At 31.5% G+C, this 115,343-nt stretch carries 122 protein-coding genes, 1 other RNA gene and 2 pseudogenes (1 of these 125 cut by a window edge); 31 read left to right on the forward strand and 94 right to left on the reverse strand.

The window, feature by feature from the left end:
* From ACJTHF_RS01715 to ACJTHF_RS01725, 3 genes are all read right to left on the reverse strand, one after another.
* On the reverse strand, positions 1–394 hold the beginning of the coding sequence (locus ACJTHF_RS01715; protein ID WP_232156557.1) for a DUF4352 domain-containing protein. It extends 779 nt beyond the left edge of the window; 394 of the gene's 1,173 nt are visible here — the first part of the coding sequence; it begins with the start codon at positions 392–394; its stop codon lies off the left edge, out of view.
* Positions 395–560: 166 nt separating this feature from the next.
* Entirely contained in the window at positions 561–1,097 is a 537-nt protein-coding gene (locus tag ACJTHF_RS01720; protein WP_048539861.1) for a hypothetical protein, read from the reverse strand.
* A 74-nt stretch (positions 1,098–1,171) separates the two neighbouring features.
* On the reverse strand, positions 1,172–1,861 hold the full coding sequence (locus tag ACJTHF_RS01725; RefSeq protein ID WP_058591763.1) for an MBL fold metallo-hydrolase: 690 nt from the start codon (positions 1,859–1,861) through the stop codon (positions 1,172–1,174).
* A gap of 143 nt (positions 1,862–2,004) precedes the next feature.
* Here ACJTHF_RS01725 and ACJTHF_RS01730 point away from each other — a divergent pair, with 143 nt between their 5' ends.
* Positions 2,005–2,406 carry an NUDIX hydrolase gene (locus tag ACJTHF_RS01730; RefSeq protein ID WP_078355564.1) on the forward strand — a complete coding sequence of 134 codons (402 nt, stop codon included), beginning with the start codon at positions 2,005–2,007 and terminating at the stop codon, positions 2,404–2,406.
* Here the strand turns inward: ACJTHF_RS01730 and ACJTHF_RS01735 are convergent.
* From ACJTHF_RS01735 to ACJTHF_RS01790, 12 genes are all read right to left on the reverse strand, one after another.
* Positions 2,403–2,903: a GNAT family N-acetyltransferase gene (locus ACJTHF_RS01735; RefSeq protein ID WP_058591571.1), complete on the reverse strand. Its 501-nt coding sequence runs from the start codon at positions 2,901–2,903 to the stop codon at positions 2,403–2,405. The two genes, ACJTHF_RS01730 and ACJTHF_RS01735, sit on opposite strands and share 4 nt — an antisense overlap.
* A 149-nt stretch (positions 2,904–3,052) precedes the next feature.
* Entirely contained in the window at positions 3,053–4,681 is a 1,629-nt protein-coding gene (locus ACJTHF_RS01740; RefSeq protein ID WP_232156559.1) for a peptide ABC transporter substrate-binding protein, read from the reverse strand.
* Between the two features lie 445 nt (positions 4,682–5,126).
* Positions 5,127–5,630 (reverse strand): GNAT family N-acetyltransferase, encoded by a 504-nt coding sequence (locus tag ACJTHF_RS01745; RefSeq protein ID WP_106417302.1) that lies wholly within the window; start codon positions 5,628–5,630, stop codon positions 5,127–5,129.
* Positions 5,631–5,642: 12 nt separating this feature from the next.
* Positions 5,643–6,152: a GrpB family protein gene (locus tag ACJTHF_RS01750; protein WP_075577765.1), complete on the reverse strand. Its 510-nt coding sequence runs from the start codon at positions 6,150–6,152 to the stop codon at positions 5,643–5,645.
* A gap of 12 nt (positions 6,153–6,164) precedes the next feature.
* On the reverse strand, positions 6,165–6,620 hold the full coding sequence (locus ACJTHF_RS01755; protein ID WP_084755076.1) for an NUDIX hydrolase: 456 nt from the start codon (positions 6,618–6,620) through the stop codon (positions 6,165–6,167).
* 11 nt (positions 6,621–6,631) lie between these two features.
* Entirely contained in the window at positions 6,632–7,138 is a 507-nt protein-coding gene (locus ACJTHF_RS01760; RefSeq protein ID WP_048539868.1) for a GNAT family N-acetyltransferase, read from the reverse strand.
* A 131-nt stretch (positions 7,139–7,269) separates the two neighbouring features.
* Positions 7,270–8,469, reverse strand: a complete 1,200-nt coding sequence (locus ACJTHF_RS01765; protein WP_048539869.1) for a GTP-binding protein — start codon at positions 8,467–8,469, stop codon at positions 7,270–7,272.
* 48 nt (positions 8,470–8,517) lie between these two features.
* Positions 8,518–8,787, reverse strand: coding sequence for a 30S ribosomal protein S14 (rpsN, locus tag ACJTHF_RS01770; protein ID WP_025904347.1), 270 nt, complete (start codon positions 8,785–8,787; stop codon positions 8,518–8,520).
* A 275-nt stretch (positions 8,788–9,062) separates the two neighbouring features.
* Positions 9,063–9,614 carry a hypothetical protein gene (locus ACJTHF_RS01775; RefSeq protein ID WP_107609183.1) on the reverse strand — a complete coding sequence of 184 codons (552 nt, stop codon included), beginning with the start codon at positions 9,612–9,614 and terminating at the stop codon, positions 9,063–9,065.
* Positions 9,615–9,798: 184 nt separating this feature from the next.
* On the reverse strand, positions 9,799–10,287 hold the full coding sequence (locus ACJTHF_RS01780) for an AAA family ATPase (RefSeq protein ID WP_232156560.1): 489 nt from the start codon (positions 10,285–10,287) through the stop codon (positions 9,799–9,801).
* Positions 10,288–10,333: 46 nt separating this feature from the next.
* Positions 10,334–10,873 (reverse strand): GNAT family N-acetyltransferase, encoded by a 540-nt coding sequence (locus ACJTHF_RS01785; RefSeq protein ID WP_232156561.1) that lies wholly within the window; start codon positions 10,871–10,873, stop codon positions 10,334–10,336.
* Between the two features lie 11 nt (positions 10,874–10,884).
* Positions 10,885–11,628 (reverse strand): hypothetical protein, encoded by a 744-nt coding sequence (locus ACJTHF_RS01790; RefSeq protein WP_232156562.1) that lies wholly within the window; start codon positions 11,626–11,628, stop codon positions 10,885–10,887.
* 137 nt (positions 11,629–11,765) lie between these two features.
* Here ACJTHF_RS01790 and ACJTHF_RS01795 point away from each other — a divergent pair, with 137 nt between their 5' ends.
* On the forward strand, positions 11,766–12,725 hold the full coding sequence (locus ACJTHF_RS01795) for an arsenic resistance protein (RefSeq protein ID WP_084755088.1): 960 nt from the start codon (positions 11,766–11,768) through the stop codon (positions 12,723–12,725).
* A gap of 51 nt (positions 12,726–12,776) precedes the next feature.
* Here the strand turns inward: ACJTHF_RS01795 and ACJTHF_RS01800 are convergent, their stop codons facing one another.
* The 3 genes from ACJTHF_RS01800 to ACJTHF_RS01810 form a co-directional block, all read right to left on the reverse strand.
* Complete coding sequence (locus tag ACJTHF_RS01800) at positions 12,777–13,766, reverse strand: LysM peptidoglycan-binding domain-containing protein (RefSeq protein ID WP_106417625.1); 990 nt, start codon at positions 13,764–13,766, stop codon at positions 12,777–12,779.
* A gap of 137 nt (positions 13,767–13,903) precedes the next feature.
* On the reverse strand, positions 13,904–14,281 hold the full coding sequence (locus ACJTHF_RS01805) for a YxeA family protein (RefSeq protein WP_058591581.1): 378 nt from the start codon (positions 14,279–14,281) through the stop codon (positions 13,904–13,906).
* 113 nt (positions 14,282–14,394) lie between these two features.
* Positions 14,395–14,655, reverse strand: a complete 261-nt coding sequence (locus tag ACJTHF_RS01810; protein WP_048539876.1) for a hypothetical protein — start codon at positions 14,653–14,655, stop codon at positions 14,395–14,397.
* 232 nt (positions 14,656–14,887) lie between these two features.
* On the opposite strand from ACJTHF_RS01810, the gene ACJTHF_RS01815 reads away from it, so the two are divergent.
* From ACJTHF_RS01815 to ACJTHF_RS01830, 4 genes are all read left to right on the forward strand, one after another.
* Positions 14,888–15,427, forward strand: coding sequence for a GNAT family N-acetyltransferase (locus ACJTHF_RS01815; RefSeq protein WP_232156563.1), 540 nt, complete (start codon positions 14,888–14,890; stop codon positions 15,425–15,427).
* Positions 15,428–15,543: 116 nt separating this feature from the next.
* Entirely contained in the window at positions 15,544–16,803 is a 1,260-nt protein-coding gene (locus tag ACJTHF_RS01820) for a DNA repair protein (protein WP_058591584.1), read from the forward strand.
* 20 nt (positions 16,804–16,823) lie between these two features.
* On the forward strand, positions 16,824–17,018 hold the full coding sequence (locus ACJTHF_RS01825; RefSeq protein WP_048539879.1) for a hypothetical protein: 195 nt from the start codon (positions 16,824–16,826) through the stop codon (positions 17,016–17,018).
* A 119-nt stretch (positions 17,019–17,137) separates the two neighbouring features.
* Positions 17,138–17,386, forward strand: a complete 249-nt coding sequence (locus ACJTHF_RS01830) for a GlsB/YeaQ/YmgE family stress response membrane protein (RefSeq protein WP_048539880.1) — start codon at positions 17,138–17,140, stop codon at positions 17,384–17,386.
* 771 nt (positions 17,387–18,157) lie between these two features.
* Here the strand turns inward: ACJTHF_RS01830 and ACJTHF_RS01835 are convergent.
* The 7 genes from ACJTHF_RS01835 to ACJTHF_RS01865 form a co-directional block, all read right to left on the reverse strand.
* A complete protein-coding gene (locus ACJTHF_RS01835) occupies positions 18,158–19,555 on the reverse strand; it encodes an MFS transporter (RefSeq protein ID WP_058591585.1) in 1,398 nt (465 codons plus the stop codon).
* 170 nt (positions 19,556–19,725) lie between these two features.
* Complete coding sequence (locus ACJTHF_RS01840; protein ID WP_078355554.1) at positions 19,726–20,646, reverse strand: AEC family transporter; 921 nt, start codon at positions 20,644–20,646, stop codon at positions 19,726–19,728.
* 129 nt (positions 20,647–20,775) lie between these two features.
* A complete protein-coding gene (locus ACJTHF_RS01845) occupies positions 20,776–21,252 on the reverse strand; it encodes a GNAT family N-acetyltransferase (protein ID WP_407812514.1) in 477 nt (158 codons plus the stop codon).
* An 11-nt stretch (positions 21,253–21,263) separates the two neighbouring features.
* Complete coding sequence (locus ACJTHF_RS01850) at positions 21,264–21,857, reverse strand: histidine phosphatase family protein (RefSeq protein ID WP_078355553.1); 594 nt, start codon at positions 21,855–21,857, stop codon at positions 21,264–21,266.
* Positions 21,858–22,311: 454 nt separating this feature from the next.
* A complete protein-coding gene (locus ACJTHF_RS01855; protein ID WP_058591589.1) occupies positions 22,312–23,241 on the reverse strand; it encodes a thermonuclease family protein in 930 nt (309 codons plus the stop codon).
* A gap of 187 nt (positions 23,242–23,428) precedes the next feature.
* Positions 23,429–23,587, reverse strand: coding sequence for a hypothetical protein (locus ACJTHF_RS01860; RefSeq protein ID WP_153653764.1), 159 nt, complete (start codon positions 23,585–23,587; stop codon positions 23,429–23,431).
* A gap of 20 nt (positions 23,588–23,607) precedes the next feature.
* Positions 23,608–23,961, reverse strand: coding sequence for a hypothetical protein (locus tag ACJTHF_RS01865; protein ID WP_048539886.1), 354 nt, complete (start codon positions 23,959–23,961; stop codon positions 23,608–23,610).
* A gap of 609 nt (positions 23,962–24,570) precedes the next feature.
* Between ACJTHF_RS01865 and ACJTHF_RS01870 the strand changes: the two genes are divergently transcribed.
* A complete protein-coding gene (locus ACJTHF_RS01870) occupies positions 24,571–25,191 on the forward strand; it encodes a LysE family translocator (protein WP_058591591.1) in 621 nt (206 codons plus the stop codon).
* A gap of 174 nt (positions 25,192–25,365) precedes the next feature.
* The gene (locus tag ACJTHF_RS01875) at positions 25,366–26,610 is read left to right on the forward strand and encodes an MFS transporter (RefSeq protein ID WP_078355551.1); all 1,245 of its coding nucleotides are present in this window, start codon (positions 25,366–25,368) and stop codon (positions 26,608–26,610) included.
* 109 nt (positions 26,611–26,719) lie between these two features.
* Here the strand turns inward: ACJTHF_RS01875 and ACJTHF_RS01880 are convergent, their stop codons facing one another.
* Positions 26,720–27,325 carry a hypothetical protein gene (locus tag ACJTHF_RS01880; RefSeq protein ID WP_078355550.1) on the reverse strand — a complete coding sequence of 202 codons (606 nt, stop codon included), beginning with the start codon at positions 27,323–27,325 and terminating at the stop codon, positions 26,720–26,722.
* Between the two features lie 150 nt (positions 27,326–27,475).
* Here ACJTHF_RS01880 and ACJTHF_RS01885 point away from each other — a divergent pair, with 150 nt between their 5' ends.
* Positions 27,476–27,883: a hypothetical protein gene (locus ACJTHF_RS01885; protein WP_232156564.1), complete on the forward strand. Its 408-nt coding sequence runs from the start codon at positions 27,476–27,478 to the stop codon at positions 27,881–27,883.
* A gap of 63 nt (positions 27,884–27,946) precedes the next feature.
* On the opposite strand, the gene ACJTHF_RS01890 is transcribed toward ACJTHF_RS01885, so the two are convergent.
* The 3 genes from ACJTHF_RS01890 to ACJTHF_RS01900 form a co-directional block, all read right to left on the reverse strand.
* Entirely contained in the window at positions 27,947–28,513 is a 567-nt protein-coding gene (locus ACJTHF_RS01890; RefSeq protein ID WP_232156565.1) for a hypothetical protein, read from the reverse strand.
* Positions 28,514–28,891: 378 nt separating this feature from the next.
* A complete protein-coding gene (locus ACJTHF_RS01895) occupies positions 28,892–29,530 on the reverse strand; it encodes a DUF4352 domain-containing protein (RefSeq protein ID WP_078355547.1) in 639 nt (212 codons plus the stop codon).
* Between the two features lie 273 nt (positions 29,531–29,803).
* Positions 29,804–30,082, reverse strand: a complete 279-nt coding sequence (locus ACJTHF_RS01900) for a hypothetical protein (RefSeq protein ID WP_078355546.1) — start codon at positions 30,080–30,082, stop codon at positions 29,804–29,806.
* Positions 30,083–30,281: 199 nt separating this feature from the next.
* Between ACJTHF_RS01900 and ACJTHF_RS01905 the strand changes: the two genes are divergently transcribed.
* Positions 30,282–31,070 (forward strand): nucleotidyltransferase domain-containing protein, encoded by a 789-nt coding sequence (locus ACJTHF_RS01905; RefSeq protein ID WP_407812515.1) that lies wholly within the window; start codon positions 30,282–30,284, stop codon positions 31,068–31,070.
* A 113-nt stretch (positions 31,071–31,183) separates the two neighbouring features.
* Here ACJTHF_RS01905 and ACJTHF_RS01910 read toward each other — a convergent pair whose 3' ends face one another.
* On the reverse strand, positions 31,184–32,065 hold the full coding sequence (locus ACJTHF_RS01910) for an Ltp family lipoprotein (RefSeq protein WP_232156569.1): 882 nt from the start codon (positions 32,063–32,065) through the stop codon (positions 31,184–31,186).
* A gap of 312 nt (positions 32,066–32,377) precedes the next feature.
* Between ACJTHF_RS01910 and ACJTHF_RS01915 the strand changes: the two genes are divergently transcribed.
* The 4 genes from ACJTHF_RS01915 (at position 32,378) to ACJTHF_RS01930 (ending at position 35,636) form a co-directional block, all read left to right on the forward strand.
* Positions 32,378–32,812, forward strand: a complete 435-nt coding sequence (locus ACJTHF_RS01915) for a MarR family winged helix-turn-helix transcriptional regulator (protein ID WP_142254866.1) — start codon at positions 32,378–32,380, stop codon at positions 32,810–32,812.
* A gap of 4 nt (positions 32,813–32,816) precedes the next feature.
* Positions 32,817–33,842, forward strand: coding sequence for a threonine aldolase family protein (locus ACJTHF_RS01920; RefSeq protein ID WP_232156571.1), 1,026 nt, complete (start codon positions 32,817–32,819; stop codon positions 33,840–33,842).
* Between the two features lie 94 nt (positions 33,843–33,936).
* The gene (locus ACJTHF_RS01925) at positions 33,937–34,434 is read left to right on the forward strand and encodes a GNAT family N-acetyltransferase (RefSeq protein ID WP_048539890.1); all 498 of its coding nucleotides are present in this window, start codon (positions 33,937–33,939) and stop codon (positions 34,432–34,434) included.
* A 317-nt stretch (positions 34,435–34,751) separates the two neighbouring features.
* Positions 34,752–35,636 (forward strand): sulfite exporter TauE/SafE family protein, encoded by an 885-nt coding sequence (locus ACJTHF_RS01930; protein WP_058591596.1) that lies wholly within the window; start codon positions 34,752–34,754, stop codon positions 35,634–35,636.
* 544 nt (positions 35,637–36,180) lie between these two features.
* Here the strand turns inward: ACJTHF_RS01930 and ACJTHF_RS01935 are convergent.
* Both ACJTHF_RS01935 and ACJTHF_RS01940 read right to left on the reverse strand, forming a co-directional pair.
* Positions 36,181–36,525, reverse strand: coding sequence for a hypothetical protein (locus ACJTHF_RS01935; protein WP_232156573.1), 345 nt, complete (start codon positions 36,523–36,525; stop codon positions 36,181–36,183).
* Between the two features lie 279 nt (positions 36,526–36,804).
* Complete coding sequence (locus ACJTHF_RS01940) at positions 36,805–37,035, reverse strand: hypothetical protein (RefSeq protein WP_048539894.1); 231 nt, start codon at positions 37,033–37,035, stop codon at positions 36,805–36,807.
* A 187-nt stretch (positions 37,036–37,222) separates the two neighbouring features.
* Between ACJTHF_RS01940 and ACJTHF_RS01945 the strand changes: the two genes are divergently transcribed.
* The gene (locus tag ACJTHF_RS01945) at positions 37,223–37,357 is read left to right on the forward strand and encodes a hypothetical protein (protein ID WP_255200998.1); all 135 of its coding nucleotides are present in this window, start codon (positions 37,223–37,225) and stop codon (positions 37,355–37,357) included.
* A gap of 204 nt (positions 37,358–37,561) precedes the next feature.
* On the opposite strand, the gene ACJTHF_RS01950 is transcribed toward ACJTHF_RS01945, so the two are convergent.
* Together ACJTHF_RS01950 and ACJTHF_RS01955 are read right to left on the reverse strand one after the other, a co-directional pair.
* Positions 37,562–38,419 (reverse strand): PhzF family phenazine biosynthesis protein, encoded by an 858-nt coding sequence (locus ACJTHF_RS01950; RefSeq protein ID WP_084755110.1) that lies wholly within the window; start codon positions 38,417–38,419, stop codon positions 37,562–37,564.
* 179 nt (positions 38,420–38,598) lie between these two features.
* Complete coding sequence (locus ACJTHF_RS01955; protein WP_075577747.1) at positions 38,599–38,751, reverse strand: Rv0909 family putative TA system antitoxin; 153 nt, start codon at positions 38,749–38,751, stop codon at positions 38,599–38,601.
* Between the two features lie 812 nt (positions 38,752–39,563).
* On the opposite strand from ACJTHF_RS01955, the gene ACJTHF_RS01960 reads away from it, so the two are divergent.
* The gene (locus tag ACJTHF_RS01960) at positions 39,564–39,905 is read left to right on the forward strand and encodes a YolD-like family protein (protein ID WP_058615334.1); all 342 of its coding nucleotides are present in this window, start codon (positions 39,564–39,566) and stop codon (positions 39,903–39,905) included.
* On the opposite strand, the gene ACJTHF_RS01965 is transcribed toward ACJTHF_RS01960, so the two are convergent.
* The 5 genes and pseudogenes from ACJTHF_RS01965 to ACJTHF_RS01985 form a co-directional block, all read right to left on the reverse strand.
* Positions 39,906–40,046 carry a hypothetical protein gene (locus ACJTHF_RS01965; protein WP_167401695.1) on the reverse strand — a complete coding sequence of 47 codons (141 nt, stop codon included), beginning with the start codon at positions 40,044–40,046 and terminating at the stop codon, positions 39,906–39,908.
* Positions 40,047–40,267: 221 nt separating this feature from the next.
* A complete protein-coding gene (locus ACJTHF_RS01970; protein ID WP_153653758.1) occupies positions 40,268–40,444 on the reverse strand; it encodes a hypothetical protein in 177 nt (58 codons plus the stop codon).
* 132 nt (positions 40,445–40,576) lie between these two features.
* Positions 40,577–40,801 carry a hypothetical protein gene (locus ACJTHF_RS01975; RefSeq protein ID WP_058591600.1) on the reverse strand — a complete coding sequence of 75 codons (225 nt, stop codon included), beginning with the start codon at positions 40,799–40,801 and terminating at the stop codon, positions 40,577–40,579.
* 317 nt (positions 40,802–41,118) lie between these two features.
* Positions 41,119–41,451, reverse strand: a complete 333-nt coding sequence (locus tag ACJTHF_RS01980; protein WP_308858441.1) for an SH3 domain-containing protein — start codon at positions 41,449–41,451, stop codon at positions 41,119–41,121.
* Positions 41,434–41,820: pseudogene (locus tag ACJTHF_RS01985) on the reverse strand (CHAP domain-containing protein); the annotation flags it as partial. The pseudogene ACJTHF_RS01985 and the gene ACJTHF_RS01980, both read right to left, overlap by 18 nt.
* Before the next feature lie 507 nt (positions 41,821–42,327).
* Here ACJTHF_RS01985 and ACJTHF_RS01990 point away from each other — a divergent pair.
* Positions 42,328–42,451, forward strand: a pseudogene (locus ACJTHF_RS01990) (site-specific integrase); the annotation flags it as partial.
* 48 nt (positions 42,452–42,499) lie between these two features.
* On the opposite strand, the gene ssrA reads toward ACJTHF_RS01990, so the two are convergent.
* The 13 genes from ssrA to ACJTHF_RS02055 form a co-directional block, all read right to left on the reverse strand.
* Positions 42,500–42,856: a transfer-messenger RNA gene (ssrA, locus tag ACJTHF_RS01995) on the reverse strand.
* A gap of 79 nt (positions 42,857–42,935) precedes the next feature.
* A complete protein-coding gene (gene smpB / locus ACJTHF_RS02000) occupies positions 42,936–43,397 on the reverse strand; it encodes an SsrA-binding protein SmpB (protein WP_025906370.1) in 462 nt (153 codons plus the stop codon).
* A 16-nt stretch (positions 43,398–43,413) separates the two neighbouring features.
* On the reverse strand, positions 43,414–45,762 hold the full coding sequence (rnr, locus tag ACJTHF_RS02005) for a ribonuclease R (RefSeq protein ID WP_058591601.1): 2,349 nt from the start codon (positions 45,760–45,762) through the stop codon (positions 43,414–43,416).
* A 33-nt stretch (positions 45,763–45,795) separates the two neighbouring features.
* Entirely contained in the window at positions 45,796–46,536 is a 741-nt protein-coding gene (locus ACJTHF_RS02010) for an alpha/beta hydrolase (protein ID WP_058591602.1), read from the reverse strand.
* An 89-nt stretch (positions 46,537–46,625) separates the two neighbouring features.
* Complete coding sequence (secG, locus tag ACJTHF_RS02015; RefSeq protein WP_025906376.1) at positions 46,626–46,859, reverse strand: preprotein translocase subunit SecG; 234 nt, start codon at positions 46,857–46,859, stop codon at positions 46,626–46,628.
* Between the two features lie 69 nt (positions 46,860–46,928).
* Positions 46,929–48,272, reverse strand: a complete 1,344-nt coding sequence (gene aroA, locus ACJTHF_RS02020; protein WP_078355527.1) for a 3-phosphoshikimate 1-carboxyvinyltransferase — start codon at positions 48,270–48,272, stop codon at positions 46,929–46,931.
* 543 nt (positions 48,273–48,815) lie between these two features.
* A complete protein-coding gene (gene eno / locus ACJTHF_RS02025) occupies positions 48,816–50,120 on the reverse strand; it encodes a surface-displayed alpha-enolase (RefSeq protein ID WP_025904549.1) in 1,305 nt (434 codons plus the stop codon).
* 31 nt (positions 50,121–50,151) lie between these two features.
* A complete protein-coding gene (gene gpmI / locus ACJTHF_RS02030; RefSeq protein ID WP_048539901.1) occupies positions 50,152–51,684 on the reverse strand; it encodes a 2,3-bisphosphoglycerate-independent phosphoglycerate mutase in 1,533 nt (510 codons plus the stop codon).
* Positions 51,684–52,445 (reverse strand): triose-phosphate isomerase, encoded by a 762-nt coding sequence (gene tpiA, locus ACJTHF_RS02035; RefSeq protein ID WP_232156575.1) that lies wholly within the window; start codon positions 52,443–52,445, stop codon positions 51,684–51,686. Before tpiA ends, gpmI begins: the two co-directional genes overlap by 1 nt.
* Before the next feature lie 22 nt (positions 52,446–52,467).
* Positions 52,468–53,658: a phosphoglycerate kinase gene (locus ACJTHF_RS02040; RefSeq protein ID WP_232156577.1), complete on the reverse strand. Its 1,191-nt coding sequence runs from the start codon at positions 53,656–53,658 to the stop codon at positions 52,468–52,470.
* A 114-nt stretch (positions 53,659–53,772) separates the two neighbouring features.
* Positions 53,773–54,783 carry a type I glyceraldehyde-3-phosphate dehydrogenase gene (gene gap / locus ACJTHF_RS02045; RefSeq protein ID WP_025904545.1) on the reverse strand — a complete coding sequence of 337 codons (1,011 nt, stop codon included), beginning with the start codon at positions 54,781–54,783 and terminating at the stop codon, positions 53,773–53,775.
* A gap of 49 nt (positions 54,784–54,832) precedes the next feature.
* A complete protein-coding gene (locus ACJTHF_RS02050) occupies positions 54,833–55,849 on the reverse strand; it encodes a sugar-binding transcriptional regulator (RefSeq protein ID WP_048539903.1) in 1,017 nt (338 codons plus the stop codon).
* 150 nt (positions 55,850–55,999) lie between these two features.
* The gene (locus ACJTHF_RS02055; RefSeq protein WP_078355524.1) at positions 56,000–56,245 is read right to left on the reverse strand and encodes a glutaredoxin family protein; all 246 of its coding nucleotides are present in this window, start codon (positions 56,243–56,245) and stop codon (positions 56,000–56,002) included.
* Between the two features lie 443 nt (positions 56,246–56,688).
* Between ACJTHF_RS02055 and clpP the strand changes: the two genes are divergently transcribed.
* Positions 56,689–57,279: an ATP-dependent Clp endopeptidase proteolytic subunit ClpP gene (gene clpP / locus ACJTHF_RS02060; RefSeq protein ID WP_025904542.1), complete on the forward strand. Its 591-nt coding sequence runs from the start codon at positions 56,689–56,691 to the stop codon at positions 57,277–57,279.
* A gap of 49 nt (positions 57,280–57,328) precedes the next feature.
* Here clpP and whiA read toward each other — a convergent pair whose 3' ends face one another.
* The 24 genes from whiA to ACJTHF_RS02180 form a co-directional block, all read right to left on the reverse strand.
* On the reverse strand, positions 57,329–58,273 hold the full coding sequence (whiA, locus tag ACJTHF_RS02065) for a DNA-binding protein WhiA (protein ID WP_049319745.1): 945 nt from the start codon (positions 58,271–58,273) through the stop codon (positions 57,329–57,331).
* A 130-nt stretch (positions 58,274–58,403) separates the two neighbouring features.
* Positions 58,404–58,556, reverse strand: coding sequence for a hypothetical protein (locus tag ACJTHF_RS02070; RefSeq protein ID WP_162841914.1), 153 nt, complete (start codon positions 58,554–58,556; stop codon positions 58,404–58,406).
* Between the two features lie 144 nt (positions 58,557–58,700).
* Positions 58,701–59,687 carry a gluconeogenesis factor YvcK family protein gene (locus tag ACJTHF_RS02075; RefSeq protein WP_232156579.1) on the reverse strand — a complete coding sequence of 329 codons (987 nt, stop codon included), beginning with the start codon at positions 59,685–59,687 and terminating at the stop codon, positions 58,701–58,703.
* Entirely contained in the window at positions 59,684–60,589 is a 906-nt protein-coding gene (rapZ, locus tag ACJTHF_RS02080) for an RNase adapter RapZ (protein WP_048539907.1), read from the reverse strand. The genes ACJTHF_RS02075 and rapZ overlap by 4 nt, the downstream gene beginning before the upstream one ends.
* A 401-nt stretch (positions 60,590–60,990) precedes the next feature.
* Entirely contained in the window at positions 60,991–61,938 is a 948-nt protein-coding gene (gene trxB / locus ACJTHF_RS02085; RefSeq protein WP_048539908.1) for a thioredoxin-disulfide reductase, read from the reverse strand.
* A 63-nt stretch (positions 61,939–62,001) separates the two neighbouring features.
* A complete protein-coding gene (locus ACJTHF_RS02090) occupies positions 62,002–63,438 on the reverse strand; it encodes a tetratricopeptide repeat protein (protein ID WP_058591607.1) in 1,437 nt (478 codons plus the stop codon).
* An 8-nt stretch (positions 63,439–63,446) separates the two neighbouring features.
* Positions 63,447–63,929, reverse strand: a complete 483-nt coding sequence (locus ACJTHF_RS02095) for an acyltransferase (RefSeq protein ID WP_058591608.1) — start codon at positions 63,927–63,929, stop codon at positions 63,447–63,449.
* An 18-nt stretch (positions 63,930–63,947) separates the two neighbouring features.
* Positions 63,948–64,766: a prolipoprotein diacylglyceryl transferase gene (gene lgt, locus ACJTHF_RS02100; protein WP_049319741.1), complete on the reverse strand. Its 819-nt coding sequence runs from the start codon at positions 64,764–64,766 to the stop codon at positions 63,948–63,950.
* Positions 64,766–65,698, reverse strand: a complete 933-nt coding sequence (gene hprK, locus ACJTHF_RS02105; protein ID WP_106417543.1) for an HPr(Ser) kinase/phosphatase — start codon at positions 65,696–65,698, stop codon at positions 64,766–64,768. Before hprK ends, lgt begins: the two co-directional genes overlap by 1 nt.
* A 132-nt stretch (positions 65,699–65,830) precedes the next feature.
* Positions 65,831–66,157, reverse strand: a complete 327-nt coding sequence (locus tag ACJTHF_RS02110) for an SHOCT-like domain-containing protein (RefSeq protein ID WP_048539913.1) — start codon at positions 66,155–66,157, stop codon at positions 65,831–65,833.
* A 17-nt stretch (positions 66,158–66,174) separates the two neighbouring features.
* Positions 66,175–69,009, reverse strand: a complete 2,835-nt coding sequence (uvrA, locus tag ACJTHF_RS02115; protein WP_048539914.1) for an excinuclease ABC subunit UvrA — start codon at positions 69,007–69,009, stop codon at positions 66,175–66,177.
* A 5-nt stretch (positions 69,010–69,014) separates the two neighbouring features.
* Positions 69,015–70,997 carry an excinuclease ABC subunit UvrB gene (gene uvrB, locus ACJTHF_RS02120; protein ID WP_048539915.1) on the reverse strand — a complete coding sequence of 661 codons (1,983 nt, stop codon included), beginning with the start codon at positions 70,995–70,997 and terminating at the stop codon, positions 69,015–69,017.
* Between the two features lie 132 nt (positions 70,998–71,129).
* Complete coding sequence (locus tag ACJTHF_RS02125; RefSeq protein ID WP_025904530.1) at positions 71,130–71,360, reverse strand: DUF2198 family protein; 231 nt, start codon at positions 71,358–71,360, stop codon at positions 71,130–71,132.
* An 8-nt stretch (positions 71,361–71,368) separates the two neighbouring features.
* The gene (locus ACJTHF_RS02130) at positions 71,369–72,019 is read right to left on the reverse strand and encodes an HD domain-containing protein (protein WP_025904529.1); all 651 of its coding nucleotides are present in this window, start codon (positions 72,017–72,019) and stop codon (positions 71,369–71,371) included.
* Positions 72,019–72,594: a TlpA family protein disulfide reductase gene (locus ACJTHF_RS02135; RefSeq protein WP_232156581.1), complete on the reverse strand. Its 576-nt coding sequence runs from the start codon at positions 72,592–72,594 to the stop codon at positions 72,019–72,021. Before ACJTHF_RS02135 ends, ACJTHF_RS02130 begins: the two co-directional genes overlap by 1 nt.
* 123 nt (positions 72,595–72,717) lie before the next feature.
* On the reverse strand, positions 72,718–73,602 hold the full coding sequence (locus ACJTHF_RS02140; RefSeq protein WP_058591612.1) for a LysM peptidoglycan-binding domain-containing protein: 885 nt from the start codon (positions 73,600–73,602) through the stop codon (positions 72,718–72,720).
* A 319-nt stretch (positions 73,603–73,921) separates the two neighbouring features.
* Entirely contained in the window at positions 73,922–74,242 is a 321-nt protein-coding gene (gene cccB, locus ACJTHF_RS02145; protein WP_049319735.1) for a cytochrome c551, read from the reverse strand.
* 143 nt (positions 74,243–74,385) lie between these two features.
* Positions 74,386–75,496, reverse strand: a protein-coding gene (prfB, locus tag ACJTHF_RS02150) for a peptide chain release factor 2 (protein WP_232156589.1) whose coding sequence is annotated in 2 segments (ribosomal slippage) — positions 74,386–75,423 and positions 75,425–75,496 — 1,110 coding nt in all. Because the reading frame shifts where the segments join, the coding sequence is not laid out codon by codon here.
* A gap of 12 nt (positions 75,497–75,508) precedes the next feature.
* Positions 75,509–78,040 (reverse strand): preprotein translocase subunit SecA, encoded by a 2,532-nt coding sequence (secA, locus tag ACJTHF_RS02155; protein ID WP_058591614.1) that lies wholly within the window; start codon positions 78,038–78,040, stop codon positions 75,509–75,511.
* Positions 78,041–78,206: 166 nt separating this feature from the next.
* Positions 78,207–78,779 (reverse strand): ribosome hibernation-promoting factor, HPF/YfiA family, encoded by a 573-nt coding sequence (gene hpf / locus ACJTHF_RS02160; protein WP_058591615.1) that lies wholly within the window; start codon positions 78,777–78,779, stop codon positions 78,207–78,209.
* A 48-nt stretch (positions 78,780–78,827) separates the two neighbouring features.
* Entirely contained in the window at positions 78,828–79,361 is a 534-nt protein-coding gene (locus tag ACJTHF_RS02165) for a ComF family protein (RefSeq protein ID WP_158258767.1), read from the reverse strand.
* A 146-nt stretch (positions 79,362–79,507) separates the two neighbouring features.
* The gene (locus ACJTHF_RS02170) at positions 79,508–80,794 is read right to left on the reverse strand and encodes a DEAD/DEAH box helicase family protein (RefSeq protein ID WP_078355516.1); all 1,287 of its coding nucleotides are present in this window, start codon (positions 80,792–80,794) and stop codon (positions 79,508–79,510) included.
* A gap of 55 nt (positions 80,795–80,849) precedes the next feature.
* A complete protein-coding gene (fakB1, locus tag ACJTHF_RS02175; protein ID WP_048539922.1) occupies positions 80,850–81,716 on the reverse strand; it encodes a fatty acid kinase binding subunit FakB1 in 867 nt (288 codons plus the stop codon).
* A 73-nt stretch (positions 81,717–81,789) separates the two neighbouring features.
* Positions 81,790–82,302: a hypothetical protein gene (locus tag ACJTHF_RS02180; protein WP_048539923.1), complete on the reverse strand. Its 513-nt coding sequence runs from the start codon at positions 82,300–82,302 to the stop codon at positions 81,790–81,792.
* Between the two features lie 80 nt (positions 82,303–82,382).
* Here ACJTHF_RS02180 and ACJTHF_RS02185 point away from each other — a divergent pair, with 80 nt between their 5' ends.
* On the forward strand, positions 82,383–83,033 hold the full coding sequence (locus ACJTHF_RS02185) for a YigZ family protein (protein WP_058591616.1): 651 nt from the start codon (positions 82,383–82,385) through the stop codon (positions 83,031–83,033).
* 6 nt (positions 83,034–83,039) lie between these two features.
* Here ACJTHF_RS02185 and ACJTHF_RS02190 read toward each other — a convergent pair whose 3' ends face one another.
* Positions 83,040–84,095 carry a glycosyltransferase family 4 protein gene (locus ACJTHF_RS02190; RefSeq protein WP_025905431.1) on the reverse strand — a complete coding sequence of 352 codons (1,056 nt, stop codon included), beginning with the start codon at positions 84,093–84,095 and terminating at the stop codon, positions 83,040–83,042.
* Between the two features lie 261 nt (positions 84,096–84,356).
* Here ACJTHF_RS02190 and gdpS point away from each other — a divergent pair, with 261 nt between their 5' ends.
* The 4 genes from gdpS to pepT all read left to right on the forward strand — a co-directional run bounded on the left by gdpS (position 84,357) and on the right by pepT (position 88,034).
* Positions 84,357–85,427: a GGDEF domain-containing protein GdpS gene (gdpS, locus tag ACJTHF_RS02195; protein WP_106417547.1), complete on the forward strand. Its 1,071-nt coding sequence runs from the start codon at positions 84,357–84,359 to the stop codon at positions 85,425–85,427.
* Between the two features lie 98 nt (positions 85,428–85,525).
* Entirely contained in the window at positions 85,526–86,293 is a 768-nt protein-coding gene (locus ACJTHF_RS02200) for a threonine/serine exporter family protein (protein WP_037588735.1), read from the forward strand.
* Positions 86,294–86,306: 13 nt separating this feature from the next.
* Positions 86,307–86,771, forward strand: a complete 465-nt coding sequence (locus tag ACJTHF_RS02205) for a threonine/serine exporter family protein (RefSeq protein ID WP_048539926.1) — start codon at positions 86,307–86,309, stop codon at positions 86,769–86,771.
* 36 nt (positions 86,772–86,807) lie between these two features.
* Positions 86,808–88,034 carry a peptidase T gene (gene pepT / locus ACJTHF_RS02210; protein WP_075577739.1) on the forward strand — a complete coding sequence of 409 codons (1,227 nt, stop codon included), beginning with the start codon at positions 86,808–86,810 and terminating at the stop codon, positions 88,032–88,034.
* Between the two features lie 49 nt (positions 88,035–88,083).
* On the opposite strand, the gene ACJTHF_RS02215 is transcribed toward pepT, so the two are convergent.
* Both ACJTHF_RS02215 and ytxJ read right to left on the reverse strand, forming a co-directional pair.
* Positions 88,084–89,205, reverse strand: coding sequence for a glycerate kinase (locus ACJTHF_RS02215; protein WP_232156591.1), 1,122 nt, complete (start codon positions 89,203–89,205; stop codon positions 88,084–88,086).
* 101 nt (positions 89,206–89,306) lie between these two features.
* On the reverse strand, positions 89,307–89,627 hold the full coding sequence (ytxJ, locus tag ACJTHF_RS02220; RefSeq protein ID WP_025905425.1) for a bacillithiol system redox-active protein YtxJ: 321 nt from the start codon (positions 89,625–89,627) through the stop codon (positions 89,307–89,309).
* A 167-nt stretch (positions 89,628–89,794) separates the two neighbouring features.
* On the opposite strand from ytxJ, the gene ACJTHF_RS02225 reads away from it, so the two are divergent.
* Entirely contained in the window at positions 89,795–90,037 is a 243-nt protein-coding gene (locus tag ACJTHF_RS02225) for a hypothetical protein (RefSeq protein WP_227531834.1), read from the forward strand.
* Between the two features lie 43 nt (positions 90,038–90,080).
* Here the strand turns inward: ACJTHF_RS02225 and ACJTHF_RS02230 are convergent, their stop codons facing one another.
* The gene (locus tag ACJTHF_RS02230) at positions 90,081–90,968 is read right to left on the reverse strand and encodes an EMYY motif lipoprotein (protein ID WP_078355513.1); all 888 of its coding nucleotides are present in this window, start codon (positions 90,966–90,968) and stop codon (positions 90,081–90,083) included.
* 96 nt (positions 90,969–91,064) lie between these two features.
* On the opposite strand from ACJTHF_RS02230, the gene ACJTHF_RS02235 reads away from it, so the two are divergent.
* Positions 91,065–91,586, forward strand: a complete 522-nt coding sequence (locus ACJTHF_RS02235) for a GrpB family protein (protein WP_407812516.1) — start codon at positions 91,065–91,067, stop codon at positions 91,584–91,586.
* Positions 91,587–91,655: 69 nt separating this feature from the next.
* Complete coding sequence (gene murB / locus ACJTHF_RS02240) at positions 91,656–92,573, forward strand: UDP-N-acetylmuramate dehydrogenase (protein ID WP_058591621.1); 918 nt, start codon at positions 91,656–91,658, stop codon at positions 92,571–92,573.
* Positions 92,574–92,617: 44 nt separating this feature from the next.
* On the opposite strand, the gene ACJTHF_RS02245 is transcribed toward murB, so the two are convergent.
* From ACJTHF_RS02245 to nrdI, 8 genes are all read right to left on the reverse strand, one after another.
* The gene (locus ACJTHF_RS02245; protein ID WP_048539933.1) at positions 92,618–93,655 is read right to left on the reverse strand and encodes a ferrated catecholamine ABC transporter substrate-binding lipoprotein SstD; all 1,038 of its coding nucleotides are present in this window, start codon (positions 93,653–93,655) and stop codon (positions 92,618–92,620) included.
* Positions 93,656–93,757: 102 nt separating this feature from the next.
* Positions 93,758–94,558, reverse strand: coding sequence for an ABC transporter ATP-binding protein (locus ACJTHF_RS02250; RefSeq protein ID WP_058591622.1), 801 nt, complete (start codon positions 94,556–94,558; stop codon positions 93,758–93,760).
* On the reverse strand, positions 94,555–95,520 hold the full coding sequence (locus ACJTHF_RS02255; RefSeq protein WP_048539935.1) for an iron chelate uptake ABC transporter family permease subunit: 966 nt from the start codon (positions 95,518–95,520) through the stop codon (positions 94,555–94,557). Before ACJTHF_RS02255 ends, ACJTHF_RS02250 begins: the two co-directional genes overlap by 4 nt.
* Positions 95,510–96,481, reverse strand: a complete 972-nt coding sequence (locus ACJTHF_RS02260) for an ABC transporter permease (protein WP_025905417.1) — start codon at positions 96,479–96,481, stop codon at positions 95,510–95,512. Before ACJTHF_RS02260 ends, ACJTHF_RS02255 begins: the two co-directional genes overlap by 11 nt.
* A 125-nt stretch (positions 96,482–96,606) precedes the next feature.
* Positions 96,607–97,023: a FixH family protein gene (locus ACJTHF_RS02265; protein WP_048539936.1), complete on the reverse strand. Its 417-nt coding sequence runs from the start codon at positions 97,021–97,023 to the stop codon at positions 96,607–96,609.
* 149 nt (positions 97,024–97,172) lie between these two features.
* Positions 97,173–98,144: a class 1b ribonucleoside-diphosphate reductase subunit beta gene (gene nrdF / locus ACJTHF_RS02270; RefSeq protein WP_048539937.1), complete on the reverse strand. Its 972-nt coding sequence runs from the start codon at positions 98,142–98,144 to the stop codon at positions 97,173–97,175.
* Positions 98,145–98,172: 28 nt separating this feature from the next.
* Positions 98,173–100,278 carry a class 1b ribonucleoside-diphosphate reductase subunit alpha gene (gene nrdE / locus ACJTHF_RS02275; RefSeq protein ID WP_048539938.1) on the reverse strand — a complete coding sequence of 702 codons (2,106 nt, stop codon included), beginning with the start codon at positions 100,276–100,278 and terminating at the stop codon, positions 98,173–98,175.
* Complete coding sequence (gene nrdI, locus ACJTHF_RS02280) at positions 100,241–100,639, reverse strand: class Ib ribonucleoside-diphosphate reductase assembly flavoprotein NrdI (RefSeq protein WP_025905413.1); 399 nt, start codon at positions 100,637–100,639, stop codon at positions 100,241–100,243. The genes nrdE and nrdI overlap by 38 nt, the downstream gene beginning before the upstream one ends.
* 368 nt (positions 100,640–101,007) lie before the next feature.
* Between nrdI and ACJTHF_RS02285 the strand changes: the two genes are divergently transcribed.
* From ACJTHF_RS02285 to ACJTHF_RS02300, 4 genes are all read left to right on the forward strand, one after another.
* Positions 101,008–101,892: a DMT family transporter gene (locus tag ACJTHF_RS02285; RefSeq protein ID WP_048539939.1), complete on the forward strand. Its 885-nt coding sequence runs from the start codon at positions 101,008–101,010 to the stop codon at positions 101,890–101,892.
* Complete coding sequence (gene queF, locus ACJTHF_RS02290) at positions 101,892–102,392, forward strand: preQ(1) synthase (RefSeq protein ID WP_048539940.1); 501 nt, start codon at positions 101,892–101,894, stop codon at positions 102,390–102,392. Before ACJTHF_RS02285 ends, queF begins: the two co-directional genes overlap by 1 nt.
* A gap of 294 nt (positions 102,393–102,686) precedes the next feature.
* Complete coding sequence (locus ACJTHF_RS02295; RefSeq protein ID WP_048539941.1) at positions 102,687–104,201, forward strand: peptide MFS transporter; 1,515 nt, start codon at positions 102,687–102,689, stop codon at positions 104,199–104,201.
* Between the two features lie 588 nt (positions 104,202–104,789).
* A complete protein-coding gene (locus tag ACJTHF_RS02300) occupies positions 104,790–106,292 on the forward strand; it encodes a peptide MFS transporter (protein ID WP_078355508.1) in 1,503 nt (500 codons plus the stop codon).
* A gap of 39 nt (positions 106,293–106,331) precedes the next feature.
* Here ACJTHF_RS02300 and ACJTHF_RS02305 read toward each other — a convergent pair whose 3' ends face one another.
* The 6 genes from ACJTHF_RS02305 to ACJTHF_RS02330 form a co-directional block, all read right to left on the reverse strand.
* Positions 106,332–106,913, reverse strand: coding sequence for a 5' nucleotidase, NT5C type (locus tag ACJTHF_RS02305; protein WP_058591624.1), 582 nt, complete (start codon positions 106,911–106,913; stop codon positions 106,332–106,334).
* A 64-nt stretch (positions 106,914–106,977) separates the two neighbouring features.
* Positions 106,978–108,045 carry a histidinol-phosphate transaminase gene (gene hisC / locus ACJTHF_RS02310; protein ID WP_058591625.1) on the reverse strand — a complete coding sequence of 356 codons (1,068 nt, stop codon included), beginning with the start codon at positions 108,043–108,045 and terminating at the stop codon, positions 106,978–106,980.
* Between the two features lie 102 nt (positions 108,046–108,147).
* Positions 108,148–109,662 (reverse strand): ABC transporter permease/substrate-binding protein, encoded by a 1,515-nt coding sequence (locus ACJTHF_RS02315; protein WP_078355506.1) that lies wholly within the window; start codon positions 109,660–109,662, stop codon positions 108,148–108,150.
* Complete coding sequence (locus ACJTHF_RS02320) at positions 109,659–110,621, reverse strand: ABC transporter ATP-binding protein (protein WP_048539946.1); 963 nt, start codon at positions 110,619–110,621, stop codon at positions 109,659–109,661. The genes ACJTHF_RS02315 and ACJTHF_RS02320 overlap by 4 nt, the downstream gene beginning before the upstream one ends.
* Positions 110,622–110,710: 89 nt before the next feature.
* Positions 110,711–112,489: a DNA helicase RecQ gene (gene recQ / locus ACJTHF_RS02325; RefSeq protein WP_078355505.1), complete on the reverse strand. Its 1,779-nt coding sequence runs from the start codon at positions 112,487–112,489 to the stop codon at positions 110,711–110,713.
* A gap of 22 nt (positions 112,490–112,511) precedes the next feature.
* Positions 112,512–114,383 (reverse strand): ABC-F family ATP-binding cassette domain-containing protein, encoded by a 1,872-nt coding sequence (locus tag ACJTHF_RS02330; protein WP_078355504.1) that lies wholly within the window; start codon positions 114,381–114,383, stop codon positions 112,512–112,514.
* Between the two features lie 85 nt (positions 114,384–114,468).
* Here ACJTHF_RS02330 and ACJTHF_RS02335 point away from each other — a divergent pair, with 85 nt between their 5' ends.
* Positions 114,469–115,284, forward strand: coding sequence for a ZIP family metal transporter (locus ACJTHF_RS02335; RefSeq protein WP_058591629.1), 816 nt, complete (start codon positions 114,469–114,471; stop codon positions 115,282–115,284).
* The last annotated feature ends 59 nt before the right edge of the window (positions 115,285–115,343 follow it).

Genomic DNA, 115,343 nt, shown 5'->3' on the forward strand with positions numbered 1-115,343 from the left:
TGATTTTAAGAATTTTGCCATTTTGCGAATAAGAATAACCGTCATCTGGTTGAACAACTTCAGCTTTCGTAACAGTCACTTCTAAACCATCAACTATAATTTTCTCACCGAGTTTAATATTTTTCAAATCTTTCTTAGGTGTATCTGAAACATGTTTAACTGCTTTAGGCTTATCCTCTTTAAATAATTGTTGATATGAATATTCTTTATCAAATGAAAGACTTACAAATATACATACAAAACTAATCACACCTATTACAAATAGTAAAATTGTGCTCACTAAATAGCTACTATACTGCTTTTCTTTAGCATATTTAACGACTGTAATAATCAAAGTCGTTATAAAGGCAATCGAAATAACAACCCATAATAACGCGAAAAGTAGACTACTCATTTTTTCTCTCCTCTACAAATGATTAATAATTTCATCATAGCATGAATTAATCAAAATAATAGTACAAAATCAAATAATTATTAACTATAACTGACCTATCTAAATATGATTTCACTAAAAAAATACAGGTTAAAAAATAATTTTAAAACCTGTTTATGTCATACCTTTATTCTTCTAATTTTTCAAATGTTATTTCATATAAGTCTTTTTCATCCATATTTACAAAATCATCAATCGAAATTCTATACTCATTAGAAGATCGCTTTTTAGAAACCTGACCATCATACTTTAACTCAATCGTCATATTCGTTTCAAAATAACGATTTTCTATTGTATTTTTAAATTCATTAAAGACTTTTTGGTTAATTGGAATTAAATAAAATTGATTATTAGGTAAAATATTTATACGTTTACGTTGCAATACTTCGTCTCCATTTAACTTTAACACGACCTCAATATTTTTAGCAGAACCCCCGCCTAAATTTAACAGCTTAAAAGCCGTATTTAAATATTCATGATCAGATGAAGTTAAATTCATCACTTTAATACCACTTTGTTTCTTCTCCAGGATAATCTGATCAAAAGATAAATAAGGAATAAATGATATTTTAATTTGGCGAATTTGAATCATGACGGATATAAAATATAGAATCGCCATAATAAATGTACCTATAGAACCAATCGCTTGAATAATATTAATCATACGCTCACCTCACAATATAACCTTGTCCTAAATTATACCCATTTGTATAGGTGTAAATCATAGATTTATTATCTTCAAGATTTCTCTAACAATCCTCCGTGGAAACAATAATATTTATCAGCATTTAAATCTTTAATTTTCTTTAGAGAGTTTTTCGCGTCTTCAATACTCATACTATATTCAGGATTTGCAACGTTTAAGCTTTCGCCTTCTTTCACAGCAGCATCTCCTGTAATAACGCTATTGACTGATTGTATGTATAATGAAATATGCCCTGACGTATGTCCTGGTGTCGCAATAACTTCCACTTCATTATTTAATATTAGTGCCCCATTTGTGACTTCTACATCAACATCGACATGTTCTAATTCTTGTAGCATATTAACAAATTCTTCGCCATATGGTTTTTCATCATCTGACATTTTATTTAATAAATCTTCAGCTTGAATCAACCTTTCTGATTTAGAATGACCACCTATATATTTACCTTCTACAAAGCTACTTATAATTTGTGTATTAGGATATTTATCTTTAAAAGCTTTTAACGCACCAATGTGGTCATCATCATAATGTGTGATAATAATATTTTTTAAATTTTCTATATTGTAATTTAATCGTTTAATTTCTAGTTCAATCTTTTCCATGAAACCTGGATAACCCGTATCAACAAGTATCAATTCTTCGTCCTGGATGATAAGTGTAGGATGTATTTCATAGTTTTCTCCTTCATAATCAAAATTTATATTTAGCTGTTCTACTTTAATAGTCATAAAAATCTCTCCTTTATAAAATGACGTATATTTATATACATTTAAAGTAATTATATGACATTTTAGTCATTTAATCATAAAATAATATTTGTATAACTTTTGATTATATAGAATCTAATTTTTATAGGAGGATACTTATGGTTCCAAAACATATTGTTTCTGCAGCTTGTATTGTATTAAATGACGAAGATAAAATATTGCTCATTAAAGGTCCTAAACGTGGCTGGGAAATGCCTGGTGGTCAAGTTGAATTGGACGAGCCTTTATATGATGCTGCAATTCGCGAAGTTAAAGAAGAATCTGGTGCTGATATCGAAATTACAAGATTTTGTGGTATCTTTCAAAATACGAAAAGTTCTATCTTCAATACTTTATTTTTAGCGCGTTATACAGGTGGCACACTTCAAACAAGTGATGAAAGTTTAGAGGTAGGCTTTTTTACTTATGATGAGGTTATGAATATGGTTACTTGGAAAAACTTTAAAGAAAGGTTCGAGTACTGTTTAAATCGTACTGAACCTTTTGTTGTTTCATTTTAATATTCTTCTTTTAAAATGCTATAAATCAATGAATCTCTGTAGCCATCTTTAAGCTTTGTATCTTGTCTTAAGATGGCTTCATGTTTCATACCTAACTTTTGTAGAACAATTTCAGATGCTGTATTACGAATATCTGTTGATGCCCAAATTCTATTAAGTTTCAATACTTTAAAACCATACTTAATAATCGTTCTACCAATATCAGTTGCAATACCGTTACCCCAATAATCAGGATGTATGATATAGCCAAGTTCTCCACTATTATTTTTCGTATCACATACTAATTGCACTGCGCCAATGACTTTATCATAGTCTGCATCTACTATGACATTGTACATCCAATTTTCATCTCGATTTAATAACATCTCAACAAATGCTTCTGTTTCTTCATATGTTTGTGGATCCCATGCTTGATACTTACTCACTTCAGGTAAAGCATTATATGCATGAATATCTTCTATATCTGATTGTTTCAAATCTCTAGTATAGTAATCCATTTAAAATCCTCCAATGATGATATGTAATTTAATGATTGGGAATATCTTATCATAATTTCCAATCCATACAAAACTATTCTTATAATATTACTCAACTTTATGGAAAATAAAGTGCTAGGACATTAAATCATGCCCTAGCAATAAATAAATTATCTATCTAATTTTACATGTTTGTACTCTTTCGTACCTACGTAATGAATGATACGTCCGTGAACTTCTTTTTTCGTTAATCGCGCTTTACCTTTTTGATAAAGTGGGATAACCATACCATCATTCAATAACATTTCTTCACCTCTTGCGAGTTCTTGCCATCTCTTGTCTGGGTCTTGAAGTAACGAAGATTTACCTTCGTTGATAATTTTGTCGTATTCAGGATTATCATATCCCGTTTCACCTTTAGTCGTTTCACTATGGAATAAATCTAAAAATGTCATTGGATCTGGATAATCTGGTCCCCAACCAGTAATTGCTACATCATAATCACCCTTTTTAGTCAGTGCTATTTTCTGTTTGTTCGGTTGTTGTTTAATCGACATTGTTACACCAGGTAAATGTTTTTCAACTTGTTCTTTAAAATACTCTGCATCTTTCTTAGCATTATCTTGATCAAATGTTAAAAATTCTATATCAATTTTATCTTTGCCTAATGCTTTTTTAGCTTTTTTCAATGAAGCTTGTGCCTTTTTAACATCATACATATAAGGTGCATTTACTAACTTGTTATAATCTTCTTTTTTCTCATTAGTAAACACTTTTTCAGGCGTAAATGTATCTATCGGTTTAGAACCATCATTTAAATTATGTTCTACGTAAGATTTTTTATCGATTGCTTGAGCAAGTGCAGCTCGTAAATCTTTATTTTGTAAGTCTTTATTCGTTTGCGTATTAATTTGAATATAATAAGTAGCAGATTCTAAATTCGTATTGAAACCTTCTTTATCTTTGTTAGATTCGACATTTTGCGAACTCAATTCTGTTGTATCCACTTTATCATTATTATATAAATTGAGTGCCGTTTGTTCGTCTTTAATGACTCTATAATTAATACCTTTAAGCGATACATGATCTTTATCCCAATAATGTTTGTTTTTCTTAAGCGAGTAATTATCTTCAACTTTCCAACTCTTCATTACAAATGGTCCACTATATAAAGTCTTATCAACAGTCGTCCCATACTTACTGCCTTGCTTTTTAACAAACTTCTCATTCAACGGCATGAATGTTCCAAACGTTAACAGTTCTTTATAATAAGGTAACTCTTGATTGAGCGTTAACTGTAAAGTATGATCATTAATTGCTTTTACACCCAATTCTTCAGGTTTTTTCTCACTTTTGTTAATCGCTTCAGCATTTTTAATATCATACATAATGTATGCATATTCTGATGCAGTCTTTGGATCTACAACTCTTCTCCATGAATAAACAAAATCATGTGCAGTAATAGGATCTCCATTAGACCATTTCGCATCTTCTCGTAATTTAAATGTCCAAGCCTTCCCATCATTTGATTTTTTAGGATCACCAGTTGCAATCGCTGGTTCTGCTTTATCATCTTTGTCTAAACGATATAATCCCTCTTGTGTCGCATTCATCACTTCAAAAGCACCAGCTTCAACAGCCAAACTAGAATCTAATGTCGTTAAATCAGATGGTGCAATTAAACGTAGCGTATCCTTTGAATCACCACTTGCACCATCACTATCCCCGCCACTACTACAACCAGCTAAAAATAACGCTAACACTAATACATAAATCCCCACTTTGTAAATATTTTTCATCAAATCAATCCCCTTTATTTGTTTGATAATGTTTAATTGTGTTTATTTTAACACAATATTTTGAATATTCAATTGATTATGTTCGATTAATTTAATATAACAACAATAACGAACTGTTATGTAGTTTGTAGAAGCGGATAAGATGAAAATAAGCTGAATCGTCTTATAGACAATTCAGCTTATTACATTTTTCGGGTCGATATTTTATTTTATCGGCCTGTAAATCTCGTTTTCGGGTCGATATTTATTTTTATCGGCCTGTAAATCTCGTTTTCGGGTCGATATTTTTATTTATCGGCCTGCAAATCTCGTTTTCGGGTCGATAATTTTATTTATCGGTCCATATTTCCCATTTCTGGACCGGTAATTATTTTTATCGGTCCATATTTCTCATTTCTGGACCGTTAATTTATTTTATCGGTCCATATTTCTCTATCTATTCTCTTCACTCTATTTCATATCTCATCATGACTTCATCATAATAATCTTTTCCATCAAATATTGCATTTGGTTCAGTAGCATATTTGTCAAAGCCGACTTTATTATAAAATTCTACTGCGCGTTGATTATTACAAAGGACACTTAAATCAATATACTTTAAACCTGTTAACTTGGATGCTTCAATAATCAATTTATCGACTACTTTTTCAGCAATACCTGTACCTCGATAATCAGGATGACAATACATCGCCACTAAATTTCCTTTATGATGCATCTTCTTAACCGCTTCTCTATAAAAAGTAGCTACACAAACCAAGTTTTCATCTTCAAAACCACCCATAGTAAATTTTGCATCACTACATTCTAATCGCTGTTCAAATTTACTAACCGGATAATTTATTTCTATATCATATAAAGACGCAAACGCAGATGGATCTGTCTGCAAACTTAGTAATCTAAGACTTCTAAATGCATTTACATCATTTTTATTTAGTAACCTTACTTCCATGCCACCACTCCTTTATTTTTCTTTATACCACCTGATTGCTTGTTGTTCTAAATTTTTAACATATGATTTTTTCGCTTTACTATAACCAGCTGTTTCATTATATTCTTCAGCTAATTTTTCTTTATAGTTACTATATTCTATAGCCGCTTCTCTATGTTCTCTTAGATAATCTCGTAATATTAAATGTCTATCTATTTCAGGGTTACTTTGTTCATAAATATGTATATGATGTGTTCGATTAATTCCTCCCTTTCGAATGAGTCTTCTTCCTTTTATTCCCCATTCTCCAGCTAAATCGTAACCTCTACTCAAAAACTCATCATCAAATAAATCAATTTTTTCTATATTATTTACAATTACCATCATATCTATAACTGGTTTTGCTTTCATACCTTCAATTGATGTACTACCAAAGTGTTCAAACCTAATAACTTCATCTTCTAATATAGACTTAATCATTCTACATTCTTCTAAATACATATTTCTCCAATCTTTATTAAAATCACTCAATCTTACTTCCATCCCACCACTCCTTTATTTTTGTGATAAATAGTTTAGTATAAATTCTTTCATTTTTACTGGTGGGCTTATATTTTGAGGCAATTTATCTAAATCAAAGAATTTTAAGTTCTGAGTTTCTTTAATATCGGCACTAAGCTCTCCTTCATATTCTTCACTTTCAAATAATGCTGTTACAGTATATGCTTCATCTCCATTCGGATAGACCATGTGATAATCTTTACCTGAAAAATTTCTAATAAATTTAAGGTTTTGTATTTCCAAATTAGTTTCTTCATATACTTCTCTAGTTGCCGCTTCTTCAAAAGATTCTCCGAGTTCCATTGTTCCTCCTGGTAAACCCCAACTTTCATTATCCCTTCTTAACTGTAACAATACTTGTTTATCTTTATTAAATATCAGAACTAAAGCTCCAACTAAAATAACTGGAGTATGTCCGACTTTATCTCGTAAACTCGATATATAATCCATCCCACCACTCCTTATTCACTAAAGTAATACACGTTGCCTTCTCCGTCGTAATTATCTAGTTCTGGATTATGTTTGAATCCTAGTTTTTCTGCTGTTTTTATTGAAGGTATATTTTCTTTTTTAGTTAATGCTACAATTTTATATTGGTTATTTGTTAGTTCTTTGACGTACTCGATTATTTTTCTACTTGCTTCTGATACGAGTCCTTGTTGTGTTTCTGCAGCTTCTATTCGATAGTAAATATTCAAATATGTTTGTCCTAATATTTCTTTATACTGCAACCCACATACACCAAATGGGAGATAGTGGTCTTTCTTAATCAAGACGTAATATCCAAATCCATGGTCTTCATAATGCTTAATCCATTGATCTAATGTTTCTCTAAATGCTTGTATTGTTGTTGCTGGACCTGCTGGGTTGTATTTTTGATTTGCTGGATCATGATGGACTTCAAATAATTTTTCAAGATATGTATATGCTGGGGGTACGAGCTTGATTCGTTCCGTTTCTAATATCATTGTAATGACTCCTTTTTAGTTACAATTTAGTTATTTAATATCATAACATTAAGCATCTCATATTGGGAGGTCATAGAAATTTTTATGCATACAAAAAAGCATGAGCAGTTACTTATGCTCATGCTTTTAACTTATACTTTTGCTAGTTGCCATTGATAAGGTTCGTTTAGCTTTGTCCAATCTGTGTCGATTTCTTCTGAATTCAATAAGCATTGATCTAATGCTTTTGTAATTTCTTCTTTATTTAAGTCACTTCCGATAATCACAAATTGTGTTTCTCTGTCACCATATTCTGGATCCCAATTTTCTTTAACTTCTGGTCTAGATCTGAGTATTTCTTGTTTCTCTTCTTCTTTCATCGCATCAACCCAAAATGTAATTGGGTGAATATTTACAAAAGATCCTGCCTGAGAAAATAGACATGCTACGTGATTATATTGAGCTAACCAAACGATACCTTTAGCTCTTATAATATTCGTTGGCATATTTTCCATCCATTGATTAAATCTTTCTGCATGAAATGGCAGTCTTCTCTTGTAGACAAATGATGATATACCATATTCTTCAGTTTCTGGTGTATGATTAGTATGGCCACCTTCTGTTAATTCTTTAATCCATCCAGCTGATTGACTTGCATCTTCAAAATTAAATAAACCTGTATTGAGCACTTCTTGAAGCGGTACATCTGCAAAACTTGTTCTGATAAATTTCGCTTTAGGCTGTAACTTTTTCAAAACGATTTCCAATTGCTTTAAATCCTTTTCTTCTACTAAATCAGCTTTATTTAAGATAAGTACATCACAAAATTCAATTTGGTCAATCAACAAGTCTGAAATAGAACGTTCATCTTCTTCACTTATACCTTGATCTCTATCTTTCAATAAATCTTCAGAATACATATCATGAACAAATCTATGTGCATCTACAACTGTAACCATTGTATCTAAACGACATATACTTGTTAAATCAATACCTAATTCATCATCTATATATGAGAAAGTTTGGGCAACAGGTACCGGCTCTGAAATACCAGTTGATTCTATTACGATTTGATCGACATCTCCTCGTTTAGCTATCTTTTCGACTTCTATTAATAAGTCTTCTCTTAAAGTACAGCAAATACAGCCATTCGATAACTCTACTAATTTTTCGTCAGTTCGTGAAATACCTCCGCCTTGAATGACTAAATCTTTATCTATATTAATTTCACTCATATCATTTACAATGACTGCAATTTTTAATCCTTCTCTATTTTTCAAAATATTATTGAGCAGCGTTGTCTTTCCAGCTCCTAAATAACCACTCAATACTGTAACTGGTATTTTATTCAACACATTTCCCCTACCTTCTATCTATTTATCCCATATAAGCATAAAATCTTACCAACTCGATTTTTTCAATCCAGGTATTTGACCTTTATGTGCGTATTCTCTTAAAGCGATTCTAGACATACCAAATTTTCTATATACACCTCTTGGTCTGCCAGTCACTTGGCATCTACGTGTAATACGTGTAGGAGAAGCGTCTCTAGGTAGTTTTTTCAAACCTTCATAATCTTTATTAGCCTTTAATTCTTCACGTTTTTCACGGTATTTTTCAACCATTTGAATTCTTTTTTGCTCTTTTGCAATTTTTGACTTCTTCGCCATTTTATATACTCCTTTTACTATTAAAATTTTTGAAATAAATCATTAGATATAAAGAGTGAGACGGTAAATGATGTCTCACTCTTTCGAAATCGTATATTAAGTAAGTAAAGTAGCCATCTCATTTCCGGAGGTAAATCGTAATGACTACGTTTTAACTATAATACATGATTTTTTATTTGGCAAGCCCCAATTTATATTTTTCATTTAGAATTGATAATTAGAATTAAAAAAACAGAGTCTAAGACAACGTAATATGTCCTAGACTCTGCTTATCTCTATTCAACTTTCCATACATTAAATCCATGTAATTGGCTGTTTACATCATATTTCAAATCTTCTTTACCATAAAAAGTATAGCTTTTGCCTTCTTCAAGTTTTTTATGATCATAATCTATAATATAATATGACACTTTATCGTCCCCACTACCTTTTGTAACTTCGACGATTTTATCACCTGCTTCACTATGGCTAATTTTATCAACCTTAGCATTTGTGATTTTTAACAATTCGTTATGGCTGTATGTTTCATTATTATACTTGTCATAATTAATCTCTTTAGAATGGTTCATTTTTTTCTGAACATATTCATTCGCTTGTGCTTCTGCGACGTGGTCATCGAACTTAATTTTTGAATGATTATCTTGGACAGGTTCAGTTGAAACAATTCCAACAGCACAACCTAAAGTTAAAAAGAATAATATAATGGTACTTAGCAACGGAATCCTGAACCTAGTATCTCTAATCGCTTTAACAACCGTCGTGCCTAACATCACAATAAAAGCTATTAATACTACAACTCCAATAACGCTAAATATAAAACTTTCCATTTTCATTACTCCCTTGATTTATTAACTATCATATTTGTACATATTAGAACATCTCAGCTAATATTTCATCTATTTTGTTTCAGTTTTCGAAATAAATCAATATTATGCTAAAATATGAAAGCGTTAAACCAGTTGCTATATAAAAGATAGGCAAATATTAAATTTTTTTATTGAAAAGTTGCTGTTATTCTTTAAAATTAATATCTTCCAACACTTTTTCCACCATATCGTTTAAACTTATATGTTCTTTTATTATTTTTTCATTTTCTAAACCTAAGTAATCATGAGCAACAAACCAGTTACTCATTTCTTCCTTACCAAATTCAGCATTTTTCTTATTCTTATGTCTTCTTAACGTTTCTTCAAAAGAGATATCATAGTAATACGTAAAAACATTTTTCTTGCCTGCAAAATGTTTTCTCAGCATATCTCCATACCTATGCTCTTTAAGGATGCCCTCAATAATCTTATAATCACAATTTTCCAATCCATATCTGATTAAATAATCGATAAGTTCCACTGTCTTATTATCAGGTTTATCATATAACATTTCTCTTCTAATCGTATCTTGAGAAATTAACAAAGTTTGAAATCCTATTCTGTTTTGTAATTCTTTTGCTAAAGATGACTTCCCACTTCCTGAATTCCCTCTAATTATAATAACTTTTGTCATTTTCCATCGCTTCTTCTTGTAATTTATTAGTATGATTGGTCTCTTGCTACAATTGATTGATATTAAATTCAGATTTTAGAATACCCATATGAATATCGTTATAGTATTCACCTTTTATAAATGCACTATCACGTTCTTCTCCCTCAATTATAAATCCTACTTTTTCATATGCCTTAATTGCACGAGCATTATATTTCAATACTCTTAAGTAAATTTTATGTAATTTCAAATATTCAAACCCATAATTTACTACAGCTGCTGAAACTTTAGTTCCAATTCCCATAGACCAATATTCTGGATTAAATATCCCTATTGCAAATTTTGCTTTGTTATTAATATCATCAATAACTAATCTAACTTGCCCTATAAATTTATCTTGGCATACAATTGCCCATTCGTAGGGTTCACTCTGAATTTCTTTAATTAATAAAGCTGCTTTTTCCTTTGATTTTGAAGTTCTATAATCCATTGTTAATCCATACATCATTAATAGTTCTTTATTAAAAGGAACTGAAAGATAATCATCTATATCTTTTGTTTCTGCATTTCTTAATATTAAATCTTGATTTATATATATTTTATCCATATAATACTCCCTTATTTCCTAAATAGGTATTCACTTAATTTTTGTTTTTTTCCTTCTTTATTCCATTGTTGATATTGTTTGATCATCTTATGAATGTTGCCTTCATAGTAGTTTTCAACTAAATCAACTATTGCTAAAAAGCTTTTCCAGTAATGAAACATGACATATGCATTATCATTACTTTTATAAATTTCATTTGTGAATGATTCTAAATTATTTTCATCATATTTTGATTTGTAGTAATTAAATAATTCTGTTTCATACTGTATAATTTCTTTAAATTCTTTGTCATTATATAAATAATACCTTGGTAAGAAAGTAACCAATCCTTCTTCAAACCATAAGTCATCTGATGATATATCAAGATCATCAAATTCTGTTAAAAAGAAGTCACAATGGTGCGTAATTTCATGACCTAATATGCACAATATTTCTTTTTCTAAATAGTTATTAAATATTTTTTGAGTCTTTTCAGACATGTCACTTTTGATTTGACCATTTAAAAAGGTCTTCCAGCTTTCTTTTTCAATATTCATAAATATACCTTTTTCATTTGTAAACGCTGGTACATTCTTCTTAAATACATGCGTCATTACATAATCACTTGTCCATATGACGTGTTCTGGCATGTCATTTAATTCGTAATCTTTTTTCAGAATATCAATATAATTTTCAATTTTATCTATAAAATATTTTGCTGTTTTTTGAGTTTCTTCAATATCATTTAGTTCATCCATCATAAAAATAGATTTCATGTGTTTATCCCCTTACAAATATCAATAAATATAGTATTAGTATTCATATTATAACAATATTCATCATCTTTTTATTCAATTGAATTAATTTCTACTTCATACTATGATTTATATTAAGTGGTTTACAGGAGGTTATGATGTCTTACTTGAAATCTTTTTTAGAGGATAAACAAATTTATATATATCTTTTATTTATTATGATGGGCGTGAGTTTCGGTCTATTGTTTGACCGTGCTAGCCTTATTTTTGAACCTTTTATTTCTATTTTAATTGCGATTCTATTGTTTAGTATGTTTGCTCAAATTCCTTTTTTATCTTTACGTCAAAAGGCATTAAATTTTAAATTTCTTGTGGCACTTATTATTTCTAATTTTATTTTTATTCCTATTCTTGTTTTTCTAATTGTTACAGCCTTTCATATTACATCTACACCGCTTCTAATCGGAATTTACTTAGTATTACTGACACCTTGTATTGATTATGTGATTGTTTTTACGAAGTTAGGTCATGGAAATGAAAGCTTTATGTTGATTGCTACACCTATTTTATTTATTTTACAAATCATCTTATTACCGATATATTTTGTAATATTTTTTAACCAAGATTTCTCGGAATACATTGACTTTATACCTTTTATAAAGACTTTTGTATATCTTATTCTGGTACCTTTAATCATAGCTATTTTTATGCAAGTTTTAAGTAAAAAGTCCGCTACTATGTCGAACATTTTATCTTTATCAGAATGGTTGCCTGTTCCTTTTATGGGACTCGTATTAATGACGGTTATAGGCTCTCAAATTTCAAAAATCTTTAATGATTTACACGTCGTATGGATAGTTGTTCCTGTTTACATTTGTTTTATGATTATTGCGCCTTTTATTGGTTATCTTTCTGGTAAAATCTTTGTTTTACCTTCAGATTTAAAACGCACGATTGCTTTTAGTTCTAGCACAAGAAATGCATTAGTTGTCTTGCCATTAGCTTTATCTCTACCAGACAATTGGTCAACAATTGTAACAACTGTTATCGTCACACAAACACTTGTCGAGCTTATTGGCGAACTATTCTATATTAAATTGATACCTAAATTTAAATAGAAAAACACCTCTAAAGTTACAGTAACGCTTGCACTTCAGAGGTGTTTTTAATTATTTCAGTTTCAATACTTGTCCTACACTTATATCATTTGAACTTAAATTATTTAATGATTTAAGTTTAGCTACACTTACGCCGCTTCTTTGAGATATATTATACAACGTATCTCCAGAAACAACAGTATGTGTATAGCCTGTTATATTATCACTTGTTTCATTTAAATCATTATAATGCTTTTGAACGAGACTATAAAATTGATTCATATCGTAGCCCCACTGACTAAAGTAATTGATTGGATCTGTATGATCTGTTCCGCCATAATATTGACTAATGGCATTGTGACTGATAACTGTACCTGTTCCCTCATTATTATCGGCTAATGATGGTTTCAGTCCATTTTGGTGTAACATTTTCGCAGTTAAATATGCTTGATTATTGACCGATTTCGCAAACTGGTCAAATGTACTTGATTGAGCCAATTCTATTTGATAGAAATATGGATTGGCTTTTGCGCCTGCACCCCAAGCTAAATAATCACTAGATGCTGTTTGAACAATTTTACTACTACTTGCATAAGCATGAACAAATGCACTTTCATAATTGTTATACATGTAATTGATTTCTTCATCTATTGTGCTATCAGGATTAGCTGTTTCATGTATAATCACACCGATAAACTTATCTGATTTATAATCATACTTCGGCAAGCTATCCATTCTAGAATCTTGTGTGATTGTAGACGGCTTAATATTATTTTTAGCAATATAATTATTAACATTTTGATAAGCTTCATTTGTATGTTGATTTGATTCTATTTCTGTAGAATTTTCTTCTGCATCTTTATTATGTAATTTGAGATCTTCATCCGTCAGCAAGCCTGTTAATTCTTTCGGGTTCATCTTTTGTGCTTGTTCAAAACTAATCGATTTGCTTGTGTTCTCTGTTTGTTCACTTTGATGTTCTTCTGCATTTAAATATCCAACAGATTGAGAAAATAATACACTTGTCGTCAAAATTATTGCTGTTCCAAACTTGTACTTCATAATAATCCCCCTTATATTTTATTTTTATATTGTATTACAAACTATAATTAATTAATACACCTGAAGAATATTTCGTTATATTAAATATTCATTACAAATTATAAAAGAACGAGATAAATTGATTATCTCGTTCTCATTTATTCTATAGCGTTTAGAGCTTTCTTTGGTATTTCACTTTTATCAACTTCTTCAAATGATTCCACATGTGTCCCTTTATGCTTAATTTTTAAATAGTGATTTGTTTTAAGTTCATCTGATGATATAAATTCCACTTTTGTACGTTTACCATCTTCATCTACAATATCTTGCTTATATCTTCTAATATTATGTTCTTCAACAGCATCAGGTAGCTTTGTCTTTACATAAGCGTATTTCTCTTTCATAAATGGATTTAATTGATCTGATACACCTTTAATTTCACTTGACCCAGATGTACTAAATATAACGATTAATAAACAACAACATAAAATAACAAATATAACTAGAAAAACAATACCTTTTAATAAACCTTTCAATGTTATCTCTCCTTTCAAGTAAAATGATAGCATCATATCACTTGAAATAGTCCTAACATTGTTGTCACAACAGGTTTCTAAGCTTACAATTTTGTAAGATTAAGTCTCTCTTATTAAAACACACCTAATATATTTCCAATTAACCCTGCTAGTGTTATTAATACACCTACACCCGATAGAACAGATGTAATAACCGCTTTTCTATTTTTCTTATTGGTTTCATTAATACTTCTTTCAAGGTTGTTCATTGAAATTGTTATTTTGTCTTGAATGATATTTGGCAAATGATCAATCTTATTGTTCAAAGTATCGAAGCGTTCATCAACACGCTTTTCATATTGTTCAAATTCATTTCTCGTAATATATTCTGACATAATGATCACCTCTCTTTTTATATTTTATAATTTATAAATATAATTGTCAAAAACTGTATTTTAAAATTATGCGATGGAAAGTAACCATTTTTTATTAGATTATATTGCTTGGCTTCATATTCTTAATAATTCATATAGCTTATTTTCAAAACGTAAACTTCAAAGAAATATATTTTTTCCAATTTGCATGATAAAATTATTTTAATTATTTTATACAGAACAGAGGGATAACATGGATGAAAATCGTAAATTATATATTAGACCTATTAAATTAGAAGATTTAAAGAGTATATGGCAGATGGCTTTTAAGGACTCAAATCCTGAATGGAAGTTATGGGATGCGCCTTATTTTCCTCATCATGCTATGTCGTATGATGATTTTTTGCTCCAAAAGGATGATTGGATCAATGTTCCGAATAGATGGGCTGTAATTTACAACGACAAAGTTATTGGTACAGTCTCTTATTATTGGAAACATGAACCTTCTAAGTGGCTAGAGATGGGTCTTTCAATCTATCACTCTGATAATTGGGGTAAAGGCATTGGCACAAATGTCATGCGTATGTGGATTGATCATTTATTCAATACTTTAGATATTGTTCGCGTCGGTTATACGACTTGGTCAGGGAACAAAGGCATGATTAAAATTGGAGAACGTCTTGGTATGACTATGGAAGCTAGAATTAGAAAAGTAAGATATTATAACGGGACTTATTACGACTCTATTAGAATGGGTCTTTTACGGGAAGAATGGCAAGATTTAAAGTCTTAATCTAGTACATAACAATCATAAAATGATAACATATTGTGCTTTTATACAAGTTTATACTTTACAAATAAGAACATATGTTCGTATAATGAAAGTACAATATGACTAGGGTGATTTTTATGTATGACTACAGTTATTGTCTAAATCGGGATATTATATGTGTGGATTTAAAGAGTTTCTTTGCGTCTGTCTCATGTATTGAGAAAGGTTTGAACCCGTTAACGACTAAGCTTGCTGTTGTGGCTGATACGAAGCGTAAAGGTTCTGTTGTCCTGGCAGCTACACCACCTTTAAAAGCAATTGGCATTAAAACAGGTTCTCGTTTATTTGAAATACCTCAACGTAAAGATATCTATGTTATTAATCCATCTATGAAGAACTATATACAATTATCAACACAAATTAGCAAAATTGCTTTGGATTATGTTGCACCTGAAGATTTTCATCAATATAGTATTGATGAATTCTTTATGGATGTATCAGAGTCTTATCATTTATTTGCACATTCTCCCTTTTCATTAGCGATGCAACTTCAAGAGCGTATATTTAATTATACTCAAATTCGTAGCACGATTGGTATTGGCTCTAATTTATTACTTGCTAAGCTTTCAATGGATATTGATGCTAAGCATACAAGTCTTGGGATATCAGAATGGCGCTATGAAGATGTGCCGTCTAAAGTTTGGGCCATTCAACCTTTACGAGACATGTGGGGAATCAATCGACGTACAGAAGCTAAGCTTAATAAGAAAGGTATATTTACGATTGGACACTTAGCTAACTATCCTGTGGAATATTTGAAGCGGGACTTTGGCGTTATTGGCGTTGACCTTCATTTGCATGCTAATGGTATTGATGAAAGTGTCATTAGAAATCCTCATCGTATATATGATAAATCTTTAGGTAAGTCCCAAATACTTATGCGTGATTACAGTATGAATGAACTTAAGACCGTATTAAATGAACAAGTAGATGAAGTTTACTTTCGTTCTAGAAAACTCAATTTATACCCTACACGTATTAGCGTGAGTGTCGGTTATGCAGACGTTGGAGGTGTGCGGAAACAATTTACAAACAAAACGGGATTTATGAATACTTATGTTATCACACAATTATTATGGGATTATTTATCTCAATGGTTAGAACCGGACAGACTTTATAGAACAATGGCTATATCATTTGGTAAATTTATTCCGAACCAAATTAAGCAATTATCTTTATTCGATGATCCGTATCAAATTAAGACAGAGACGCTCGAAAATCATTTAGATTTTATACGTATGAAATATGGTAAGGATGTTGTTATGCGCGGTTCAAGCCTATTAAATAGTGGAACATTATTAGAAAGAAAAGGTTTAATTGCAGGTCATAAAGCTTAATATTTATGGAGTGTATTGTAATGAAAGAACTTAATATAAACTGGGAAGCAGATTTTATTGAATACCAAACTTTATTATATAGTGGAGTCCATCCAGAATGGTTCTATGCTTGTATTAGAAATGATGTATTAGTACCAGCATATACAGGACAAGGCAAACAATATTTTTGGACTAAAGATATCCTCCAAGCTCATAAAATAATACCAATATTTTAAAAAAACAACTATTTACTACAATTATTGTTTAATTTTACCAAATATTTTCTTTATAAGTGTTTAACGTATCTTCACTTTGGATATATATAAAGAAGTGTAAAAATAGGAGGTAATCATATATGGGCTTTATATTAATGTTAATCGTCGGCGGTTTAATCGGCTGGCTAGCAGGCGTTATTTTAGGTAAAGATATTCCAGGCGGTATTATTGGTAACATTATCGCAGGTATTATCGGTTCAGCAATTGGTGGTAAATTATTAGGAGATATGGGACCAGTAATAGGTGGAATTGCAATTATTCCAGCATTAATCGGTTCAATCATCTTAATCTTGATACTTTCATTCATTTTAAAAGCAATTAAAAAATAGAAAGTACAATAAATATAAAGAAGTATATCACTTAATTGATTTCGTGATATACTTCTTTTTTTAATACATATATATCTAACAAATAGAAGCACCACACAAATTTGTGCAGTGCTTATGTCATATACGAATAAATATTTTCAAAACCACTCTAGGTAAATAGCTTTGTAATAATAAAATACCCGACGTATATAAACTCTAAACATTATTTTAATAATAATCTAAAGAAATTCATGAATTTTTAACGTTTATTAGAACCTTTACTAAAAAGATTTCTTATAAGTCTCATGATTAGAACTGTACCAACATATCTTAAAATACGTTTTACTACGTTTCCCATCCTTATCAGCTCCTCTTACTCTATATCATTTACTATTACTTCTTCACTACTTTACCCAATTAAGTCTTTCATTACACATATAATAAAAAGATTTCGTAGTCCCGCCCCGGCAAGGATGACTAGAGTTAAAAAAGCTTGGTACAAGCGTATTTCAATTCAGTCATCTACTGATAAGATATTACAAGAGACTGAGACATTACATTATGTCCCAGTCTTTTTTATATGGAAAAATCAATATAAACGTGAGGCTCTGTGTTGCTTGTTTGATGTGTCTTGCAACATACAGAGGCGCCTATTTATCTTGTTTCGCATGTCTTGATAAATACAGGGTCCTCAACATTGCTTGTCACCCTTCACTTGCAATATTTAGCCCTTATTTCTAAAAATATGAAAAAGAGTCTAGAACATTTCTGTCCCAGACTCTTTAATATAAATTATGATTTTGTACTTTCGTTATGCCACCATAATGAATCTTTCGGATTTTCTACAGCATGAACAAATTCTTTTTTCGATGCTACAGTTGGATAAGATCCTTTTAATGATTTTTTAGAAGTATCTTCAAATAATGTTAAGACAACGATAAGGCCAATGACACTCACACCTAGTAAGTAGAATGCAGGTGCTAAATTATTACCTGTCACGTGTACTAACCATGAAGCTACTAATGGTGTTGTACCACCAAATAACGAAACTGAAATATTAAATGTCCATGATAATGTTCTATAACGAATATCTGTATGGAACAATGTTGGTAATGAGCCTGGCATTGTACCTTCGTAGACTGACAATACGATACCTAACAATAGTAATCCAAGGAATAAGAAACCAAGTCCACCAATATTTAAGAATTGGAATGAAACGACAGATACTAATATACCTAAGATTAAACCGAAAGATATCACTTTCTTATTACCTATTTTATCACCAAGTCTACCAAATGTAAGCGCGAATGGTACCATAATCAGTAATACAACCGCTGTTATCGGTGTACTAATACGATCACTAATACCAACCGTTTCATCTAGGTATGAAGGCATGTAACCTAATAATACATAATTTGTAATGTTGAAGAAGGCTACAAACACAATACATAATAAGATATCTTTTTTATATTGTTTTATAATTTCAATAACGCTTAGTTGATCTTTTTGATCAGCGATATCATTTTCAAAAATTGGTGTTTCTTCTAAATGTGTTCTCAAGTAAAGACCAATCAATCCAATTGGTGCACTTAAGAAGAATGGAATTCTCCAACCCCAAGAATTCATTTGAGCGTCCGATAGTGTCCAGAATAATACTGTAACAAGGATAGATGCCACAATATAACCAGATAAAGTACCGATTTCTAAACCACTACCTAATCTAATTCTTTTATTATCCGGTGAAGACTCTGCGATATAAACCATCGCACCAGCATATTCCCCACCTACTGAGAAACCTTGTAAAATACGAGCTAGCAATAATAAAATTGGTGCCCAAATTCCGATTTGATCATATGTAGGTAATAGTCCAATAATCAAAGTAGAAATTGCCATCATAATAATTGTAAATGTTAAGACAACTTTTCTACCTAACTTGTCACCTATTTTACCAAAGACAATGCCTCCCACTGGTCTAAGTAAGAATGCTATCGCAAATGTTGCAAAAGTGAAAATTAATTTTAATTCATCATTTTGAACTGGACTGAAGAAATTCTTACTAATGATAACTGCAAGGTAAGAATATAGAGCAAAGTCAAACCATTCCATTGCATTACCAATACCAGTAGCAAACACACTTTTCTTTGCCATACCGATATCTACGACGTTGATTTTCTTTTTATTAAACTTCAAACGTATACAGCTCCTTTTCATGTTTAAAGAGTATACGCTCACTTTTTTATAGTGTCAACTTAATATTTAAATATAATAATATACACTTTTCATCTAATGGTATACAAATAAAAAATGTCCGCGCTTACATCATAGTAAGCATGGACATTATAAATTTAAACGATTTTTACTTAAGTAAATAGTATATATGACAAATAAATAACAATTGAAACTGTGACTGAGCTTAATAATGTAGAGAATAATACAATTTGAGCATGTAGTTCTGGCTCCACATCATATTCAAAAGCAATCGTTGATGTATTTCTTGAAGTTGGAAAGGCACTAGCTATAAATAAAGATTGTGCAATAACGCCATCAATATGGAATAAATAAATTAAACTAAGTGCAATAAGCGGTCCAATTATCAACCTACCAATCAACGATCCCATAATCGCTCTATGCAATAATTTCAATTTAATATGCGCTAATTGAGCACCTAATAAAATTAAAGCAATTGGCGCAAAACTATCTGAAATTTGGTGGATAGGAATTAGAAACACTTGAGATAATTTAATATGCCCTACTTGAAATATAATACCTAAAATCAGTGCATGAAAAACAGGTAGCTTCAAAAAAGAAATGACAATATCTTTTAAACTTTTAGTAGTGGAAAGTAAATTATACATACCATAAGAATACGTAAGTAGATTTTGAAAAATAAGCACGAAGATTTGTACCGCAACACCAATAGGATTTTGACTAAAAATTAATTGACTGACCGGCAAACCATAGTTACCAGAATTCATTAAAGAAATGCTATTCTTTAAGGCTGCACTCTCACCTTTTTGAAGGTTCAATACTTTAGCAAATAAATTCCCAATTAAGATCATAACTAAACTATAAACTACAATATAGTAAAGAACCTTTAACAGCAAATCCAATTGAATCGTAATATCATAAATATTCACAAAAACCGCAACAGGCATTAAACAATAAGTAATAAGTGTAGAAAAATGTTTTAAATTAAATGCAAACTTTCTCTGTAATAAAAAACCAACAAAAATTAAAATAAGAAGCGGCAATAACACTTCCGTTAAAATGAAAACAAACATAATATCCTCTTTCTTTCTATATTTCCTTTATATTCAAACTATCACAAATGAATCATAATAAATATGACAAATTTAGTATTTTGAATGATAAGTTTAAGTTATGAATATAGAAATATAGATAACTAAAGCTTAGGTAGTTTTATTAAATTTTTCCATTCTATAAATACCTTCATCATCTTGAAATTTGATACCATTCTTGAAATCATAACCATACTTTCTATAGAATTCTACTGCTGTAACAGATGCTGAAACCTCTATACGTTGTGCACGTTTATAATAATAGTCATTTTCAAGGGTTTCTATTATAAGCTTACCTATACCTCTTCCTTGATGATCTGGTGATACAAAAATGGTAAACAAGCTACTTTCAGTTTGGCTATCCCAATACGGTCCTATTGCACCTGTTGCTATTATTTGATTATTTTCTTCAAATATATAAAAATTTGTAAAACTTGCTCTTTCAATTATTGCTTCAGGTGTCATGCTACTCACAACTTTTTCAATTTCATCAACAGGTTCGTCTTTTACATTAGTTGTTCTCAATGTGTGAATAATCATTTCACTAACTGCTTTAGCATCTTTTAAATCGAACATTCTAATTTTCATACAATCATCCTTTATATCTCACCAATTTTCTTATATTGAGACAAGTGGTTCACTTGATTACATTCTAATATTTCTACTTTATCGTCTGATATTTTTAATGATGTAATACCACCGTTTGCAAGTTTAATTTTTCCTGTCCCTGTTTCTCCATTTGAATAATGATATAATATGGCATTAATAAAGGCACCATGTGATACGACTACTACATTTTGATTATGATATTTATCATGTATTTCAGCTAATCCTGTTAAAAATCTACGCTCGATGCTAGCCGCATCTTCACTATTAGGATATATTCGATCTGGGAAGCGTTCGAGTTTTTCAGCAAGCGTCATACCTTCAGCGTCACCAAATGATAATTCAATAAACGCTTCTCTTTCAATCAAATCTACATTCAATTGTTCTTGCACAATTTCAGCAGTTTTTTTAGCTCTTTTTAAAGGACTCGTAATAATCACATCAATTTTTTTATCTTTTAAAGCAGCACCGCTTTCCTTTGCTTGTAATTCGCCATTATGATTCAAAGGAATATCAGTTCTACCTTGAGTTCTACCTTCTAAATTCCAATCCGTTTCACCATGTCTTAAAAAATATACATTTGTCATCATTCAAACCTCACATTAAATAATTTAAAAACTATTGTATCACTTATACCGGTACATAACACGCTAAATTTCAGTATATATACATTTATAATTGAAAAGAAAGCTCTCGAATTGGGCTTAACATTATTGTATAATATTTCCATATATTACAACCATGATAGCTTCCATCATGGTCAACACCAAACCCCCTTATTCCGTGAAAATAAGGGGGTTTTTTTAGTGTGGTTAATTATCTATTATTTCTAATTCTAATGGATACCGTTTCAACAACAATACTAATTAAAGTCATTACGATTAATAGTACAACTAAACTCCAAACATATCCTAATTCCAAATAATTAGTTAAAGTGGTACATCCCCAAATAGCTAAGAAATAGATTAATAACCTTAAGATAAAAAATATAATGTTATTATACATAATGATCTACTTTAACTAAGATACATAAAAATAAATTTAATTTGCTTCACATGCAAAGTTATCTTTATCTCTATCTAGTTTAGCATTGTATGCTGGATGTGTGCTTGGTACGCCATTTGGATATACTTTTCTAAGTGCCGTACAGTTTGGATAATATTCTGACCCTGCATTTTGAGAAGTATTATTTGGTGTTTGTGTTGTAGCACTTCCTGTTCCATTTGAACTTTGTGTATTACTTGATGCTGGTTGCTCAGTTGTATGTTGTTGTGTACTTGCTTGATTATCTTCAAATGCACTTCCTAAACTCCAAATACCTAATTTTTCTTCTTTTGCTTTTTCTTGTGCACTTTCTAATTGATCTAAGTATCTTGTATTAGGTGGATATACATATGCTACTTTAGCTAATCCTTCTCTGACCAGTATTTCATTAAGCATTTTACCATCTACATATATGTATGCTAAATAACGTTGATATTTATCTGTTTGTCCACCTACATCAAACTCTACTTCAATTTTATTTGCATTAGTTAACAATTCTTTCGTTCTATCTGATGCTTCTTGACCAAATGGCTGTTTACCTAATCTTGGGTGTTTCGTTTCAGGTGTATCAATCAGTAAAAATCTAAATGATTTTTGACTGCCATTATAAATAAATTTTGCAGTATCTCCATCAACTGTACCCGCTAAATCAACTGGAATTCTGTCTGTCGTACCAGGTTTGTATGATTTTTCTTGAGTACTATTTTGACTAGATTTCTCATTATTATTTGAATGTTTCTCGGAATTCTCTATTTTTTCCTTCAGCTTTTTATTTGTCTCTTCTAATTCTTTTTGTTTACTTTTTAAAGCTGTATTCTCTTGTTTTACTTTTTCTTTTTCTCTATTATCAGTACTTCCATTACTACAACCACTTGCAATGGTTGCTAAGAATAAAATACTTACACATAACAATATAATTTTTTTCATAACACTTACTCCTACTTAAATATTCATTTTACTTATTATACCAAATTCCAAATATTTTATAATAATACTTTGGAATTTCACTCTATTTAATTAATTTACCTTAAAATATCAAGGTTATTATATGTATTAACAAGGAATATACAATGGCTATAATCTCAAAAAAATAAAAAACACCTTTACGATGTTTTTAGTCAAATAACCGAAATATGATTCTAAATATCCAGCCTATAGCTCTTGGAATTGTCACGAATATTGCTCTGATAATATCTCCTATATAAAAGAAGCCTTCTAAAAAATCTCCAAAAGATAATTTATCAGCTTTATGTTTTTTATTTTCTTTACCCATATGACGCCTCCTATCTTAATTTATAAATGTACTAAAACAAATTCAACTAGATAATTGATACCTTTTATAAATATATAAAATGCATAAGCCATAGTGCCTAAAATAAATAAAGCAGACATTATTTTAATTTTTTCTCCCTTTTCTCTATAAACAATATGGACAATAATAAACATTGTCATTAAAGAAAGATAAGCAAAAGCCACTGCTGTTAACGTACCTAACGCATTCCTTTTAGTAGGAAAGTGACTCGTAATCCATGTATCATAAAATGCATCTCTAATCCCGATATGTTCAGTATAAAGATCAAAGCCTATTCCTAGTAATATCAGTAAACCTTCAAAAATAAATGCCATCAACAAAATGAATGCTTTCATTTAATCACCTTTAGTATTTTAATTAATTCTACAATTAATAAATAACATTAGTTATGGAATAATAGTAATATACTTATGAAATAAGGGCAACATGTCGAAACACATTGCCCTTCGAATATTTTTATTAATTTTTAGATAAGAATGGATATGTAAAATAAAGTAAGGATTTCACATTAATATCTTAACAGTTTATGATAAAATAATATTATTCAAAAAACATTCATTCTGACCAGACGGAGGCACTATGTACTTAATATGTGGCATTACGCTAATACTTATAAGCATTACCATATTTATCTGGGAAGGCAAAAGTTTCTTCAATATATTTATATTTGCTTTAGGAATTTTATTAACTTTAGGTTCTTTGTTAAACCTCCTTTTAAATTTAATATAAAAAACTAGTCATATGATCATAACAAGTTTTACGTAAAAATATAAATCTTCTTCAATAGCACCGCTTCTATATCCACCAATATTCATATAACTACTCTCCTAAGATATCCTTTAAATTCAGGGAAATATACCACTTAATTATAAAATAGTATAGTTATTTTAATATTTCTTTGTTATATTATTTAAAACAAATCATCAATAAGAGGTGTTGCATATATGGATAATTGGTTAAGTTTCGTAGTTATTGCATTAATGATCATTATTATTCCAGGACCAGATTTCTTCATTGTATTGAATAATACTTTAAAAGGAAATGCTAAAAATGGCATTATGGCAGGTTTAGGTATATCAAGTGCACATGTTTTTTATTCAGCTTTAGCAGCATTTGGATTAATTTTTATATTAACAACATCATATTATGTATTTAGTGCTATCAAAATATTAGGTTCTATTTATATTGCTTATTTAGGCGTTAAGACCATTTTAAATGCTAAAAAGACTTTTAACATTACAACTGAACCTACAATACAGTCGAATATTAGTCTGACATCATCATATAAACAAGGATTTTTAAGTACAATTTTTAATCCAAAGGCAATACTATTTTATGTGAGTATATTACCTCAATTTATTACAAAACAAGACGGATCAATGACAATAATTATTTTATCCTCTTTATTTATCATCACAGTTTTTGTGTGGTTCTTTATCTGTAGCTTTCTATTTAACTACATAAGACAATTATTTAATAACCACAAATTTAAATCCATCCTCGATTATGCAATAGGCACCGTCTTAATCGGCTTAGCCATTAGTATATTTAGATTGGAGAAATAATAAACTCTATACCTAGACAAGAATTCTGCTATGAACAGTTTTCTTGTCTTTTTTTGATTGATTACCTCTAATACCTAATACTTTATAATTAATCTATATCTTAATTGTTAACATTGATATATAATTTTTAAAAAAGTATATATTTCATTAACTTTTTAATAAGGGAGGAAAGCAATGAATAAACACAATAAATATATAGAAATTTTAAGCACTAATTTAGACGAACGTCAAAAGTATTATAAAAAAATACTCTTTATTGTTAGCTTATCACAAATATTTGGAGGTGCTGGATTAGCTGCTGGTTTAACAGTAGGTGCTTTAATAGCTAAGGATATAATAGGTACAGATGCATACACAGGAATCCCCACTGCTTTATTTACGTTTGGTTCAGCTGGCGCTGCATATTTAGTAGGGTTATTATCTCAAAAATATGGGAGAAGAATAGGATTATCCTTTGGCTTTACTTTAGGTGGACTTGGCGCAATCGGCGTTATTATTTCAGCAATAACTGAAAATATTTGGTTACTATTTATATCATTACTCATTTATGGATCAGGTTCTGCAAGTAACCTTCAAGCTAGATATGCTGGAACAGATTTAGCTCACCCTAAACAAAGAGGTAAAGCCATTAGTACGACAATGGTTATGACTACTTTTGGTGCTGTATTAGGACCTAACTTAGCAGAAACGACCGGTAATTTTGCAAAACTTATCAATTTACCACCATTATCCGGTCCATTTATACTTGCAGCAGCTGCCTATATTATTGCTGGTACAATTCTATTTATAATGTTAAGACCTGATCCATATTTAGTGTCAAAATATATACGAAATAATAAGAAGAATGATCTTACTTCACCATTAAATAATAATCAGAAAGGTATTATCATTGGCGCATTTGTAATGATTTTAACGCAAATGATTATGATTGCAATAATGACAATGACACCTATTCATATGCAACACAATGGACATTCGTTATCATCAATAGGGATGGTTATCGGTATTCACATTGGTTCAATGTACTTACCTTCACTTATAACTGGAACATTAGTAGATAAAATTGGTTTGACAAAAATGAGTATAGCATCAGCTATTACATTATTAGCGTCAGGAATACTAGCTGCATTAGCACCTGAACACTCTATTATCGCTCTTTCAATAGCCCTTTCATTATTAGGAATCGGATGGAATTTCGGACTTATTAGTGGGACAACCCAAATAGTAAATTCCACAACACCGAATAACAGAGCAAAAATACAAGGTAAAATTGATATATTCATCGCACTTTCCGGAGCAACAGGTGGTGCAATATCAGGTATGATAGTAGCAAATAGTAGCTATGCATTCCTTTCTATATGGGGTGGCATACTTTCATTAATATTAATTCCAATTGTCATACTTCAAAAGCAAAAGTAGTTTTTTAATATAAGTAAAGTCCTGGCTAATAAAATAGCTAGGACTTTTGTTAAATATAAACATTCATTTTATTCTTCAATTACTCTAGTATCTATAGTTAGGAAAATACTTATAATAATATATTATTTTCCTTTTCATAATCTTCAATTTTCTGGCGACTCTCGTCTTCTTTATCTAAAGTAATATGTAATTCAAATGTTTTATTCGTATATTCATCTATGGAAAGATAAGTCTTTACATCGACCCCTGCAAAAACTTTTCTAAACGCATCAATAATCTCCTGATCTGCATCTGTTACAGGTACATTCAGTATCTCAGAATAAGGGTAATAAGGTTCGCTATTGAAATAATCATTTACTAAATCATGTAATACTCTATTACAATAGCTTGGTTGGTTACTTTGGAATTCAATAAAATGTTCTTTTGGGTCAAATAATAAATCATATATTTTTTTGCCTTTTAATATGTGATACAACTCATATAAACAATGATTAGTATTGTTTTTTATTTTCTTTACCCGTTCTTCTGACTGCTCTTTATTAACACCGAAAAAACTAGTATGCTCTACATCATTTCGAATCATATGAAAATATGGCTGAAATTCTTTTCTAAAATCTCCATATAAGCCAGATCCAAAGTTCACTTCATATTCATACAAGTCATAAAACATACAATACCAATCTATATAAAATTCAACATATTCTTTATTTGTCAAAAGTAGCACCCCCAATAGGTTATCTCATTAAGAGCTATTAATTTATTTCAAACTCATAAGATTATTATATAATAGGAAGAGTAGTTATACATATTTTTACAAATTTTATAAGCGGTTAAACTTTTTCAGAAAGGAGTATTAAATATTGTTATGAGCTCTATAACATTAAAGGATATTGATTTTAAAGTAAATAATATACTATTATCACTTGAACACATTAAGTCTATAACTATCGATGATATAAAATATAACTTTTTCAAGATGATAATAAATTATGAAAATACTAGTATTGAAAAAGAAATCCTTTTATTCGAGGATGATATTCAAAACTTAAAACTTAGTAATTTCACCAATAATTCTCCAGACTATTTCTTTAATGAACCAGATTTTTGGTTTACAATTATTCAATTAAATAAGAAAGAATTAGGTATATATATAAATTTTGATTCTGGATTAAATCACATGAATATGGCTACTGAATCCGGATTTTCAGTACGTATGAATGTTACTAAGAAATCCTTTAATATCTTTATAAATAAATTAAAGTCATTTATTTAACAAAAAGTCCTAACTATTCAGCTAGGACTTTTGTTAATCAGATATTTTATAAAAATTTATTTTTTAATTAGTTGGTCGACCAAATTCACTTCTTTGAGCATCTACTAAAATTTGAGTTGCTTCTTCTTGTCTTCTCATACTTTCTTCTTCAGAAATTACGCCATTATCTCTATCTTCCATTGCTTGCATTTCCATTTCATATTTTTGTTTTCCAGCTTCTTCAATAGCAGGTGTTCTACATGGTTCTGGTATTTCAGGATAGGCATTAGCACAAAAATCATTCAATTCATTAGCTTGACTATACTGATTCTGTGAAACTTGCTCTTGTTCAACTGGCTGTTCAACACTTTGTTGTTCTTTAAGTGGTTGTTCTGTAGTATTTACTTCTTCTGTGACCTGTTGTTCATTAGTTATATTTTCTTCAGTAGACTCTTCTTCTGTTTTAGGTTCTGATTCCTTAGTTGTTTCTTTGTCTTTTGAATCATTCTTTTCTTTATCTTCTTTTTTAGTTTCTTTCTTGTCTTTTTTCGCTTCTTTTGGTGCAGGATCTAATATTGATTCTTCTTTTTTCTCTCCACAAGCTCCTAAAATTAGTAATGATGTTAAAAATAAAACAATTAGCTTTTTCATATTTCTCCCCCTTATATAAGTAAAATGTTATTAACTTGATTATAATCTAATTACAATTGATTAGTATATACTTTTTATATTTATTTTTCTACATCTTTCACTTATCAATTGAAACAGACAACATAAATGAAATATAATAATATTTATATAGAAAAAAGGTGACACACATATTGTGCATCACCCAAGTGAGTACGTTAAAAAGACAGTGGCTGATTTAATTATTGCTAAAGTAACCATCAAACTCGACCAAAGTTAGTGATGTTTTTCTGGTTTTCTTTAATCATGACTAAAGCAATGACAGTAAAGACTATCATTAAAATCTCATAGTCCGACATGTTATTCCTTTCTATGAGTAACAACTATAACCATAAGCTTCTACTATTGTTCAATATCAGAAGATTCTACTGTATATTTATTAGATGTGTTATTCACCGTAGAAATACTCGAACTATTTATTTCCCATTTTGCTTGAGTCGGCTCTATGTTTGGCATAAAGTTCATTTCCAAAGTATATTTATCATTATCAGGTACATCATATACGATATATCCAGAACCTGTATTGTCTTTATTTAGTTGATGTGAGAAACCAACTGCCCTATCACTATTACCAAACCATTCTTGATAGTTTTCTCCATTAACTTTCATGCTAAAACCATCATTTTGAATTAGTACTTGTGCATCATTATTATTCTTAAATTTGAAATAAACTTTCAAAGCTTTACCATTATTCGGTGGAAAATCTAGATCATCAGTAGGCTTTACAAATTCAGCTTTAACCAATGTTATTTCTACTCCATCATTCTTAACCGTATCACCTAATTCATAAATCTTGTTCGAAATTTCTTTACGAGCTATATGCACTTCCTCTTTTTCATTAATCTCTTCATCTATAGCAAAGAAAAAAAGAATTAAAATCACACCAACAATTGTAATTACAATCATAATTCCACCTAAACAACCTAAAAGTGCGTAAAGCCAACAATTTCCACTTTCAATTCTTTGATTTCCCTTATCCATTCCACATTGCTCCTTTACCCTATATACAATCTACAATACCTATTTTTTACAATTTTAATAGCACTAAATTGTATTTTCAACATTTACTATTCACTATTATTAAAAAGATTAAAATTCATTTATAGTCAGTGAATCCCTATTATTTTTCATAAAAAACAACCAATATCATATGATGATATTAGTTGTTTAGAAACGACTTTTCTATTACTGTTATTAGAATTTTAAAATTGCTCAAACAGAATAATGTATATTATAAATTTAAGTTTTATATTACTATTTTTTATTAGGTTTAAAATGTAGTTCACATGATTTGCAATATAGAGAATAACCAAACTTAATATTTATGTAGAAAAAGAAAGCTGGTATTAAAAGAGAAAACATTATAGAAAATGTAGTACTAAAAGGACTACTTTTAAAACTACCAGATACTATTGATCCAAAAATAACCATCAAGACAAATACAATACTAACCCCTACTAAACAACCTAAACAACTACTAGATTGTTCAATAACTGCACCTGAATTACATCTTGGACAACGACGCCATCCCATGCTTATCACTCCTTAGTTATATATCATAATTCTCTTACTATATAATAATGATACACTAAAATAATAAAATTCTATATATCTTACATTACTTTTATTAAATTCTTTTATAATTTGTTTTATCAAAGTAATCTTATAGCTTGCTTTACCATTCTAATGTAAAATTACTTTTAAAGATCTTATTTTTAAATTTACTAGATGAATGGATGCGATTATGGTGGAAAAATACAAAATTATGATAGACCATTATATAAATAAAAAAGATGAAATACTTGCAGCATTTTATGGAGGCAGTCTTGCAAGGAATGATTCTGATATCTATTCAGATATAGATTTAAGGATTGTTATAAATGAGTATGCTAAGAGAGAAAAATTCATATGCGAGTTCATTGATTTATTTGAAAACATATTATTTATAGAAGAAAAAACAAGTAACTTTTCTGTTTTACATTTAGATGATTTATTAAAAATAGATGTGTTTATTTTCTATAAATATGAACTTACACCAAGTATTTGGATGAATAATATCTATATTTTAAAAGATGATAATGAATTTTTATCACAAATTAAAATTCAGGCAAATAAAACTGTGACTATTTCACCAGAAAGAATAGTTTATATAAGAAATAAATATTTAGCTTATCTAATTGAAACTTATAAAAGAGAAAAAAGAGAAGAGTTTCATTATGTTAATTACTCCATTAATATGATGGCTAATATTCTTTGTTATTTATGGTATTTAGATATTAGTGAAGAGCCTAATAGTCTAGGAGATTGGTCGAAATACCAAGGTTCAAGAACTAAATTAAATTCATATAGAGAAAATATACTAAATAATATACTTAGTAAAGATTTTTTTGATCAAAGAATCATACTTAATAATGAATTTATCAGAGTTCTAGAAATCATTGATGAAAAATATACAATTACTATATCTAATGAAAGTAAATACATAATTAATAAAGTAACTACTAAATTTTATAATATATAACTATAAAAATAGCCCATCTCTATTTGATGAGCTATTACTTTTATATTTTTATTTTTTTAGGTCCTAACTAATCAAATTAGCTAGGACTTTTTTATTAATCATACAAATTCAATTTATTCTTCTACACCATCTTCATCATATTTAGTGACAATGCCATCTTCATCTACTATATATGAACCTGCAAGTTCATCGTCTTTAGTATAAAATGCAAATCCCCAACTTCCGTCATCTCTCTTTTCAGGTTCTCTATACGTATAAGTATTAGTATCTAATGTACTTCCTTCATAGTCTTCTACTATGTCCATTACATTACTACGTGTGACAGTATCATATTCATCGTCAGTATCTTCATCATCTGAATCTTCATCTGATATATGATTTTCAATATTATCTATCGCATATTGTGCTTCTTCTTGTGTATATTGATCACCCGCATCAGAAGTTAATTGATCAAATAACTCTTTGTCAGACATAGGCATAAATTCTTGATAATTTTCAGCACTTTTTAATGCATTTTCTTTATAATTTGCATCTAAATTATCAATGGCATACTGAGCCGCATCTTCAGGGTATTGGTCACCCGCACTTGAAGTTAGTTGATCATATAAACCAGCTTTTGACATAGGCATAAATTCTTGATAATCTTGTGCGCTTTTTAATGCATTTTTAAATTCTCTACTCACATCATCATCATTATTATCATTACTTGATGAATCAGATTCATTATCATTGTTACTATCTGATAAATCATCATTTGTGTCATTATTATTTTCATCTACATCATCTGACTTTTTAGTAGTCGTATTCGTATTATTCCTATTACTTTCAAAATCTACATTACTGAACATCATTGAGCATGCCCCAAAAATTATTGCTAAAATAATAAAAATACCTAAGAAACCGCCACAACCCCATAACCATCTCTTTTTATTTTTCCCTTTATTTTTCTTGTAATTTTGGAATTCTTCCCATTCCCTTTTTTGCATTTCATCCATTCCGCTTTCCTCCATGTAATATATTTTTATATTGAAGAACTAAAAAGCAGTATTCTTTCCCATTACATATTTCTTAAATAGTTTCATATTCTCTATAATAATAACCTATTTTCTCAAAAATGAAAGCACTAAATTTAATTTTTAAAATTTAATATGATTACACAGTATAAATACATCAGTAATTAAATAACTTACAAGTTTTCTATTTATTTTAATCTTAAATTATTCAATGCTCATATAATAGTTGACAAAATCAACTATTAATTTTATGCTTATATAGTTGTATAATTCAACTATTAAGGAGTGGACGTTTTGGCTATCAAAGATATTAGACATTTTAATCGTTACTACACTAGAGTCCTAGGGATATTCGATAATAATGTATTTAAATTAAAATATTCATTAATTGAAATGAGAACTTTAGGTGAAATTGGAAGACACGATAAAGTTACTGCTCAATCCCTTTGTAAAATACTTAATATTGATAAAAGTTACTTAAGTAGAATTATTAATAAGCTTATAAAAGAAAACTTAGTTTATAGAGAACGTAGTGAACAGGATAATAGATATTTTTACCTTTCATTAACAAATGAAGGTGTGAAGTTAAATGAGTATGTTGAGAAAGCGTCAGATGATAAGATTCAAGAACTAATTAAGGACTTAGATGAAAACGAAATTAAAGAACTTCAAGATTCAATGAATAATATTGAAAATATTTTAAATAAACACATTAAATTGGAGGAATAATTAAATGATTTCTTTTGAAAATGATTATTTAGCTGGTGCGCATGAGAAGGTTTTACAAAGATTAATCGATACTAATTATGTACAAGGATCTGGTTATGGAAATGATCAATTTACTGCAGAAGCTAAAGATAAAATTAAAGAAGTTATAAAATCTCCAAATGCTTCTATATATTTCCTAGTAGGCGGTACTCAAACTAATCAAGTCGTTATCAATTCAGTACTTAAACCATATGAAGGGGTAATCGCCGCCGACACTGGACATATAAGTACTCACGAAGCTGGCGCAATAGAGCACAGTGGATATAAAGTATTAACACTTCCTTCAACTCTTGGCAAAATATCATCTCAACAAGTTAAAGACTATATTGAGACTTTTTATGAAGATGCCAATCATGAACATATGGTATACCCTGGAATGGTTTACATCTCATACCCTACCGAATATGGCACATTGTATAGTAAACAAGAACTCACAGAGTTATCCAACGTTTGTAGATCTTACGATATACCATTATATATAGACGGCGCTCGCTTAGGGTATGGATTAGCAAGTGAAGAAGCAGATTTAATGATAGAGGATATTGCTAACATTGCAGATATCTTTTATATTGGAGGAACTAAAATTGGTGCATTATGTGGTGAAGCTATTATATTCACAAATCAATACGAACCTAAACACTTTACGACATTAATCAAACAACATGGCGCATTGTTAGCTAAAAGTAGATTAATAGGCGTACAATTTACAGAACTATTTACTGACAATTTATACTTTAAAATCAGCAAACACGCGATAGATATGGCGTTAAAATTAAAACAAGCCTTTATTAACAAAGGGTATCAATTATACTTAGACTCACCTACGAATCAGCAATTTTTTGTAATGCACAATGACAAAATCAAACAACTGAGCCAACATGTTAAATTCTCACAATGGGAAAAATACGATCATAACCATAAAATAGTTCGCTTCGCTACAAGTTGGTCAACAACTGACAATGATATAGCTACATTAATAGATTACATTTAAATAAAGAGAATCAAAAAAATTAAATTCCCTATATATTTGCTAATGATTATAATCATTCGTTAAACTAGAAATAGAAAAATATAGGAGTGTTAATATGAAACTTAGAGCACTAGAAGTTAGTGATTTACCATTTGTCCATAAATTGAACAATGAATATTCAATCATGTCTTATTGGTTTGAAGAGCCTTATGAATCTTTAACAGAACTTCAATATTTATTTGATAAGCATTTGTTAGACGAATCTGAAAGACGTTTTATTGTAGAAGATGAGAATCAAGTTGTGGGAATAGTAGAATTAGTCGAAATTAATTATATTCATCGTAATTGTGAAATTCAAATAATTATTAAACCAGAGTTTAATGGTAAAGGATATGCTAAATTTGCTTTCGAAAAAGCAACGAGCTATGCATTTGATATATTAAACATGCATAAGATCTATTTATATGTTGATACAGATAATGAAAAAGCAGTTCATATATACGAATCTCAAGGTTTCAATATAGAAGGATTACTTAAAGAACAATTTTATACAAAAGGTAAATACAAAGATGCATATATCATGGCATTGTTAAAACATGAATATATTTCGTAGCAACATATGTTCCGTTATAGATAATCATAATGAACAATATGTATAGTAGAAAATTAAAATTTATAATTCTTTTTATCGAAATATTTGTGTTAAATATAATTGTTTGGCCAGACCCCTCTCAACCATTGCGGTTGAGAGGGGTTTTACTATAGTAAATTTAACTGTAAATACATCATACTTTAAATAGTTTATAAATATCTACATCTAACATATCTATATTTATTATTGACATAAATATAAATAAAAGATACTATTTATACTAATCCTTAGTAAACAGATAGGATTAATATAATTAATGATTAACTGGAGGCTATTACATGAATAAAATTATTATATTTGCTTTAGCTGGATTTTTAGCAGAATTAGTAGATGGTTCCCTTGGAATGGGATATGGCGCTTCATCTGCATCAGTGTTACTTACATTTGGAGTTGCCCCTGCTATAGCATCAGCAACAGTCCATTTTGCCGAAATCTTAACTACTGCCGCAGCTGGAACATCACATTTAAAATTTAAAAATGTCCACAAGCCATCAGTCTTGAAACTTGCTATCCCTGGTTCAATTGCTGCATTTATAGGTGCATTCTTTTTAAGTAATATTAATGGTGATTTCATCAAACCATTTATCTCAATTTTCTTATTATCTTTAGGTATTTATATCATTTACCAATTTCTATTTAAAAATAAACCAGATGAACCAAAAATTACTGGTGTAAAAAAGATATCTAATTTTGTTTTAGTACCACAAGCTGCAGTAGCTGGATTACTTGATTCAATTGGAGGTGGTGGCTGGGGACCAGTAAACACACCTATGTTATTATCAAGTAAAAAAATAGAACCAAGGTACGTTGTTGGTACAGTTTCAGCAAGTGAATTTTTTGTTACCGTAGCCTCTTCGATAGGATTTTTAATATTTTTAGATTGGTCATCAATCAATTGGATTTTAGTATTATCCTTAAGCTTAGGTGGCGTAGTAGCTGCTCCTATATCTGCTTGGTTAGTAAAATCACTTCCAGTTAGTGTCCTTGCAATAGGTGTTGGAGGTCTTATAATATTTACAAATGTAAGTTCATTGGCAAGCTTATATATTAATAATGCACATATTATTTGGTCTATTAAAATAGTGATTATTCTATCTTGGTTATCATTAGTATTGGTAACTTTTTACAAAAGTAAATTTAAAAAATTAAACACAAGTACATAATAATAAGACAAAAACCCTCTCAACCATTGCGGTTGAGAGGGTTTTACTGAGGCATAAAGGGTTATAGGCTATATATTGGAGACGACGTCCTTTTATAGAATATGTAAATGGTAGTAAAACGTTGTAAGTACAACGTTTATAAGAGTTTAACTTTGTAAAGAATATCACTAATCATAACTCAATTGACACATATTTGACACTTGAGAGAATAAATTTACTTCAAAAAATCAGAATATTTGTTCGTATAATAAAATTACTAAAAACTATAATTTATATTCTGATCCATTCTTTTTCATAAAAAAATATAATACTTATTATGGTCTGAAAACTACATTTCTAGCGCCCATTTTCTTCTTATGAGCCCTATCATTATAAAAAGTATATTTAGTCATAACAGTTGGTCTATATTTAGAACTATTTGCATCTCTATAAGGAACAGCTTTATAATAAACTGTTCTCGCTGTACTTTGATAAAAGAAATTCGCGATATTAATTACCCATGCATAAGTTGCAGGTACTTTTGTAATTGCTGCTATAGTAATGGCTAATGCACCGATAGTAAGTTTTTTAGCTTTATTACTACCACTCCATGCTTTTCCTGATTGTACGATTTTGCTTTCATTTTAGCCATCAATACAATATCTTTTTGAGAATTAGCTGTCGCGGTATTATTTTTATATATTTTTGTCTCAACTGAGTAATCTCCAGTAAATTCTTCTTTAACATAGTATGTTGTTCCATCATTAATATTTTGTGAAGAGATTATATTACCCTGAATATAAGTTTTTTCTTCAATAGGTGTTACCTGAGCTTTTGCACTATGTAATCCCGTACTTAAGGTACTTAACAAAACAGAAGTTGCTACGATACTTAGACATAACTTTTTCATTACTATCTTCTCCTTTGGCTAAATTTATCAATATAAATTAGAATAAAAATAAAAACAAAGTAAAATATCCCGAAAATTACTGTATTTATATTACCTTGAACAAAAGAAACTAAAACTATTATCATTAAAATAAGAATTATAATTTTAATAACATTTTTTATAAAACTACTCATCTTAAAACACCTCCTGAAGTCCTTCTATATTAATCATACATTTTATGTTAATTTTTAAAAATACATAAAAAAAGCCCACCAATTATGGTGGGCTAATCTTTCTAACTTACTCAAATTCCAATGGATCAGGAATATTTATTTCAACTTTTTTATTCGCTGTATCAATAATAATCTCAGTATCATAATTTGTACTAGTAATTGAAATACTATCACCAATTACTTTAAACGATATAGATATTTCACCATCTTGATTAAGAATAAGTGCTTTATTATCACTAGTAAAAAAATCATAATTTCCTTTATAGTTTACTTGAATTTCAAAACCTTTAAAATTCATATGTATTCTCCTTTAAAATTTTATCACATCAACTTTTTACATTATATACCAATTATGCACAAAATGTATATAGCTACAATGAATATTTTAAAATTATAAATAGTTTTTATTATTGAGATATTTTAAAAACTATATTAATCTAATTGATATAGTGTATAATTAACTAACACACTAAGGAGAATATATTATGAAAATTAGTAAGCCACTTAAAGAAACTGGTTGGTCTGAAGATGAGATTAGCAAAAGATTAGATTCGATTATTGAAGAAGAGATAGTAGATGTAAAAGAAATTGAAGATATAGATGAGATATTAGAAGATTAAAAAAGAGGATGCTGCCTGTAGCAGTCTGCCTCTTATATAGTTAAACCTCTTCCACCTAATTAAATATATCATAAAACCCCATCACATAAAGTGAAAGGGCAAGTATTGGAAGTTGTATTAAGAAATACTAGCACTAAAAAGTGCTTATATATAGTAATACTACACTTTTATAAAATAAGCAAATATAATCCTATTCATTAAATTTTAATTCTCTATTCTAATTTTTCCATCAATTACGATTTTTGAAATTCCACCAAGTTTCAATCCATCTTCTTGCTTAATATAAACTCTGCCATTTCGGTTTATACATTCTCCTTGTGAATTGGAGTACTCTTTATTTACTATCAAACCATATAGTTCATTCACTGCTGCAACACACCCATTACCACTTCCACATACAGGATCTTCATTTACGCCTTCGTTAGGTGCAAATGATCGAACTTCAAAAGTTGTATCTTTATCATCTTCGTTTTCACCAAAAATCGTTACACCAGTCGTTCCTTCGTATATGTAATTTTTCATTTGCTCAAAATTAGGTTCAATTCTTTTAACAATACTAGAATTTTTTATATGTAGAGTTAGCCATTCAGCTCCTATGTTAACTTTTTTAGAGTGAATTACATCTTCACCATTTATACCTAAGCTATCTATTATTCCATCTAGTTGCTTTAGTTCTATATCACTAATTTTTGGTTTAGGTAAGCTAAAATATGTTTTTTCTTCCGTATAATCTATCTTTACTAAACCAACTCCACATTCTTGTACAAGATAACCTTTGTTTTTAGATATTAAACCATTTTGTAATACTGCATAAGAAGATCCAATGGTTGGATGACCAGCAAAAGACAATTCATTGTTAGGAGTAAAAATCCTTAATTTGTAATCTGCTTGTTCATCTTCAGGCTTACAAACAAAAGTAGTTTCAGATAAATTAGTCCAACTAGCTATATCTTTCATTTGTTCATCTGTTAAGTCATCAGCATCAAAAATCACTGCAACAGGATTTCCCTTAAATGGTCCATTCGCGAATACATCAACTTGCTTAAAACCTAATTGTTTCATATACAAACCTCCAAAAATATTTTAAAGCTAACATAACACAATTTTCATATCACTGTACACTATTGAGATGCATATAAAATAACCTACCTAGTTTTTCTGCTAGATAGGATTTAAAGTTCTATATAAATGTTAAGTAGAGCTAATTTACCATATACAAATTTACATCGCAAAATTTTGTATTATTTCTTTAATTTATCCATGCCTTTGTCTATATACTTCGAATAGTCTTTTCCACTTTTCTTTTTATACATATCGTTTGCTTTGTGTAATCCTTTTTCAAGTTGACCGTTTTTAACTAATTTATCGAATGTATTTTTAATTTTATTTTTCACTGTTATCTCCTCATGTTTTCTATAAAATTATATTAGCTTAAAATATACCCCATTATACATAAGAATAAACAATTGTGATTAGTATCACAAAACATAATATATATCACTCAAAATTCTAACATTTATAGAAATTTTTCCTTTCTATCATTATTCCTCCTTATAAGAAAACCTCACGTAGTGGGAGGTTGGTTGGTTAATTCACTAATTCTTCTTAAGTCATTAAACCAGTATTAACCCATGATTGATACCTTTCTGCTAGTTGGTCTTTGTCTGCTTTTCCATTTTGAATTCCTTTAGAACTTTCATATGAAGCTTGAGTTGAACCTTCTATTCTTCACTAAAATTTCCATTGTACCCTAGTACACGAAAAGAAATAGTAAAATATTTATAATTGTTACACTCTAAAATCTAATGTGATCTTGGGTGTATTTTTATATGTTGGGGCGTAACTAGGAAGTGAAAAATAAAAAGCCCATAACCACAAGGGTTATAGGCTATATAATGTAGACGGCATCCTTTTTTAGTGTATGTAAATGGTAGTAAAATGTTGTAAGTTTAACGTTTATAAGAATTTAACTTTGTATAGAAATATCACTAATCATAACTAAATTAATATGCGTTTGACACTTGAGCGAATAAATCAACTTTACAAAAAAAGAATCTTTGTTCGAATAATAAAATTACTAATTATACGTAAGATGTTTAAATTAAAAATCATTACTCATAGTATGCCAGAGCCTTATAAGTATGAAACGGATTATCGTAAGATACCTAAAAAGTATTTGAATAGTAATATCCCAGAATGACTTAAGATGATTAAGTGGGTGTCATTCGCGACGATGTCACAACAATATAAAACGATTAACGGTTTTATCGAAGACCAAAACAAAGTAGATAAGCCTGTGTTCGATAAATTAGCTTTACGTGATTTGAACGATGTGTTCGCACAAAAATTATTTTATGATGCACCAGCTACAATTAAGTATTGTGAAGATGGGTATTATAAAACGATTGAATGTGAGATTAATAAGTTAGAGGTGTCAGAGAATGGTAAGAAAGTGTTATTGAGTACAGATATATCACAAGGTGTTACAAAGGGTAATTTCGCTTGCAACTTGAATTTCAAATATAATATAAGTTTAATGATAAATTAATCATTCATTATCTTTCTTAATCGCAAAAACAAGTAAAACTAAAATAGAAACCCACATAAATGGAAAGAATACTGATACAACAAAAAATCCACCTATAATACTTGACCAAACAGAATCAATTTTATATTTACCTAATTTCATAAGCACACCAACCTTGCATTTTTTAAAATAACACCCCACTTATTTGTGAGGTGCAAAGGATTTTTAAATATGAGTTTAAATCTAAAACGGAGATAATAGATTCAAACTATAATTATTGTATCATTAAAATTATTTATTGAAATTAAAAACCTACTTATTTATATAAGCAGGCTCGCAGTCATATGTGTTTAATATGTCTAAAGTTAGTTTAGCATACTCAATCACACTTTTCTTTTAAAATCAGGACTTTGTATAATAGTGCTTTTTAATTTAGTAATGCAATCTTCTAATATCGCTATTTCTACATCATTATTGAAGTCTCCATTTAATTTTTGATTTAATAATGTAGAAACATACAATAAATCATCACTTAAATCTTGATAGTTAATTTCTTTCATAAAATTGGTCCCTTCAACTATACTTGTATACATTATAGATACAAGTTATAAATACCCACTTCTTCACCTAATAAACAAAAATAATTAGTTAATTTCAGAATGATTCATAATTTAATAACAGAATGACTTATATTAATCTAAAGTTCTCCATCCTATTATTTTATCCACCATCAGAAGTGCTGTTGTATGACTACCATTATCATAATTTTGTTCATCACTGTTTACAAATCTCCCAAATACTAATACAGCTTTCTCCTTAGAATTTTTTATGTTTTTTACTTTATCATATAATTCAGTTAAGTCCTCATTAGCTAAAAAATAATTATTTCCCTTTAAAGCAATCAAAACTTGGCTCATAACACCACTCCCAATTAAAAGATATAATAAGTAGATACCCTATTAACTTTTTTTATAACTTTAATTTCGGAAAATTTCTTTTATGAAATAATTTATTACTTTCATATAGATAAACCTAGCTAGTTTACGACCAGATAGGGTTTTATACTATTTCATTTGTAACCAAAAGGTTGCTATGAATACTATAACAAAAAATAACCCCACTCTGCGTAAAAGAAGTGGAGTTTGTGTGTATGAACTACCTAGTGGTTAAACTAAATAGAGTAAATCTATAATACTACTTTTTACTTGTAGTCTTCAAGTTAAACCATAATAAATTATTTTATTGTACCCCATAACGAACCAACTCCGTGATTTGGTGGATTTACTCCATTCCATGTACGTATTGGGATATAAGTACGTTTGCCTTTACTATCTGTATAACCTACCCAAACATGTCCATCTTGTAAACATACTTCATCATATTTTACTGATTGACCTGAAGTAATACTTCCAGCCTGTGGCATACTTCTAAAAGGACCATCATACCTCTTAATAATTAAAGTGTTAGATGTAAATGTTGCTGACTCTGATTTAAACCAAGTACCATATTGGTTTTGTTGCCAACCACTTGTCGAATTATTATTAAACATCGGTCTTATAAACCACATTTCTGTATCATAGTTATGATTGACTCTTTGGGCTACTTCGGTTTTGTTTAATCCTCCACCATACCAATTTTGATCTAAGCTTTGGAACTTCAACAAATTACCATCAATATTACCATTCGTCACAATTGAAGTATGACCTGCTCCTTGACCATAATTACTATTAAAAACTGCTAAGTCACCTGGCTGTGCAATAAAACTTGGTGTATTTTTATATACAGTTGCCTCACCATTAAAATTATTTTCAAATGGTATGTCCTTTGCATAAGCGCCTTTTAAACCATGACCATATAAATAGTTCCAATAATAGTTTACTAAATCAAAACATTGCCATCCATAGTATCCATCAAAATCCCAACCTTTACCCTCTAAAGAATTTATGTAACCTATAGCTTGGTTTTTAGTTTTTGATGTTCCACTCGCATATGTATCTACATAAAATCTAGTACTTAAATTACTATTATCATTATTTTGCACAGGAATTTCTGCTGCATTTACTTCAAATAACGTTGAAGACGATAATAAAATAACAAATATAAAACTGAATATTTTAGTTTTCACTTAATTTTGCTCCTTTAAATAAAATTAAGAGAAGCAAAAAATGCTTCTCTTATAAAATTATATCACACCTATTTCTGGCTTGTAGTCTTCAAGTTAAACCATAATTTTGTTTCTTTTTCTAACCTCTCATCTTTGTGTGTACTAGATCCTAATGTACAATAAAGAAAACCAGCCTTAGTATTGGTTGGGTATTCAAACTCTGCCCACCAGTAGCCATCTTTTTAGTTACTGAGAAGAAGTTGATATATTGACCTGCTAATATATTATTTGATGATGGTAATGCTGTTGCGTTTAAACCTGGTTTCTTTTTAGCTGCGGCCTGTTGAATATATTAGTAAGGGATTGGGACATGAAACAATTTCACAAATACTTGATACTTTCTCACATTTACTTGATGAATATAAAAAAACAGGGTCAAAAAGTAAGAGAATTATTCTCTTGACACCTTTTTGACACCTGTTAGGTCAAACCCCGTCATATATGGGGTGAAATATGGAGACGGCGGGAGTTGAACCCGCGTCCAGAGATCCTGATACAAATGTTTCTACGTGTGTAGTCTAGTCGTTAAGGTTTCGCGTTGTCTCAGGGGACTGACACCCGAAGACAATGCTAGCTTGATTAATCTCTTCTCGTCAGACTTCAAACGGCAGTGACGAGCGTATCCTACTTAAGTTGAATCACGTTAACGGCACATAGGCGATGCGGTTAGGTGATGCAGAGTGCTATTACGCAGCTACTGCTAAATTATCTTGTTTGCCAGTTATTATAACTGTTGTGTTGATGACGAAGACAACCCTCCGACACGCTTCATAAGCTCGGGGACCCCTGTCGAATCCGTAACGTCCCCTCAATAAGAAATATACTTCCTTTTAACAGAAGTATATTTAATCTTAACAATTTTTGATTGATTTTTCAATACAAATTACTTAATATCGTTGTTTCATTGCTCTTTCAACGTCACGCTTTGCTTCTTTTGCTTTTAATGCATGTCGCTTATCATAGTCACGTTTACCTTTAGCTACTCCTAAAAGAACTTTGCAGTAACCGTTTTTAATGTAGAGTTTAAGTGGGATTAATGCATACCCTTTTTCTCTTGTAATACCAAAGAGTTTATCGATTTCTTTTCTTTTTAAAAGTAATTTACGGTTTCTCAATGGATCATGATTAAATCGGTTACCTTCTTCATATGGCGCGATATGCATGTTATATACATACATTTCTCCATTAAATACACGCGCATATGAATCTTTTAAGTTTGCACTACCTCGGCGAATGGATTTGATTTCAGTACCTTGAAGTACAATACCCGCTTCAACCGTATCTTCTATTGTGTAATCATGGCTTGCTTTACGATTTTGTGCTAATGGTTTACTTTGAACTTTTGGCACATCCATCACCTACTTTCTATTTTTTCTTTCGTCTTGCTTTGTTTTTCACAGCTTTTGCTTTGTAATAAGGCTTTTTATCTTTCTTACCTTGTTTACCTTGATTGCCGCCTTGTTTACCATTAGCTCTACCTTTTTTATGCTTATTAGGTTTATCTTGTTCTTTAGCTGTACCACGTTTTTTAGCTTTGATTGTTTTTTCTCTTGCTAAACGTTCTCTATTCTTTTCAGCTATTGGCATACCAACAATTTGAAAATCAATCATACGCTCATCAACGTTAACATTAATTACTTTAACTTCGACTTTGTCACCAATTCTAAATACTTTAGCTTGGCGCTCACCTATAATTGCCATATTACGCTCATCAAAGTTGTAGTAGTCATCTGTTAAGTTAGAGATATGAACCATACCTTCAATTGTGTTCTCTAGCTCTACAAACATACCAAAGTTCGCTACTGAACTGATAATACCTGTAAACACTTCTCCAACGTGTTGAATCATATACTCTGACTTCTTCAAGTCATCTGTATCTCGTTCAGCGTCAATTGCTCTACGCTCACGTTTAGAAGTATGGTCAGCGATATCTGGCAACATTTCTTCCCAATGTCTAATTTGTTTACTGTTCATAGATTTTTCAATTAAATATTTACGAATTAATCTATGCACGATCAAGTCAGGATATCTTCTGATTGGCGATGTGAAATGTGTATAGTAATCTGCTGACAAACCAAAGTGACCTAAATTATCTTCGCTATATCTAGCTTGTTGCATACTTCTTAACATTAAAGTAGAAATAACCATTTCTTCTTTCTGTCCAGCAACCTCTTCTACAATTTTCTGTAATGTTGCAGGGTGTATGTCTTCACTTGAACCTTTAACAGCAAGTCCAAAGTTTGAAATAAATTCAAAGAATTGGTTTAATCTTTCTGCTTTTGGATTCTCATGGACACGATAGATAAATGGCACTTCGAGTTTACTAAAGTGTTCAGCAATTGTTTCGTTAGCAGATAACATAAAGCTTTCGATTAATCGCTCTGCATCATTTCTTTCTCTCACTTTAATGTCTGTAGGTATACCATCTTCATCTACCAATACTTGTGCTTCTTTAATATCAAAATCAATTTCCCCACGTCTTTTACGTTTAGCGATTAATTGTTTTGATAGTTGTTGTGCTAAATCAAGCATTGGTGTAATTTCTGAATACTTTTCACGAATTTCTTGATCGTCATTTTCAATAATGGCATTTACATCTGAATATGTCATTCTATAATCTGAGTGAATAACACTTTCAAAGATATCATGTCTAATGACTTCACCTTGTTGGTCTATTTCCATTCTACAACTCAATGTTAATCTATCTTCATGAGGGTTTAATGAACAAATACCATTACTTAATCTATGCGGAATCATAGGAATTACTCTATCGACAAGATATACACTTGTTGCTCTGTCATATGCTTCTTTGTCTAACTCACTATTTTCTGTTACATAGTAGCTGACATCAGCAATGCTAACTGTAAGTTCTGTTAAACCATTGTCTAAAGCTTTTACAGAGACAGCGTCATCTAAATCTTTCGCATCTGCACCATCTATCGTGATTGTAAGTTCGTCTCTTAAATCTCTTCTACCTTTAATTTCGTCTGGACTAATTTGATCTGGTACATTTTCAGCTTCTTGAATAACATTATCAGGAAATTCAATATTAATACCATGTTGATATATGATAGATAAAATATCGACACCTGGATCATTCTTATGACCTAGAATCGCTTTAACATGACCTTCTGGATTATGTGTACCATCAGCATATTCTGTAATTTCTACTAGTACTTTGTGACCTTCAATTGCACCAAGATTTTTACCTTTAGGAATAAAGATATCTTGTGTAATACGTTTGTCATCTGGTAATACGAAACCGAAATGTTTCGCTTCTGTATAAGTACCAACGACTTGCGTAATATTACGTGTCGTAATTGCTTTAACTCTACCTTCAATCTTACCTTTATGATCTCCACGAGATGGCACAACTTCTACTAATACTTCATCGCCATCCATCGCTTTATTAATCTGATTAGGTGGGATAAAGATGTCTTCTATTGTGTCATCTTCAGGTCTTAAAAAGGCAAATCCTTTTTTGTGCTGACTCAAAGTACCTTTTACAAGGTCTGATTTGTTACTTTTCTTCTTATATCTATCCGTTTTTGTTCTTTCTAGTTGACCCGTCTGTTCTAAATCAACTAGAACTTTAATTAATTCTTTAAATGAATCAGCATTACTAAGTCCCATTACATCTTGAAATTCACTTACTGTCATAGGACTGTATTCTTTATCATTGATGATTTCTTCAACTTCTTCTCTTAGATTCATAGTGGGCCTCCTTTCTCTTTTATATTATGTGTGTTACTCGGACCAATCTAATGATTCTAAGAATTGATATACGTCTTCAAATACTTGTTCTTTTTCTTGTCCGATTGTTATAACATGACCAGATTCTTCATACCATTTAATATTTTTGTCATCAGAAGATGATTCATTATAAATAATATTAGCTGAATCAGGGTTAATCATTTCATCTAGTTTACCTTGTACAACAAACAATGGATCAAATACTTCGTCTACTTGATTTCTCACACCTTGAATTGTTTCTTGTAAATCTTTCAAAGTATTCGTAGGATGAAAATGTTTCATTTCTTCTTCAATTTGTTCAGGTGTTTTGCCTTCATACTTTTTAAATTCTCTAGCATAATCTAATACACCTTCAAACATCGTGCCTTCAGTTTTTATATACATAGGTGAGCACATAGTTACAATACCTTTTACATCTCTGTTTAAACTTAATTTCAAACTAAAGACGCCACCTAATGATAATCCAGCTACTGCTATTTCAGTATATCCTTTTTCTTCTAAAAAATCATATGCATCTAAACAGTCTTTAAACCATACATATGGACTTGATTCCAATATCTCTTCTGGTGGTCTACCATGACCTTCATAATGCGGAGCATATGATGTATACCCTTTTTTCTGTAAGTAACGTCCTAATTGTCTAACATCTGATGAATTACCTGTAAATCCATGTAAAAGTAATACTGCTCTTTTTCCTTCTTCAAAAAAGAAAGGTTTAGGTAATTGAATTCTCATGAATGACCATCCTTTAACATAATCTAGTTCTATTGTATCGTTTTTTTACTTGTATATAAATAAAAAAGTCCGACAATACAGTCGGACCACTACATTTTGAAGTAAGTAATTGCTAACATTAATAAGAAAAATAAAATTGCTAAAATAATTGTAACTCTGTGTAAAATTAAATCTATTCCACGTTGTTTTTGTTTTCCAAATAATTGTTCTGCTCCGCCACTAATTGCACCAGATAAACCAGTACTCTTACCTTCTTGAAGTAATACGACGGTAATCAATGCAATACAAACGATGATTAATAAGACAATTAAAAATGTATGCATGGACTCGGTCCTCCTGTCTATTATAACAGTAGCATTATAGCATATTTACAATATGCACTCAAGTTTTCATTAATGATACTCAACCAATATACCTAACGATGCTAACATTTCAAAATATGTTGGACAAGTCTTTGATACGCATGAAGGGTCTAATAATTTAATCCCATCTACTTTAGTCCCCATTAAACTTAAAGACATTGCAACACGGTGATCATCATAAGTATCTAATGTTGTTGGCTTAACATCACCCGGTGTGATAGTCCACCCATCTTGATGTTCAGTAACTTCAATACCTAATTTTGTTAAACTTTCTGTTAATGCAGTTACACGATTACATTCATGATGACGTATATGTTCTACACCTGTAATTGTAATTGGACCATCAGCAAATACAGCTAAACTACCAATTGTTAAAGCTTGGTCTGAGCAAGCATTCATATCAATTGTTAAGTTCCCTTTTAATTGTTCAGGACCAGAAATCACAACATAATCAGTACCTTTTTCAACAGTTGCACCCATTTTTTCAAGAATATCGACAACTTCTAAATCAGGTTGATGACTTTCCATATTTAAATGATTAATTTTAATCTTAGACTTATTAAGTGCTGCTAATGCCATGAAATAGCATGCTGTTGATAAGTCAGCTTCTAATGGTAGAGTAGCCGCTTCATACTCACCTTGTTCTACTTTCATATGTGTATAATCATCTGATACATCTACATGTATGCCAAATTGTTTCATCATTTCAATTGTAATATCCACATAGGCGCTTTGAACAATCTTAGTCGTAAGTTCAATTTCAGTTGGTTTGTTAAATAAAGGTGCCGCCATTAATAAACCACTTATAAATTGACTTGATTGATTACCAGCAATTGAAACTTTTCCGCCCGTTTCTGGTGCACCTTTGATTGTCACAGGTAACTGACCTTCCTTTTCAAGATACGTTAGTTTAACACCTAATTGTTTTAACGCATCGTGTAAAGTCTTATGAGGTCTACCAGCAAGTTGTTCAGTTGAAGTAATTGTGATTTCACTTTTCTCTTGAGTACCTAAAATACCTGGTAAGAATCGAGCCGTTGTACCAGCAGAACCAATAAATACTTGTTGTTTCTCAGGTAACTCTGAACGATTAATACCTGTAATATGAAGTTCATCACCTACAGCTTCAACAGTAGCACCTAGTTTTTTAATTGTTTCCATACACCAGTATGTGTCATCACTCTTTAAGTATCCAGATAATTTAGAAGTACCCTTACTAAAACCAGCCAAAATAAAAGCACGATTCGTCACACTCTTACTACCTGGAATCATCACTTCTTTATTGAATGCTTTTTTAATAGGATGAAGAGTTAATTGATCCACACCATCTAAACTAGACCAAGGTGATTTTGCACTTTTTAAATTAATCGTCATTATGATCCTCCTATAAAATTCATTGCCTCTATTATAGAACATTTTCAAATAGAATGAAATGATAAAATATTATTGATTTAAAGCGTTAAAGAATTTATTGGGTGATGTGGGAGATGGGAGGTATATAGTGTGTGGATTAAATTGTGTAGAGTAGGATCTCTTGGCTTTATTAAAAAGTTAAGCCATGACTTAGGCCATCTCTTGGCTTTATTCGATAGTTAAGCTACGATTTGGATGATTTTTAAGTAATCAAAAGTGCTCATTCCTATATAATCATTTTAAATTTTGAAATGATGTGTGTTTACTACTTCTTTAACTCACATCTTAACCAATCTTGTGGGTTTACTCCATTTTTAACTCACATCTCCCGATACTCTGATACTCCCCCAACTGCTCCGACCGCTCCAACCTTCCTCTATCCATTTTCTCTATCAAACTCTAACCTGCCTTACCTACCAAAATTTCTATTACAACTATAAAAAGCCCAAAAGATGTGATGACATCTTTTGGGCTTTATGTGAACCATTTTATTTATATGCTCAATTATTTTGATAAGTTATAGAAAGCTTTGATTCCTTCGAATTTACCTGTTTCGAATAATTCGTCTTCGATACGTAATAATTGGTTGTATTTAGCAATACGGTCAGTTCTTGATAATGAACCTGTTTTGATTTGGCCAGCATTAGTTGCAACTGCGATATCAGAGATTGTAGTATCTTCTGTTTCACCTGAACGGTGTGATACAACTGCAGTGTAACCAGCTTTTTGAGCCATTTCGATTGCTTCGAATGTTTCTGTTAAAGTACCAATTTGGTTAACTTTAATTAAGATTGAGTTACCGATACCTTTTTCGATACCTTCAGATAATTTTTCAGTGTTTGTTACGAATAAATCATCACCTACTAATTGTACGCGGTCGCCGATACGGTCAGTAAGAAGTTTCCAGCCGTCCCAGTCATTTTCATCCATACCATCTTCGATAGTGATGATTGGGTATTTGTTTACTAATTCTTCAAGGAAGTCTACTTGTTCTTCAGAAGAACGTTTAGCACCATTTTCACCTTCGAATTTAGCATAGTCGTATACGCCATTTTCGTAGAATTCTGATGCTGCACAGTCGAATCCTAAGAATACATCTTTACCTGGTTCTAAACCAACTGCTTTGATTGCTTCTAAAATTGTTTCAACACCGTCTTCAGTACCTTCAAATTTAGGAGCGAAACCACCTTCGTCACCTACTGCAGTTACTAAACCACGAGATTTTAAGATTTTAGCTAAGTTATGGAAGATTTCTGCTCCCCAACGTAAAGCTTCTTTGAATGATTCAGCACCTACTGGTAAAATCATGAACTCTTGGAATGCGATTGGTGCATCTGAGTGAGAACCACCGTTAACAATGTTCATCATTGGTACTGGTAATTGAACACCGTTGAATCCACCAAGATATTTGTATAATGGTTGACCTAAGAAGTCAGCTGCAGCACGAGCTACTGCGATAGAAACACCTAAGATAGCATTAGCACCTAATTTAGCTTTGTTTGGTGTACCGTCTAAAGCGATCATTAATTTGTCGATAGAAACTTGTTCTAATACTGAAAATTCACCTTCAATGATTTCAGGTGCAATGATTTCGTTAACGTTTTCTACAGCTTTAAGAACACCTTTACCTAAGTAACGATCTTTGTCTCCGTCACGTAATTCTACTGCTTCATATTCACCTGTTGAAGCACCTGATGGTACTAAAGCTCTACCAAAAGCACCGCTTTCAGTTAATACTTCTACTTCTACTGTTGGATTACCACGAGAGTCTAATACTTCGCGTGCATAAATATCTGTAATAATTGGCATAATTAAAACTCCTTTATAAATTTATAATTTATTATTTAATTAATGATTCACCAGTCATATCTTCTGGTTTTTCTACTCCAAGTAAATCTATAAGTGTTGGTGCTAAGTCTGCTAAGCGACCTCCACTTCTTACTTCTACCCCTTCTTTTGTCACAATAACAGGAACTGGGTTTGTTGTATGAGTTGTCATAGGTGATTCGTTATCTGTTAACACTTCATCAGAGTTACCATGGTCTGCTGTAATGATAGCTGTACCATTCATTGATAAAATTTTATCAACAACTTCACCTAAACATTCATCAACTGCTTCAATTGCTTTAATTGTTGGTTCAAGCATACCACTATGACCAACCATATCAGGGTTCGCAAAGTTTAAGATAATTAAATCTAAATCACCTTTATCTAACTCACTGATTAAAGCATCTTTTACTTCATATGCACTCATTTCAGGTTTCAAGTCGTATGTTGCGACTTTTGGTGAATCGATTAATACTCTTCTTTCACCTTTAAACTCTGCATGATTACCACCACTCATGAAATAAGTAACATGAGGGAATTTTTCTGTTTCAGCAATTCTTAATTGATTTAAATTATTTTTCTCAGCTACTTCACCGATTGTATTTTTAATATCAACTGGTTTAAAAGCAACTTCGGCAATAACATCATCACTATAGTTTGTAAAAGTAACAAAGAATAAATCATCAAGTTTACGTTTAATTTCAAAACCTTCGAATTTTTCATTTGTATAGACTTGGCTAAGTTGTGCTGCTCTATCTGGACGGAAGTTAAAGAATATCATAGCGTCATGGCTATTTACGCCAGTGTTTTCCACACCTTTTTCTTCGTCTTTAACGATAAATGGAACAACAAATTCATCTGTTAGACCTTCTTGATAATTAGCTTCTACACCTTCAACTGCAGTTGCATATACAGGTCCAACGCCATTAGACATTGCATCATAAGCTTTCTCTTCACGATCCCAACGTTTATCTCTATCCATAGCGTAATAACGACCAGAAATAGAAGCGAATTGACCAATACCTAGCTCTTTAAATTTATTTTCAGTTTCTTCAATATATTTAAGTGCTGATTTTTGATCAACGTCACGTCCGTCTAAGAATCCGTGAACATAAACTTTTTTAACACCTTGTTTTTTGGCTAATTCTAATAATGCAAATAGATGTTTGTAGTGACTGTGAACACCACCATCTGATAGAAGTCCCATTAAATGTAGCGTTGAATCATTTTTTACAACGTGATCCATTGCTTGTTTAAGTGCGTCAATTTCAAAGAAATCGCCATCTTCAATTGATTTATTGATTCTAGTTAAACTTTGATAAACAATTCTTCCTGCACCAATGTTTAAGTGACCTACTTCAGAGTTACCCATTTGACCTTCTGGTAGACCTACATCTAAACCACATGCTGATAATTCGTTATGTGGATATTTGTTGTAATATCTATCAAAATTTGGTTTGTTGGCTTGTTTTACCGCATTACCATGCTCTTCTTCACGATTAGCAAAACCATCAAGAATGATAAGTGCTGTTGGTTGTTTAGCCATTATTTAGCACCTTCTAATAATGCTACGAATGAATCAACTTTTAATGAAGCGCCGCCAACTAATGCGCCATCGATATCTGATTGAGCCATATATTCTTTAATATTTTCTGGTTTAACACTACCACCGTATTGTACACGTAAAGCATCAGCAGCTTCTTGAGAGAAAGCACCTGCAGCAACGTTACGTACGTGTGCACACATTTGGTTAGCATCTTCAGAAGTAGAAGATTTACCAGTACCAATTGCCCAGATAGGTTCATAAGCGATTACTGTCGCTTTAACTTGATCTTCTGTGAAGCCTTTAAGTGCTGCTTCAACTTGACCACCTACTACTGATTCAGCTTTACCTGCTTCTCTTTCTTCTAATGTTTCACCAACACAAATAATTGGTGTCATATTATGAGAAAATACAGCTAATGCTTTTTTATTAACATCTTCGTCAGTTTCGTAGAAGTATTCACGACGTTCAGAATGTCCTAAAACGACATACTTAACACCTAAATCTTCAAGTGCTGCTGGAGATGTTTCACCAGTGAAAGCACCATTATCTTCAAAGTATGCATTTTGCGCACCAATTTGTAAGCCTTGTGCTACGCCTTCTTTAGTTAAGTTAACAAGTGCATCTAATTGTAAAGTTGGTGCACAAATTACTGAATCTACCTCATTAGTATCTGGTAATGCTGGAAGTTCATTAACAAAGTCTTTTGCTTCTTGAACTGTTTTATTCATTTTCCAGTTACCTGCGATAATTGGTTTTCTCATGATATATAAACTCCTTTTATGATTATTTTTCAGAAATTGCTTCGATACCTGGTAATGCTTTACCTTCTAGATATTCTAGAGAAGCTCCACCACCTGTAGAAATGTGTGTAAAATCATCAGCAAATCCTAAGTCCATCGCTGCTGCAGCTGAATCTCCACCACCGATAATTGTTGTAGCATCTTTTAAGTTAGCGATTGCTTTACATACGCCAATTGTACCTTGTGCAAAGTTACTAAATTCGAATACGCCCATTGGACCATTCCAAACAACTGTATTTGAACCTTGTAGAGCTTCACTAAATACTTCAACTGATTTAGGACCGATATCCATTGCTTCTTGATCAGCAGGAATTTCATCTGCAGAAACAACTGTAATTTCAGCGTCATTTGAAAATTCTTTAGCTACTTTACAATCAACCGGCAAAATAATTTTATCGCCAGCACGTTCAAGTAAATCTTTAGCAAATTCTACTTTGTCTTCTTCAAGAAGTGATAAGCCGATTTCTTTACCTTGTGCTTTGAAGAATGTATATGCCATTCCTCCACCGATGATAACTTTATCAGCAATTGTTAATAAGTTTTCGATAACACCAATTTTATCAGACACTTTCGCGCCACCTAAAATTGCTACTAACGGACGTTCAGGTTCACTTACAACGCCGCCGATAAATTTGATTTCTTTATCCATTAAGAAACCTGATGCTGTTTCAATATTAGATGCAATACCTACGTTAGACGCATGTTCACGGTGAGCTGTACCGAATGCATCATTGATAAATACATCACCTAATGAAGCCCAGTATTTACCTAATTCAGGATCATTTTTAGATTCTTTCTTACCATCAATATCTTCAAAACGAGTATTTTCAAATACTAATACATCGCCTTCAGATAATCCGTCGATTGCGCTTTCTAACGCTTCACCACGAGTTTCTGGTACAAATGTTACTTCTTTATTTAATAATTCACTTAAGCGTTCTGCTACTGGTTTAAGTGACAATCCTTGTTTATCTTCTTCAGTTTTCACTTTACCTAAATGTGAGAATAAAATAACTTTACCGCCTTGCTCGATAATGTATTTTATTGTAGGAAGCGCTTGAACGATTCTGTTATCGTTTGTAATTGCACCATCTTTCATTGGTACATTAAAATCTGCTCTTACAAGTACTTTTTTACCTTTTAATTCTACGTCTTTAACATTCTTCTTTGCCATGACTTGTCTTCCTCCTCTAGATAATAGAAAATACTTTACGATTAAAAATAAGCGGAGAAGCGTTGTGCTCCCCGCTTACTCATAAGCATAACCTATTTAGTTCAATTATTTAAATTATTTGTTAGCTTGAGCTGCTAAATATTCTAAAGTACGAACTAATTGTGAAGTGTAAGACATTTCATTGTCATACCAAGATACAGTTTTAACTAATTGGCGATCTCCAACTGTCATAACACGAGTTTGAGTTGCATCAAATAATGAACCGTAAGTGATACCAATGATATCAGAAGATACGATTTCGTCTTCAGTGTAACCGAATGAATCATTTGTAGCATTTTTCATTGCTGCATTGATTTCTTCAACTGAAACTTCTTTGTCCAATACAGCTGTTAATTCTGTTACTGAACCAGTTGCTACTGGAACACGTTGAGCTGATCCATCTAATTTACCTTTTAATTCTGGAATTACTAAACCGATTGCTTTAGCAGCACCAGTTGAGTTAGGCACGATGTTTTGAGCAGCTGCACGAGCACGACGGAAGTCACCTTTAGCATGTGGAGCATCTAAAGTATTTTGGTCACCAGTGTAAGCGTGAATTGTCATCATTAAACCTTCAACGATACCGAATTCATCATTTAATACTTTAGCCATTGGAGCTAAACAGTTAGTTGTACAAGATGCACCTGAAACGATTTCTTCAGATCCGTCTAATTCGTCATGGTTAACGTTATAAACGATAGTTTTTAAGTCACCTGATGCTGGAGCTGAAATTAATACTTTTTTAGCACCTGCTTCGATGTGAGCTGAAGCTTTGTCTTTGTCAGCGAAGAAACCAGTACATTCTAATACTACATCGATATCTAAATCGCCCCATGGTAATTCTTTAGGATTAGGATTTTCGAAAGTTTTGATTTCTCTACCGTTTACGCGGAATCCGCCTTCGATAACTTCTACTTCGTCTTTGAAACGACCTTGTGTTGAATCATATTTTAATAAATGAGCTAACATTGCGTCATCTGTTAAATCGTTGATTGCTACTACTTCGATATTTTCAACTTCTTGTAATCTTCTAAATGCTAAACGACCTATTCTACCAAAACCATTAATTGCTACTTTAGTTGCCATTATGATGGCCTCCTTTTAATTTTTTATTTCAAAAAGGTTAAATAACCTTTTATTCCAAATTGATTATTGCTTTTGCAGCACCTTCGTCGGTAATAAGAATTGTATTCTTAGGCGCAATCTCAAGATAAGCTTTTATCGCTTCTGCTTTAGATGTCCCACCTGCTACTGCAAAAATGTTTGTCTTTGTTGTTAAGTCTTCTAGTTGCAAACCGATTGTCTTAACACGATGTACGACCTCACCTTTGTCATTAAAATAATAACCAAAAGCTTCTCCGACAGCATGATGATGTTTCAATTGACTTAATACTGCTTCAGAAGTCTTCCTTCTTTCCGCCATCTTCAGCGCATCACCAATACCGTGAATAATAAAATCTGAACGACGTATTGCATCTAGCACCTCAATTACTGCAGGTTCTTTCAGCAAAGTTTCGTATGAACTTTCACTCACTTGGTCTGGAACATACAAGACTTTATATGACCCACCTGTACGATTTGCCATACTTGCACAAATTGTATTTGCTTGAAACACAACGTTTTCACCCAAACCACCACGCGCTGGCGTGAACAAAATGTCTTTATCTAATGGATGTAATGACTCACTTACTCTTGCCATTGTTGAACCACCAGTTACTGATACAGAAGCATGATCGTATAATGACTGTTCTAGTAATTCAGCTGTAACATTACCCATTTCTGCTTTAACCATCTCATCTAAATCCGAATTACCTCTCACTATATGAGCTTTGACACCATATCGATTGAAAATTTCTTCTTCGATATGATTAAAACTAGAATAAAGTGTTAAATAATGTGATAAAGAATCAAGCGTTTGCTCGCCTGTTTCAGTCAATTTCATACCAGTTGACCGAACGCTGATTAAATCTTGTTGTTTTAAAATTTCTATTTCAGTTCTCAATACCCGTTCAGTGACATTCATAACATCACTCAACGTTCTTCGACCTATAGGCTGCTTCTTCTCGATTGTCGATAAAATATTAAAGCGTCGATACATCTTGTCAATCAAATCAGGAACTAGTCTATGTTGTACTTTTAGTAAATCTTCCATAAACAAGTCGCCTCCTCAAAGATTAACAGATGGGCAATTTCTAACCTGGGTTAGACGTTTTTTGTCCCATGCGGGTCAAAAAAATAATATCTGTTTACAGTTTTATAATACACCCCTTATATATAGAATGCAAGTTAAAAGCGTTTCCTATTATTTCATTTGATTATATGCCTCTGTCAATGTGATGAAATCGATATTCCCTTCTTGTAAAACTTGCCCATCGTATTCAACAACAGGTATCCTTAACATATATTTTTCAAGTAATGTATCATCTTCTTCAATATTAATAGTATCTATTTTTATTTCATGATCGTACGATTCTTTAAAAAATTCAATTTGAATCTTAGCATCTTCACATAAACCACAATTTGTCCCAACATAAAATTTAATTGCCATCCAAATCACCCTTTACATAATAAAGCCTCCCCGAGACGAATCGAACGCCCATTTCAAGAACCGGAATCTTGCGTGTTATCCGTTACACTACGGAGAGATAAGTCTTAATAAATACTTTATATCTACTTAATATATTGTCGATATAATAGAATTATCAACCATTAAGGAGTGAAGCAATATGAATACAACTCAAAGGGAGTATTTCATCAGAAAAAGATGTGACTATTTTAATATAGAAGTCACACAAATTCACTGCACACAGCTCGTTGATTACGGAAACTATTATATCATTTATGCTAACATTGACAACTCATATCACAAATTCCCAGTGTATAAATCAGCTATTTAAGTTATAATATTCATCAGTAGGTCATATTTTTTGACCATGTTTGACTTTGTAGTGTATGATATGGTCATTAAGATATTCAAAGGAGGATTAACTGATGAATTTAATACCAACAGTTATTGAAACAACAAATCGCGGAGAACGCGCTTATGATATTTATTCACGTTTATTGAAAGACCGCATTATTATGTTAGGGTCAGCTATCGATGACAATGTAGCAAACTCAATCGTTTCACAATTACTATTCTTACAAGCTCAAGATTCTGAGAAAGATATTTACTTATATATCAACTCTCCAGGTGGTAGTGTAACAGCAGGATTTGCTATTTACGATACAATTCAACACATCAAACCTGATGTTCAAACTATTTGTATCGGTATGGCAGCATCTATGGGTTCATTCTTGCTAGCAGCTGGTGCTAAAGGTAAACGTTATGCATTACCAAATAGTGAAGTTATGATTCACCAACCACTTGGCGGTGCACAAGGACAAGCTACTGAAATTGAAATTGCAGCTCGTCATATTTTACGTACACGTGAGAAATTAAATAAAATTTTATCTGAAAGAACTGGACAACCAATTGAAAAAATTGAAAAAGACACAGATCGTGATAACTTCTTAACAGCTGAAGAAGCTAAAGAATACGGTTTAATCGATGATGTTATGCATCCAGAAGATATTAAATAATTCATAAAAATAGAAGCACCTGAGACAGGAATTGTCCCAGGTGCTTCTTTTATTGTTGAATTGTCTCGCCGTTTCTAATTTTATCAGCCATTTCATTTAATTTACGTAATCTATGATTAATACCTGATTTAGAAATTTTACCTGTGCTTACCATTTCACCTAATTCTTTAATTGAAACATCTTGATTATCTATTCTAAGTCTTGCAACTTCTCTTAAGCGATCTGGCAAGTTATCAATACCAATTTCTTTATCGATGAGCTGAATGCTCTCAACTTGTTTCATGGCGGCGCTCACTGTTTTGTTCAAATTAGCCGTCTCACAATTGACTAATCGATTTACTGAATTTCTCATATCTCGAATAATTCTCACATCTTCAAACTTCAATAACGCTTGATAGCCACCAATCAAACTTAAGAAATCGGAAATTTTTTCAGCTTCTTTCAAATAACTGATAAAACCTTTTTTGCGCTCTAATAATTTAGCATTTAAATCATATTGATTCATGAGTGCAGTTAAATCTGCTGAATGTTCTTCATATAATGAAAAGATTTCAAGATGATATGAAGAAGTTTCTGGGTTATTAACAGAACCTCCTGCTAGAAATGCACCTCTTAAATAACTTCTTTTACAACAATCTTTTTGTAAAATATCTTTATCTATTTCATGTTTAAACATGCCATCTTGTAAAATACCAAGTTCATCTAATATCTCTTTAGCTTTTACTTTTATTCGACTAATATATATATTATTTTTCTTAAGTTTCATTTTCTTTCTCACTAATAATTCAACTTCAACACCGAAGCATTTTTTTATTAATGAAAATATTCGACGTGCTATCGCTGCATTTTCAGTTTGTACATTTATAACAAATTGCTGATTAGATATGCTTAAATTACCATTCATTCTAATCAAAGCTGAAAGTTCTGCCTTGGCGCAACAATCATCTACTTCAATTCTTGTTAATTCATTTTTCATTTCTGAAGCAAAGCTCACAGCAGATCATCCTTTCTTAGTTTATAAGCACATAAAAATAATGATATGCCAAAAGACATATCATACGTTTTGTATCTATTTCATATTACACGGAATAGCCGGGCGTATCAAGTTTTTAAACTTGAACTTTTTATGTTTTACTTGAAGGCTCTTTAATAACGCCAAATAATATCATCGCTAAACCAATGATTAAAAAAGTAATACCTATCTGCTGATTTGCGATTAAACCTATGAGTAAAAATATACAGCCTATAATCACCATTAATATCTGAACTCTTTTCATGACCCATCACTCCAAATTGAAAACCCTTACATTTATATTACTTGATTTCCATAAAAAAATGAAGCAAATTGACAATCATTCATGCCACATTTGCTTCATGTAATATCATTTTTTAAGTTTGTCTGTTTTCTCTAGACGAAATGATTATTTATCTTTCTTGTATTGAATTGTACTGATTTCTCTTAAGGCAATTTCATAAATGAGTTGTGCCAACACTTTATTGTTATGTCTAATGTATTGATGAGGTGTGATACTCACTAATTCATTATCATGAATACACTGTACACCCATGTCTTTCAACTTCTCACCATCAAATTCAACTTGTTTAGCTTCTTCCTGTTCATATCTTAATAGGATATCTTTATTGAAACGCTCATTTTGACATATAACAAAGTCAATGAATGATGCACCTACATGGTCATGAATCGCTTTAACATGATCACTAACTGAATAACCCGTTGTCTCACCTTTTTGAGTCATAAGGTTACATACATATAGTCTTTCTGCTTCAGTATTAACAATGGCATCTTTAACTTTATTCAAAATTAAATTAGGCATAATACTTGTATATAAAGAACCTGGTCCCATAACGATTAAATCTGCTTCTTCAATCGCATTTATTGCTTCTTTCATCGGTTCAATATCTTGAGGTGTCAAAAATACTTTTTCAATTTTCTTTTCAGTCTTAGGAATATTAGATTCCCCAACAATGATTTCACCATCTGACATAACTGCATTTAACACGACACTTCTCGTTGTGGATGGAATGACTTGCCCTTTAATATTCAATAACTTACTCAATTCTTTTACAGCATGTCCAAAATCATCCGTAATATTTGTCATAGCTGCTAACAATAAATTTCCGATTGAATGACTACCAAGTTCTTCTTCTTCAAAACGATATTGGAATAACTTTTCAAGCATTGGTTCTGTGTCACTAAGTGCTGCTAATACATTTCTGATATCGCCAGGAGCAGGTATATCCATCACATCACGAATTTTACCAGTACTACCGCCATCATCTGCTACAGTTACGATGGCTGTAATATCTATTGGATAATCCTTTAACCCTCTTGCTAATACAGAAAGGCCGGTTCCTCCGCCAATTAAGACGACTTTTAATCTTTTCATGTTCTTGGCTTACTTTCAATATGTGCATCGCGATGTGATGTATACACAACATAGTCAAAGTTCTCTTTAATATCTTCCCCTAAGCGTTTTGCAAGTGCTACAGATCTATGTTGACCACCTGTACAACCAATTGCAATCGTCAATTGAGATTTCCCTTCTTTCTTATAACCAGGCAACATAAACATTAACAGATCACTAAACTTTTTATAAAATGTATTCGTCTCTTTCCATTTCATAACATATTGATAAACTTCATCGTCGAGACCTGTCATAGGTCTTAATTCTTCAACATAATATGGATTTGGCAAAAATCGTACATCAAAGACTATATCTGCATCAATAGGCATACCATGTTTGAAACCAAAGCTCATCACTCTTACTTGAAATGTTGTAGAAGGATCTTCTTCAAATGTTTCTACAAGTTCTTGTTTCAATTCTTTAGGCTTCATTTCAGTCGTATCAATCACAAAGTTACTGATACCTTTAATATCACTTAGTAATGCTCTTTCTCTTTCAATTGCAGATAATAAACTACCTTCCTCACTTAAAGGATGTGTTCTTCTCGTTTCTTTATATCTAGAAATTAATTTTTTATCACTTGCTTCTAAAAAGATAATGTCTACTAAGACTCTTTTCTCACTTTGTATATAATCTAATTCATCTCTTAAATCTCCAAAGAAATCCTTACCTCTTAAATCGATACCAATTGCAACTTTTGATAAAGAAGGATTACCCTGGTCCATTAAATCAACAAATTTTTGCAATAATATAGGCGGTAAATTATCAACACAAAAATATCCTAAATCTTCTAAAGCTTGTAGTGCGACTGATTTACCCGCACCGGACATTCCTGTAACTACAAGAAGCTCATTTTTTACATTAGTTTTGTCGATAGGTTGCATAACAGTTCTCCTTTAACGATCATATATACCTTTATCTTACATGATTACACCATAAAAAACATTAAATAAATGGCCAATACAAGTGTATCTTTCCCGTTATATAAAGGTAGTAATCACTTATGAAATAGAGTTGATTATATTGATGTTACGTTTTCGGGTCGGTAATTTTATTTATCGGCCTGAAAATCCTGTTTTCGGGTCTATAATTATTTTTATCGGCCTGAAAATCCTATTTTCGGGTCTATAATTATTTTTATCGGCCTGAAAACCCTGTTTTCGGGTCTATAATTATTTTTATCGGCCTGAAAATCTCATTTCTGGACCGATAATCACAATCAGCACCCTACCATCCACATAAAAAAAGAGGCGGGACATGTGTCCTCGCCTCTTCACTACTCAAATTATATTAATTGTTCTTCGTCTTCTAATGATTCGATATATGCTTGTGCATTTTGTGCTGCGATACTTCCGTCACCTGTTGCTGTAACGATTTGACGTAAAGTTTTTTCACGAACATCGCCTGCTGCATATACACCTGGCACTTTAGTTTCCATTTCATCATTTGTTTCGATATAGCCATTTTCATTTAAAATACCTAATGATTCAAATGGTTTAGTTAATGGTTTCATACCGATATAGATGAATACACCGTCAGCTTGGTGTTCTGACTCAGATCCGTCTTCAGTTGAAACTAATGTTACTGATCCTACTTTACCATCTTTTTCATTAATTGTTTTTAATGTAGTGTTCCAAATGAAATCAATTTTATCATTTTTAAATGCACGGTCTTGAATGATTTTTTGAGCTCTTAATTCGTCTCTTCTGTGAACAATTGTAACTTTGTCTGCAAATTTAGTTAAGAAAATACCTTCTTCGACAGCTGAATCTCCGCCACCGATTACGTATAAGTTTTTCCCTTTAAAGAATGCACCGTCACATACTGCACAGTAACTTACACCGCGTCCGCCTAATTCTTGTTCACCTGGCACACCTATTTTTTTGTATTCTGCACCAGTTGCAATGATAATTGCACGAGCTGTTAATGTTTTGTCACCCATATTTACAACTTTATAAGAACCTTTATCTTCTATTTCTTTAATGTCACCATATTCATATTTAGCACCAAATTTTTGTGCATGTGTAAACATTTTAGTTGATAAGTCTGGACCTGTTATTAAATCAAAGCCAGGGAAGTTCTCTACATCTTCAGTGTTTGCCATTTGTCCACCTGGCATACCTCGTTCTATCATTACAGTTGATAAATTTGCTCTTGAAGCATACACTGCAGCAGTCATTCCTGCTGGTCCTGCCCCAACTATAATTACATCATAATCTACTTGTGTAGTCATTTATAAACTGCCTCCTCTTATTAATTCAGTAGAATTGTACATCATAATCATTACTATTCATAACTATATGCTCAAAATAGCATTGATCGCTTTATTCAAACGATACGTAGTAATATGAAATGTATCTTTAATCTCTTTTTTAGTTATTTTTTTATTTAACATCTTTAAATAAATATAAATGGATGCTGCAACATAATGTTCAACTTGTTCAATCGATTCATTATCTGCAATGAGCATTTCTGCATGTTCAATCCATGATACAAAAATCTCTTTTCCATATTTCTGATATATGGATTGTTCGATAAGCTTCATACCTTTATCAATAAAGCCTAACTTATTTAAGTGTAAATCTTGAAAAGTATACGTTATATATAACCTTTCATAGTCTGGTAAACTTTCTAGAACTTCCCATATTTCATGAGACATAACGAGTTCTCTATGTTTCATATATCCTAATAAAAATATGCCATATAATCTATATCGATAGTCTTCGTCTTTTAATAAAGGTAATACATGACGATCTAACATATCTTTTAGTTCGTCAATTTTCCAAGGTGGCAATTGACTATGATATTGTACACTATCTTCAAATCTTTGCCAATGTCTTTTCGCTTCATCTAAATAACCTAAATGATAGAAGTTGTAACTTAAGGCGTGGTGTAGTTGTGGCGTAGCAGCTTGTGCTTTTTTTAGAAGAGGCACTAATAATTGATTAGAAGGTTTATGCTTTCCTAAATAGCTTAGAACAACACCCAATTTAAAAGATTCTTCATCGTTAATAGGATGTAATTTACTTAATTGATTCAGATATTGCTCATAACGTTCTATCTGTTGCGTGTTATAAAGCAATAATGTCATATGACATAAAGCGTAAATATCAGAAGGATTATCTTCCAATATCGTTTGTAATAATATCTCCGCTTCGTCATATTGACTATTGTATAACATAGACATCGCTTTTAAATTCATAATATGCTTATCTTCTTGTATTTTAGCACGTTGTCTATCAATATATTCATTCGCTTCTTGTAACCTACCATGTGAAAATAAGTATTGAAAAATATGTTGAATAACAAATCTTTCCGCTTCTTCTTCCACAATTGTTTGATCATCATACTTTACTTCAAACATTTGAATCATTTCTTCAAAATAATCTTGGTCGTCCTCTTCTGTTACATACCTTAAACCAAATAAAAATGCTTTATTAGGTTCATTCGTCTTTATATACATTTGACTTAAATAAAAATAATAATCCGTTACAAAATTTTCTTTCACAATTTGATTGAACATCATTTCTTCTGCTTCGGTATTTTTATTCAGCTCTACAAGACATTCAGCATAAGGCGGTATAATAACAAAATCATTAGGTGATAGTTCAAGCGCTTTTTTAAATAAAGACTCGGCATATCCGAAATCTTGTTCTCTCATTTTTTCCATTGCTTTATGATAATAGAAGTCTTTATCAAACTTTACGTGTATGACATTTGAATTTTCTCCCAACGACTGACTCACCGCCTTTTTTTAAGTTCCATAGGATTGCCATATGCCATCATATCATCAGGTACATCTTTCATCACGATTGTACCACTTGCTATAACAGCATTATCACCTATACTCACGCCTGCAAGTATAGTGGCATTTGCACCAACTAATACATTATCTCCAATGTTTACACGGCCAATTCTATATTCTTCGACTAAATATTCATGACATAGAATGGTTGCATTATATCCTATTACACAGTTTTTACCGATAGTTATAAGTTCAGGATACATAATATCAGGCGTTGCTTTAAATGCAAAAGCTGTCTTTTGTCCAATTTTCATCTTAAGCCCTTTTCTGTATAGAAAATGTTTCCATTTAACACTCGGTAAATATCTACTAATTTCAATGATAATAACATTTTTAAATACTTTTATAAAACGTACTGTTTCATACATTTTCCATAATGGATTCTCACCATCTACTTTTTTAGTCTTTAATGCTCTCACGTAAACACTTCTTTCACATTAGTTATGATAATAACCTTTAACATCTCTGAATTTTTTCGGATTATAACGTACTCTTCTATATATAATACAAGCAATAGAAACAACAATAATTACAATAGAGATAACTTGAGCAATTCTTAAATGTTCAGTAAGCATCAAGCTATCCGTTCTTAAACCTTCTATATAGAATCTACCAATTGAATAATAAATTAAATAAGCAAAGAATGTCTCCCCAATTTTCAATTGAGGTCTAATGAGTAATAAAATGACAAAGCCGATTATATTCCAAATAGATTCATATAAGAATGTTGGTTGGTAATAAATACCATCTATTTGCATATGGTTAATGATAAATTCAGGTATATGTAAATTTTCAAGGAAACTACGTGAAACAGGTCCACCGTGAGCTTCTTGATTCATAAAGTTACCCCATCTACCAATCGCTTGTGCTAAAATAATACTTGGCGCAACAATATCAACCATTTGGAAGAATGATAAATTCTTTTTACGACATATGATGAAACCTGTTAAAAAGGCACCAATCAATCCACCATGAATAGCTATACCACCATTCATAATAAGTGGTATCTCTGCTAAATGTTGACTGTAATAATCCCATTCAAACGCTACGTAATAAATACGTGCACAGATAATTGCCATTACGACACACCATATAATTAAATCTATAAGTGATTCTTCTTTTATTCCAACTTTTTTAGCAGTTCTTTGTGCGATAAGATATCCAATTAATATACCTGAAGCTATGATAATACCATACCATCTTATTGCTAGCGGCCCTAATTGTATGGCTACGGGATCAATGCCTAACACTTCCATTATTCATTCTCCTTACGTGCATTTTTCAAAATTTCTGCATTAAGACGATTATTAAACTCTTCAGCAGTATTAATACCCATATTATTTAAACGGTAGTTCATTGCAGCAACTTCAATGATGACTGCTAAGTTTCTACCAGGTCTAACAGGAATTGTCTTTTTAGTTATTTTTGAATCTAATATTTTTAAAGTTTCTTCATTCAATCCAACTCTGTCATATATTTTTTCTTTGTTCCATGTTTCTAAATTGATGTTTAACTTGATTCTTTTCTCCATCAAGATAGATCCCGCACCAAATAAAGTCATAACATTAATAATACCAAGACCTCGTATTTCAAGTAAATGTTCGATGATCTTAGGTGCTTTACCAATTAATTCATTTTTATTGATTTCTTTAATTTCAACATTATCATCAGCAACAAGTCTGTGACCTCGTTTAACAAGTTCTAATGCAGTTTCACTTTTACCGACACCACTATCACCAGTAATTAATACACCTACACCGTAAACATCTACGAGTACGCCATGTAATGATGTTTCAGGTGCTAGTTCACGTTCTAAATATCCGGTTACTTGCCCCATCAATTTAGTTGTTGAAGACTCACTTTTTAAAAGTGGTGTATTGCTTTCATTACAACTTTGAATGAGTTCTTCTGGTGCATCTAGGCCTCGTGTGATAATGATAGCTGGTGTTTCGGGTCTACACAATTTAGCCATTCTACCTTTTTTCTCTTCATCAGGCAACAAATTATAAAATGACAACTCAGTTGTGCCTAATACTTGAATTCTATCTGATGAATAATGTGAAAAATACCCAGCCATTTCTAGACCAGGACGTGATATATCTGTTTCTGTTACTTTACGATGTAAGCCATTTTTCCCGGCAATAACTTCCAAATTAAATTGCTCTATTAATTTACTACTTGATATCATAGGGTTCACCTCTAGGTTAATATATGTTAATTCTAATGAACTTTAACCTTAACTGCAATCATTATCAATATTACAACAGTTTCAGCAAATATAAAAACCCTAGAAACTTTTTATCGTTTCTAGGGTTTAAAATTAAATATCTTTGTTTTGGTCGTTATTTTTGTTGAAATTTCTAATGATATTTCTTAATGATTCATCTAATTGTTGAATAGGATCTTGACCTGATCCTTCATTATCCTTAAACTGCTTTTCAAATTCAGTTTTACCTGATTTGGCAGTTGTCTTAAATTTATCTAATAAGTCTTCAAATAAATTTTCTACATTTTCTTTAGATTTCTTATCAAAAGGTGATGATGATTTTTGATTATTCGATGTTGCATCAAGTAACTTCACCGCTTCATCAACAGTAATTTTCCCACCTTCAATAAGGTCTAAAATTTTTAATTGTACTTCGTTCATAAATAACCCCTCCTGGTTTATGATCGATCTCGTTCTAAAATTGGTTTTAAATATTTACCAGTATAAGATGCTTCTACTTCAACAATGTCTTCTGGTGTTCCAGTAGCAATTATTTCACCGCCACCATCTCCACCTTCTGGACCTAAATCTATAATATAGTCTGCTGTTTTAATGACATCTAAATTATGTTCAATAATGATAACAGAGTCGCCATTTTCAACGAGTCTATTTAACACACTTAATAAACGCTTAATATCATCTACATGTAAACCTGTTGTTGGTTCATCAAGTATATATAAAGACTTACCATTAGATCGTCTATGAAGTTCTGAAGCAAGTTTCACACGTTGTGCTTCACCGCCTGATAAAGTTGTTGCAGGTTGACCTAGTTTAACATATCCTAAACCAACATCTACTATTGTTTTTAATTTTCTATTTATCTTAGGTAAACTTTCGAAAAAGTGATAAGCATCTTCTACTGTCATTTCTAATACATCAGAAATACTTTTTCCTTTATAAGTTACTTCTAATGTTTCTCTATTATAACGTTTTCCATCGCAAACTTCACATGGTACGTATACATCTGGTAAGAAATGCATTTCAATTTTAATGATTCCGTCACCTTTACAAGCTTCACAACGGCCACCTTTAACATTAAAACTGAATCTTCCTTTTTGATAGCCTCTCACTTTTGCCTCATTCGTTTGGCTAAATACATCTCTAATATCATCAAATACGCCTGTATAAGTTGCAGGGTTTGAACGTGGCGTTCTACCAATTGGTGATTGGTCAATATCTATAATTTTTTCAATTTCATTTACACCTTTTATAGATTTATGTTCACCTGGTTTTGTTTTCGTGTTATACAATTGTTTTTGCAAACCTTTGTATAATACTTCATTTACTAATGAACTTTTACCAGAACCTGAAACACCTGTTACACATGTCATAACTGATAATGGGAAGTCTACATCGACATTTTTCAAGTTATTACTTGTCGCACCTTTAACAGATATTTTACGTTTCGTGATTTTTCTTCGTTTAGACGGTACAAAGACTTTCTCTTTACCACTTAAGTATTTACCTGTTAAAGATTGTTCATTTGCCATAACTTCTTCAGGTGTACCACTCGCAACTACTTCACCACCATGTACACCTGCTTTTGGACCTATATCAATTAAATAATCCGCCGCTTTCATCGTGTCTTCATCATGTTCAACGACAATTAATGTATTACCCATATCTCTCATAGATTTCAATGTATCAATTAATCGATCATTGTCTCTTTGATGTAAACCGATAGAAGGCTCATCTAGCACATATAACACACCTGATAATCTAGAACCAATTTGAGTTGCCAGTCTGATACGTTGTGCTTCCCCACCAGATAATGTACCTGATGCTCGATTGAGTGTTAAATATTCTAAACCTACATTATTTAAGAAAGATAATCTTTCATGTATTTCTTTTAAGATGAGCTTCGCAATTTTACGTTCTGTTTCATCTAAATCTAGATTATCAAAATGTTTGATTGCATTATAAATTGAATATCTGACTACTTCACCGATATGTTGGCCATCTACTTTGACAGAAAGTACTTTTTCATTTAAACGATAACCATCACATGTTTCACAAGTTTTTTCTACCATGTATTTTTGCATCACTTCTCTAACGTATTCAGATGGTGAATCATGGTAACGACGTTCAATATTATTCAGTACACCTTCAAAAGCCATCGTTCTCTTTCTTTCTGTTTTAACGCCATAATCTTGATTGAATTTAAATTCTATTTCATCATCATGACCTCTTAAGACGATGTTCTTTTCTTTTTTCGTTAATTTATTAAATGGTTTATCCATGTCAATATTAAAATGTTCACAAGCTTGTTTCAATAAAGTTGGATAATAATTAGAACTGATTGGCTGCCATGGTAAAATTGCACCTTCATTTAAACTTAAAGTCTTATCTGGCACAACCAAATCAATATCTACAGTTAGTTTACTTCCTAATCCATCACAAGATGGACAAGCACCAAATGGATTGTTAAATGAGAACATTCTAGGTTCTAATTGATCTACTGAGAAACCACAAATAGGACAAGCATGGTGTTCAGAAAATTTAATTTCATCACCATCAATAATATCAGCAACTGCATTACCATCAGCTAATTCTAGCGCTGTTTGTAATGAATCAGCTAACCTCGCTTCAATACCTGGTTTAATGACAAGTCTATCAATCACGACATCAATAGAATGATTTTGATTTTTGTTTAAATCTGGAACATCATCTACATCTAAAATATCGCCATCTACTTTTAACCTTGCATAGCCTTTTTTAGCAATGTCTTCGATTAATTTCTTATGTGTACCTTTACGTCCTGAAACGATTGGTGAAAGAATTTGTATTTTTGTTCTTTCTTCTAACTCCATGACTTGATCGACCATTTGTTGAACCGTTTGTGATTTAATTTCAATACCATGGTTTGGACATATTGGTCTTCCAACTCTCGCATATAATAATCTTAAATAATCATATATTTCAGTTACGGTAGCAACAGTTGATCTTGGGTTTTTACTTGTTGTCTTTTGATCGATTGATATCGCTGGAGAAAGACCATCAATTAAATCTACATCTGGTTTGTCCATCTGTCCTAAAAATTGTCTCGCATATGCACTTAATGATTCTACATATCTTCTTTGACCTTCTGCATATATCGTATCAAATGCTAAAGACGACTTTCCTGAACCAGATAAACCAGTCATAACAACAAGTTGATCTTTAGGTATTTCTATATCTATATCTTTTAAATTATGTGCTCTTGCACCTTTTACGATGATGGATTTGTTTTTCATCTCAGTCACCTTTCTGCTTTTAGTTCAAATAATATATCTCTTAGTTCAGATGCACGCTCGAAATCTAAATCTTTCGCAGCATCTTTCATTTCTTTTTCTATGCGCTCAATTGTCTTTTCTCTTTCTTTTTTCGTAAGTTTCTTAGGCGCTTTTTTAGTATCTTTTTCGGTTACTTCATCCGTTTCTACTGTTGCTGATATGACATCACGTATTTTCTTATTAATTGTTTGTGGTGTTATATTGTGTTCTTCATTGTACGCTTCTTGAGTAGCACGTCTTCTACTTGTTTCATCTAATGCTGTTCTCATAGAATCTGTAATTTTATCAGCATACATAATAACTTTACCTTTATCATTACGTGCAGCTCGACCAATCGTTTGAATCAACGAACGCTCTGATCTCAAGAAACCTTCTTTATCTGCATCTAAAATCGTCACAAGCGAAACTTCTGGGATATCTAAACCTTCTCTTAGTAAGTTAATCCCAACTAATACATCATAAACACCCATTCTTAAGTCTCTAATGATTTCTATTCTTTCTAATGTTTTTATTTCTGAGTGTAAATAATTCACTTTAATGCCGGCTTCTTTTAAATAAGTCGTTAAATCTTCACTCATTTTTTTAGTTAATGTTGTAATTAATACACGTTCATTTCTTTCTATTCTTTCATTAATTTCAGCCATTAAATCATCTATTTGATTTTCACTTGGTCTGACTTCAACAATCGGATCTAACAAACCAGTTGGACGAATAATTTGTTCGACCATTTCATCAGTATGTTCAATTTCATATGGTCCCGGTGTTGCTGAAACATAAACCAACTGTTTCGTTTTTTCTTCAAATTCTTCAAATTTAAGCGGTCTATTATCTAAAGCACTTGGTAGTCTAAAACCATGTTCTACTAAAACATTTTTTCTCGCTTGGTCACCATTATACATGCCTCTAATTTGAGGAAGTGTTACATGAGATTCATCAATCATCACTAACCAATCATCACCAAAGTAATCTAATAAAGTATATGGTGTAGAACCTTTTGGTCGTAACGTTAAATGTACAGAATAGTTCTCAATGCCTGAACAAAAACCCATTTCTCTCATCATTTCTAAATCATAATTCGTTCTTTGTTCAAGTCGTTGAGCTTCTAAAAGTTTATTTTCTTTTCGAAGTTCTGCCAATCGTTCTTCAAGTTCTTTCTCAATACGCTCAATCGCAACTTTCATTTTTTCTTCACGTGTTACGAAGTGAGATGCGGGATAAAATAGAAAATGTTCTCTTTCAGCAATAACTTCGCCTGTTAAGTAATTCACTTCTCGAATTCTATCGATTTCATCTCCAAAGAACTCCACTCTGACACATAGTTCATCACGTGATGCTGGAAATATTTCTACAACATCTCCTCTAACTCTAAATGTCCCACGTCTAAAATCTATATCATTACGTGAATATTGGTTATCAACAAGCTTTCTTAACAGTTCATTACGTTCCATTTCCATACCAACACGTGTACTTACAACTAAATCTTTATATTCTTCTGGATTACCTAAACCATAAATACAGCTGACACTCGCAATAACGATAACATCATCTCGTTCAAACAATGCACTAGTAGCTGAATGTCGAAGTTTATCAATTTCATCATTTATAGAGGCATCCTTTTCAATAAAAGTATCCGTTTGAGGTACATATGCTTCAGGTTGATAATAATCATAATAACTTACGAAATATTCCACTCTATTCTCAGGAAAGAATTCTTTAAACTCACTATATAGCTGTCCAGCCAACGTTTTATTATGTGCAATGATCAATGTTGGTTTACCGACTTCTTTAATGACATTACTCATCGTAAACGTTTTACCTGTACCTGTCGCACCTAGTAAAGTTTGATGTCTCTTGCCATCATTAATGCCTTTTACAAGAGATTTAATCGCTTCTGGCTGATCACCTTGCGGAGAGTAGTCAGAATGTATTTTAAAAGGAAAATGTTGCATAGGAACCTCCTCATTTTCTGTAATATATATATTTATTTTATCAAAAATTTGTAAAAATGACCAAACATTTGTTCGTTAATTTTAAAATTACATACAAATAAGAGGAAAAATCTAAATGATTATTCCTCTTATCTATCTTGATTCAATTTTATCTATTTTAAGTGTATCTACTATATAAAAGCCAGCTACTAAACTCAATACATCTAACAACATAATGAGCTCATTATTAAAAAAGCCTTTATAAACCGAAACACCAATTATAATACTGGATACAAGTAAACCAATCCATTTATTTTGAGCAATTTGCGTGAAAATAATAACCATTAAACAAGGAAGAAACAAAGCTAGAATCGGCCAAATCATTCAATTCACTAACTCCTTTTTGTTTCACGTTTCTCAAGTATCGTCATTGTTATCTCTCTTAACTCTGAACGTGGTATAAATTTTTCTTGTAACATATCAGGTATAATATGTTGAATAAAATCTTGTACAGATGCTAAATGATCAAATTGCATGATGGTTTCCAATGAACTTTCATAAATTTCGAAGAATAAAGGTTCTGGATTTCTCTTCTGAATTTCACCAAAAGATTCATACAATAAATCAATTTTATCAGCAACACTTAATATTTGCCCTTCTATACTATCATCTTTACCCTCTTGTAGTCTATGTCTATATATATCTTGATATTGCTCAGGAAATTCTTCTGTTATAAATTTATCGATCATCTCTTCTTCAACTTGAGAGAATAATTTTTTAATTTCATAAGACGCATATTTTACAGGTGTCTTAATGTCACCTGTAAATATTTCAGGATAATCATGGTTCAAAGCTTTTTCATAAACAAGTTTCCAGTCTATTTCTTGACCATTTTGTTCTTCTACTGTTGCTAAATATTGCGCTATTTTCGTTACTTTAAAGGAATGAGCTGCGACATTATGGTCTTGATATTTAAATTTACCTGGACATCTTACTAATTTCTCTAAATCAGACAAACTTTTAAAATATTGATGTACCCCCATTAAATTTCCTCCTTAACTTGTGTAACTAAGTTGTTTAGTGTCTTTTCAGATAATTCACCTAAATACACTTTTTTGATTTCGCCATTTTTATCTACAAATAAAGTTGTAGGTATATTATACGATTTGAACTTTTCAAGAAAATCATCTTGCGCAACGTAAACATCATAATTCACATTTACATCGTCCATTAATTGTTTAGCTGGTTTTCGTTTATCTTTAACATTTAAACCAACTAATTCGACACCTTTATCCTCGTGCTTTGCATATTTTACAAGTTCAGGCATTTCTCGTTTGCAAGGGTCACACCAAGAGGCAAATAAATTAATAACTGTAATATCATTTTTAGTTGTTACCTCTTTTAATTGTTTTGATTTTTCAGATGAAAAAACATTCACAGTTTCATTATTTACATTCATGCCTGTAGCTGGATGACTGTTTTGAAACGACTGCTTCCCTTGTTGCTCTTTAAACTGTTCGTTCGTTTGAAACTTATTGATATCCATTACTTTATAAACGCTGACGCTAATAATCAATAACAAAAGTATAACTAATATGATTTTTAACCTTTTTTTCATGTTTTCAAACCTCTACACTAACATTTACGTTTATTATATCAACTATAATGATAAAAAAAAGCAAATAGTTAAAATTCTTAAACTGAATTAACTACTTGCTTATTTATTAAATTTCTATAAATACTAATGAATATAATTATATGAACCAGCTGCTGATGCTGAAATTGTACGTGAAGATACAACGCCTACACCTTGGTAGTTCATTTCAGAAACTTGAATTGAACCATCTGCATTCACTTTATCTACATAAGCTACATGTCCATATCCACCAGCAGTTGATTGTAAAATTGAACCAGCTGATGGGCTGTTGTTTACTGTGTAACCAGCTTGAGCTGCTGCATTAGCCCAGTTGTTAGCATTACCCCAAGTATTACCTAAATCTGGACGTTTACTAAATGCATAGTACGTACATTGCCCAGAAGTGTATAAATTACTTCCGCCACCAGAATTTGGTCGGCTGTATGAAACAGGTTCTGTATATTGTGTTGATTGACTGTGATTAAATGTCGGTGCAACATAAGCAACTGAGTCTTCACTATTGTAAACATTACCATATGATGTTTGTTCAAATACGTATCTTAATAATGAATCTTCTTGAGCAGGAGATTCAGGTGCACTAACTGTCAAACTAGTAGGTTCAGCAGTTGGTTCTGAAGTTTCTGCTGCAACTTTTAATTCATCACCTACTAAAATTAGATCTGAAGATAAATTATTCCATTCTTTTAAGTCTGATACATTAACATCAAATTTTTCAGCTATTTTGTTAAGTGTATCACCATCTTGAATTGTATAGATGTTATCTTCTAATACCTTTAATGTTTGTCCAACCTTAACATTTACGTCGATGTTATTTAAAGATTTAATTTCAGATACTGATGTTCCATATTCTTCTGCAATATTCTCTAATGATTGTCCTTCTTTTACTTTAATATCAGCTGCATAGGCAGATGAATTTGCTAAAGTTGTTAAAGCAGTTACAGATGCTAATGTAATGAAAGTCTTCTTCATGATGAAATATCCTCCCGAAGTGTATGTATTTACATTTATATTTTTAATTTATATGATGTCCCTCAATTAATACTGGAAATAATATAGCACAATATCTTTCTCAATATTGTATTGTTACAAATCTGTAATATAAACGTTAACATTCTATAATTTTATAGATAAAAATGTTACTAAAGACTGTCAAGTAGACATTTAAAAAGACAATGTTAATTATTTATACACAATTAACATCGTCATTTCGATTTATCAATATTCAATTAAAATACTTATGTTTTAAAAAATAAAATTTCCAATTTGTATGCAAAATGAATATAAATGATTATTTTTGTTTAGCTAACCATTTAGCAACTTCTTTTGCATCTTTTTCATCTACAACTTTGCTTGGCATATTGCCTTTACCTTCGTTGATAATTTTTTCAATATCAGACTCAGACATTTTGGCACCGACTTTTTTAAGTGATGGTCCAGATGCACCATCTAAATCTTTACCATGACATCCTACGCAAGAATTGTTTTTAAAGATTTTTTCCCCTTGTGAACTGTATTCTTCTTTGCTGCTATCATCGCTTGATTGTCCACATCCTGCAAATACTAACGATGATAATGCTATTACAGAAATCATGCCCATTTTGATTTTCATGTATAACACTCCATTCATTTTATTATCAACTATATTTTACCATGTAAACCATCGTCTGACATCATTTTGTTCAATAATTCACAATTTAAATTATCATAAAAGAAGCTAGGATATTAAAAATCATCCTAGCCTCTTACTTTAAATTATTTTTCATTAATTTGACTTCTTAAATATGCATCGATAAATGGATCTAAGTCGCCATCCATAACTGCATTCGTATTACCTGTTTCTTCATTAGTTCTATGATCTTTAACCATAGCATATGGATGAAATACGTATGAACGTATTTGACTACCCCATCCAATTTCTTTTTGTTCGCCTCTAATTTCATCTAAAGCTGCTGCTTGTTCTTCAAGTTCTTTTTGGTAGAGTTTAGCTTTTAACATTTTCATAGCTTGTTCTCTATTTTTAATTTGTGATCTTTCGTTTTGACATGTTACGACGATACCAGTTGGTTGGTGTGTAATTCGAACAGCTGAATCAGTTGTGTTGACGTGCTGTCCACCTGCACCAGATGCTCTATAAGTATCGACTGTAATGTCTTCAGAATTAACTTCTATTTCTATTTTTTCATTATTAAATTCAGGTGTTACATCACAAGATACAAATGATGTATGACGTCTTCCTGATGAATCGAATGGCGAAATACGCACTAATCTATGGACACCTTTTTCAGCTTTTAAATATCCATATGCATTATGACCTTTGATAAGAATTGTGACACTTTTAATGCCCGCTTCATCTCCAGCTTGATAATCTAACGTTTCTACTTTGAAGCCTTTTTGTTCTGCGAAACGTTGATACATCCTAAGTAGCATTGAACCCCAATCTTGAGATTCTGTACCACCTGCACCTGGATGCAATTCTAATATAGCGTTGTTTTCATCATGTTCACCATTAAGTAGCAGTTTCAATTCAAATTGATCGATGTCTGTTTGTAACGCTTTTAAATCCTGCTCAAGCATTTCGTACATATCTTCATCATATTCTTCTTGTAACAATTCAACAGTTGTAAGCAAATCTTCAATCTGTTGATCTAAAGTATGAAAATCACCGACTACAGACTTTAATGCATTGTTTTTGTTAATGATGTCTTGTGCTTTATTTTGATCGTCCCAGAATGACGGATCAACCATCATTTCTTCGTATTCTTGAATGTTCGTCTCTTTATTTTCTAAGTCAAAGAGACCCCCTGATATTCATTAATTTTTCATTATTTTTATTTAATGTTTGTCTAATTTCCGTTAATTCCATAAAATTACTCCTTTATGCTTGACCATGACAGTTTTTATATTTCTTACCACTACCACATGGACATGGATCATTTCGGCCAACTTGTTCATCTTTTACGATTGGTTTTGGTTTAACTTTTTCTTTACCATCGTTTGCACTCACATGTTTAGCTTCACCTATTTCAACTTGTTCACGTTCAACTTGTTCGCCACGATCAATTGTTGATTTAAGAATGTATTTACTTACTTCATCTTCTATTTCATTCAACATTGTTTCAAATAAATCCAAACCTTCATTTTGGTACTCTCTAAGTGGATTGATTTGACCATAAGATCTTAAGTGGATACCTGTACGTAATTGATCCATTGTATCAATATGATCAGTCCATTTACGGTCTATTGTTCTTAACACAATCATACGTTCAAATTCAGACATTTGATCACCAAAGTCTTCTTGTTGAGCATTGTATTGTGTTTTAATTTTTTCTAATACAATTTCTACGATATCTTCATAATCTCTACCACGAATATCATCAACTTTAATTGCACCTTGTGGTAAATATGAATCTTCAATATATTGAACAAGCGCTTCAAAATCAATTTCTTCTTCATTTGTTGCGAAGTGATAGTTCACGCCACGCTCTAATGATGATTTAATCATGTCTTTAACAATGTCTTGTACATCATCTTTTTCGATAATATCATTACGTTCACCGTAAATGATTTCACGTTGTTTTCTAAGTACATCATCGTATTCTAATAAACGTTTACGTGCATCGAAGTTATTACCTTCAACACGTTTTTGAGCAGATTCTACTGCTCTAGAAACCATTTTAGATTCAATTGGTGTATCATCATTCATACCTAATTTACCCATTAAAGATTGCATACGTTCTGATCCGAAACGAACCATCAACTCATCTTGTAATGATAAGTAAAATCTACTTCGACCAACGTCACCTTGACGACCTGAACGTCCTCTTAATTGGTCATCGATACGTCTTGATTCGTGACGTTCTGTACCAATAACAGCTAAACCACCAAGTTCAACAACGCCATCACCAAGCTTGATATCCGTACCACGACCGGCCATGTTTGTTGCAATGGTTACTGCACCTTTTTGACCTGCATTTAAAATAATTTCTGCTTCACGTTCGTGGTTTTTCGCATTCAATACGTTATGTCTAACGCCTTTTTTCTTTAATAGTTGTGAAATATATTCACTTGTTTCAACCGCAACTGTACCTAATAATACTGGTTGACCTTTCTTGTAGAGCTCGATTACATCTTTAACAACTGCATCAAACTTACCTTTTTGAGATGCAAAAATTAAGTCCGCTTCATCTTTACGTTGTATCGGTCTATTTGTTGGAATTTGCGTAACAGTCATATTGTAAATATTTCTGAACTCTTCTTCTTCCGTCTTAGCCGTACCAGTCATACCTGATAATTTGTTATACATTCTAAAGAAGTTTTGGAACGTAATAGATGCCATTGTTTTAGATTCATTTTGAATCTCGAGTCCTTCTTTTGCTTCAATTGCTTGATGCAAGCCGTCAGAGAATCTTCTACCTGGCATTGTACGACCTGTAAATTGGTCGACAATCATAATTTCTCCATCTTCAACAACGTAATCTTTATCTTTAAACATTGTTCTATTTGCTTTTAATGCAATATTAATATGATGCATTAAGTTAACATGTTTCACGTCAAACAGGTTATCAATTTTGAACATACGTTCAGCTTTATCAATACCTTGTTCTGTTAAAGTGATGGCTTTAGTTTTTTCATCATAACTAAAGTCATCTTCACCTTTAAGCATTTTTACAAATACGTTGGCTTGTGTATATAAAGTAGTTGATTTTTCTGCTTCACCAGAAATGATAAGTGGTGTTCTCGCTTCGTCAATTAAAATTGAGTCAACCTCATCAATGATGGCAAAATTAAGAGGTCTCATAACACGGTCTTTTTTATACGTAACCATGTTGTCTCTTAAATAATCAAATCCAAGTTCATTGTTTGTACTATACGTGATGTCCGCTGCATATGCTTCACGTTTTTGATCCGTATCCATTGAATTCAAATTAAGTCCAACTGATAAACCTAAGAAATTATATAATTGCGCCATTTCTTCACTTTGTGAACTTGATAGATATTCATTGACTGTAACAACATGAACGCCTCTACCTGTTAACGCATTTAAATAAACTGGCATTGTTGCTGTTAATGTTTTACCTTCACCAGTTTTCATTTCTGAAATATCACCACGATGAATGGCAATACCACCCATTATTTGTACTTTAAATGGTGTCATATTAAATACCCTAGTAGATGCTTCTCTTACGATTGCATATGCTTCAGGTAAAATTTTGTCTAAATATTTTTCTTGCTTTTTATAATCTTCTATTTCTGACAATTCTTTTTTGAATTGTTCTGTTTTCTCTCTTAATTGATCATCTGTTAATTTAGCAATTTCATCTTCTAAATTGATGACTTGGTCTGCTAATTTTCCGAGTGATTTAACAACTCGTTTGTTACCATCAGCTATTTTTGATAAAAAACCCATTTTGTTCTCTCCTTCAACTAGAAAACTAGTAATCTTACAACAATATATCATAACACGTTTATATCTCTTTTTACACTATTTAAGATTACCACCTCTGTACATGAAAAGCTATCAATAGCCAAAGAAACTGGTGCAGAAATTCTGCACCAGTTCGTGTGAATCATTTTTATTGTATTGAAGTTTCAATTAATCCATATTTACCATCTTTACGTTTATAAACGATGCTTGTTTCATCTGTTTCTGCATCAGTAAAGATGTAAAAATCATGTCCTAGTAAGTTCATTTGTAATACTGCTTCTTCAGAATCCATTGGTTTCAATGCAAATTGCTTAGAACGAATGATTTCAATTTCATTATCGCTATCATTCTCTTCAACTTCTTCAGGAGCAGCTGAATCTGCACTTACTACAAAGACATCTTTATCTCGCCCTTTATCGCGATACTTTCTATTAACCTTAGTTTTGTACTTACGTACTTGTCTTTCGAGTTTGTTAGTTATTAAGTCGATTCCAGCATATAAATCTTCATGTCTTTCTTCAGCTCTCAAAGTAACATCTTTCAACGGAATAGTTACTTCAATTTTACTTCTAGAATCCTGATAAGTTTTGATTTTAACGTGGGCTATCGCCTCTGGGACATTAGTAAAATATCTTTCTAGTTTACTTACTTTGTCCTCAATATAATTTCTTATCGGATCAGTCACTGTGATGTTTTCCCCATGAATTTCAAATCTGATCATAAAACACCGACTCCTTTAACGCTCAATTTCTCTTGTGTTTCTTCCTACTTATATTTTATCATTATTTACCGCTCTTGCAAATGTTAAGGCATCTATTTTTCTGATTTTTCTAATAAATAAAAGTTCCGCTAATCGATGCATTGTTAACCCTGTTGTATAAATATCATCTACGAGTAATATTCTCTTATTTTCAAAGTCTATATCTTTATTTATTTTAAATGGATTATGCTGAGATGACCTTTCAATTTTAGTTAATTCAGATTGCTTTTTCCTTTCTTCAGTTTCAAAAACTTGTATATATTTAATTTTATGATTATCCAACACTGTTGTTACATGATCGAATGTACGCTGCTCTAACTTATTAGGATGAATGGGTGCCGGAATAACGTAATCATATCGCTTAAATAATTTAAGTGGTAATTGAAATACTTGATTGAGCGCAACATCTCCATTTAACTTATATTGTTGTATAAGCGCTTTGACAAGACCATCATAGTCATAAAGCGTATAAAGTTGATTAATCAATGGATACTTATTCGAAAGCCACTGGCAATCTAAACAAGCATCCTCTTCTTCAGACATTATTTTTAAGCATTTTTTGCATCGTCTTGTTTGATGATTAAATGTTAATTGATTTGCACATTGCTCACATATTATAGATTGCTTTGAAAATAGATTTAACAAATCGATTACTTCATTTATATTATTTTGACAAATTAAACATTTATTCAAATTAACCATCCTTTCTCGCGTGCTAAATCATTCATTTCTATAATTTCACGTTTCGCTTGTATCATATTTCGTGTGATACCTTCGTGATAACACAATACCTTGCCAGTCGGACAAGATAATTTTCGACCAACACGTCCTGCAATTTGAATGATGGCACTACTTGTAAACTTCTCTGTATGCACGATGACGACATCTAATTTTTCTAACGTAACGCCTCTTTCTAATATTGTCGTCGTTAACATAATGTCTATTTCATCATTTCTTAAACGCGTCACCTTTTCATGCCTCATCACATCATGACTAGATACATATTCAATTTTTGAAAAGTAACATTGAAACACTTTAAATATTTGTTCCATATAATGAATATTATGAAAGAAGACAAATGTTTTTCTATTTTGTTCTATTTGGGATTTAAGAAACGTAAGTAACTTCTGATTGAGTTTATTTTCTTTAATGATATTAAATTGAAATTCTGGAACTGGTAATGGGTGTTTATGATATCTTGCGGGGAGTTTGATAATCTGATTATGATTAAATTTAGAAAGGAGTTGCTTGTTAGGCGTCGCTGTTAAATAAATATGACTAGATTGCACTGAAGAAGCTTTTCGAATGGTATGCATCAGTTGATTATCCATTTCTAACGGAAATGCATCTACTTCATCAACAATGACCACATTAAAGTGTCCATCATAGCGCATAAGTTGATGAACTGTCGATACGACAAATGAACTATTAAACTGCGCGAACTGACCTTCATACATTAAATCAATTTGCTCCTCTTTAAATGCGTTTATCAGTCTTAAGTAAACTTCTTTCACGACATCTACTCTTGGTGAAACAACTGCAACATTCATACCCGATTTTCGAGCTTTTGATATACCTTCAAATATCATTTCTGTCTTCCCTGCTCCTGTCACAGCATGGAGTAATAAATGTTCTTGCTTTAAAATAGCGTCTTTAATTTTAGAGGATGCAAGTTGTTGCTGTTCACTCAATTCAAAATCCAACTGATAATGATATTCTGATGCTTCATGCAAGCTCTCAATGAAATAAATGTCTTTACAACTTTGAACTTTACCAAGTGCAATACAATATCTACAATAGGTTGTTTCTTGCTCGCAATGGTGGCAAAAATACTGATAAAACAATGATTGATCTTTGTTACCACACTGATTACAAATATATTTACCTTGAATAAAAGACACGCCAGGTTTACTGTCTTTAACTTTTTCAGTCGTTACTTCATTTAAATCTCGGCATATTCGTCCGTATAATTTCATTCTAACCTCCATAAAAAAAGCACAAAAAGCCGAAGCTTTTTGTGCTGTAGTTATATTATATACTTAAATCTAATTCGGTCGTTGTGAATCCTAAACCTAATGAACCTTCTCCTAAATGCGTTCCGATTACTGGTCCAAAATAACTCATAATAATTTGTGCATCAGGGAATTGTTCTTCAACTTGCGCTTTCCAGGAAAGTGCAGTTTCTTTATCGTTTCCTTCAATAATAACAATAGATAAGTTTTTAGAACCTTCAACTTCTTGAGCTAATTGTTCTTCAATACGTTTCATTGCTCTTTTCTTTGTTCTCACTTTATCGTAAGGGACAATTTTCGTATCAACGAAGTGTAGTAATGGTTTCACTTGTAACATCGTGCCGACTAATGCTTGTGCACTATTTAAGCGACCGCCTTTTTTCAAGTTATTTAAATCATCTACTATAAAATATGCATTTGTATTTTGTTTCATATTCTCTAATTGTTCTAGGATGTTATCAATAACTGTCATACCTTGTTCAATAAGTTGAGCTGCTTTTAAAGCATAGAAACCTTGTACTGAACAAGAGATTTCAGAATCAAATGCATGAACGTTTATACCTTCTACCATATCGTTTAACGTCACAGCTGTTTGATATGTACCACTTATACCACTTGATAAGTGAACTGCAATCACATCTGTATATCCTTCGTCTTTCAAACTCTCAAGTAATTCCACATATTGACCCATAGCTGGTTGAGATGTCGTCGGTAATTGTTTTTCATTTCTCATTCTTTTATAGAAATCTTCTGTACTTATCTCTGACAATTCTTTATAAACTTCATCATCAAATATAACATTTAAGGCAATCGTTCTAATGTTATATTTATCTATATATGCTTGATCTAAATATGCTGTTGAATCTGTTATAACAGCAATCTTCATAAAGTTATCCTCCTTGATTCTCTTCCATACTCATCATATCTAATTCTTGGTTATTTGAAAAGAAGTTTATGAACTAAATTGCTGCCTGTGCCATTTTAGAAAATTTATATGTGCCGTCCTTTTTAACAAGCGTCACAACTTCGTTAAAAGTCTTTTTCTCATCTTTACTACCATTCTTAGGGTGAGCTGTCGTTTCTACATTATAGAATACAACAACTTGATCTTTTTTCTGTTCTAAAAACTTAATATTGGATATTTTTTTATCGAATTTATAACTTTTAAGTGTATCTTTTAACACTTTTTCTTCTTCTTTAACGTCTAGTTGTTTTGAATCTGTGTCGATTGTTTTAATGTAAGCTTCTACATCACCATCATTTAAAGACTTTCTATTTTTTTCAATAGCTTCTTTGACTGCTTTTTCAGTATCTTTATTTACTTGAATCGTATCTTTTGGATTTCCTTTTTCATCTAATAGTACACCTTGACTATCATCCACTTTGTCCGTCGTTTGCTTTTCTTCTTTTGATCCACAAGCAGCTAACACGATAGACAACACTAAGCACAACATCAATAATTTATTCTTCAATTCATACAATCCTTTCCCGACTAATTTCAATAGTATATAATAATCGTAACAGATTACGATGTAAAGGGAGAAGTATTAACATGGCAGAAGGACTAATTACAATCAAATCAGCACATGAAACTGAAATTGTCATTAATAAATCGAGATTTATCGCGAGCATTCATCCTGCAGAAACTGAAGAAGAAGCGAAAGCATTCATACAACAAAAGAAAAAAGAACATCATGATGCAACACATAATTGCTCTAGCTATGTTATCGGTCCTACAATGCTTATCCAAAAAGCAAATGATGATGGTGAACCATCAGGAACAGCAGGCGTGCCTATGTTAGAAGTATTAAAAAAACAACAACTCCATAATGTTGTTGTTGTCGTTACAAGATACTTTGGTGGTATTAAATTAGGTGCAGGTGGATTAATACGCGCATACGGAAGTGCAGTCAGCCAAGTTATTAAAGAAGTAGGCAGAATTGTTTTATTAGACGCAATACCATTCGAAGTAACATTAGACTATGATCAAACAGGACGCTTCGAGCACGAATTACAACAAACTGATTATCAACTTGTAGATACTGCTTATACAGACAAAGTTACCTATACTATACATGTGATAGCATCAGAAGAAGAACCATTTATAGATTTCTTAAACGAAGTCAACCAAGGTAAGTACGAATTAAACAAACAAGATATCATCGCGCTACCATTTCCATATAATAAAGAAGAAGAACGCTAATCGACATTAGCGTTCTTTTTTATACTTTGTTCTTGTTAATAAATTTAATATTGGTCTGTAATTTGCATTCACGAGTCCTGTAAATTCTACGATTAATTCTATTGTTATTAATATCATAATAAACATCATTAATACGCCGTATGGTGGTGATAAATAAAGGATGACACTTGATATGCTGAATAATATGGCAATCATATATATTAATATAACAGTTTGCCTATGTGTATAACCTAAATCTAACAATCTATGGTGTAAATGCGATTTATCTGCTTGAACGATAGATTGACGATTATGTAGTCTACGTATTACTGCGAACAACATATCGATAAATGGTACTGCAAGTATAACCATTGGGAAGAATAGCGATATTAACGTAATGTTCTTAAAGCCTAATAGCGATAACACACCGATAATATAACCTAATAGTAATGCCCCACTGTCACCTAAGAATATTTTAGCAGGATGTGAGTTAAATACTAAGAAACCTAATAATGATCCTATTAACACACTACAAATCATCATGATAAAGATATTCTGCTGTAATATTGCGATAAATCCTATTGTTACTAAAGCGATACATGATATGCCTGAAGCTAATCCATCTAGACCATCTATTAAGTTGATTGCATTCATTACTGCAACAACCCAGAAGATTGTCATTGGAATACTAAAGATTCCAAACTCTATTACAACACCAAATGGTAACGTAATAAAATCTAATGTGACGTGGTTAAAAACGACGATTAAAGATACAGCAATTTGACCTGCTAATTTAACAAGTGGTTTCATATCATATAAATCATCCACTAAACCTATAATATAGATGACAATCGCACCTAGTATAATAGGAATTGTTTCATGTTCTACTGGTTTCCCCCACCATAAACCAATGAGAAAAGATATTAAAATGACTGAGCCACCTAATACTGATACGGGTTTAGTATGAACTTTTCTAACGTTTGGCATATCAACTGCACCAATTTTAATAGAAAGAACGATAACTAAAGGTGTTAGTATTAAACTTACAATCATGGTTAGTAATATTAGTTGTAAAGTAAACATTGAGTCACCTTCATTTTGTAATTGCACCGAATTTGATTAAAACATTACTTCTAGAATATCAAAATTTCATTCTACATGCCATAAAAATAATAGTATACCACATTTTTGAAATCAAAGATTTTTGCGTTTAAACTAGCTCTATAAGCAAACATGTGAAAAAAGAAACTTTTTTATCAAAATAACCTGTTATACCGTGACAAAAGCAATCTAATAGATTACAATATCATATGGCTTACTAAATGAAGGATGGTGTTAAATTAAATGATTCAAGCAATTATATTCAATATATCTGTAACTATTGCAGCATTTTATCTATACCATCGAATACAATATAGCGAAACGAGAACTGTGACTTTTTCACAAAATTATATCACCATCTTAATGACAGGTGTTTCAATATTATTAATATCTAATCCTATACAGTATCATGACTATGCATTCTCTTTAAGTTTTATACCTATTCTCTTCTTAGGAAGATTTACTAATTTATTTTATTCTGTTTTAAGTGCCGTAGTTATTGTACTATTTGACATTTTTGTAATGGGTACACCATTTTTTGATGATATCCATTTACTGATTATTGCAATTGTTGTTGGGATGATAGGTCCTTTTCTTAAACAAAGTGATTTCGTGAGTATTCAATTATTGTATTTAATCAGCATTATGATTATTGCGATAACGCTTATCTTTTTAAATCCTGATTCATGGCTCAACGAATGGTTGTTTCTTGTGCCAGTTTCCTTTATCCTAAGTATTATTAGTGCAAGTGTCTATAGAGACATTTGGATCTTGAAAAATTTAATTTCAAGATATGAAAATGAAGAATCCGTTGATTACTTAACAGGTTTAGGAAATGTTAAAGAATTCGATCGTTATTTAAATAAGACGACTGAACAAATAACTGAACAAGACCAATCTATGGCATTATTATTGATTGATATTGATGGATTTAAAGACGTGAACGATGCGTATTCTCATAAGGCTGGAGACGCGGTCTTAAAACAAATGTCGCAATTGTTAATCAACTATTTACCTAAAGATGTTAAAGCTTTTCGTAACGGCGGAGAAGAATTTTCTATTATTCTTGTTGGCGAAACATTAGATAGTGCTATTAAATTAGCTGAAAGTATTAGAGATAGCGTTCAACAATCTACTTTCCATTTACCTAACAAAGAAACAATTAAGCTATCTGTTTCAATTGGTGTAGGCTATTTAAGTGAACAAGATAACAAATCTAAACGCCGCGTATTTAAAGATGCGGATGATATGTTACATGAAGCCAAATTACAAGGTCAAAACAAAGTAATGTTCAATCCAATTATTAAGTTATAAACTGAACATAGAATTGCCTCTAGCAATTCTATGTTTTTTGTTGAATCGTTTTTAATTTGATTATTTACATAAAATTCAATACGAAACTGGAGGTTACTATGGAAGAGATACAAGACTTCACGATTATAGATGAAAATAAAATCATTGATGTTGTCATGACTGCCGGTCGCATACTTTTAGAAAGTGGCGCTGAAACATATCGAGTTGAAGATACAATGGCAAGAATCGCTACAAGTTATGGCTTAGAAAATACACATAGCTTTGTAACATCTACTGCGATTATATTCTCGCTTAATGACAGAACAAATACACGTCTGATTAGAATAGATGAACGTACAACAGATTTAGAGAAGATTTCTTTAACGAATCAAATATCACGTAAGATAGCTAACAATGAACTAACGATAGATGAAGCTAAATCAGAGCTGATTCATTTACATCATGCTTCATTACAATTTCCATTTTGGTTAAAAGTATTAGCTGCAGCGATAGCATCAGCCTGTTTTTTACCTATGTTTGGTGGTAAACAAGCTGAAGTCATCCCTTCATTCATTGCGGGTGGTGTAGGATATTTAACGATGTCCCTTGTCCATAACACGATTAGAATTAAATTCTTCACAGAGTTTATAAGTTCATTAATTATTGCTACAATCGCAACGATTAGTGTAAATTTCTTTATAGGCGTTAATTTAAGCTTAATTACAATCGCTTCTGTTATGCCTCTTGTACCAGGTGTCTTGATTACAAATGCAATCAGAGACTTAATGGCAGGACAGTTGCTTGCAGGTATATCTAAAGGTGTAGAAGCGGCACTTACGGCATTTGCTATTGGTGCTGGTGTTGCTATCGTATTATTACTTAGTTAAGGAGGTGCTTTAAATGTTAGATTATATATATCAAATTTTGTTAAGTTTTACCGCAACGTTGTTTTTCTCTGTCATTTTTAATGCACCTAAGAGACTATTAATAGCATGTGGTATTGTTGGTGCGATGGGCTGGATGATTTATACCATTTCGTTAGACTTTGGCATCGATAAAGTACAAGCATCATTCTATGGTAGCTTTGCCTTAGCGTTAATGAGTCATATTATGAGTCGCTATTACAAACGTCCAATGATTATCTTTATAGTTGCCGGTATTATCCCTCTCGTTCCTGGAGGCTTAGCATATGATGCAACTAAAAACTTAGTTATCAACAATTATGATGTTGCAATTAATACAACACTACAAGCGACACTCATTTCTGGTGCAATCGCGTTTGGTATTTTATGTTCTGAAATCATTTTCCAAATCTATGTCAGAACAAAGCATTCTTTTGCTTCTAAGAAACAAAAAAGCGTATAATAAATAACGTAAATAGATGTAAAGGGAGCGAGCAATTTGAAACAACGTCTAATTGATCGATTAACAAGATATGTAAAAGTAGATACACAAGCTGATGCAGCAAGTGAAAGTACGCCATCTACTGAAAAGCAATGGGATTTAATCCATATGCTTGAAGAAGAAATTAAAGCATTAAATCTTGAAGTTGACGTAGATGATAAAGGGTATTTAATGGCCACTTTACCGTCAAATACAGATAAGGATGTACCTACTATAGGGTTATTGGCACATATTGATACGTCTCCAGATTACCATGCATCAAATGTTAATCCTGTTATTGTAGAACAATATAACGGAGAAAATATTACATTAGGTAATACAGACAAAGTATTAAGCACGAAGACTTTCCCACAACTTGAAAAAGTAATTGGTCATACATTAATGACAACAGACGGTACAACTTTACTAGGTGCTGATGATAAAGCCGGTGTCGTTGAGATTATGGAAGCGATTATTTACTTATTAGAACATCCTGAAATTAAACACGGCAAGATTAGATTCAGCTTTACACCAGATGAAGAAATTGGTAGAGGACCACATCATTTCGATGTTGAACGATTTAACGCTGATTTTGCTTATACTTTAGATGGTAGCTTAGAAGGCGAATTACAATACGAAAGCTTTAATGCGGCTTCTGCAGTCGTTGAAGTTAACGGCGTAAACGTACATCCAGGTTCAGCGAAGGATGTTATGGTTAATGCTAATACTTTAGCAATGGCATTTAATGATCAATTGCCTAGTGATGAAGTACCTGAACATACTGAAGGTTATGAGGGCTTCTATCATTTATCTGACATGACAGGTACTGTTGAGAAAGCAACGCTACAATATATTATTCGTGATCATGATAAAGCACAGTTCGAACGTAGAAAAAATCATTTATTAGATATCGCAAAAGTATTAAATCATAAATATGATCAAGAACTGATAACTGTAACAATCAAAGATCAGTATTACAATATGGGTGAAAAAATCAAGCCACAACCTGAACTTGTGAACATACCTGAAAAAGTTATTGAATCATTAGGTATGACACCTATTATTGAACCTATTAGAGGTGGTACAGACGGTTCACAACTCTCATTCATGGGATTACCAACACCTAATTTATTTACAGGTGGCGCAAACTTCCACGGACCGTATGAGTATGCTTCCATAGATGTTATGGAAAAAGCTGTACATACGATAGTAGGTATCGTATCAGAATTTGAACAACAGTCTTAAAACAACATATAAGAGCCTGAGACAAATACAGTGTCTCAGGCTCTTATTTTTATATATTAGCTTTTAATAATCTTAGCGATTGTGTTGTTAAATGTCTTAAAGCTATACCTAATTCTAAATCACTCATTGAATATTGATCTTTATTAAATACTTTATACATAGCTGTTACATCTTGTTCCAAGTATTGATCAAACTTTTCATCTGTTGCGCATATCGCAATATTGACTTTTTGATATTTGTTACAAAGTTCAGCAATTCTTACAGACGTCGTCTCTAGCAATTGTTGATTAGGTTTCAAACCTTCACCGAATACGATTAAGTCAGCTTGTTCAATCAACTTATCTAAATAAGTAAGCTCATTTACAACATCTCCACCTGTAACAAGTTGTGCGTCCCATAGACAATTAAACAAGGCAGCTAAGCCACTTCCTGAGCCACCACGTTCTTCTTTACCTAATAAGATTCTATGTTGGCTCTTAAATAGTTCACTAATATACCATAAAGCATTATCAATTGATACAGCATCTTCAATAGCAATTTGATTGCTTGCTTGCTCTTTCATGATACGACTATTCTTACCATAATACTTTGATTCAAAGTCTGTTATCACTTTGATATTTTTATCTTTTAACCTTTTATCTAAATCATATAAATCAATTGTTCTTATATATTTAATCTGTTTTGCACCTTGGCTAACATCTATAAAACTACCTTCAGCATCAAAGAATTTAGCTCCTAATGCTTGTAACATACCAAGTCCACCATCGTAACTTGCGACATCACCGACTGAAATTAATATCTCATTACTGTCTTCATTCAGCGCTTCTAAAATCACTTCTCCTAGTCCAAATGAAGACGTTTCAAGTGGTTTAATAATATCCTCACTTGAAGTTAAAACATTACCCGCTTCAATGACAATGATATCTTTCTCTGTTACAACATATGAAGACGACTTTGGTCTCATATATGCGTCATGATGATCCATTGAATATTTAGTGCCAGATTGCCATAATAATACTGAATCTATAACTTCCCTTTGACCATTAAATAATGGGACTTGTACTATGTCTGCTTCATTAAATTGAGACTTTATTGCTTCTTCGACAAATCGATTTGCATGGTAACTAGATAAAATACTATCAAACTCATCCATCGCAACTAATACTCTCATAATTTTCACCTCATGCTTTTTATCTTAATTCATTATACTGTTTTTTACTTTAATTAACAAAAAAACAAACAGTCCAATCAGACTGTTTGCATATGTTTCACTTACTCTTCTGCTTTCGATAAACTTGCGACTGTGATATTTTCATGATCTGCATCCCATTCAGCATTACCATTAACAAAGTAAAATGCTTGTGGTGATTCATGTTTGATTCCAGTTTTATCGGCTATATAATCAGACAATTCTCTTTCTTCTTGAACAATTAAGTAATAACCATCCATATCTCTTTCATATAAGAATTTGTTAAATTGATCATATGCACTTGCTGAAATAGGACAAGTACTGCTATGTTTCATAACAAATACGTTTGGATTATCATTGAGTACTTTTTCAAATTGATCGATGGAAGTTAATTTCACGACCATTTTAATTCACCTCTATCATAATTTAACCAATACAATTGAACACTATATCATTTATCCATTTATATGGCAAATTCTATTTTTAATAATTATCTTTATTATCTTTACCCGCAATCTATAATATTAACCACAAGACAATTTTGGTATACTTGTTAATATATATTAAGGAGGTGCGAAATTTGTCCAAAAATACTTCACCCGTACTTATTAAAAGATGGGGTATGATTGATACGATCAATGCATGTTTACTTATTATTTCTGTCTTATTTTTATTTGATTTTAAAAACCAACCTGCATTATCGTATATTCTTGTAATAGCATTTTCTATATGGTTTATTTCACTTATAGGTAAAAATATATATTTATCAAAGCGCAACAAAGACAACCCTAAAGATACAATTGATAAGCAATAAAATAAAACACACCGATTACATAAAACAATGTATTTGGTGTGTTTTACTTATCTAATCTATCTATCGCTTTGTTGTACTTTTCATCTTTACCTAAGTAACTAAATTGAGAACTTACGCCATTTTGTACTTGGACTTTTTGAAGTTTATCTTCTATAAGAATACCTTTTTTACGTTCTTTATAGTAATTAATTAAAGTATAATACACTTCTATTTGAGCTTGTCTCATCTGATTAACACGTTTAGATGAAATATTCGTTTGATTCAGTGATTTAATATTTTTAGAAAATAATGGGATAATATCTTTCTCAATATAGTCCGCTCTATCTTGCACGTTTTGAGTATCATTTAAATATTTAGCTTTCGTACTTAATTCTTCACTATTCTTATCAATAACAGAAACAAGTGCATCATAATCTTCTTTATCATCAGGATTATTTTTAGCTAATTTAGCATTTTTCTCTGCATCAGATTTGTTCTGTTCAAATACATCTGTATAGTCTAATATTTTCTCATTAGATTGGATGGATTGTTTAAATAATGAAATGTACTCATTTAATTCTTCTAATGTTTTTTCTTTCTTTTCTATATTACTCATGTAAATATCATGAGCATCTTGAACCTCATTTGTGCTTACATTTATATTATGAGCTTGCTTACTAAGATCTTTAACTTCAGGTATAATTTGCTTGTCGATTTTATCTTGAAGTTCATTCAATTCTTTACGTTTTTCAACTGTTACTTCCGTACCAATAAGTTGATCTAACTGATTTAATCTTAATTTATCTATATCTTTAAGAATTGAATTCTCTTTTTTATAAATAGGTTTCATTTCCCTTTTATACTTTTGAAGATCTGAATGTAATTCGTTACCACAAGCTGCAATAATTAAAACAAGAACAAATATCATTAAATAAAATAATTTAATTTTCATCATTGCACCCCTGTTTCACTTGTATTATACATAATTTCATGGATAATGAAAATGTTATATAGTATATTCATGCATGGATTTTAGAAAGGAGCTATTATGCTTAAACTTCCACAACCCTTTATTCAATTACAATCATCAGATGATTTTAAACTAAATTTTGAAAGTATTCAACAATTATTAATACATTTGCTTGATACGCCAGTGATAGATGTATTCCATATCGGTGGTACGAAACAAACACAATATGTTACAGAACCTATCGTAGATGTACTTGTTACGGTAAAATCACTTCACGATATTACAAGCCTCGATGAAAAAAGACTCAATTATCACCGCATATATCGATTACATAATGGTTACAATAAAAAAGTCATGATGGCTCAATTCCAAGACATTATAAGCTTAAAGCAAATAGCACGTTTACATATTGTTGAACAAAACAATCAAATGTTATATGATTATTTAACTGTAGAGTCACTTTTAACAAATGATACAGATGTCATACAAACATTTGAATCCTTTAAGAAAGCTGCTTTACTTGAAGCAAATAGTATAAAAGATTACGAAGCTCAAAAACAAAAATGGTTTCAACAACTTGTTCAAAAACATAAAAAATAACCCATTCGCTTAAGATGATAAATCTTGATATAATAATGTGAGAGCATAATACAGAAAGGACGTCGTGCGTTGGAGAATCATACAATTTTGGAGGAGCTTTCTAACTTTCTCCCAAAATCCCTTATAAAAGTAAATGAGCCACTTAAAAAATACACTTTCACAAAAACTGGTGGCAATGCAGATTTCTACTTATCACCTACTTCATATACAGAAGTACAAAAGATAATAGAATTTGCTTATAACAATCAAATTCCACTTACATTTTTGGGGAATGGTTCTAATATTATCATCCGTGATGGTGGTATAAGAGGAATTGTTATAAGCTTATTACAATTCAATCAAATAACGGTGAAAAATCAATCCATTACATGTGGAAGCGGTGCAGCAATTATTGATGTTTCAAGACGTGCTAGAGATCACCATTTAACTGGTTTAGAATTTGCCTGTGGTATACCTGGATCTGTCGGTGGCGCAGTATATATGAACGCTGGTGCATATGGCGGTGAAATCAAAGATTGTATCGACCATATTAAAGCAGTAGATGATACTGGTCAGTTACATATCATTAAAGGTGAAGACTTAGAATTGGACTATCGTACAAGTATCGTTCAACGTAAACACCTAGTCGTACTAGAAGCAACTTTTAAATTACAAGATGGAGATATTACATCTATTCAAGCAACAATGGATGATCTTACACAACGTCGTGAAGATAAACAACCTTTAGAATACCCTTCATGCGGAAGCGTGTTCCAAAGACCACCAAATCACTTCGCAGGTAAACTTATTCAAGACGCTGAATTACAAGGGCATAGAATAGGTGGTGTAGAAGTTTCTACTAAACATGCTGGATTTATCGTTAATGTTGATAACGGAACAGCTACAGACTATGAGAACATCATTAAACACGTTCAAAAAGTCGTTAAAGAGAAATTTGATGTGGAACTCAAAAGAGAAGTTAGAATCATTGGAGAACCTTTAGAATAAGAGAAAAAGCATGGGACACCACGTCCCATGCTTTTCTTATGTTATTATTCTAAACCTTTAATAACTTCGTCTACTTGTTTTTCAGTTGTTCTTACGCCACCTGAAGCTAAGTACCATAATTGTGCATCTACATTAACAACTTTGTCGTTCTTAACTGCATCTACATCTTTAATTACGTCATTTGATAATGCTTTCTTAGCAGTTGATTTACCACCGATTGCTTGACCTCTGTCCATAGCATAGATGATTCCAGGGTTTTTCTCAGTGATATATTCATAACTTACTGGTTGTCCGTGACCGCTTGCTTTAATATCTTTATCTACTGGTGTAACACCTAATACATCAAAGATTAAGCTACCAAATCTAGCACCTGGACCGTATGTAGATAATTCACCTTCGTTAACTAATAAGTACATTGCTTTGTCGTCTGATTTTTTAGCTTTATCTTTAGCAGATTTCACTTTTTTATCTAAATCAGCATTTAATTCTTTTGCTTTGCTTTCTTTGTCGAAGATTTTACCTAAGTTAGTTGTGTTTTCTTCTACTGATTCTAAGTAATTGTTATCATCTGCACCAACATATAAACGTGCTGCATCTGGTGCTGCTTTTTTCAATTCATCTTGTACTTCAGTTCCAGCTGTACGACCAGAGAATAAGATTAAGTCTGGTTGAACTTCTGCTACTTTATCATAGTTTACTTCTTTAACTGAACCAGTGTTTACAATGTCGTCGCCTTTAAATGCATCTAAGAATTTTGGTAATGATGCGCCACCTTCACCTTTTGGTACACCTTTAACTGCATCTTTAGCACCTAAAGCTTCAATTGTATCTAAAGCACCGTAGTCTAATACAACAACTTTTTTAGGGTTAACAGGTACTTTAACTTTATCTTCTACAGTTTTTGAATCACTGCCATCTTTCTTTTCACCACGAATTTGATATTTCGATTGGATTTCTACTGTTTTAGACTCACTCTTAGTATCACCTTTTGATGATTTTTCTTTACTACTTGAATTACTTCCACATGCTACAAGTACAACTGATAATACTGCAATTAAAATAAAACTGAAAACTTTTTTCATTATCGATGTCTCTCCTTCAAATATTATGATAAATTATGCGTCCAAAACCCTATTGCCCAACAAACTACAAACATCACTCCTTTCAATGTGATATCAATTTTGCTATATAGCTAATGTTTTAATTTCTTCTTCTTCGATGTATTCATCATCAAAATAGACACAAATACGTTGACCATTAATTTCTTGAATTTTAATTTCTAAGTCATAAATGTCACGTAATACATCCTCACAAATAACATCGTTTTTAATACCGGCGATTTCAACTTTACCTTCTTTGATCGCGATAATTCTATCTGAATAGCATGAAGCAAAATTAATATCATGTATAACGATTACGATTGTCTTGTTCATTTCTTTCACAAGTCTTCTTAAGATTTTCATAATCTGTACAGAATGTTTCATATCTAGATTGTTCAATGGTTCATCTAATAGAATGTATTCTGTATCTTGAGCTATCGTCATCGCGATATAAGCTCTTTGTCTTTGACCACCTGATAGCTCACTTAAATATTTATCTTGAATTTCAGTGAGTCCTAAATAATCTAGCGCTTTATCAATCATATCTTGATCTTCTTTTTTTAATTTACCTTTTGAATATGGAAATCTTCCGAAACTCACGAGTTGTCTTACTGAAATTTTAAGTTCTGTATGATTAGTTTGTTTTAAAATTGCTAGTTTCTTAGCAAGTTCATTGCTTTTCATTGAAGCGATATCTTGATCGTCTATCGTGATTTTACCGTTATCTTTATCAATTAAGCGGCTGACCATCGCTAAGACCGTACTTTTACCTGCCCCGTTTGGACCAATGAATGATGTGATTTTCCCTTTTTCAATTTCTATATCTACTTCATCAACAACTTTATGATGATGATAAGCTTTTGTTAATCCTTCGACTTTAATCATGCTACATTACGCTCCTTTAAAATTAAGAATATAAAGTAAATGCCACCTATAAAGTTAATCATGATGCTAATTTCTGTATTACCTTCAAACAAGTGCTCCACGACCCATTGACCTAAAAATAAGCTGATCCAACTGATGAGTATTGAAGCCGGTAATATGTATTTATGTTCGAATTCTTTGATGAATTCATGTGCTAAATTCACGACAAGTAGACCTAAAAATGTAATGGGTCCAACAAGTGCTGTTGAAATTGTGACAAGTAGTGCAACCATAACCATTAACCATCTCGTCACATTTGTATAATTAACACCAAGGTTAATAGCTTGGTCTCTTCCTAAAGACAATACATCTAAGTAGTTCTTTATCTTAAAAGCAATGAATATCATAATTAATAAAACAATGCCTGATATTGTAAGTAAACCCTCATTTATTGCACCAAAGCTTGCGAACATTGCACTTTGTATAGATAAGAATTCTTCAGGATCTATCATCATTTCAATAAAACTAGATAAACTTGAGAAGAATGTTCCAAAAACAATACCTAGTAATAATATGAAGAAGACATTTTGATCTTTAGACCTAAACAATATTTGGAATAAGAATAAACTAAATAGAATCATACCAACCAATGTAATCAAAAAGTTAAGATGATTATTGAGTACGACAGTCGATGTTGAACCAAATAAAAATATTAAAGACGTTTTAATAAACATATAGACTGCATCTAAACCAATGATGGATGGTGTTAAAATTCTATTATTCGTGATTGTTTGGAAAATAACTGTAGAAACTGCAATACTGCCACCTACTAATAGCATTGCAATAACTTTTCTAACACGTCCGGTTAATTGATACGCCAATATATTAGGATTAATGTTATAAAGTAAATAAAGTGCTGCAATTAATAGCGTTAACACAGATAAAAGGATTAATTTATGTATAGGGGTTAATTTATTGAGCATTTCTCGAACGTCCTTTCATCAGCAATACTATAAATATGAAACTACCAATCACACCAATTGTTAAACCAATTGTAATTTCATAAGGGAATATAATTAATCGACCTATTACATCACAAATCATGACAAACAATGCACCAAATACAGCTGTATGTGGCAATGCATTTTTTAAATGATCTCCTCTGAATATTGAAACTAAGTTAGGAATAATTAAACCTAAGAATGGCATCATACCAACTGTTACAACAACAAGTGCCGTAATGATTGAGGCAATGATCAGTCCGATATTGACGACTTTTTGATAATTAAGTCCTAAATTCACACTAAAATCTTTACCCATACCAGCAATCGTAAATTGATTCGCAAATATAAATGCTAAAATCAATAACGGAATACTAATATAAAGAATTTCATATCTACCGCTTGTAATAATTGAGAAATTACCTTGCATAAAATTACCAATACTTTGTACAGCATTTGTACGTAATGCAACAAAAGAAGAAAAACTTGACACTATGTTTCCGAGCATAATACCAACTAATGGTATAAAAATAACATCTTTAAATTGAATTCTACGGAGAATTTGCATGAATAGCATTGTTCCAAATAAACTTAATAATGTAGCAAATAATAATTTAAGTAGTATGTTGGCTTCTGGAAAAGCGATAAGAGAAATTAATATACCTAATCTGGCCCAATCCATTGTCCCTGCAGTTGTTGGAGAAACGAATTTATTTCTTGTAAGCTGTTGCATAATCAGTCCACAAATAGCTAACGAGCTACCTGAGATAATAATACTGACTGTTCTCGGAATTCTACTTGATACTAAAATGTTCTTCTGTTCGTCTGTTAAATTTAATATATGTAATGGTTTTACTTCTGAAACACCTATAAATATAGAGAAGAACGTTGCAATTACTAATAAAATAATCAAAACATCTAAACGCATTAAAAACTTTCCCATTTCACACCCTACTTCTTTTTAGTTGATAACGATTATCATTATCTCTATTGTAATGAAGAGTATGGGTAAATGCAATGCCATTTAAAAAAAGAGTGATGGAATTAAATTCCACCACTCTTTTATAATTATTTTATATTAATATCTTTATTTGGCATTGTATGTTGATCTCTAGCAGTAACGTGACTTGTTATATTATATTGACCCGCATCTTTAAATTTATATTTTAAAGTATATACCCCATCTTTGTTTTCTTTAACTTTTTTCATTTCTGAAGATTTTTTGTCCCCATCTTTAACGATTTCAAACATCACCTCATCTGCATCTTTCACTTTTTCATCACCAAGTGTCACTTTTGCAGAAAGTTCTACTTCTTCACCTCTTTTAGCTTCTTTAGGTACATCTAAAGCCACTTCTAAAGCTTGAGGTTTATCAGAAGACTTATGCTCTGAATGTTGATGCTCATCCTCTTTTTTGTCATTTCCACATGCAGCTAGAACAGAAATAACTAATACTGTTAATACCCCTAGTAATATTCTTTTCATGAATATAACCCACCTTTCAATATATTAACTTCATTATAAACAATAAATATCACATAAATTACCATAAATATTGAAAAATATGTTAACTTTTTAATTACACAATAAAAAGAGCCTAGAACAAAATGTATGTCCTAGACTCTTTTAATATTTTACTTTTCATCAAAGATGAAGTCTTCATCTTTAAGTGCTTCTACATTTAATGCTAGTACATAACCGTCACCTTTAACACTGAAGAAGTCATGGTTTTTAGTACTTGTATTTAATGCATTTTCAATGATAGGGTTGAACGCTTTTTCTTCATAATATGGTTCAAATCCTAAATTAGCTAATGCTTTATTTGCATTATATGTTACGTAGTTCATAACATCATTTGTTAATCCTATTTCATCATATAATGTTTTTGTATATTCGTATTCATTTTTGTATAGTAAATCAAGCATACGATACATTTCTCTATCCGCTTTAATTTGTTCATCTTGTGATAATTCATTTTTTAAACTTTGGGCATCTAGTCCTGTAAACACACCATGGATAGATTCATCTAGTAAAATTTTACGGATGATTTCTCCTGAAGTTGTCATACGGCCTTGTCCAGCTAAATATAATGGATAGTAGAAACCAGAGTAGAATAAGAATGTTTCTAAGAACACACTTGATACTCTTGCCATGTATTGATCATAAATGGAAGCTTCTTTACCCCATAATTTATGATAATTACCTACAATCATTTCTGATTTATATTTCAAGTGTGGTTCTTCAACAACCCACTTATCTAATAATTCATTTGTTTCACTAGACGGTAATAGTGTCGTGAATATATGTGAATAACTTTTCGCATGTATTTGTTCCATCATACCCATAAATGAATACACTGCTTTTTTACGTAAGTCTTTCGTATGCATCATGATTAAAGGCATGCCATCATCAGCTTGATGTGTATCTAATCCAGTAAGACCAGCTAACGCCTTTTTAAAAGCATTTCTTTCAGGTTCTGTTAATGTTTCCCAACTTGCTATATCTTTAGATACTTTAAATTCTGACTCAACCCACATTTGTGAGATGTTTTGACGCCAAAACATATTCGTCATATCTTCTTGTGTATTCCAATTTACTGCCTTCATGTTAGATCTCCTATCTTAATTAAATTGATTAGATTGCGCAACTTGTACATTCTTCAACGCTTAATAATTTATTTCGTGTATAGTAAAGTGATTTTAAGCCTTTATGGTGAGCATATACGTATAATCTTGAAAGTTCACGTGTTGAAATCTCTGAATTTACATATAAAATTGTAGAAATACCTTGGTCCACATGCTCTTGAATCGTTGCAATTAAATCAATTAATTTCATTTGATCTGTATTAAATGCTGATTTGTAATACCACATTGTTTCAGGCGATAAGAATGGCATTGGGTAAAATGTTTCTGCATTACCATATGTTCTTCTTTCAATTTGATCGACAATAGGCATAACAGAACTTGTAGCATTTTGTACATATGAAATACTTTGAGTTGGTGCAATAGCAAGCCTATATGCATGGTATAAACCATTTTCTTTAACAGCTTCTGCTAATGCTTTCCAATCTTCAGCAGTTGGAATATCGAAACCTTCAAATAATGCTGCAACATTATCATATTCAGGTTTAATATCTTGTTGTATATATTTTTCAAAGTATTTACCTGAAGCGTAATCAGATTTGTCGAAATCTACATATGTTTCGTGTCTTTCTTTCGCAATTTCCATTGAACGTTCAATAGAATAGTAATTCATCATCATAAAGAAGACATTTGCGAAGTCTTTAGCTTGCTCTGATTCATAACCAATTTTATTTTTAGCTAAGAAACCATGTAAGTTCATAACACCTAAACCTACAGAATGTAATTCATTATTTGCTTTTCTTACACCTGGTGCATTTTTAATGTCTGTATCATCAGATACAACTGTTAAAGCATCCATACCAATATGTACAGAATCACGGAATTTCTTAGATTCCATGACGTTTACAATATTTAATGAACCTAAGTTACAAGAAATATCACGTTTGATTTCATCTTCAGTTCCATAATCGTTAATAATTGACGTTTCTTGTAATTGGAATATTTCTGTACATAAGTTACTCATTTTAATTTGTCCGATATTAGAGTTAGGATGCACTTTATTCGCATTATCTTTAAACATCAAATAAGGATAACCTGATTGCAATTGCGTTTGAGCAATTGTATTTAACATATCACGTGCATCTTTAGCTTTTTTAATGATATTAGGATTTGCTACAAGTTCGTCATAATATTCATCAAGATTAATATCATCAAGTGTCACACCATATTCGCGTTCAACAGTATGTGGAGCGAACATATAGAAATCTTTACCTTCTTTAGCTAAATCAAAGAATTTAGATGGCACGATTAAACCAGTAGAAATAGTAGATAATCTAATATCTTCATCTGCGTTCACTTTTTTAGTATCTAAAAATTCTAATACATCATAATGGAAGATGTTTAAGTATACTGCACCGGCACCTGGTCTTTGACCAAGTTGATCAGCATAACTAAAGCCACCTTCAAGTGATTTAGCAACTGGTAATACACCCTTAGCGACACCTTTAATGCCTTTAATAGCTTCACCACGTGCACGCAATTTAGATAAGTTGATTGCGACACCGCCACCGATTTTACTCAATTGTTTAGCTGTTGAATCTATAAAGTTAATTGAATTTAAGCTATCATCAACTTCTAATAGGAAACAACTTACTAACTCACCACGTCTAGCTCTACCAGCATTTAAGAATGTTGGTGTTGCAGGTTGGATACGTTGTTCAATCATACCTGCAACAAATTGTTTAGCTTGTTCTACATTACCTTTAGCTAAATATAGAGAAACAATAATAACGTGTTCTTTATATGTTTCAAGGTATTCTGATTTGTCATTAGTCTTCAAAGCATAATCTTTGAAGAACTTACTAGCTGACATGTAACTTGCAAATTGAAAAGGAATTGAATCTGCAAACTGGTTAATCTCTTTTAATGATGACTCACTGTATTCTTTAAATAAGTCATAATAAAAGTCTTGTTCAACTAAAAAGTGTAAACGTTCAATAGGATCATTGAATTGAATTGTTTTTTCTGCAATTTCTTCTAAGTATACTTCTAATGCTTCTTGATCTTTTTCAATATCGAAAAAGCCGTCTTCTCTTCTCTTTGTTACCTTATTGTTTAATTCAATATGATTTTTCTTTTGTTTGTTTATCATTTTCATAGAGATTAACCACCTTTTCTTTAAATTCATCTGCTATTGCTTGGTTACCGTGTAACTCAAATTTCATCAATAAAGGGACATGATATTGATTCGCGATTTCTTCACTAGCTTTCGCGAAATTCTGTCCCCAATTTCTATTTCCACTACCTGCTACTGCTTTAAGATTATGATGATTCACTTTCAAAAAATCTTGTACAGTATCAGGTACTTGGCCAAATCCAATTGTACCTGTAACCATTATAAATGGTTCATTTATTTCATTTGTCTTGTTTGCCTCAGTGAGAGCCATTGTGTCAGACAATCCTGCTCTCTGTATGAACCGTCGTACATTACCAGTTAAAGAGTAATAAATTATCTTCATAAACTTTCACCTACCACATGTAAATGCCTATGCAACTGTATAAATGAAATACAAAAAAATGAACACTTTATTCATTTTTATTTCAAATGCACAAAACACAAGATATAGTGTTATGTTTTATAAGCACATACTATATTATGTGATTCATTATAACACTTTAAATGATTCATAACACTTATAATACCTTATTATTTTTAAAAAAATAGGGTTGACTTTCTCTCTATTTCGACTAAGCGTTGCTATATCAACATTTGAAAATTACTTTCATAAAAATTTTTTTGTTAAAAACAATCACTGAATAAGTCATATACTTTTTAAAGTGAATTATGATAATATATGTTCATTGATAAAAAATAGAAGGTGTTTACATGAATTCCACAGTAAAAGGAATAATTGCAATACTCATTTCTTCGATTGGTTTTAGTTTAATGGCAGTATTCTTCAGATTATCTGGTGACTTACCAGTTTTCCAAAAATCACTTTTCAGAAATCTCATCGCGATGATTGTACCTATTTACTTTGTCATGAAGTATAGAGCACCATTTTTCGGTAAATTAGAAAATCAACCGTTACTCATTTTACGCTCTACACTTGGACTTATTGGTGTATTACTCAATATTTATGCAATTGATCACATGGTATTAAGTGATGCGGATATGTTAATGAAATTAAACCCATTCTGGACTATACTACTTTGTGCGTTATTTTTAAATGAAAAAGCACGCAAATATCAAGTAATTGCAATGGTTGTAGCGATTCTTGGTGCATTGTTTATCATTAAGCCAACATTTGATTCAGATATGATGCCAGCAGTTATTGGTTTATTATCTGGAATTTTTGCTGCAGGTGCTTATACTGCACTACGACCTTTAGGACAACGTGAAAAATCATATACAACAGTATTTTACTTTTCATTCTTTTCTACGGTTGCATTAATTCCGTTTGTCATATTTACATATGAACCAATGACACTTTCACAAGTCATCATATTATTGTTATCAGGTGTCTTTGCAACAGTTGGTCAATTTGGTATTACAATTGCATATAGTTTCGCAGCAGCAAAAGATATTTCAATATTTGTATATGCATCTGTAATATTCAGTGCAATACTCGGTTTCATCTTATTTAAAGAAGTACCAGATTTACTCAGTTACCTAGGATACATTATTATATTCTTAGCAGGCTATTATATGTTCAAGAAAGCCCAAAGAAACCCAAAACCTAAAGAAGCAATTAATAAAGGAGAATCATAATGTCAGAGGGAAGAAACAAAGACGATTTAAAAGATATTACGTTATTAGGGAATCAAAATAATCAATATTATGACCAATACAAACCAGAAGTATTAGAAGTGTTTGACAATAAACATCAAGGTAGAGATTATTTTGTAAAATTCAATTGTCCAGAATTCACTTCACTATGTCCTATTACTGGACAACCTGATTTTGCGACAATTTATATTTCTTATATTCCAAACGTCAAAATGGTAGAATCTAAATCATTAAAATTATACTTATTCAGTTTTAGAAACCATGGTGATTTTCACGAAGATTGTATGAATGTTATCATGAATGATTTAATAGAATTAATGGACCCCCATTATATAGAGGTTTTAGGTAAATTCACACCACGTGGAGGCATTTCTATAGATCCTTATACAAACTACGGAAGACCAGATTCTAAATACGAAAAAATGGCAGAGTATCGTATGATGAACCACGATTTATACCCTGAAAATATAGATAACAGATAATTATCCAATATTTAGCCGAGTCATATTCAACATGACTCGGCTTTTTATATACATAAATTCCACATTTCAAAACATATTACCCACCAATAAAGAAAACGCTTACAATTTTAAAAATTTGTTCACATTTATCTTAAGCCTTGCCACTATTGACGCTAGTATTTTTAATAGTCATTATTGTATGAATATTGTTAATCTTTAACTTGTGTTTATTTTGTGAAAGCATTACAATTTAACATGTGCTAATTTTAAGTACATCTAAAAATGAATACAGTTTATTATGAGGGGAAGTAAAAAATGGGTAACAAACATTATACTAAAGAGGAAATTATCCAAAGTACACCACGTACAGGTTTCTTTGGTCATCCTAAAGGCTTGGCTACACTATTCCTTACCGAATTCTGGGAAAGATTTAGTTATTATGGAATGAAGGCTATTCTTGCCTACTACATTTACTATTCAGTAGCAAAAGGCGGCTTTGGTATTGATCAAGGTTTAGCACTACAAATCGTCTCAATCTACGGTGCACTTGTTTATATGAGTGGTGTTATCGGTGGATGGATTGCTGATAGAATTACTGGTACACGCCATGCATTATTCTACGGTGGAATACTCATCATGATTGGTCACATCTTATTATCATTACCAAATAATTTTACATTGTTATTAATCGCGCTATTGTTCTTAATTATTGGTACAGGATTATTGAAACCAAACATTTCTTCTACAGTAGGTTTATTATATGAAAAGAATGACCCAAGAATGGATTCAGCATTTACTATTTTCTATATGTCAATCAACTTAGGTGCTTTAATTTCACCATTATTAATCGGTTGGTTACAAGTAAACGTAGGCTTCCATGCTGGTTTTGCAGTAGCAGCAGTTGGTATGTTCATCGGTTTAATTATTTATTTCATCACAAACAAGAAATATTTAGGTTTAGCGGGCGTTGAAGTACCTGATCCATTATCATCTTCTGAAAAGAAAAAAATGGTCAAAATTGTTGGTATCACTGTCGTAATTATCGCAATCGTTTGTTTCATCCTTAGTCTATTCGGACAATTAACATTGCCTAATTTTGCAAACTTTATTTCAGTACTTGGTGTTGTTCTACCAATTTACTATTTCGTGAAAATTTCATTAAGTAAAAAGACTGAAGATTATGAACGTACACGTGTATATGCATATATACCATTATTCATTGCAGCAGTAGCATTCTGGATGATTCAAGAGCAAGGTTCTACAGTATTAGCACAATTCGCAGATACTAAGACACAATTAAGCATGGCTAAATTAACAGGTGGCGCAATTGATTTTAATATACCAGCAGCATGGTTCCAATCACTTAACCCATTCTTCATTATTATTTTAGCGCCATTGTTCTCAGTATTATGGGTTAAATTAGGTAAATTCAATCCACCTACTGTTTATAAATTTGCTATAGGTGTATTCTTAGCAGGACTTTCATATATTATTATGGTCGTTCCGTTATCAGACACATCAACTTTAATTAACCCAGTTTGGTTATTCGCAAGTTTCTTATTAGTAACACTTGGTGAACTTTGTATATCACCAATCGCATTATCAACAACGACTAAATTAGCACCAAAAGCATTTACAGCTCAAATGATGAGTGTTTGGTTCTTATCAAATGCTATGGCTCAAGGTTTGAATGCTCAAATGGTAAAAATTTATACAAGTATTAGTTCAAATGATTATTTCTTATACTCAGGTATATTCGCAATCATCATTTCAATCATCTTACTTGTAGCAAGTCCAAAAATTAAAACATTAATGGCCGGCGTAAAATAAGATCTAGCCATTTACCAGGTAAGGGCAACGAAAGTTGCCCTTACCTTTTTTAGTATTGGGAAAGTTCTGATTGGTGGGAGTTAGGATGCTGTAACTTCCATTATTTCGAATTCTGGTAATTAGAATGTGCTCAATAAGAGACATTTCTCGGAATTCTGTCCCTAATAGCACCTCTTACGGACATTTCTCGGAATTCTGTCCCTAACTGCACCTCTTAGAGACATTTCTCGGAATTCTGTCCCTAACAATACCTCTTACGGACATTTCTCGGAATTCTCTCCCTAACAGCACCTCTTAGAGACATTTCTCGGAATTCTGTCCCTAACAGCACCTCTTACGGACATTTCTCGGAATTCTGTCCCTAATACCAACATCAAGAGCCCAGCTTCACTCTTATCACACAACAATACGAGTTACACAATTAACTAATATGTGTAAAAATACTTTTTAATGATATATTAATCATTTTAGAATATTCACAATATTAGAACTTATTAAAATTTTATTGAATTTACTAACATATAGGGTTAAAATGTTCTTTAAACTTACCTGACAATCGGGGGAAGTTTAGAAAGGAAGCGATTTTTTATGGGCAAAATGACGCGAGAGGAAATGGTTGAAACTGTCCCTCAACATGGATTTTTTGGACATCCTCGCGGCCTAGGTATATTGTTCTTTGTAGAATTCTGGGAACGTTTTAGTTATTATGGGATGCGTGCAATTTTACTGTATTATTTATACTTTACTGTCAGCCAAGGCGGACTAGGTTTAGATAAAATTACAGCTCAACAAATTATGGCCATGTATGGTTCATTAATATTTATGACAGGTATATTAGGTGGTTGGGTAGCTGATAGATTACTTGGCTCTCGTAGATCATTAATGTACGGTGCAGTACTTATTATGCTAGGTCATTTAGTGTTATCTTTACCGTTTGGTTTAGGTGCATTTCTTATTTCTATGATATTAATCATTGTAGGTTCGGGACTTATGAAACCTAACATTTCAAATGTTGTAGGTGGTTTATATCATAAGAATGATAATAGATTAGATGCAGGTTTTGTTATCTTTTATATGTCAGTTAATATGGGTGCTTTATTATCACCACTTATTATCGACAAAGTACGTGTAAGCGTTGGTTTCCACCAAGGATTCTCAATCGCAGCTTTCGGTATGCTTTTAGCTTTAGTAGCATACATTCTATTCCAAAAAAGAAGTCTTGGGGAAGTTGAAAATTATCCTTCTAACCCACTCAATCATAAAGAAAAAGTTAAATACGCTAAAATGTTTACATATAGTGCAATAGGTATTGTTATTCTTTTAGCTATTTTATATTTAACAGGTTATCTTACATTTAATTCAATCAGTTTAATCGTTTTAATTATCGGTATCGTTATACCATTTATATACTGGACAATTATGTATAGAAGCCCTGATATAGATCAAACAGAAAAATCAAGATTACTTGCGTATGTACCATTGTTCTTAGCTTCTGTTTTATTCTGGAGTATTCAAGAACAAGGATCAAACGTACTTGGTGTATTCGCGCAAGAACATACACAATTAGATTTAAATGCATATGGTATTAATTTCGTGATACCAGCAGGTTGGTTCCAATCCATTAACCCAATCTTCATTGTTCTATTTGCACCAGTTATTTCATTCTTGTGGCAAAAATTAGGTAAATACAATCCTTCTACACCACTTAAATTTGTAATTGGCTTAGCATTCGCTGGTATTTCATTTATTGCTATGATGATTGCTATGATGATGCAACAAGCTGAACTGATGAATCCAATTTGGTTAGTATTAAGCTTCTTCCTATGTGTTATTGGGGAATTATGTTTATCACCTACTGGATCAAGTGTTTCCGTTAAACTTGCACCAAAAGCCTTTTCAGCACAAATGCTTAGTCTTTGGTTCTTAACGAATGCAACAGCACAAGGTATTAACGGACAATTAGTTAAACTGATTGAGCCGTTAGGACAACAGAACTACTTTGGCTTAATCGGCGCAATCGCAATTGTCGTTTCACTTATTGTATTATCAATGACGCCAAAAATTAAAAAACTTATGCAAGGCATACATTAAAGTAAAAGACATCAGCTTCCCAAGCTGATGTCTTTTACTTTATTTATATGATTCTGATAAAGATTCTTGTTGTTTATTATATTCCCCGTTTTCACCAAAGAAATATGCTTCTACTTCTTTCCAGTTTTGAACTTTTGGCCATTTATCAATATCAATATTATGATCTGCTGCATACATAATAGAATGATTATTGAAGCTTTCTAGTTGTTTAGGATTATCATCAATTAAATAATCTGTATTGACGATACCTTTATCTCCACAAAATACAAAGTGTTGAGGGTCTAAGAATGGCATATGTTCTCTTAGCCAAGCGTATTTATCAGCAAATGATGTTGGTACGTCCATTGCTGCTGTAACAATATATACGTCATAGTATTCATTTAACTTCTGTACAACTTCCACAGCGTCTGGAAATACTTCTAAGTCTCTAAAAAATCCATTTTCTCTTAAAATGCTTGTCAAAATACCTTGATGTTCAGGCATCATATTACGGATTTTAGTACCTTTAAGTTCTTCCATAGTAACATTAGAAGAAGTTTCTTCATTGTAACGTCTTAAAAGTTTTTTTATTGTGTCAGCTAGCACTTCATCCATATCGATACCAATTGTTTGCTTCGTCATTATACCTTCTCCTTTATATATCAATGTCTACTAGTATACCAAAGAACGCAATGCCTTTCCTTTATTACGAACTGTGTGTTTTAAAGAATTCTTCTAATACTTGTAACATCTTATCGTTATGTTCACTAAAGCCCATCGTAATACGTACACCATTTGGGAATGGTCTTGTGATAAAGCCTTCTTTTATTAAATAATCATATAATACTTGAGGTTCGTCTGTATTAACGTATATAAAGTTCGTTTGGCTATCGTAAATATGTTCTTTAAAAGGTGCATTTAAGAATTTCTCAATTTCATGACGATTCTTTGTTGTAATGTCTTTTAAGTATGCTTGATCTTTAATCGCGGCATCTGCTGCAACAGCTGAAAGTGATGTTACATTGAATGGTAATCTGACAATATCTAATTGGTCTAATAATGATTCATTAGCGATTGCATAACCAATACGTTGTGCTGCTAATCCATATGCTTTAGAAAGTGTACGTAAGACAACGACTTGATTATATTTTGAAAGCAATTCTAAGCTATTTGGCATGTCTTCAGCAACAGCAAATTCTATATATGCTTCATCTATTAAAACGATAATATCATCTGGTACTTTTTGAATAAATGCTTCTATTGCATCATGAGGCAAATATGTGCCTGTTGGGTTATTCGGATTACAAATCCAAATCAGTTTCGTTTTATCTGTAATTTGTTCATACATTGCATCTAAATCAAAATATCCATCTTTAATTGGTGTTGTTTTAACTTGAGCACTTTCAATAATGGCATGATGTCTATACTGTCCAAATGTCATGTCACTCGTTAAAATTTCATCATCTTTTTCAAGAACTGCTCTTGAAATAATCATAATCACTTCATCTAAACCTGAACCAAAGAATATTTGTTCTTTTTTCACATTGAGAAATGTACTTAATGTTTCTTTCACTTCAAATTGTTTCACTTCTGGATAGTAGAATAATTCATCTAAATTAGCTTTGATTGCTTCTTTAACATTTGGTGAAGGACCATATAAATTCTCATTTGAAGCAAGTTTGACCATGTCTCCATCTATGCCGTATTTTTCTTTTAATTGTCTCGGAGATAACCCCGGTTGGTATGCTTGTAATTCACTTAATTGTTGCTTCATTTTTAGACCTCCAAGTTGAATTATAAAAACGGTAAACCGAAATTTACCGTTTGTTAATTTACTAGTATTATAGACCTAATCATTTTCATAAATCAATGGTATTTAATCGATCAAGTCATTCTTCTGTAAATATTCTTTCGCGACTTGATAAGCATCTTCATCCTTGATTGTCACTCTATAATTCATTTCTTGCATTTCTTCATCAGATATTTTGCCTTTTAGTTTATTCATAGCTTTCACTACATCTGGATGCTCTTTAATTGTTTCTTTTTTCATAAGTGGTGCACCTTGGTATGGTGGGAATAATTTTTTGTCATCTTCCAATACAACCATGCCATATTCTTTAAGCTCAGCATCTGTTGAATATGCATCGATTAAATCAATATCGTTACTTTCAAGTGCTTGATATCTTAATTTAGGTTCCATAGTTTTAACATCTTTAAAGTTTAAATCATATTTCTTTTGAATACCTTTGTAACCATCTTCACGGTCATTAAACTCTAAAGTGAAACCAGGTCGAATTTCATCTTCTACCTTACTTAAATCTGAAATAGTTTTAATATTATGTTTTTCAGCATATTCTTTTTTAACTGCTAAAGCATACGTATTATTATATTTCATCGGTTCAAGCAATTGCATATCAAATTTTTTATCAAGACTATTATTAGCTTGATTATATACTTCTTGTTCTGTTGTTGATTTCGGTGTTTCTTTCGTTAACTCACCTAGAACTGTACCTGTGAATTCTAAATATCCATCTATTTCGTCAGACTTTAATGCATTAAATAGGAAAGATGTCTTACCCATACCTGCTTTAACTTCTACAGTGTTGTCAGTTTCTTCTTCAATTAAAATCTTATACATATTTGTGATAACTTCTGGTTCAGATCCTAATTTACCTGCTAATGTGATTTTATCACCTTTTTGAGCAAATAAAGGTATCGTTACAGATAATAAGAATATGACTAATATTGTTCCAAGAATAATTAAAGACTTCTTGTATGAAATTCTTTCTAAAATTCTTAAAAATACATCAAAGAAAATTGCTAAAATAGCTGCAGGAATTGCCCCAAGTAATATAAGAGTTGAATTATTTCTATCAATACCTAATAATATTAAATCCCCTAGACCACCAGCACCTATTAAAGCTGCTAATGTTGCTGTACCAATGATTAATACCATTGCTGTTCGAATACCAGCCATCATAACTGGCATTGCAAGTGGTAACTCAACTTTAGACAATCTTCTACCAGTCTTCATACCTATACCACGTGCCGCTTCAATCAATGAAGGATCTACTTCTTTAATACCGGTATATGTATTCCTTAATATTGGTAATAACGCGTATATAACAAGTGCAATAATTGCCGGTATTCGCCCTATACCAAATAGCGGAATCATTAAACCTAGTAAAGCAAGAGATGGTATTGTTTGTAATACAGCTGCGATGTTAATAATAACTTCGGCTAACTTTTTAGTCTTTGTCAGTAATATACCTAACGGAACTGCGATTACGACTGCAATTAAAAGTGCAATAAATGACAATTGAATATGTTCAATTAACGTTTCTAAAAGTTGCCCTTTACGGCTTGAAAGTGTCTCGATTAAGGCATTCATGAAGAAACACCTCTATTCTTTTCAGCTAAATAACTAAACACGTATTGTCTTGTCACAATATGGCTAGGTGATGCATTTTCTGAATCCATCACAATCGCTTCGTGTTCTGCTAATAATCCATATATGTCGTCAATCGTTTGTTCTGGTGAAACTTTAGGATATTGATCAATAGAATGCGTATTTACTTCTGAAATTGGTTGCGCAATATCTCCTAACTTCACTTGCTTTAATACATGCGCATCCACATTACCAATAAATGATTTTACGAAATCATTCTTAGGGCGATGAATAAAGTCTTCTGTCGTTCCAATTTGTTCCACATGTCCTTGATTCAATAAACAAATACGGTCTCCCATTTTCATTGCTTCTTCAATATCATGTGTTACAAAGACGATTGTTTTTTTAATTTGTGATTGAAGTTCGAGTAAATCATCTTGTAAATTCTTTCTGCTAATTGGATCTAGTGCACTAAATGGTTCATCCATTAAGACAACTGGCGGATCGGAAGCTAGTGCACGAATAACGCCAATACGTTGTTGTTGTCCTCCAGATAACTCACTTGGATATCTATCTCGATATGTTTCAGGATCTAAACCGACCATAGTTAGCAATTCATCTACTCTATTCGCAATATCTTTCTTTTTCCACTTCTTCATCTCTGGTACTTGTGCGATATTTTCTTTAATCGTCATATGCGGAAAAAGCGCTATTTGTTGGAGAACATACCCAATGTCCCATCGCATTTCCGCAACATCATATTCACTTATTGGTTTATCGTTAAAATATATAAATCCTTCTGATAAAGGTATTAACCTGTTGATCATTTTAAGTGTTGTAGTCTTTCCACACCCAGAAGGTCCTATAAGTACAAAAAATTCACCTTCATTAATATTAAAACTTACATTATCTACTGCTTTCTTATCCCCGTATATCTTTGAAACAGCTTCAAACTTAATCATTAATAGACACCACATTCCTCTTTTTTATCAGTGCTAGAATTTCCTTTATATTATTTACCCTAATTTCAAAATATAATGCCTATTCTTTCTTAAATGGGTTGTTTATAATTTTTAATGGTTTCAATAAATATCGGACAATAGTGTTTCAATTTATAACTTCCAATACCGTCGATTAAAATCATTTCTTTTTTAGATTCAGGTAATCGTTTAGCAAATTGCTCTAAAATTTGGTCAGAGAATATAGAAAGCGGTGAAACTTCTAATTCTTTACTTAAATCTTTTCTAACTTCTATTAATCGATTAAACAATGATCTATCAACATCTGTAATCGTTTGAATATCAACGATTTCTTTCGGTTTAGATTTAAATGGTGTTGTCATAATTTCAACTTTTCCACGCAATACATCCATCGCTTCTTGATCAACACTTAATATTTCTTTATGTTCATTTAAATAGCCTTTATAACGTAATTCATCAAGCAAATGATGACATTCATTCGTCGTATAATCTTTTAAAATACCATAAGTACTGAGTTCATCATATCCTAAAGACGTTATTTGAGGTGTTTGTTCTCCTCTTAATACTTGTATTATCATATTACGTTTTTCTTTTTGTTTTAACCTCGCGATACAACTTAATATTTTTTGTGCTTCAGTTGTCATGTTATATGATTTTTCTGATTGTAAACAACTAGAACATCTGCCACACTCTTCTAATTTTTCATCAGGATTAAAGTAATGAATCATCATCGCTTCTAAGCATTTAGTCGTCTTCGTATATTGAATCATTTGTCGAAGCTTTTCGCCTTGCTTTTCTTTGTATTCATCATCTGCAGAACTTGAAGAAATGAAGAATTTTTGAAGGTCTATATCACGGTCTGAGAATAATAAGATACATTCACTGTCTAACTGATCACGACCAGCTCGACCAGCCTCTTGATAATATGATTCGATATCTTGAGGCATATTATAATGAATCACGTATCTAACATTTGATTTATCGATTCCCATACCAAAAGCATTAGTTGCAATTGCTAATTTGATATCATCTTCAATAAATTTACGTTGTGCACGTTCTCGTTCATCTTTTGGTAGCCCTGCATGATACATCACATTTTTAATCTCTAAATCATCAAATGTTTCACTTAATTGTTCAACTTGTTTTCTAGTAGAACAATAAATAATACCTGATTGATTAATATTTTTCTTCACATAATCTTTAACAAAATTAAGTCTCTGATATGTATTGTTCACTTTAAAAGTTAAGTTCTCACGTTTAATAGACGTTTCAACAATATCACTTTCAGCAATTCCTAATTTTTGAGAGATATCTTCTTGTACTTCTTTAGTGGCTGTTGCTGTTAATGCCACCACCCTAAAATGATGAGGCAAGCTCATAACATGTGTAATTACTTCTTGATAACTTGGTCTAAAATCATGTCCCCACTTCGAAATACAATGTGCTTCATCAAATGCGATGAGCTGTACATTACATTTATTCAACATTTGTATAAATTGTGGTTGATTAAATCTTTCAGGTGCAATATATAGAAATTTCAACTGTCCTGAGACAAGTTCATTCTCTACTCTTTTTTTCTCTTTAGCTGTTAAAGTACTGTTTAAAAATTCAGCTTTGATTCCCATCGATCTCAAGCTATCAACTTGGTCTTTCATTAATGAAATCAATGGACTAATCACAATCGTTAATCCATCTAAATATAGACCCGGCACTTGATAACAAATCGATTTACCGCCACCTGTTGGCATAACACCTAAAGTGGGACGATGATCAATAACTTTATCAATAATTTCTTTCTGTCCATCTCTAAATTGTTGATATCCGAAATACTCTTTTAAAATATTTTGCATCTATATATACACCTCTATACGCTTATAATCTGTCTGATAAGGATGACCAACGCATATAATCTTCTTCATATTGCGTTTCAATTGATGTCTTTTCATTTGCGAGTTCATTTAATTTTTCATAATTTGTAGCATGTTCAACCATTTCTTGGTCGATTTCTTCTAATCTTGTTTCTATATATTCAATATTTTTCTCAAGTTGTTCTAGTTCACGCTTTTCTTTAAACGATAATCTTACAGAAGTCTTAGGTTTCGTTTCTGTTTTTTGAACTTCTTTATGTTGTTGTGTTGCTTTTTTCTCAATCTCTCTTTTATATTCTAAATAATCTTCAAATGTACCTAACATAGGTTCGATTTGCTTATCATGGATATACCAATATTTATTTGCCACTTTATTTAAGAAATATCTATCATGACTTACCGTTATAACCGTTCCACCGAACTCATTAATATAAGCTTCTAATATTGTTAAAGTTTCAGTATCTAAATCGTTTGTTGGCTCATCAAGAATTAATACATTTGGTTCGTGAACTAATAGTTTTAGTAAATATAAACGTTTTTGTTCTCCACCTGATAATTTATTAATTTGAGTGCCATGCGTCTGACTTGGGAATAGAAATCTTTCTAACAACTGCGTTACAGATACAACTGTGCCATCTTTTTCTTTAGCAACTTCACTTTCTTCTCTTAAATAATCAATCATTCTCTTATCTGAAGTTAAACTTTCGTCTTGCTGTTTAAAATAAGCAATTTTCACAGTTTGACCTGTAATGAGATTACCTTCAAATGTTTGATCTAAGCCACTAATAATATTGAGTAATGTCGTTTTACCTGCGCCGTTTTCTCCAACAATACCAATTCTATCGCCTTTTTGAATAATCGTTGTAAAGTGTTCAAATAATTTTCTATCTCCAACAGATTTAGAAATATCGTCTAACTCAAATACTTGTTTACCGAGACGAGCATGCGCTAAATTCAAACTTGCTTCACCTTGTGTTTTTCTATTTGATAAATCTTCTTCTAACGTATTAAATCGTTGTATTCTTGCTTGTTGTTTCGTTGATCTAGCTTTAGCACCTTGTCTCATCCAATGCAATTCTTGTTTATACAGCGCTTTCTTTTTAACATGTTGTTGTGCTTCAATCTCTTCTTTTTCAGCTCTTGCTTCAATATACGCTTCATAATTACCTGGATAACTTGTAAGTTTACCATTTGAAAGTTCAACAATTCTTGTAGAAACTTGATTTAAGAAATGACGATCATGTGTAACAAACATGATTGTATGGGGATATTGTTTAATATAGTTAACGAGCCATTCAATTCCTTCAATGTCTAAATGGTTTGTCGGTTCATCTAATAATAATAAATCTGGTTTACGTATTAATTCTTTTGCTAGTGCAACTCTTTTTTTCTGACCACCACTTAATGTAGCTATTTTTTTAAGATAGTCATTTATACCTAGTTTTGATAGAATAGTTTTAACGTCCGCACTATAATCCCATGCATTTAGTCGATCCATATCAGTTTGATATTTCATCATAAGATCTAAATCTTTAGATTCACCCGTCTGTTGATATTGATTTAAAGCATTTTCGTATTTAGAAATCACTTTCGTCAATTCAGTTTCGTTATTTAACACTTCATCGATTACAGTTAAAGATTCATCAAGTTCAGGCTTTTGGCTTGCATATGCAATTTGGTATTGGTTAGGATAAGATGTCTTCGCATCATAATCATCATCAATATTTGCAATAACTTTAAGCAAAGTACTTTTCCCTGTTCCATTGATTCCAACTAAACCAATGCGTTCTTTGTAAGAAATGGATAAATCTAAATCATTAAAAATAATTTTGTCACCATATTGCTTATTAAGTTTTTCAATTTTATATGCTTCCATGAATTAACATCCTTTAGTATTCTCAGTTTTCAATTAATATATTATACACTTTTTTTCACACAAAAGATATGAAGGAGCAAAAACTATGCAACAGATTTTTACAGAACTACCACCATACTTGCAAGCATTATTCGCAGGTATCATCACATGGCTATTAACAGCATTCGGTGCATCGTTCGTTTACTTGTTCAAAAATATAGACACAAAGGTTATCAATACAATGCAAGGTTTCGCTGCAGGTGTCATGATTGCAGCTAGTTTTTGGTCTTTATTACAACCTTCTATAGAACAAAGTTCACATTCAGCAATGCCTTGGTTACCAGCAGCAATCGGCTTTCTTTTAGGCGGATTGTTTATTAGACTACTAGACTTTGTCATACCCCATGCACACCAAAATGCAGTTGATAAAAGTCAGCGAGTAGAAGGACCTGACACTAAATTAGGCAAAAACACTTTGCTATTTTTAGCCATCACATTGCATAACATTCCAGAAGGTATGGCCATCGGTGTTGCTTTCGGTGGTGTTGCAACTGGAAACGAAGGTGCAACATTATTAGGCGCACTCGGATTAGCAATCGGTATCGGTATACAAAACATTCCAGAAGGCGCAGCACTCTCTATGCCAATCCGTGCTTCAGGTTTATCAAGATGGAAGTCATTTAACTACGGTCAAGCATCAGCATTAGTTGAACCCGTATTCGCAATGCTAGGCGCATTACTAGTTATCATTGCTACACCAGTATTACCATATGCATTAGCATTCGCAGCCGGCGCAATGATATTTGTTGTTGTAGAAGAGCTCATCCCCGAATCACAGTCAGGTAATAACACTGACTTAGCTACATTAGGATTAATGGGTGGATTCACAATAATGATGATATTAGATGTCGCTTTAGGTTAGATAGAATACAAATCCCAATCGTGAGGACGATTGGGATTTTTTCATTGATTAATGTGTTG

The sequence above is a fragment of the Mammaliicoccus sp. RAM2 genome (assembly GCF_045897195.1).
GTDB classification, from domain to species: Bacteria; Bacillota; Bacilli; order Staphylococcales; family Staphylococcaceae; genus Mammaliicoccus; species Mammaliicoccus sciuri.

Excerpts from the sequence above, each read along its gene's own strand:
- ACJTHF_RS01720 (WP_048539861.1), bottom strand. The coding sequence starts at position 1,097 with ATGATTAATATTATTCAAGCGATTGGTTCTATAGGTACATTTATTATG.
- ACJTHF_RS01730 (WP_078355564.1), top strand. The coding sequence starts at position 2,005 with ATGGTTCCAAAACATATTGTTTCTGCAGCTTGTATTGTATTAAATGAC.
- ACJTHF_RS01735 (WP_058591571.1), bottom strand. The coding sequence starts at position 2,903 with ATGGATTACTATACTAGAGATTTGAAACAATCAGATATAGAAGATATT.
- ACJTHF_RS01740 (WP_232156559.1), bottom strand. The coding sequence starts at position 4,681 with ATGAAAAATATTTACAAAGTGGGGATTTATGTATTAGTGTTAGCGTTA.
- ACJTHF_RS01745 (WP_106417302.1), bottom strand. The coding sequence starts at position 5,630 with ATGGAAGTAAGGTTACTAAATAAAAATGATGTAAATGCATTTAGAAGT.
- ACJTHF_RS01750 (WP_075577765.1), bottom strand. The coding sequence starts at position 6,152 with ATGGAAGTAAGATTGAGTGATTTTAATAAAGATTGGAGAAATATGTAT.
- ACJTHF_RS01755 (WP_084755076.1), bottom strand. The coding sequence starts at position 6,620 with ATGGATTATATATCGAGTTTACGAGATAAAGTCGGACATACTCCAGTT.
- ACJTHF_RS01760 (WP_048539868.1), bottom strand. The coding sequence starts at position 7,138 with ATGATATTAGAAACGGAACGAATCAAGCTCGTACCCCCAGCATATACA.
- rpsN (WP_025904347.1), bottom strand. The coding sequence starts at position 8,787 with ATGGCGAAGAAGTCAAAAATTGCAAAAGAGCAAAAAAGAATTCAAATG.
- ACJTHF_RS01775 (WP_107609183.1), bottom strand. The coding sequence starts at position 9,614 with ATGGAAAGTTTTATATTTAGCGTTATTGGAGTTGTAGTATTAATAGCT.
- ACJTHF_RS01780 (WP_232156560.1), bottom strand. The coding sequence starts at position 10,287 with ATGACAAAAGTTATTATAATTAGAGGGAATTCAGGAAGTGGGAAGTCA.
- ACJTHF_RS01785 (WP_232156561.1), bottom strand. The coding sequence starts at position 10,873 with ATGGATAAAATATATATAAATCAAGATTTAATATTAAGAAATGCAGAA.
- ACJTHF_RS01790 (WP_232156562.1), bottom strand. The coding sequence starts at position 11,628 with ATGAAATCTATTTTTATGATGGATGAACTAAATGATATTGAAGAAACT.
- ACJTHF_RS01795 (WP_084755088.1), top strand. The coding sequence starts at position 11,766 with ATGTCTTACTTGAAATCTTTTTTAGAGGATAAACAAATTTATATATAT.
- ACJTHF_RS01800 (WP_106417625.1), bottom strand. The coding sequence starts at position 13,766 with ATGAAGTACAAGTTTGGAACAGCAATAATTTTGACGACAAGTGTATTA.
- ACJTHF_RS01810 (WP_048539876.1), bottom strand. The coding sequence starts at position 14,655 with ATGTCAGAATATATTACGAGAAATGAATTTGAACAATATGAAAAGCGT.
- ACJTHF_RS01815 (WP_232156563.1), top strand. The coding sequence starts at position 14,888 with ATGGATGAAAATCGTAAATTATATATTAGACCTATTAAATTAGAAGAT.
- ACJTHF_RS01820 (WP_058591584.1), top strand. The coding sequence starts at position 15,544 with ATGTATGACTACAGTTATTGTCTAAATCGGGATATTATATGTGTGGAT.
- ACJTHF_RS01825 (WP_048539879.1), top strand. The coding sequence starts at position 16,824 with ATGAAAGAACTTAATATAAACTGGGAAGCAGATTTTATTGAATACCAA.
- ACJTHF_RS01830 (WP_048539880.1), top strand. The coding sequence starts at position 17,138 with ATGGGCTTTATATTAATGTTAATCGTCGGCGGTTTAATCGGCTGGCTA.
- ACJTHF_RS01840 (WP_078355554.1), bottom strand. The coding sequence starts at position 20,646 with ATGTTTGTTTTCATTTTAACGGAAGTGTTATTGCCGCTTCTTATTTTA.
- ACJTHF_RS01845 (WP_407812514.1), bottom strand. The coding sequence starts at position 21,252 with ATGAAAATTAGAATGTTCGATTTAAAAGATGCTAAAGCAGTTAGTGAA.
- ACJTHF_RS01850 (WP_078355553.1), bottom strand. The coding sequence starts at position 21,857 with ATGACAAATGTATATTTTTTAAGACATGGTGAAACGGATTGGAATTTA.
- ACJTHF_RS01855 (WP_058591589.1), bottom strand. The coding sequence starts at position 23,241 with ATGAAAAAAATTATATTGTTATGTGTAAGTATTTTATTCTTAGCAACC.
- ACJTHF_RS01860 (WP_153653764.1), bottom strand. The coding sequence starts at position 23,587 with ATGGGTAAAGAAAATAAAAAACATAAAGCTGATAAATTATCTTTTGGA.
- ACJTHF_RS01865 (WP_048539886.1), bottom strand. The coding sequence starts at position 23,961 with ATGAAAGCATTCATTTTGTTGATGGCATTTATTTTTGAAGGTTTACTG.
- ACJTHF_RS01870 (WP_058591591.1), top strand. The coding sequence starts at position 24,571 with ATGGATAATTGGTTAAGTTTCGTAGTTATTGCATTAATGATCATTATT.
- ACJTHF_RS01875 (WP_078355551.1), top strand. The coding sequence starts at position 25,366 with ATGAATAAACACAATAAATATATAGAAATTTTAAGCACTAATTTAGAC.
- ACJTHF_RS01885 (WP_232156564.1), top strand. The coding sequence starts at position 27,476 with ATGAGCTCTATAACATTAAAGGATATTGATTTTAAAGTAAATAATATA.
- ACJTHF_RS01890 (WP_232156565.1), bottom strand. The coding sequence starts at position 28,513 with ATGAAAAAGCTAATTGTTTTATTTTTAACATCATTACTAATTTTAGGA.
- ACJTHF_RS01895 (WP_078355547.1), bottom strand. The coding sequence starts at position 29,530 with ATGGATAAGGGAAATCAAAGAATTGAAAGTGGAAATTGTTGGCTTTAC.
- ACJTHF_RS01900 (WP_078355546.1), bottom strand. The coding sequence starts at position 30,082 with ATGGGATGGCGTCGTTGTCCAAGATGTAATTCAGGTGCAGTTATTGAA.
- ACJTHF_RS01905 (WP_407812515.1), top strand. The coding sequence starts at position 30,282 with ATGGATGCGATTATGGTGGAAAAATACAAAATTATGATAGACCATTAT.
- ACJTHF_RS01910 (WP_232156569.1), bottom strand. The coding sequence starts at position 32,065 with ATGGATGAAATGCAAAAAAGGGAATGGGAAGAATTCCAAAATTACAAG.
- ACJTHF_RS01920 (WP_232156571.1), top strand. The coding sequence starts at position 32,817 with ATGATTTCTTTTGAAAATGATTATTTAGCTGGTGCGCATGAGAAGGTT.
- ACJTHF_RS01925 (WP_048539890.1), top strand. The coding sequence starts at position 33,937 with ATGAAACTTAGAGCACTAGAAGTTAGTGATTTACCATTTGTCCATAAA.
- ACJTHF_RS01930 (WP_058591596.1), top strand. The coding sequence starts at position 34,752 with ATGAATAAAATTATTATATTTGCTTTAGCTGGATTTTTAGCAGAATTA.
- ACJTHF_RS01935 (WP_232156573.1), bottom strand. The coding sequence starts at position 36,525 with ATGAAAAAGTTATGTCTAAGTATCGTAGCAACTTCTGTTTTGTTAAGT.
- ACJTHF_RS01940 (WP_048539894.1), bottom strand. The coding sequence starts at position 37,035 with ATGAATTTTAAAGGTTTTGAAATTCAAGTAAACTATAAAGGAAATTAT.
- ACJTHF_RS01945 (WP_255200998.1), top strand. The coding sequence starts at position 37,223 with ATGAAAATTAGTAAGCCACTTAAAGAAACTGGTTGGTCTGAAGATGAG.
- ACJTHF_RS01950 (WP_084755110.1), bottom strand. The coding sequence starts at position 38,419 with ATGAAACAATTAGGTTTTAAGCAAGTTGATGTATTCGCGAATGGACCA.
- ACJTHF_RS01960 (WP_058615334.1), top strand. The coding sequence starts at position 39,564 with ATGATTAAGTGGGTGTCATTCGCGACGATGTCACAACAATATAAAACG.
- ACJTHF_RS01965 (WP_167401695.1), bottom strand. The coding sequence starts at position 40,046 with ATGAAATTAGGTAAATATAAAATTGATTCTGTTTGGTCAAGTATTATA.
- ACJTHF_RS01970 (WP_153653758.1), bottom strand. The coding sequence starts at position 40,444 with ATGAAAGAAATTAACTATCAAGATTTAAGTGATGATTTATTGTATGTT.
- ACJTHF_RS01975 (WP_058591600.1), bottom strand. The coding sequence starts at position 40,801 with ATGAGCCAAGTTTTGATTGCTTTAAAGGGAAATAATTATTTTTTAGCT.
- ACJTHF_RS01980 (WP_308858441.1), bottom strand. The coding sequence starts at position 41,451 with ATGTGGTTTATAAGACCGATGTTTAATAATAATTCGACAAGTGGTTGG.
- rnr (WP_058591601.1), bottom strand. The coding sequence starts at position 45,762 with ATGAATCTAAGAGAAGAAGTTGAAGAAATCATCAATGATAAAGAATAC.
- ACJTHF_RS02010 (WP_058591602.1), bottom strand. The coding sequence starts at position 46,536 with ATGAGAATTCAATTACCTAAACCTTTCTTTTTTGAAGAAGGAAAAAGA.
- secG (WP_025906376.1), bottom strand. The coding sequence starts at position 46,859 with ATGCATACATTTTTAATTGTCTTATTAATCATCGTTTGTATTGCATTG.
- aroA (WP_078355527.1), bottom strand. The coding sequence starts at position 48,272 with ATGACGATTAATTTAAAAAGTGCAAAATCACCTTGGTCTAGTTTAGAT.
- eno (WP_025904549.1), bottom strand. The coding sequence starts at position 50,120 with ATGCCAATTATTACAGATATTTATGCACGCGAAGTATTAGACTCTCGT.
- gpmI (WP_048539901.1), bottom strand. The coding sequence starts at position 51,684 with ATGGCTAAACAACCAACAGCACTTATCATTCTTGATGGTTTTGCTAAT.
- tpiA (WP_232156575.1), bottom strand. The coding sequence starts at position 52,445 with ATGAGAAAACCAATTATCGCAGGTAACTGGAAAATGAATAAAACAGTT.
- ACJTHF_RS02040 (WP_232156577.1), bottom strand. The coding sequence starts at position 53,658 with ATGGCAAAGAAGAATGTTAAAGACGTAGAATTAAAAGGTAAAAAAGTA.
- gap (WP_025904545.1), bottom strand. The coding sequence starts at position 54,783 with ATGGCAACTAAAGTAGCAATTAATGGTTTTGGTAGAATAGGTCGTTTA.
- ACJTHF_RS02050 (WP_048539903.1), bottom strand. The coding sequence starts at position 55,849 with ATGGAAGATTTACTAAAAGTACAACATAGACTAGTTCCTGATTTGATT.
- ACJTHF_RS02055 (WP_078355524.1), bottom strand. The coding sequence starts at position 56,245 with ATGGCAATTAAATTTTATGTTGGGACAAATTGTGGTTTATGTGAAGAT.
- clpP (WP_025904542.1), top strand. The coding sequence starts at position 56,689 with ATGAATTTAATACCAACAGTTATTGAAACAACAAATCGCGGAGAACGC.
- ACJTHF_RS02070 (WP_162841914.1), bottom strand. The coding sequence starts at position 58,556 with ATGAAAAGAGTTCAGATATTAATGGTGATTATAGGCTGTATATTTTTA.
- ACJTHF_RS02075 (WP_232156579.1), bottom strand. The coding sequence starts at position 59,687 with ATGAAAAGATTAAAAGTCGTCTTAATTGGCGGAGGAACCGGCCTTTCT.
- rapZ (WP_048539907.1), bottom strand. The coding sequence starts at position 60,589 with ATGCAACCTATCGACAAAACTAATGTAAAAAATGAGCTTCTTGTAGTT.
- trxB (WP_048539908.1), bottom strand. The coding sequence starts at position 61,938 with ATGACTACACAAGTAGATTATGATGTAATTATAGTTGGGGCAGGACCA.
- lgt (WP_049319741.1), bottom strand. The coding sequence starts at position 64,766 with ATGGAAGTGTTAGGCATTGATCCCGTAGCCATACAATTAGGGCCGCTA.
- hprK (WP_106417543.1), bottom strand. The coding sequence starts at position 65,698 with ATGATATCAAGTAGTAAATTAATAGAGCAATTTAATTTGGAAGTTATT.
- ACJTHF_RS02110 (WP_048539913.1), bottom strand. The coding sequence starts at position 66,157 with ATGAACGAAGTACAATTAAAAATTTTAGACCTTATTGAAGGTGGGAAA.
- uvrA (WP_048539914.1), bottom strand. The coding sequence starts at position 69,009 with ATGAAAAACAAATCCATCATCGTAAAAGGTGCAAGAGCACATAATTTA.
- uvrB (WP_048539915.1), bottom strand. The coding sequence starts at position 70,997 with ATGCAACATTTTCCTTTTAAAATACATTCTGACTACTCTCCGCAAGGT.
- ACJTHF_RS02125 (WP_025904530.1), bottom strand. The coding sequence starts at position 71,360 with ATGATTTGGCCGATTCTAGCTTTGTTTCTTCCTTGTTTAATGGTTATT.
- ACJTHF_RS02130 (WP_025904529.1), bottom strand. The coding sequence starts at position 72,019 with ATGGGGGTACATCAATATTTTAAAAGTTTGTCTGATTTAGAGAAATTA.
- ACJTHF_RS02135 (WP_232156581.1), bottom strand. The coding sequence starts at position 72,594 with ATGAAAAAAAGGTTAAAAATCATATTAGTTATACTTTTGTTATTGATT.
- ACJTHF_RS02140 (WP_058591612.1), bottom strand. The coding sequence starts at position 73,602 with ATGAAGAAGACTTTCATTACATTAGCATCTGTAACTGCTTTAACAACT.
- cccB (WP_049319735.1), bottom strand. The coding sequence starts at position 74,242 with ATGAAAATCAAAATGGGCATGATTTCTGTAATAGCATTATCATCGTTA.
- secA (WP_058591614.1), bottom strand. The coding sequence starts at position 78,040 with ATGGGTTTTTTATCAAAAATAGCTGATGGTAACAAACGAGTTGTTAAA.
- hpf (WP_058591615.1), bottom strand. The coding sequence starts at position 78,779 with ATGATCAGATTTGAAATTCATGGGGAAAACATCACAGTGACTGATCCG.
- ACJTHF_RS02165 (WP_158258767.1), bottom strand. The coding sequence starts at position 79,361 with ATGTCTGAAGAAGAGGATGCTTGTTTAGATTGCCAGTGGCTTTCGAAT.
- ACJTHF_RS02170 (WP_078355516.1), bottom strand. The coding sequence starts at position 80,794 with ATGAAATTATACGGACGAATATGCCGAGATTTAAATGAAGTAACGACT.
- fakB1 (WP_048539922.1), bottom strand. The coding sequence starts at position 81,716 with ATGAAGATTGCTGTTATAACAGATTCAACAGCATATTTAGATCAAGCA.
- ACJTHF_RS02185 (WP_058591616.1), top strand. The coding sequence starts at position 82,383 with ATGGCAGAAGGACTAATTACAATCAAATCAGCACATGAAACTGAAATT.
- ACJTHF_RS02190 (WP_025905431.1), bottom strand. The coding sequence starts at position 84,095 with ATGTTTACTTTACAACTAATATTACTAACCATGATTGTAAGTTTAATA.
- gdpS (WP_106417547.1), top strand. The coding sequence starts at position 84,357 with ATGATTCAAGCAATTATATTCAATATATCTGTAACTATTGCAGCATTT.
- ACJTHF_RS02200 (WP_037588735.1), top strand. The coding sequence starts at position 85,526 with ATGGAAGAGATACAAGACTTCACGATTATAGATGAAAATAAAATCATT.
- ACJTHF_RS02205 (WP_048539926.1), top strand. The coding sequence starts at position 86,307 with ATGTTAGATTATATATATCAAATTTTGTTAAGTTTTACCGCAACGTTG.
- ACJTHF_RS02215 (WP_232156591.1), bottom strand. The coding sequence starts at position 89,205 with ATGAGAGTATTAGTTGCGATGGATGAGTTTGATAGTATTTTATCTAGT.
- ytxJ (WP_025905425.1), bottom strand. The coding sequence starts at position 89,627 with ATGGTCGTGAAATTAACTTCCATCGATCAATTTGAAAAAGTACTCAAT.
- ACJTHF_RS02230 (WP_078355513.1), bottom strand. The coding sequence starts at position 90,968 with ATGAAAATTAAATTATTTTATTTAATGATATTTGTTCTTGTTTTAATT.
- ACJTHF_RS02235 (WP_407812516.1), top strand. The coding sequence starts at position 91,065 with ATGCTTAAACTTCCACAACCCTTTATTCAATTACAATCATCAGATGAT.
- ACJTHF_RS02245 (WP_048539933.1), bottom strand. The coding sequence starts at position 93,655 with ATGAAAAAAGTTTTCAGTTTTATTTTAATTGCAGTATTATCAGTTGTA.
- ACJTHF_RS02250 (WP_058591622.1), bottom strand. The coding sequence starts at position 94,558 with ATGATTAAAGTCGAAGGATTAACAAAAGCTTATCATCATCATAAAGTT.
- ACJTHF_RS02255 (WP_048539935.1), bottom strand. The coding sequence starts at position 95,520 with ATGCTCAATAAATTAACCCCTATACATAAATTAATCCTTTTATCTGTG.
- ACJTHF_RS02260 (WP_025905417.1), bottom strand. The coding sequence starts at position 96,481 with ATGGGAAAGTTTTTAATGCGTTTAGATGTTTTGATTATTTTATTAGTA.
- ACJTHF_RS02265 (WP_048539936.1), bottom strand. The coding sequence starts at position 97,023 with ATGAAAAGAATATTACTAGGGGTATTAACAGTATTAGTTATTTCTGTT.
- nrdF (WP_048539937.1), bottom strand. The coding sequence starts at position 98,144 with ATGAAGGCAGTAAATTGGAATACACAAGAAGATATGACGAATATGTTT.
- nrdE (WP_048539938.1), bottom strand. The coding sequence starts at position 100,278 with ATGAAAATGATAAACAAACAAAAGAAAAATCATATTGAATTAAACAAT.
- nrdI (WP_025905413.1), bottom strand. The coding sequence starts at position 100,639 with ATGAAGATAATTTATTACTCTTTAACTGGTAATGTACGACGGTTCATA.
- ACJTHF_RS02285 (WP_048539939.1), top strand. The coding sequence starts at position 101,008 with ATGAATTCCACAGTAAAAGGAATAATTGCAATACTCATTTCTTCGATT.
- queF (WP_048539940.1), top strand. The coding sequence starts at position 101,892 with ATGTCAGAGGGAAGAAACAAAGACGATTTAAAAGATATTACGTTATTA.
- ACJTHF_RS02295 (WP_048539941.1), top strand. The coding sequence starts at position 102,687 with ATGGGTAACAAACATTATACTAAAGAGGAAATTATCCAAAGTACACCA.
- ACJTHF_RS02300 (WP_078355508.1), top strand. The coding sequence starts at position 104,790 with ATGGGCAAAATGACGCGAGAGGAAATGGTTGAAACTGTCCCTCAACAT.
- ACJTHF_RS02305 (WP_058591624.1), bottom strand. The coding sequence starts at position 106,913 with ATGACGAAGCAAACAATTGGTATCGATATGGATGAAGTGCTAGCTGAC.
- hisC (WP_058591625.1), bottom strand. The coding sequence starts at position 108,045 with ATGAAGCAACAATTAAGTGAATTACAAGCATACCAACCGGGGTTATCT.
- ACJTHF_RS02315 (WP_078355506.1), bottom strand. The coding sequence starts at position 109,662 with ATGAATGCCTTAATCGAGACACTTTCAAGCCGTAAAGGGCAACTTTTA.
- ACJTHF_RS02320 (WP_048539946.1), bottom strand. The coding sequence starts at position 110,621 with ATGATTAAGTTTGAAGCTGTTTCAAAGATATACGGGGATAAGAAAGCA.
- recQ (WP_078355505.1), bottom strand. The coding sequence starts at position 112,489 with ATGCAAAATATTTTAAAAGAGTATTTCGGATATCAACAATTTAGAGAT.
- ACJTHF_RS02330 (WP_078355504.1), bottom strand. The coding sequence starts at position 114,383 with ATGGAAGCATATAAAATTGAAAAACTTAATAAGCAATATGGTGACAAA.
- ACJTHF_RS02335 (WP_058591629.1), top strand. The coding sequence starts at position 114,469 with ATGCAACAGATTTTTACAGAACTACCACCATACTTGCAAGCATTATTC.